The organism is Candidatus Pelagibacter sp. HIMB1509 (assembly GCF_052047855.1).
In the GTDB taxonomy this organism is placed as follows: domain Bacteria; phylum Pseudomonadota; class Alphaproteobacteria; order Pelagibacterales; family Pelagibacteraceae; genus Pelagibacter.
Genome location: NZ_JBNAIU010000001.1, coordinates 460,108 through 575,450 on the forward strand (window position 1 = coordinate 460,108; position 115,343 = coordinate 575,450).

Here is a 115,343-nt window from a genome sequence, read left to right on the forward strand (position 1 = left end):
TCAAAAAAAGAAATTGAAGATTTAGCTAAAGTTTTAATTAAAAATAAAAAAGTTCATATTTTAAGTGACGATATCTATGAACATATAGCATATGATAATTTTAATTTTTATACTATTGCTCAAAATTCAAAATTGAAAGATAGAACTTTGACAATGAATGGCGTTAGTAAATCTTATGCAATGACAGGTTGGAGAATAGGGTATGCCGCTGGACCAAAAGATATAATTAAAGCAATTGGTAAAATTCAATCTCAATCTACATCAAACCCATCATCAATCAGTCAAGCTGCTGCAGTTGAAGCTTTAAATGGAAACCAAGGTTTCATAAAAAAGAGATCTAAAGCTTTTAAAGAAAGAAGAGATTTTGTAGTTAAAAGTTTAAACAGCATTAAAGGTATAAATTGTTTAACCCCTAATGGGGCATTTTATGTATTTCCAAGTTGTAAGGGATTGTTAAATAAAAAAACTAAATTGAAAACTGACACCGAGTTTGTTCAAAAACTACTTGAGCAATCTAATGTTGCAGTTGTTCAAGGATCTGCATTTGGTTTAGATGGATACTTTAGAATTTCTTATGCTACTTCAATGCAAAATTTGAAGAAAGCAATGGATAGAATAAAATCCTTTTGTGAAAGCCTTTCTTAATAAGTGAAAACAGCATTACTATTTGGTGCAACTGGATTAGTTGGTGGACATGTTTTAAATCAACTTATTCAGAATAATAATTACTCTAAAATTAAAATATTTGTCCGTTCCTCAATTCAAATAAACAACTCAAAAATTGAAATAATTCAAACTGATTTTAATAATTTAGAAAAACACAAAGAAGAAATTGAGGGAGATGAATGTTTTTTCTGTATTGGGACAACAAAAAAAAATTCTCCTGATAAAAATGAATATCAAAGAATTGAATTAGATATACCAAAACAAGTAGCCCAAATTACAAAATCTAACAATGTTAAATCTTATTTTTTTGTATCTTCAGGATATGCAAATTCCAAAAGTTCAGGAGATTATTTAAAATATAAGGGCCTTGTAGAGGAAGAGATCTTAGGTTTAGGTTTTTCTAAAATAGGAATTATGAGACCCTCATTTATATTAGGTAACAGAAAAGAATTTAGATTGGGAGAGAAAATAGGAATAATTATTTTTAAGCTTCTAAACCCTTTATTTGTTGGACCATTAAAGAAAATGAGATCAATTCATTCAGAAACAATTGCAAAAGCTATGATTAAACTTGCGAATAATAATATTGATCAAAAAATCTTTGAGTCAGATCAAATTTCAGATTTAGTAAAATAAACTTTATACTAAACCTAATCTAACTACAGATTTTCCTGCATCAACCAAAGCACCACTTGCTGGTTTAAACTCAAAACCAATTAATTCTTCAGCATATTTTGTCTCTGGTTTCATCTCTAGTTCAAGATCAGGTATCATAGTTTTTGCGCTCGAGTCCAACATGCTAATAATCTTAACCATAAAATTTGGTAAAGTTTTTTTAGGTAGTTTTTTTGCATACTCTGGTAATGCTTCAGCTAAAATTTTTGATGTTTCAAGTAGTGTTTTAACTTCTTTACCAATAATTAATCTTCTGCCACCAACTTTTGAGTTTCCCAAGCAAGCCACATGAGATTTTGCAACATCTTTAATATCGGATATTAATATTCCCCATTTAGGAGTTGCTGGAAACTTACCTTTTAAAAATTGTTTTACATATTCAATCGAGGTTCCACCTTTAGTATCCAAAGCATCTCCAAATACACCACCAGGATTTATACAAGTTAGTTTATTTTTAATTCCATTACTTTCCATTAATTCCCAAGCTGCTTTTTCAGCGACTGTTTTTGATAGAAAATAATCATTAACTCCTTCAACCCAATTTTCATCAGTCCAATCATTTTCACTAAATGAATAAGGATTTGATCTATTTGGCTTTCTAAACATTGCTGCTATCGAAGATGTAACCACAAATTGCTCTGCATTTGCTTTGATGCCAGCGTTTAAAACTCTTAAAGTTCCATCTTTTGCAACTGGAATTAAATTTTCTCTATTTTTTGAAACCTTCATTGGAAAAGGTGAAGCCATATGAATTATATATTTACATCCCTTCGCAGCTTCTTCCCAACCTTCATCATTTAAAAGATCGAGTTTTGTAAAAGATAACTTATCTATCGAAGCATATTTACTAATTGTTTCTTTTGTTTGAGAAATTACATCATTATTTCTAACAGTGCCCAAAACCTCGTAACCTGAATTTAATAATTCTATTGCAGTATGTTTTGCTATCCATCCACTTATTCCAGTTAATAGCACTTTATCAGTCATAACATTTCTCCATTTAACTTATTATTAATTGCAATCTCAAACTAATGAGATAAGAATTTTTCTGCTTCTAATGCAGCCATACATCCCATACCAGCTGCTGTAACTGCTTGTCGAAAAGTTTTATCTTTAACATCACCTGCAGCATAAACTCCAGGAATGTTTGTTTCAGTAGAATCTGGTTTAGTAATCAGGTAACCTTCTTTATCCATTTCTAATTGATCTTTAAATAGTTGTGTTGCTGGATCGTGACCAATAGCAATAAATAACCCATCTAATTTTATTTCTTCTGTTTTTTCTGTTTTTAAGTTTTTAATTTTTATACCCTTAACATTTTTAGGTTCACTATCACCCAAAACATCTTCAACAACAGAGTCCCAAACAATTTCAATTTTTTTATTTTCCATCAATTTCTTTTGAAGCATCTTTTCTGCTCTCAAACTATCTCGTCTATGAATTAATTTTACTTTTGATGCAAATTTTGTAAGAAACATTGCTTCTTCTACTGCAGCGTTACCACCTCCAACCACAGCAACTTCTTTATCTTTAAAAAAGAAACCATCACATGTAGCACATGCTGAAACTCCAAATCCTCTAAATTCTTGTTCAGATTTAATGTTTAACCATCTTGCTTGTGCACCAGTTGAAATAATTATGCTGTCTGCAGTATATTTTTGCCCACTATCACCAACAGCTTCAAATGGTGTAGATTTTAAATTTACTAATCCGATATGATCTTCTATCATTTCTGTTCCAACAGCTTTTGCTTGATCTCGCATTTGATCCATTAACCACGGTCCTTGAATTACTTCAGCAAAGCCTGGAAAATTTTCTACATCAGTTGTCGTTGTTAATTGTCCACCAGGTTGAGCTCCGTGAACAAGAATAGGATTTAACATTGCTCGTGCAGCATAAACAGCTGCTGTGTATCCGGCAGGACCGGATCCAATTATTAACACTTTTGTGTGTTTAGTTGGATTTTGACTCATATGAAAGCTATATAGTGATTAATGTCTAAATTAAAAGGTTTATTATTAACTCAAGGGATGCACGGAATGATTAGTCAAGTCGAAGGACTTGCTAAAGCACTTGATATTGATTTTACTCACCGCAAGGTTGAACTAAAAAGTATATGGAAAATTGTTCCACCTAAATTTACTCCAATTTCTCAAAATGTTTATAAAAAGATTGAAGATAATGATTTTGATTTAATAATCTCATGTGGAAGAAAGAGTGTAATTCCATCTATTCACTTAAAAAGTATTTCTAAAAAAAAGGTTTTTAATATTCATATCCAAGATCCAAAAATAGAATTTAAATATTTTGATTTTGTTGTTGCACCCGAACATGATGGAATTAATGGCGAAAATGTTATTAACACTAAAGGAGCTATTCATTATCTTTCAGAAAGACAAATTGAGGAAAATAAAGATTATTTGAAAACTTTTATCAAACAAGATGAAAGGAAAATTTGGTGCTTAATTATGGGTGGGCCAACAAAATACTATGATTATTCAACTAAAAATATGAAACATATTTTCTCAATGTTTTATAAATTAATGAAAAAACATGATTTTCAATTAGTGGTAATTCCATCAATGAGAACCCCAATAAATACAATTCATTATGCTAAAGAGTTTTTTGGAGAAAATCACACAGTGATTATGAATGTAGATAAAAAGGCATATTTATCTGCATTAGCTTTATCTGAAAATATTGTTGTTACATGTGACTCTAGTTCAATGATTTCAGAAGCTGCTTTGACAGGTAAACCAATTTATGTTGCTAATATTTTACCAAAAAAGAATGACAAAAGATTCCAAAGATTTAGAAATTTATTTAGAGAACTAAATATTACTAGAAACTTAGGTGAAGAAGTGGAAAATTGGAACTATGAAAAGCTAGATGAAACGAATAGAGTAGCAAAAATAATAAAAGAAAAAATTCAATCTTAATGTCATTTTTTAATTCTATAAAAAATAATTCAAAAAAATATGAAACACCATTCGATCATTGGGAATATAGCAATGCTTTATCCGAAGGAGCAATTGAAGAGATTGTTAAAGCAGATATCCCAGATTTAAGTCAGCATAATTTAAATTATGATGGAACTAGAGCAATAGATGGTGGTGCTGCAGAGTTTAGAGAAGGGATTTCGTCTGGTGGTAAAGCAATAAAATTTAGATGTTTTGTCACTAAAGAAAATAGTTCACAATTTCCAAATCTTGTAAAATTTATTAATGAGCTACAGTCTAAAGAAACTTACGAGATAATATCTAAAATGATCAATAAAGACTTATCTGATTCATACGTCAGAGTTGAAGTAATTTGTGATAGGGAAGGATTTTGGCTTAAACCACACTGTGATATTAAAGAAAAATTAATGTCAGGATTAATTTTTGTAAATAAAACAAACGAATCTGAAGATTTAGGTACTGATTTTTACAATGAAAAATTAGAGAAAGTTAAAACATTGCCTTATAGAAATAACTATGGATATCTTTTTACAAGTGGACCAAATACTTGGCATGGCATGGAGAAAAAGAGCATTCTTAAAGAAAGAAGATGTTTACAAGTAAACTATGTGACTTTCGAAACTGACTGGAAAGTAAAAAATTAAAATTTATTTAATGAGATTAATCCAGATTTTGGATCAATAATTTTTTCATCTAAGGTAGCAACTTTACCAACTGCAAAACCAGCATTTTCAATTACTTTTTTAAAGTCCTCTTCTGAAAAATTAGTAGTATTTTCAAAGTTTATAAATGCAACTCCCTCTGGCCAAGAAACCTCAACATTACCTTCGCCTGTTGCAGCTTTAAGTTCTTTTTCAACTTTTGCTTGGCATGCCATACATACCATTCCATCAACAACTCCTATCATTGCTATCTCAGCTTTTATTGCTGTTTGAAGCATAAGAAAACTAAAAATGAATATTAAAAATTTTTTCATAGAGAAATTTATATTGTAAAAATTAGATTTTATCTAGTTTAATTTTTCTAATATAAAGTTATTTATGTTTGAGAGTTTTATAAAAAGTTGCTCAAAAAATATAATAGGGAATGAAAATAATATAAAACTGTCTCTTGCTTGCATTGTTTGTGGAGGATCAATTTTAATTGAAGACTTTCCTGGTACTGGTAAAACAACATTTGCAAAAACAATAACTTATAATCTAGGTTTAGATTTTAAAAGAATACAGTTTACATCAGATTTGTTACCAGCAGATATTTTGGGTTATAATTTTTTTAAAGGTGATCAAAATATATTTCAGAAAGGACCTATTTTTACTAATGTTGTGCTTGCAGATGAACTTAATCGTGGTAGCGCAAAGTCACAAAGTGCTTTTCTTGAAGCTATGGAGGAAAAAAATGTAACTATTGATGGAGAAACTTATAAATTACCGGATCCTTTTTTTGTAATAGCTACACAAAATCCTATGGATAGTTCTGGTACCTCTATGTTACCTGATTCACAGATAGACCGTTTTATGGTTTCTTTTTCTTTAACAGAACTAAGTGACAACCAAAAAAAAGAAGTTTTAAAAAATAATTTTACTTTTGATGAAAATCAAATTTTAAATATCAATTGGAATGAAATCAAAAATCAAAAAGAAAAAATAAATATAAATGAAAATATATATGATTATATTTTAAATATTGAAAGTTTTATAAATCAATTAAATAAAGATATTTATATCTCACCAAGATGCTTAAAACAAATATCTGAACTTGGCAAAGGTTGGTCGTTAATTCATGATAGAGATTATGTTTCTCATCAAGATATTAAAGATATTTTACCATTTATAATTAGACACCGAATAAGATTTTTAAATGAGGAAAACGAAAAGATAAATTTTATAAAAAATGAGATTTTAGGTAAAATTGAAATTCCTAAATAATGTTGACTAGATTTCCTCAAAATAAATTAATTTCTTATTTTGATTATTTTAAAAAGGAGAGAATAGTTATTTATCCAAATTTATCTGGATTAATACTGGGAGTATTTGTTTTCTTTTGTTTTTTAATCTCAATTTTTTATGAAAATAATTTTGCACTATTAATTTCAATAATAATTTTTTCTATATTTTTTATTTCAATTATTATTTCTAATCAAAACCTTAGCAATATTGATTTGATCTTGTCAGATGATTTCTTGATTCAGTCTGAAAAAAAGAATTCTATTCAAATTAATATGTTTAATAATTCTAGAATTAAAAAATTAAATATTAAATTTTATATAGATAAGGAATTTAAAGGAAATTTTGATCTTGAGCTTAACAATAATCTACTAGATTTAAATTTCTTTAAAGAAAAAAGGGGTTTAATTACACTTAATTATTTAGAATTAAAATCTGATTTTCCTTTTGGTGTAATTAATACTTTTAGAAAATTTCAAATTAACAAAACTATCTATGTTTATCCTAATCCAAATAGACAAAATTTAGGACTAATTAATAATTTTAAAATTGAAAAAAATCCTCAAAATCATGAAGAGTTTGATGGCGTTGATCTATACAAAATTGGTGATAATTTAAGCAAAATAGCATGGAAACAGTCAATTGGAAAAAACAAAAAATATATTAAGTCTTTTAAAAGTAACCACAGTATAGAAGATAAGGTATTAGATTTAGATCAGTATCCAAATATTGATTTTGAGGAATTGTTAAGTTCTGTAACTTTTATATTCATACAATATTTTAAACTTAAAAAAAATATATCTCTAAAACATAAAGATCAGATTTTTAAATTAACAAATAAAAAATCTTCATTAAATAAAATTTTAAAATATTTAAGTTATGTTCAAAATTAATCTATATAATTCAAATTTTAGATGTTTCCTAATAATGATATTGGGAACCCTATCCCTTCAATCCGAATTAAGTTTATTGAACAAATTTTTTTTTATAGGAGTTGTAATTTTCTCATATTACCTAAATAAAATTGAATTTAAGTTTAAGATATTTTTTTTATCGATTGCTTCTATAATAGTTCTTTATATTCAATTAATTATTGAAAATCATTTATTTTCAAAAGATTATTTCATTAATATTTTAGGTTTATTATTGGTTCTAAGGTTTGCTGATTTAAATCAAAAAAAGAAATTATTTTCTTTTTCTCTTATTTCATTAATTATTTCAGTAGTAAGTTTAATTAATTCCCAAGATATAATTAGCTCAATACTCTCAATTTCAATTTTAATTCTAACTATAATTAATTTTTATCTAATTAATCAAAAGCAAATTATTTACTTAAATATTAAAAATCTAATCAAATTATTAAGTATTTCTTTTTTAATTTTTCCAATAATAGTAATAATTTATTTAATTTTTCCACGAACTGAGATCAATATCAAAATATTAGAAAGCTCTAATACCAATCTTGGAATTCCAGATCAAATTGAGCTTGGTTCTTTTCAAAGTTTTGCAAATAGTACTAAAAAAGTATTTACACTTAATACTAAAAAATTTGACCAAAAAGACTTATATTTTAGAGTTAAAATATTTGACTATTTAACAGCTGATAAAACTTGGATTTCATCTAAAGAGGATTTTCTAATAAAAAACTTTAAGCAAAAATTAACTTTATCTAAACCAAAATTACTAAATAGTACCTATGATATAATTTTAGAAAACCATAATAAAAAATGGGTTCCAAGTTTAAAAAATTATACAGTGACTAATGGATTGAACCAACATTATTATAGTTTTTTTAATCAAACTCATCAAAACTATATTGAGATAGAAAAAAAAAAAATCATTCAATTTACTAAGTTTAAGCAACAAAATTATATTAGTGATAATTTGAAGAAATTTTACACTGAGTTACCAAATACTGTTTCAAAAGATTTGAAAAATTGGGTTATAAATAATAAACAAAATAAATCTGAAAAAGAATATTTAGGATTTTTAATGAATTATTTTGGCCAAAATCAATTTTATTATAATTTGAGTCCGAAGATAACTTCTAAAAATAATTATGCAGATTTTTTCTTTAAATCTAAAGAAGGTTATTGTGAGTATTATGCTGGAATGTTTGTAATCCTTTCAAGATTAGCAAATATCCCATCCAGAATAGTTTCAGGTTATTTTGGTGGTACAGAGAATGAATTTGGCGAATTCTATGAATTTACTCAAAGCGACTCTCATGCGTGGGCTGAAATTTGGCTAGATGATCTGGGTTGGGTAAGATTTGATCCAACTACAGCTATTCCTCCTTCAAGAATTAAAAATTCAATAAATCAATTTTTAGATCAAAATAACGAAAATTCAGACAAAAAATTTTCATTTAAAATTTATAATTTTGCTAGAAATTATTTTGCTTATTTAGATTATAGATGGACTAAAAATTTTATTGAATATGATAAAAAAACCAGAGATGAATTTATTAATCAAATCAATTTTAAATATTTCTTATTATTATTTGCACCATTTGCATTATTCCATATATTTAAATTAATTGTGATGATTAATAAAAAAAATTTAATTAGACTTTTATTTAATTTAATTATTTTTACATCATCAAAAGAACAAAAAATTTTAAAGTCTGATACACCTCATCAAGCTTTTAGTAAACTTAGTAAAAATTCAAGAAATAAGTACTCAAGTTTTTTTAAAATTTATTTAAAAAATATTTATTCTTAATCTACTGTTTGGTTGGAGTTATTGATGAGTTTGATCCAGATAATGTATCAACAGAATCTTGAAAACTTTCAAAGTTTTCACCTTTACCAGAATTAGCTTGTTCAATTTTTAAAGAGGAACTGCCAACTGCTCCAACAGCCGTTGTGCTAAAATCTCCAAAACCAGCAAATTTACCATTATCTAGGGCATTATACACCTCTTGAGGAGTGGTTTCACCTGCTACCTCAAAATCACTTACACCATTTTCTAACCCACCTCCTGATTTTAAAGATGTGATATTACTTTTTAAAATATTATCACTATCGTTGTTTCCATCACTATCTAAAGTAAAATTAAAGCTTTGACTTATGCCTGAGGTATACGAAGTACTACCAGTTGTAACATCAAAATCTAGATCGCCCGCTAAATATCCAACTTCTAAAGTTCCAGTGTAGTTTGTAGATATTGTTTTATTATCAAAATCCACCGTTGTTATTGATCTATAATTTCCACCATCAAAAACAGAGCCTGAGTCTGCAGTCATATTTATTGAACCACTGTCATATTTGTAAGTACCGCTTGAAGTTGATGCAGTAACGGTAGTACTTTCAACAGCATTTACCTCTAATGGAATAGTTACAGCTTCAGTAACTTCATCAACAGTAAATGTATCTATTGCAATTGCTGCTTCTTCACTATTGGTAGTTTCATTTATATTCTCAGATTCATTGTTATTTGTTTCATCAGTAACTATTGGGCTTAAGGAAAGTATTGAATTTGTATCAGCTTTTACTAAAGCTCTTAATTCATTTCCTTCATCATTTTTTCCAACTAGAGTAAAGAATTCCTTTATATCTAATTGTCCTTCTGATACCAAACTAGATAATTGATTGATAGTCGATTGAGATGAAATAATTTCTGTATCACTTGTTGAGATTTCTGTCTCCACTGTGATTTCTTGATTTATATTTTGACTTGAGGCTGTATTTAAAACATCTTCAGAGACTGTGTCGCTTTCACTTTCTTGCTCACCACTTAGAGCTAAAATTACATCATCATTTTTTAAAACCTCTCCTAAAACTTCATCTTTTGTTTTGTCGGCATATAAAGTTTCTTTTGTAGTTTCATCGTCTTGAGCGATTTGCTCTGGCTCTTGGGTTGTCTCAGTATTCTTAGCTTCTAAACTTTGCTTAAACTCATTTAATTCTGCAGCAGGTATTGTAATTGGTGGATCTGGTGGAGTATTAGGCGCCATTTTAGTATAAGTATAAGGCTGATCAAGAACAACACTCCCCAAACTGTTAGCAACCTCAACTGCACCTGGTCTAAGCCCTAAAGTATTTGCTGGCCCTGGACCAATTAGTAAAACTTTAGACTCTTGGTTATTATTATTTACAATTGCTTGAAATTCAGTTCCTCTAGTTCCTATTGATCCTGCTGGAACTTTAACAACTAAATTATCAGGATTTTGTTCACTGATTAGTCCTGTTATCACTTTCATGGAACCTTGTTTTATTAGGGAAAGAATTTTTCCATCATTGTTAGATGGATCAAACACAAATTCATCAATTGTTACCTCTGATTGTGCACCAATATTTAGTACAGTTTGATCTAGTAACAATATCTGAGAATTTGATTTTTCATTAACATTAATAGTGTCTCCAAAATAAATTTTATCTCCTGTAGAAAGTTGTTCTCCATTTTGATTGAACACCTTGCCAACTGCAGCAGAGAGAACACCTATTATTTGTTTCTCTTCTGAGTAAGTATTACTGATAAAAACAACAGAAATAAATATTATAGTTAAAAGCTTTTTCATTAAAAATTAACTCTTTTTGTTATGCTATAAGTGATGTTTTCTTTAATAGTATCATAGTTGAGCATATTTGAATTGGTATTTGTTTCTAAATACTTCAGAGAATAAAAGAAAGATCTATCTTTATCTATAAATTTCAAAAAAGGAATTTGAGACAAAGATCCATTTATTGATACAGATGATTTAATTGTTAAGTCATCTCTGACTATAGATGAATTATAAAAACTATCTGATGCTTTATATTTATTTTGATCAAAACTTTTTTCAAATTTAACTACGCCAATTGGTAAAATTCTTGAATATGAAAAAGAATAACCATACCCATCATAAGAATTATAATTTTTATTTGCTACAACGTCTCTGCCAAATAAACTTATATTTAGTAAATTTTTGTCATTTAAAATTTTTTGGTAAGCTATATTGCCTGAGTAGGTATCATTATTTTTGTCATTAGCAGAAGTAAAAGTTGAAGTTAAGTCAAACTTATTTTCTGAAAAGCTAAAACCAAAGTTAACATTATTATTTGAATTAATTAAATATCTTCCGCTCATACCCACAATCTTAGTATTGGCATCGTTTTGTGTTCTATAGTTTGGTCTAGAATAAACTATATATGGAGATAAAACTTTATTGCCTAAACTTTTGTTTAATATAAGAGAAGATGAAACAAGATCATTTTCCTCAGCAATTCCCCTATTTTGTTCAGTGCTATTCAATCCTGCTTTTAATATTACAGACAAAGTGTCATCAATTTGTCTAACTAATGTTGTATTAATTCCTTTATTGAGAGTTGTATCATCTCTAATTTCAGAGGAAGCATACTGTGATACTGCATCGTTTAAATAAAAAGTATTTGATTTTGAAACGCCTGCAACGTTTGAATGTTCATTTCCACTTAAAGAAAAATCTATACTTAAAAAAGTTTTTTTATTTTTTTCTTTTTCAGCCTCTGCAATTCTTTTCTGATAATCATTAATCAATTTTTCTATATAAATTCTTATATCATTTGTTAAATTTGGATCTTCCGATAAATCATTGAATACCTCTAAGGCTCTATCTTTTGAGTCGTTTCTTATCAATATCGACAGTAAATAAAGTTTGATGTCATAATTACTTGGATAAAGTAAATTCAATCTTTCTAATGTTGCAATTACATTTTTAAATTTTTCAATTTTCTCTTGTTGTTTCGCGTATAATAAATTTAATTGTAAGTTATCAGGTTGTTCTAAAATTTCCTCAAAAGTGATAATTTTTTTGTTTAATAGATCTTCAGAGAAAGAAACTTGAATATAAAAAATATTTAAAAAAATTATAATAAATAAATATTTGAAAATATTTTTCATTTTATTTTTGATATTGAAGTAGAACTTAATGAATTCGATTATAATTTAAAATTAAAAAATTTGAATTTATACTTTACTCTCTACTCTCTCTTAGGCATCACACCTGTTCTTTGTCCATTAATACTATTGGCTATTTCCCCACCTCTATCAACAAATTGTGAGACTGTTAGATCAAAGTGCCCCACAGATCCTATTGGGGAGTTGTTAGAGCCATTCATTTTAACATTTGAAAAATTAGTAACTGCTTCTCCTAAATATAAAATATCAGCAGGCTGATAATTTTCATAATCAGCTGGTAAATTTAGATTTACAGAGCCTGTAGCACCTGTAGCGTTATTAATATTAAAATCATCTGAATTGACACTGTCTAAACTCACACCTGCAGCTCCACCAGAGTAATCAGTTGTATAGCTATGAGTAAAATCTACTTCATCTTTTCCATTTAAGGATATTGTACCTGAATAAGTATTTGATATTTGTTTTGTTGCAAAGTTTACAACAGTTTGTCCATCAAAAGTACCTGAGCCAGTTCCTGTTGTGGCAGCCATATTTACACCATTTGCTGTATATGTATAAGTTCCAGATGTAATTCCTTGGAAATCACCGTATGTGGTATCTCCCTGGTTTTCTCCACCATATCTTAAAATATATGCCAGTCCGTCACCACCTTCAGCATTAGCCATTGCAATTTGGTTTTCTAAACTTTCATTTTCAATTTCTTCAATACCTTCTTCACCAATCAATTGTTCCAATGAAACACCTAATACTGTTGCCAGTTGATCAAAGGTCAATCCACCACCTGCTGTATCAAGTGCAGTTTGAACAATTTCGCCTATAATTTCATTTCCTTGGATTTGATTATCATCAAACAAACCCTCTTTAATAGCAGTTTGAATTTCTTCATTCTCAAGTCCAGCTTCTCTTACATCTAAAAAATTTTGAAACTCTTGTAACTGCTCATTGGTAATTGTAACAGGAGGTGTGGGTATTTGATTAGCAGCAAATTCAGTAAATGCAAAAGGAGTATCCAACAAGACAGATCCTTGATTGTTAAAGACTTCAACTGCACCTGGCCTTAGACCTAAAGTATTATTTTGACCAGGACCTATTAACAAAACTTTACTAACTTCTTCATCTTGATCAACTATCGCCTGAAACTCTGTTCCTCTTGTACCAATTGAGCCTGCAGGAGTTTTAACAACAAGATTATCTGGATTTTTTTCACTAATCTTACCACTTAAAACTTTAACACTGCCTTCAATGATATTGGTTGTAATTTTACCTTCTTGACTATTTGGATCATAAATAAATTCATCTAAAGTAACTGATGTTTTCGCACCAATTGTTATTACAGTTTGATCTAAAAGCAATATTTGTGACTTTGATTGATCTTCGGTTTTTATAACATCACCAAAATAAATTTTATCTCCTGCTTTTAAGGTTTCACCTTTTTGGTTGGTTATATTTCCAATTACAAAACCAATATTACCTACAATTATTTCCGAGGCATTTGCAAAATTCATAAAGTAAAAAAAAATAAAAAATGAAATAATTTTTTTCAAAATGTTATCCTTTTTGTTAATCCAAATTTAAAGATGTCTTTATTATAATCATAATTTAAAATATTTGATTTTGATCTTATTTCTGAATATGAAGCAGAGTAAAAAATATTCTTCAAAAATTCATAGTTAAGCAATTGATTTAAACTTCCACTCATGGAAATAGAATTAGTTTTAATTTCATCATCTCTTATGGTGTCACTTTTAACAAATGTATCAGCCTTATCATAAGTATTATAATTAATTGTTTGAGCTATATTAAAGTTAATTGTTTTTACTCGTGTAGAATAGCTTATTCTTAGGTATTCATTGTCATATCCATAGCTATCTAATTTGGCATTATAATCGTTAAATCCATATTTAAATTTAATATTATTATTTTGATTAATGAAATACTCATAACCAACAGCTAAACCTTGTGCTTCATTATTTTTATCTTCTGCAGCCGTAAATACATTATCTGTTCTGTAATCAGTTAAGCTGTAATTTCCAGATAAAACAACATTTTGATTGGGTTTTAAACCAAATCTATTTTCTATTATTAATGAATGAACCACATAATCGCTTTCATGAATATTATTGTTCTCATTTAGTGTGTAAAAGGTTGAAATATAATTTTTATCAATTTGTTTATTGTAATTTACAAATAATGAATGAGCATCATTTTCCTTATTTTTATCTCTGTTTTGTCTTGTAAATGCTTTTCCAACATTAAAATTTATATTCGATGTATCTGATAACTGTTTATAGGCTCCATACTTAATACCTATGTTTTGATAGTCATCATCATCAATCGTATCTGTAGCATAATTACTTAGACTGTCACTTATATAAAGAGAGTTGCTGTCACTTTTAGTATTCACATTATTTTCTAAAGTAGTGTTATAACCAATGTCAATAAACTGTACCCACTCATTATCTTGCTGCTTATCTTGTGCCTCTAATGTGCTAACAATTTTATCCAAACGCTGCCTTATTGCAGTTGTTAGAGTAGGGCTTCTTTTTATCTGATCAATAATGTCTTTAGTTCTTTCTTTTGAATCTATTTTTAATGAAATAGATAACAAATATAATTTTAGATCTAAGTTATCAGAATAAATGTCAGACAATCTTTCAAGTGTTGCAATTACAGCTTTATAATTACCCTTAGTTTCTTGTTCTTTTAAGTATTGTAAATTTAAATCAAGATTAGTCGGATCCTCTAAAATTTGATTGTAGGATATTTCTGAAAATAAGTTTGAAGGTATCAAAATTATAAAAAAAATTAATATTATTTTAAATTTTTTCATTAAAATTTGTTATTTTTTTTTTAAGTATTAAGTGATTTGTCCAGCTACATTTTTTTTCTGACCAATCAAAATAATCCATAATATTTTTTATAAAATAAGATCCAATTTTTTCAGGCTTTACGTCATCTAGATTACGATGTTTAACCATCTCCTTAGTTACCTTCACACCATTATCGAATATATGAATTTCTAAGTTTTCATGATTAAAATTTAATTCTATTAAAATTTTATTTTTTGGATCTGATTCTTTGTATCCATACTTAAGAATATTTGTAGTTGCTTCTCCTACAACTAACTTTATCTCATTAATTAATTGGTGGTTAAAAGAATAATTCTTTAAAATTAATTCTATAAAAGATCTAATATTTTTTAGGTTTTGTTTAGTAGCTTCAAATTCCCGAGATTGCATTGAAAATTATTTTAATTTTCAATTACAAAAAAAGTGTCTAATTTAGCCATCTTAAGAACTGATATAACTGCTTCACTTGGCTTTTGAATTTTAAAACTTTTATTAGCTTCTTCAGCTTTTTGTCTACTTTCAATCAATGCAGCAATTCCAGAGCTATCGATATAACTTACCTCACTCATGTTTACTGAAACTGCAGAATTTGATTCTAATGCTGTTGAAACTTGCTCTCTTAAGCTGTCAGAATTCTCTAAATCTACATCCCCATTAACGTTAATTATAAGAATATCATCTTCTTTTTTTTCTATAAAGCTCATAAATGCAATATATTATTAACTATTTTTTCGTCAAGAAATAGAAACAAATTTGTCTTAGAATTTTTATTTTTTTATAAACTTTAATCTAAAATTATAATATTAATTATTAATGTCTGATAATGAAAAAGATTTAGAAATTTACATTAAAAATGATGCAGAAAACTCAGATGATAGTTTGAGTTTATTAGATGAAGAAAATCAGAATTCACTACTAGAAGATGATGATCAAAGTTCACTTTTAGAGGAAGGAAGTCAGAATTTATTGGCAGAAGATGATGATCAAAGTTCACTTTTAGAAGAGGAAGTTCAAAGTTCATCTGCAGAAGATCAAGGATTAAGTGAAAGTATAAAAGAAGCAAATGAATCAATCATAACAGGTAATCCTGATCCATTTAATAAGCAAAATTTCGAGCGGATAAATAATACTTTATCCAAAATTGAAAATAAAATTGATCAAGAAACAGAACAATTAAAAAAGTTAGATGTTTTAAACGATATTAAATCTGAAATTCAAAAGATGAATGAAAATTCATTGTCTCAAACTTCAAACATAACAGCAGAAACTCCTCCTTCCACTGGTCATAATTTACCAAATACAGATGAACTTCTTAATCGTATAGATGATCTTGAAAATAAAATTCAAAGTAATCCAGACAATACTGAGCTTAAAGATAGTATTAATGAGTTAGTTCAAAATGTTAAAGTATTAAAAGAAGAAACAGAATCTTATAATAGAAGATTTGAAAGATTAGAAAGTTCTATTTCTAGATTTGAAGAAATGGAAAAGGATATAAGATTAGAAGTTGTTGATGAAGATGAGGAAGGTGAGACTTTAACAGCTTTTAATGAAAACGATGAAATCGTTCATGAACAAAAAATTCAAACTGAAAATACAACTTCGACAAAAAAATCTGTTGTAGAAGATCAAAAAAGAAAAAATATTTTATATTTAATTTTAATTTTTTTAATTATGCTGGTGACAGCTGCAGTTATTTTAGACAGACTGAAAATAGTTGATTTAAATTTAGATATCATTTTAAAAATGTTTTTTTAATAAAGTATTAATGCTTGGAATACTTTTCTTTGTATTAGGCGCATTATTTGGAAGTTTTGCTAATGTCTTAATTTTAAGACTTCCAAAAAATCAAAATATAGCTTTTCCAAGATCCTATTGTTTTGAATGTAAAAAACAAATTCCTTGGTATTTAAATATCCCTTTAATAACTTATCTCTTTCTTTTAGGAAAAACAAAATGCTGCAACAAACAATTAAATCCACAATATATAATTGTAGAGTTATTAATAGCATTTTTATTTTTGGTTAATTATTTAAATTTTAATTTAAACCAAGCAATTATTTTAAACATTTTATTTTTTATAACTGTAGTAATTATTTTTATAGATTTTAATGAGAGAATTATTTTTGATATCTTTAATTATTCTGTTCTAATTTCAGGTTTAATATTAGCTTTTTTCTCTCAAAATTTAAATCCACTAAATATCTCTATAACCAATTCTGCTGTAACAGCTACCTTGGGTATTTCTTTATTTTTTACTTTAAGACTTATATTTCTAAAGTTGAGAGAGATTGAAGCGTTAGGCTTAGGAGATGTTTTTTTGGTAGCTGGATTTGGTTCCTGGCTTGGTTTTGAGAAGTTTTTATACCTTTTAGTAATATCTTCTTTATTAGGGATAATATATTTCTTAATGTTTGGAAAAAATAAAAAAAATTTTCAAATTCCTTTTGGATCTTCAATGGGTGTTGCTTTTTTAACATTATTTTTTATTTGAACTCTTAAATCAAAAAAAAGTATAAAGTTTACTTTAAAAAAATTTAAAAATGAGTAATAATTTTGCATTGTTAACAATAATGGAGAAAAAATGAAAAAATTAAATGCTAAAAAAGGTTTCTCTTTAATTGAATTACTTGTTGTAATCGCAATTATTGGAGTACTTTCAGCTGTGGGTATTACAGCTTATACTGGTTACACAGCAAGCGCTAAAGAGCAAGCTGCAAGAACACAATTTTCACAAACTGTAAGCATGATAAATGCTGAAATGGCAAAATGTGCTTTAGGTTCTGGAAATTATGTTTGGGGATCAGGTACACCATTTGTAGCAGACACATGCGCAGATGGAATTGATGCCGCTTCTGATACAAATATTGCTGCTTACCTTACAAGTGGTTCAAATGGTTTAGGAATGAAAAATCCATATGCGCAAGACGAAGCAGCGGGAACTTATGCTAAAGCTGTAGCAAACGCTACAACAGATCCAGATGATGATGGAAGAATAACAGTTTTCTGTGCAGCAGCTGGAGCATGTACTATTAAACAGCAAGTGGTCAGTGGAACAATTCTCTCACAGACTATAAATAGTGCATCGTAATTAATATAATTTTGATCTTATAGAAAGGCGCTATTTCTATAGCGCCTTTTTTTTTGATTTTTATTTTACAACAGAACCCATATTGAAAATAGGTTGATACAAAGTTAAAAGTAATCCAGCAATTAAAGCACCAATTAGTACAATCATTACAGGTTCTATAAATTGTTTTAATGCACCTACTGCATTATCAACTTCTGCCTCGTAGTAAGTTGCAAGAGAATTAAACATTTCATCAACACTTCCAGTTCTTTCTCCAACTTTCATAAATTCTGCAAATTCAATAGGAAAAATTTTTTCATTACCAAATAATTCTGAAAGATTTTTTCCTGTTAAAATTTCTTGCTGAATTCTAGCAATTGCCTCTCTTACCAAAATATTGTTTGTGACACGACTACTTATCTCCAATGCTTCAATGATTGGAACTCCTGCATTTAAAAGATTTGATAATACCATTGCTAATTTTGCATATATAGATTTTATGACCAAAGGTCCAAATGCTGGTATCTTTAATGAAAAAGCATGAAAAAATTTTTTAACAGCATATATCCTTTTATTTAAGAAAACTAAGGTGGTTATAATTAAGGCTGTACTTATAAATAACAACCCGCCTTGAGCTGGATTTTTTAAAAAATTACTCATAGCAATTACTTTTTGTGTTGCTGCGGGTAATTCTACTCCAAGACCACCATAAATCTCCTCAAATACAGGAACAACTTTAATTAACATTACAGTTGTAACTAATAAAGCAACAGTTAATAGAATAATTGGATATGTTAATGCACCTTTAATATCCTTAATTATCTTAAGTTTTTTTTCTACTAAATTTACAATTTTATTTAAAAATAAAGCTAATGTACCACTACTTTCTCCAGCCTTAACCATGTTCACATAAGAGTCATCAAAATATTTTGGGAATTTCTCCAAGGCTGAACTAAATGATCGTCCTTGGTTTAAATCTTCGATGATTGAGTTAGTTAATTTAATCATTCCTGGTTTTTTAGCTTGTCTTCTTGCAAGTAAAATAGAGTCCATGATGGGTAGATCAGCTTTCATCATAGTTTCAAGTTTTTTAGAGAACATCATCACATCTAAATCAGATAATTTATCCGAATGTAGCTGCATTCCCAAAAAAGTTTTAATTTCTGGATCTGCACCACTAGAACCATTCGTTTTGGCTTCATTAATTTTTGAAACAGTGATCTTTTGAGCTCTTAATTTAGCAATTGCCTGAGGTTTAGTTAAAGCTTCAATTATACCTGAAATATCTTGTCCCTCTTTCTTGCCTGTATAACTAAAATTTAACATCTAGTTCTGTAATGATATGGTTCTTAAAAATTCCTCATAAGTAATCACACCATTTCTAATATGATCTCTTCCTACTTGTTCCATAGTTTTAAAACCATTTTCTTTAGCTATTTTAAGCATCTCAGGCGCTCGCCTACCTTCTATGATCGCAGCTGCTAACGCCTGATTAACTTCTAAGATTTCATAAATACCCTGTCTACCTTTGTAACCTGTATCATTACATTGATCACAACCTTGACCTTTATAGACTTTTAAAGTTTCAATTTCTGTTAATCCAAAACCAACGTCCTTTAATTGAGTTTGAGTAATTGTAGAGTCTTCAATCTTACAATTTGAACAAATTTTTCTAGCAAGTCTTTGAGCCACAACTGTATTTAATGCACCTGCTATCATGAAATTTGGAACACCCATATTAGTTAATCTTATAATTGTTTGAATTGCATCTTTAGTGTGTAGTGTTGATAATAATAAATGACCTGTTAGAGCTGCCTTTATTGCAATATCCACTGTTTCTTTGTCTCTAATCTCTCCAACTAGAATTACTTCTGGATCTTGTCTTAAGAAAGCTCTTAAGATACTTGCAAAGGTTAATCCTATTTGTTCATTAGCTTGTATTTGTCCAATTCCTTCCATTGTATATTCAACTGGATCTTCAGCTGTTAGTATATTTTTTTCAGGTTTATTCAAATGTGCTAGAGCTGCATACAGAGTTGTTGTTTTTCCACTTCCTGTAGGACCTGTAACTAAAACCATTCCTTGGGGGGATTCGATTGCTTTTATAAATTTACTTAATTCACTCATTGGTATTCCTATTTTATCTAAACCAATAACGTTAGTACTTCTAAGTAATCTCATACATATTCTTTCACCATATTTTGTTGGCACTGTATTAAAACGAACATCCACATCTATCCCATTGTTACTTTGGTCTTTTATAGTAATTGCGCCATCTTGTGGTAGACGTGTCTCAGATATATTACACCCAGCCATAATTTTTAGTCTTGTAACTACAGCCATATAATTTGGGGCCAGTATAGGATCAAAATTTTCTTGAATTTTCATAATACCATCATTTCTGTATCTCACTTTTGCAACATTATCTTTGAATACCTCAATGTGTATATCACTCGTTCCATCTCTTAATGCATCTTGGAATATTTTGTCTACAATGCTTACCACATTCATTGAACCTTTTGCGGCTGCTACAACTGCTTTTGTTGGTGCTTTTGTATCTTTCTTAGCAACTTGTATTTCCCAAACTTTAGAATTAGAAATTTGATCTATATTGCTTAATGTTCCAACAGAAAATAAGACATTTTTTTTTGTATACGATTTCAACTTAGTACCATGTGATAGCTTAAGTGGATCAGCTATAGCAACTTTAAGTGTCCCATCTTTTAATTCAAAAGGAATAACTTTTTCTTTTTTTATAAATTCAGTTGGCAAAATATTAATAAGTTCAGATTTAATTTGATCTTCTTTAAGTTCAATTTGCTTAATTGAAAAACTTCTGGATATAACCTTTGCTATATCAGCTTCTGTTGTGTATTGTTTTTTTAAAAGCTCTTCTACAATTTTAGATTTATTTGGACCACATTGAGTTGTAATTTTTGTTAAGCGATCTTGACTTAAAATTCCACTTGTAGCCAAAAGATTTGCAATTTTTTCTGATGCCGCAGAGCTTAGTTCCATTAAATAATCCTAGGTGCTAAGAATATCAAAAGTTCCTGTCGGTCATCAACTTGTGCTCTAGATCTAAACAATGTACCTACGCCAGGCATTTTGCCTAGTACAGGAACTCGACTATTATTTTCACTTAATGTTTCAGTTAAAATTCCTCCTACCACAGCAATATCACCATCAACTAATATTAAATTAGTGCTTATCTCTTTTTTGGTGATTTTTGGCGGACTTACAGATAAATCAAAAGAGTCATTGTTAATTTTTACTTCCATCATTACACTTCCATCACCTGTAATTATAGGAGTAACGTCTAATAGTAAATTTGCGTCATAATACTTAACAGAAGTTTGAATTGTACCCCCATCCGTTGTTGTTGTTTCGTTTATTCCAACTTGAGTACCTTGCTTTATAATTGCATTTTTTCCACTGATAGTGAAAAGTTTTGGATTTGATAAAGTTTTTGAATCTCCTTCAGTTTCCAAAGCATCAATTTCAAATTTAAGTTCTCCAGAGGTAGTAGATCTTATTATTCCCAAACCCGATGTACCAGAAACTAAAAAGTTTGTAGCACTTGCAACATCGTCACCTAGTGCAACATCACTGCCAGCAGTTCCAACGCCACCCCTAATAGTATTAGTTGCACCATCACTGCCAGTGTATGTTCTAGTAACACCCAATCTTGTTCCAAGCTTTGAGGCAAAGGTTGGTGATACTTCTACTAAAAAAGCTTCAATTAAAACTTGCGGTTTCTTTATATCAATTTTATTTAGGATTTTCTCTATTTCATTAATTTGAGCTTCTGTTGCTTTAACTATTAACGTTTTATTTTGATCGTTCTCAACTATGGTAAGTGATGTGGCCCCTTCTTGAACATTTTCTCCAGCTAAAATAGTTTCAAGTTGTGATTTTAAAACAGAAGGTGTTTCATAATATATGTTAAATATTTCTGTTATTTGAATATTGTCATCAGAACTTACATCTGTAATTTTGATAATATCTAAATCTTTGTTGATCGAATAAGAAAGTCCTTTTATTTCTATTATTGAGTTTATCACAATGTGCCATGGTTGATTTTTGACAGAATAATTCAATACTCCATTAACATTATCATCAACAACAATGGTTTTTTTTGCTAGATTTCCTAATCCAATTAAAGCTTCTCTTAAATCGGTATTATCAAAGTTTATAGATATAGGGAAAATAGGAGAATTAATACTTTCTGCTGAACTAGAAATTTCTCTCCTTGGTTTTAACGAATTATTATAACCAATAGAAGGTCCATCTTTAAAAGTTGAGTTGGTTTTAGTTAAACCATCTCTTTTTATAGAAACTACGTCAATTTCTTTTTTTATTTTACCACTATTACCTGGATTGTCTTTAGATGCACATCCAATAAGGCTCAATGAAATTATAATAATTAAAAAAAAATTAGCCTTATTCATTTAATCCCAAAGTAATAGTATTATTATTTTCCTGAATAGTAACTCTATCATCATCTATTTTTTTTACTAAAGCTTTATATTTTCCAATTTTTTGACCTTGTTTGATAATCACTTGATCTTCATCTCCTGGAAGTTTTAATAATGCGTAATTTTCTGAGTTAGTTCCAATAATCGTACCAACTAATTTCATGGATGTAACTGGATATATGCTTGGCTTAGACAAATTTTTTCTAAATTCTTTAATAATTTTTAAATTTTTTGAAAATGGATCAATCATTAGGTACCTTTCATCTGCGATTGACCAATTGATTGAATACATTAAAATAAAAGTTGATAATTTTAAAATAATTAATTTTCTCATATATTTAACAAGCTTAATCTAACTTTATTCCTTATATTAACTTTTCCATCTTCATTTTCTTCTATAGTCGAATCAACCACTACAAAACTTTTATCATATTTTTGAAGGGTTTTTATAAAATTCAAATAATCAATAAAGTTACCATTGATTAACAGGTCATATTCAACAATTTTATATTTATCAAAAGTATCAAATTTTCCTGGTTCATCCTTTTTTTCTTTTTTAAAAAATTCCTCAGAAGATTTATTTAAAGAAAGAATGCTCAGTTGATTATCTAAAGCTGCTTCAGAAAACAAAGTATAAAATTCATCAACTTTTGATAAGTTAAAGAAAGAATTTTTAACTCTTTCCAACTCAATTTTTGCCTCTTCAGTTTTTTTAATTAATCCTATTTTAGATGTTTCACTTGTCTCCAAAAATGATTTTTTTTGAATTAAATCTGGTTCAATAATTTTTGCAGAATTAATTGTTGGTTTAATTACAAAGAAATTTCCTATTACAAAACCAATTATCAAAATAAATAACATTGCAACTTTTGAGTAGGTTGAGCCTACTGTCAAAAATTTTTCATCTTTAATGGTCTTAATTTTTTTTATTTTCTTTTGTGCTTTAGAACCAAAAAAACCAAATGTTTTTTTTTCAATTTTCTTTTCTATATTAATGCTTTGAGAAGGATCTTTTTTTTCAGGAATTTCTTCTTTTTTTTTTATGACTTTTCTTTTAATTACTATTTTTTTAATCATTATAAATTCACCTCAATTACAAAATTTCTAAAAATATTTCCTTTTAAAACAATCTCTTGGTTGATTTCCTCACCTTGTTCTGAAATGACTGGATCATCATTTATACTGCTATCATTATTAACGATTGCGATATCAAGATTAGTTACATCTGGTTTGCCGATAGTTTCTCTGATATTTTCTACAAATATATTTAAGTCATAATCTGTAACCGCATGACCTTCAAAAATTGCTTTTGTTTCTGCAAATTGTAATTTATTCAATTTAACACCCTCTGGTACTATCATAGGTGTGTTTAAAATTAACTTATAATATTGGTTTGTTGAGTTCTGAACCTCACTTGCGAGTTTCATATCATTATCTATTTTTTTAAAGTTACCACTGATCGATTGAATTTCTTTCAATGATTGATCGTACTTTTTAGCAATTAGCGGATGTTCTTTTAATGTTTTTGATTTCTCTAAATAAATAGGAAAATTTAAAAATATAATTGCACTAAAAATAACTAATAAAAAAACAGTTACTAAATTCAAAAAATAGTTGCTGGTTTTTATTCTATTGTTGTCAATATATTTATAATTTTCAGGATTAAGATTGATTGAAAATTGTGGGATTAGTTTTTTTTTAACGTTAAAAGAATTGACAAATTGCAATGCGTTTCCAATTATAGGATATATTTTATTTATATTTAAGTAAGTATTAGGAATAGTTTTCTTTAGTTTTTTGCTTAAGCCAATATTTTTGTTATCAAATAAATATTCCTTAAGCGTATCGTATTCAACTAAATTGTCTTTAATTTCTGTTTCAATATTTTCATTATTTTTCAAGGAAATTTCTTTAATGATGATATCACTAAATTTATTTTTTAAACCGCTTGAAAAATTGTTAATCTTATTAAGTTCTGAGAATAAATAAATTTCTTTTAATTTTATTGGATTATTTTCATCACTATTTATTTCCTCAATCAAAGAGCTAGCATTTTGCATTGTTCTCTCAAAAACTTCAGACCAAAAAGGTCCATCAGGATTTTCCATGTTTTCAATCTGTTTTAGCAAAACTTTGTCAGATCTAGTTATATCTAGATTTATGAAATTGAATGAGTTATCTTTTATAGTTGCAAAATAACTTTCATCATAAGAATATTCTAGTATTCCAAAATGATATGGTTGAAATTCCTGTTTTTTAATTAATATTGAATTGATAATTGATAATAATTTAGGCTCAAAATAGTTAGCATTGATACCACATTGTTTTAAAACGTCTTTGTAAACATTGATCTTATCTTTATCTGTTTTTGCAACAATTATTTGTAATTCTAAACTTTCTTCGTTTTTAGATAAAATTTGAAAACTAACTTGTTCGGTATCTTTAAATTCGGAAAAATGTCCTAATGATTTCCAAAATTCAATATCTTTTGCTTTATCTTTAAAATTTTGAAAGATTATTTCATCAGCACTTGCAATATCTTCTTCAGGAATTGGTATTGTTATATTTTTTATTTCACAGCTTGATGTGGGTAAAATTACATTAGCTTCTAAATTCTTTATTTTATATTTCAAAACAATTTCAGATATTTTTTCTACGAAAATATCTGGATTTTTTTCAATGGTTTGATCTTTTTCAATTTCAAGTTTCTCATTAAGGAATTTTGTAATTTCATTTTTTCCATTAAATTGACAAACACTTATAGAATCTTGTAAAATTTCTATAGCTATCCTTTTTTCCTTTGAAATACTTATATTTCCAAGCATTGGGTGCACAATTTTATTAAATGCTAGTTTGGATTTTTGTTTAAAAGCCTCTAATTTTTCTTTCATATTTTTGCTTTAAATTAGGAGTTAATTTACTTTTATTAAATTAATCATTGTTTTCAAGCTTACATGGTTTACTTGGCGCTAATTAAAATTTTCAAATAAGCTTTAATTATGTATAGATTTCTTATGTTTTTTAAAAAAGGAATTACATTAATAGAAATACTAGTAATTATAGCAATACTCGGCATCTTTTCCACTATCGGTTATGTAAGTTTTAATTCAATTGATTCGGGTTCAAATCTGAGTAGTCACAAGCAAAACTTAATGAATTATCTAGAAGAAATTAAATTTAAGGCATTTAGTGATGGCAAACATTATAAAGTAATCCTTGATAATTCTGGTGATGATGTTGAAATTAATCTTTATGAACCTGACTCTTCTAATATTAAATGGCGTGATTTAAATTTAAATAGGAGATGCAACTGCCAAAGTGGTGATAGTTCAGATGATACGTGTGATAATTCATTTTCAAATGTTGCTGTATCCTCATTGACTGCTGTATCAAATTTTACAAAAACATTAGAAAATCTAACAATTAAAAATTGTAATAATGGCAGTTGTGGTACTGAAACTGATGCACCAGTTGAAATTTGTTTTTTATACGATGGATCATCACCACGCGATAAATTTTTTAAACTTGTTGGTAAAGAAAACCTAAATATTATATTAAAATTGAACAAAACTGGTCATGTTGAAAATTAAAAGTGCATTTTCTTTGATAGAGGCTCTTGTAGCTATATTTGTACTTAGCATGATAACTTTAACTTATATGAATTCGAGTTCAGTTTTTATAAGGCAACAAGCTGATTTGATTAATAAAGACAGACTTAATCAAATAGCTGATTTAATTATTCAAGATATAATGGCTTACTCTAAGTTAACTCAAAATCCATATGGTTCAATAGTTGCTGACGCACAAAACTTTGGAGGTGCAGATAATACATTAGAAGTTTCTAATGTAACAAGTATGCCTCAAGCAGGGGATATTTTTATAATTGCAGATCAAGCAAACAGATATACTGTGCAAAGTACATCTGGCTCTACCCCAGATAGCGTTGTTATAACCACAATAGAAGATCTTCCAAGCAATACTACTATTACTCAATCAAGTTTAACATTCATATCTTTTAAAAAAAATGATTTATCCTGTTTTGATGGTTTAAATCTTGCTAATGCTGATGCACCAGCTTCACTCACAAATTGCTCCTCATTACCTGATGATATAAGTGATTTATTTGATCATTGGAAAAACATTATTGATACTGAGTTTGGAAGTGATTTAACAACGAGAACTATTGTATTAGATGATCAAGACCTTATTAAAGTAACTTTAGGAGATGGCACAGAAAATATAACTATTGCAAAAAAAATTAATAATTGTTTATCTGATGCCCCAACTCAAACTATTGCTTTTTCATTTCCTGGAATTGCAGATCCTATAGAAACAGGTATCATGTCTGGCCCTGAAAATCCTGTAGCACATTATGCATATGACGGTCGTGCATATAATTTTGCAAACCCTAATTCAGATATGTCGGCAACGCAAAATACCCCTATATCTTGTACTAGAGTTGCTTTTTCAACATGCAGACAAAGTTATGCATGGGAAAATACAATAACAGTTTTTTTATATCGCTATACAGGTACAACTCCAATTAGAGTAAGAGCAACTACTTTAGGAGGCTGGAAAGGACAAGGTACTTTAATAAACCCGAATGATATTTCTTTATGGTTTATTTTTGGAGAATATAATTCAAGTAACGCACAAGATATTTCAAATCTTGGACAAACGCTTGCTGGACGGACTTATGGATATTTACGTTATAACATAAGAAATCTCCCTGATGTTGCAAGAGTTTTAACATTCAATACAAGTTCTGAAGGATGTGCGGACAATGTTGATGATGGTGATTGTGACGCAAAGCATTCTTTTGGCGGAAGTCATGCGGGTAATTTGTTTCACTTAGGAAGTAACGTCTCTACATTTTCAAATATAGAATTAACTTTGACTGGTAATCCAAGTCCATTTAGTTTGGATGCCTGGAGAATTCTGAAAAACGAACCCAATTGTTTGATAGCAAGTGGTCAGACAGGTTCAGCTCATGGAAGTGCATTAAATATAGAAGATAAAAATACTTGTTGGAATTATGTAACTGCCACAACAGACAGTTTAGCACAAGCATTAACAAAAAATCAAACGACTATGAGGCTAAATGATAGTTCAAAATTTCCATCTTCAGGAAGTTTGCAAGTAGGTTCTGAATATATAAATTATTCTTCTAACAACACAGCAACAAACACAATTACCATTTCTAGTAGAGGAGTAAGGCCTACTGGAACCTTAACAGAAACGATACCCAATTCAGGAATGGGTGGTGACTGGAAAATACAAGAAATATCTAATGGCAAGCTATTAACAGGAACTTGGGGGGGTTACCTTGAGATAAATGATGAGATTTTTGAATCTCACCAAAACTATAGCAACCATGATTGGATTGATAATAATACATTTAGAATTTCAAATAGGGGTATGCGAGGTTCATCAGAAGAAGGACATAATGTGGGAGATCAAGTTAGAAACTATGATATGAGAGCTCAGACGTGGCCCTCTGGTACAATAGTTTACGAAGGCCCTCCGAATTCAGTTCCAGTTGTTATGCAGAAGGTGGGATCAGGAAATAATCGTCATTTTCCTAGAAAAAGATTAAAAAAGAAAATTAAACTAAATGTAACACTTAACTCTGTATGTTCATAAGTAAAAAAGGAATTAGTTTGGTAGAATTAATGATTACATTGTTTGTAACTTCTTTAATTTCAGTTTCTGTTTATTATATTTATGACAGAGGTTTAAAAGATTTTTCGCAAGTCAAAGATACTGGTGAACTACAAAATGAATCAACTTATATTTTTTCATTAATCGAGAAGGATCTAGCAAGAGGAGGTTTTGTTCATCCAATAAGAGGAGATATTACTAATTCTGATAATTGTAAAGCATCAATTTCAAATGAAGATGCTGTAAAAATTGTTTCGGGAACCGAAGTAAGTGCCTGCTATGACAAACCAAGTTATGATGGAGCAGTGGCTTATAGATATAAAATAACATACAAAAAAGGTCCCTTCGCAGATGGACCAGACTCTAATACACTATATAAAAAAATAATAAGATCTGATGATTGTGACATAGAAGAAATCACAGATAGTGACCCAAATTTTGCAACTACAATACATGATTGGCAACCTGTAAGCACTAATATCAATTCAATAAATTTTAATTATCCTGTGGTAGATGGTGATACCCAAGAAAATGTAGTTAATATTGATATTGCTTTTCAATCTAAGAATAATTCAGAGAGACAATTAAATTTTGATAAAAGTGTTTTTTTAAGAAACAAAAATATCGCAACAAATACGGGCAATTGTGACGATCGTTGTCCGAATTCTATAAAACCGTTTTCTGACTATAATGTTTCATCTAATACAAGTTTTTGGAACCCAACTGCAAATAACGTACCAAGTGCAAGAGTAATTATTGAAGAAGGTTTTGACACTGATGAAGACAAATTAAAATGGGATAGTGATCTAGCAACGACCTATGGACTAACAGTGTCATTTAGCAGCGTTACAGGGGTATTAAGTATAACTGGCACAACAACTGCTGCTAATTATCAAAATTTTTTGCGAGAAGTTAGATATGTAAATACAAATGATACGCCAGCTAACAGAGATGTTTCAAATGATCCAGATCGAAAAATAATATTAGCACTTGGAGCTGATGTTTGCTCACCAGTACCAAGAATTGTTGGTACTACCTCGCATTTTTATTGTTATCAAACTAGAACTTCAGGAGGAAGTGGATCATGGGACCCTGGTGGTTTTATATCTAATAATGATTGGTATTGGTGGGGAGAGGCAGAAGCAGAGGCTGAGGCTTCAAGATATTATAATTTAAGAGGTTATCTTGCAACTGTAACAAGTAGTGCAGAAAATGATTATATCAAAGATCGAATTAGAAGAATTGATAACACTTTGCCTGCAGGATGGATTGGGGGTTCAGATGTTGGGTCTGAAAATACCTGGAGATGGATGGGAGGACCTGAGGAAGGACAGGCTTTCTTTTCAGATGATAATAACTGTAACAATGATAGCTGGGTAATTCCTTGGGCTGGAGCATGTAATGCTGAACCAAATAATAACATGGGTGCCCCATGGTGGAGTTCTGAAGCTGCTAGAGCAGGGCGAAGAGGATATAGTTGTGAACTTGGAACAGGATTTTGTTGTGATAGACCAGGAGCAAATGCAAACAATAGTGTTTGTGATGGAGAACATTATACTCAGTACAAAAGTGATGGTGATTGGAATGATTTATTTTTACCAGGATATAATAGAGCCCCATATCAAACAGATGGTTACGTTTTAGAATTTAGCACAAACTTTGTTTCAACAAATGTATGTGGTAACGCTAATAATGATCAAAGATTTGCTTGTGTAAACTATTTATTAGAAAAAAATTTAGTTATGGATGATTTCACTTATCAAGATGAGGATATGCTTAATCTATGCGATATAAATCCGTAGTATACAAAAAATCTAATGGATATGTTTTAGCATTAACAATGCTTATAATATTTGCTCTAAGTTCTTTCAGTATAGCAATGCTTCAGATTGTTAGAACAAATGCTAACAATATTGTAAAAAACCAACAAATAAACTCAGTACAGCAAGCTGCTGAGTATGGATTAGAATCTGGTCGTTTATGGTTACTTGATCAAATGACGAGAAGTGGAGGAGATGATCCAATTGTAATAACTAATACTCAAAATACTAATATTACTGGAGATTGCTTAGGATTACATGGTTATACAAATACCTCTTTAAAGGTTTGGTATGCTTATAAACGTGATCTAGAAAACTTTACAGTGAACACAGATACTAATTTTAGTCGATTTAGTTATGAATTTTATGTTCAACGTGTTGGAAATCAATCCACCATAGATGGTTACAATTATATTCCTCAAACAACAGAAGGTTCTGATTCTTTAACTGTAAATAGTTACAATAGTCGGCGAATTTTCTACAGAGTTATAAGTTGCGGTTATGGACCTAATAATAAAATTGTTCCATTACAATTATTTTTATCATCAGGAGGTGATGGCAGTTCAGGCAATGTTTCGAGGGCAATAAATATAGAAGGGTTTTATAGACCATAACAAATTATAAAATTATGTTTTTTTTGAATAAAAAATGGATAATTTAAACTATTATTAAGTTCAAGAATCATGCTTGCTGAAAAATTAAAAAAATATGCTGAAGACTATGATCTTTCAGATATTCATATAAGATCTAACCAACCTATTGCGATCAGAGTAAATGGTGAAATCATGGTTTTTGAAGATGATGTCATCTCAAAATTAGAATTAGAAGAATTTTGGAAATCAGTTTTAACAAAAAAACAATTAATAGAAATTGTAAATGAAAGAGATTTAGACTTTGCAACAATAGTTGAGCCATTTCGTTTCCGAGCTAATGGTTATTATACGAGTTATGGGCCCAGTATGGTTCTAAGAAAAATTGTAAGCGAAATCCCTGATATGGAAAAACTTGGTTTACCTTCTGCTGTAAACGATGCAATAAAATATAAAAGTGGTCTCGTTTTAGTCACTGGCCAAACAGGTTCTGGAAAATCGACTTCACTTGCTGCAATGATTGATCAAATTAATTCTAATAGATCTGAAAATATTATAACAATTGAAGATCCAATTGAATTTGTTCACAAAGCAAAAAAAAGTATAATTTCTCAAAGAGAAGTTGGAAAAGATACAGGTAGTTTCGCAAGAGCTTTAAAATCTGCTTTAAGACAAGATCCTGATGTAATTTTAGTTGGTGAGATGAGGGATTTAGAAACTGTATCATTAGCATTAACTGCAGCAGAAACAGGCCACTTAGTTTTTGGAACATTACACGCAAGTGGTGCTGCATCAACTATTACAAGAATTCTAGATGTATTTCCGCCTGCACAAAAAAATTTAGCGCAAGCAATGTTGGCTGGCTCTTTGAGAATGGTATTATCACAACAATTATTGAGAAGAAAAGGTGGAGGACGAATTGGAGCATTTGAAGTTATGACTGGAACTTTGGCAGTAAGAAATTTGATCCGTGAAGGAAAAATGTCCTCAGTAACATCTACTCTTCAAACTTCAGCTAAAGAAGGAATGATTACAATGGAAAAATATATTGAGGGATTAAAAGAAAAAGGTTTAATTGATTAGTTTTGAAGATCAATTCCCATCATAGTAATATCATCTCTTAAAATTCTTCCATGGTTGAGTTTCTTAACAATAACTTCAATTATATCTTTAAGTGAAGAATTTTTATTTTTAAATACAATTTTTTCTACACCCTCAGCAGTTAATTCATTACCATTTTCTAAATATCCCTCTGTAACTCCATCAGTATAAATGAATATTTTTTTCTCATTTAAATTTAATCTTATAGTTTTTACCATAGCCTCGCTTTTCAGGCTCATTAAACCTAATGGAGGTGAGTTTGCTTTATGGTAAGAAAATGAATCATTTTTTTTATCAAATATCATTATTGATTCATGACCAAAATTAACAAATTCCATTTCCATAGTTTTTGTATTAATTTTTCCAATTACTGCTGTAATAAACATACCTTTATAAGAAGATTCTTTCACTTGATTATTAATATTCATAACTAATTTATTTAAGTCAAAATTTAATTTTGATAGAGCTTTAAATAATGAGGAAGCATTAGCCATCAACATACCAGCTTTAACTCCTTTCCCCGATACATCGGCCAAAGTAAAATAAATTTGTTCTTCAATTTTGACATAATCAAAATAATCACCAGATACATCTCTTGCAGGAACATTAATTGCAAAAATTTCTTGCAATGGTTTTTTTTCATCAGGAAATAATTTTTTTTGAACTTCGCCTGCTATTTCTCTTTCTTTTTTTAGGACAAGTTGCTTCTTTTCGTTATCTAATGCTGCTCGATTTTCCTCTACAAACCTCCAATACAAAACGATAGTGAATAGAATAGTGCTTGTTAAAATTGTATTGTAAACATCTACAAAATAGTTTTGTTTATATAAAATTAAACTTACCAAAAACAAAACTACAATTTGAAAACTATAAAATAATATTGAAAAAGTTGGTCTTATATAACTGGTAAATATAATTACCAAAATTAAACTTACAATTAAAATTACATTTTCAATTATTTTAGTTGTATCATTAGAAATTATAAAATCATTTGATAAAATATTTTCTATTATAGTTGCATGAACTTCTACACCAGGAATGATTTTATCAGTTGGAGTTTTCACTAGATCAAAAATACCTTGTGCAGAGGATCCAATAAGAATTATTTTATTTTCAATGTTTTTAGGATTAAAATTATTGTAAAATATATCTGATGCTGAAATATAAAAATCATCATTAAACTTTTTATATTTCACATTTAATAGAGCATTTTCATCTACTTTTATTTCATTTGTTCTAGTCTTGATTTTCTGAATACCAGAAGAATTTGTTTCTATTAAAATGATTTTTTGATTATTAAATAGTCTTACAGCCTCTATTGACAAAGAAGGAACAATAGATTTATTAATATTAATCATCATTGGAACTGATCTTAAAATTCCATCTTCGCCCTCAATAATTGAGATAGTTCCCAATCCTTTAGCTTTGTCATTAAACTTGGGCAATGAAGTTATTAAACTATTAAAAGAATATAGAAAATTTGATGGGCTTTCTCCTCTTTGTATTAGATTTGCTTTAATATTAACATCTTCTTCAAAAACTTTATCCTCAACAGCACCTACTAATGGTAAAATTACATTAGATTGCTCAATTGAGCTTGATAATAATTGATCGCTATCAAATAATTTATTTGCTTGATTTTGTAGTTTAAATTCTTCAAGAAATAGTTTTGGGTTTTGTTTATCAGGTTCACTAAAAAATATATCAAAAGCAATTACTTTCGCATTTGCTTTATTTAGATTTTCTATAATTTTAGAGTGAATATCTCTTCTCCAAGGAAATTGACCTAATTTTTTTATACTATTTTCATCAATGTCTACAATAACGACTTTATTAAAATTCGATTTTTCTTCAAAAATCTTTTGAAAAAAATCGTAATTCATATGACCAATTCTTTTTTGGAAACTATTTTCAATGTTATTAAAAATTACAAAAACTACGATAATAGATAGTATTATTAATTTTTTTTTCACAATTATTTTAAATTATTTTTAATTAAGCTTTATACAAGTGAATTTTTCTCATGATTAGAAAAATTTGATTTTAAAAGTCTATTTTGTAAATTTTTAAATATCTTGAAGAGATTTAACTTCAAGTTTTTTTGTCTTTAGTGACTTGATTGCATTTAAACATGCGAGAGCTGTTGACATATTTGTACAGTAAGGAACTTTATTTTTTAAAGTCGCTCTTCGAAGCGCAATTGCATCGTTTAGTCTATGTTCACTGTTTCCACCACCCGTGTTAATTACAAGTGCAATTTTTTTAGAATCTAAAACATCAACAATGTGAGGACTGCCACTACTTACTTTATTAATAATTCTGCATTTCATTCCATGTTTTTGTATGTATTCAGCAGTACCTTTAGTTGCACATAATTTAAAATTGTTTTTAATAAGCTCTCTTGCAAGATCAATACCTTCATCTTTATGTGAGTCTTTTAAAGATATAAATGCGAGACCTTCCTTTGGAAGTGAATTGGCTGCAGCAATTTGACTTTTAGCAAAAGCCATTCCAAAATCTTTATCAAATCCCATTACTTCACCTGTAGATTTCATTTCAGGGCCTAAAAGTAAATCACTATTTGGAAACTTATTAAAAGGAAATACAGCTTCTTTTACAGCATACATTCCTTTTGATTTATCTTTAAGATTAAATTTTGAAAGTTTTTCCCCAGCCATTATTCTAGATGCTATTTTTGCAAGTGGTATCCCTTTTGCTTTTGATACAAAAGGCACAGTTCTACTAGCGCGAGGATTGACTTCAATAATATAAATTTCATCTTTTTTGATTGCATATTGAATATTCATAAAACCTTTTACTTTAAGTGCTAAGGCAAGTTTTTTAGTTTGATTTTCTATCTCTTTAATTAGATATGGTTTAATAGACACCGGCGGCAAACTACAAGCTGAGTCCCCAGAATGAATTCCTGCCTCTTCAATATGTTGCATGATACCTGCTACATAAACATCCTTTCCATCAGAAATAGCATCAACATCAACTTCCATTGCATGATCTAGAAATTTATCAATTAGAATTGGATTTTCTTCAGCAGCTTTAAATGCTTCTTCAACAAAGTTTTTTAACTGACTTTTTTCATGAACAATCTCCATTGCTCTTCCACCTAGAACATATGAAGGCCTAACCACTAGTGGTAAACCAATTTTCTCTGATATTTTGATTGCTTCTTTAAATGTTTTTGCGATTCCACTATCAGCTTGTTTTAAATTTAGTTTAATTAATAAATTTCTAAATTGATCTCTATCTTCTGCTAAATCTATCGAGTTGTACTGTGTTCCTAAAATTGGAAGTTTGTTATCATTTAAAAATTTAGCAAGTTTTATTGGAGTTTGTCCTCCAAACTGAGCAATAACTCCTATTAGATTTCCTTTCTCTTGCTCTTTTTTAATAATGTTAAATACATACTCTTCTTTCAAAGGTTCAAAATATAACCGATCACTCGTATCGTAATCAGTAGATACAGTTTCAGGATTACAATTTACCATGATCGTCTCAAAACCTGCATCTTTTAAAGAAAAACTTGCCTGACAACAGCAATAATCAAACTCAATCCCTTGGCCTATTCTGTTAGGGCCACCACCTAGAATTATTATTTTCTTTCTATTTGAAGGATCTGCTTCGCACTCAGAATTTTTTGAGAAATTTCTTTGATAAGTTGAATACATATAAGGAGTAAAAGATTTAAATTCCGCGGCACAGGTATCAACTTTTTTATATACAGGTAGCACTTTTAGAGCTGTTCTTTTTCTTCTTACTGTATCTTCTGATGAATTAGTAAGTTCAGCTAATTTTTTGTCTGAAAAACCAATAGATTTAATTCTATTAAATTCATTATAATCTTTTGGAAGACCTCTTTTTTTAATAACTAACTCGTTATCAACAATTTCTTTAATTTGTCCTAAGAACCAAGGATCAATTTTAGATAAACTATATATTTTTTTTAAGCTAATTTTTTTTCTAAAAGCCTCAGCAACTAGGATTATTTTATTTGGAATATGTTCTTTAAGTTTTTTTTCTAGTTGCTTTCTATTTAGATTGAATATTTGGTCTAAACCAGAAAAACCAGTTTCTAATGAGACTAATGCTTTTTGAACAGACTCTTTGAAATTTCTTCCAATAGCCATTGCTTCTCCAACTGATTTCATTGAAGTGCCCAATGTTGATGGCGAGGTAGAAAATTTTTCAAAAGTAAATCTTGGTATTTTAGTGACAACATAATCAATACTTGGTTCAAAAGAAGCAGGTGTTACTTTTGTAATCTCATTTTTAAGTTCATCTAAAGTATAACCAACCGCGAGCTTAGCCGCTACTTTTGCAATTGGAAACCCAGTTGCTTTAGATGCAAGTGCTGATGATCTTGATACTCTAGGGTTCATTTCAATTACAACCATTCGTCCATTTTTTGGATTGATTGCAAATTGAACATTGGACCCACCTGTCTCAACTCCAATTTTTCTTAAACATGCAATAGAGGCGTTTCTCATAACTTGATACTCTTTATCAGTAAGAGTTAAAGCTGGAGCAACGGTTACGGAATCTCCTGTGTGAATTCCCATAGGATCAATATTTTCTATTGAACAGATAATTATACAGTTGTCTTTTTTATCTCTTACAACTTCCATCTCAAATTCTTTCCAACCCTCTAAACACTCTTCTACAAGAACCTGGCTAACTGGAGACTCATGTAATCCGTTTTTTATAATTTTAAGATATTCTTTTTTATTCTTTGCTATCCCACCGCCTAGACCACCTAGAGTAAATGCAGGTCTTATGATTGCAGGCAAACCAATTTTATTTAGAACTGTAGAGGCTTGATTAATATTATTAACAATTTCAGATTTTGGTAAATCTAGACCAATATCAATCATATTTTTTCTAAATTTCTTTCGATCTTCAGCATTAGAAATTGCTTTAGAATTTGCTCCAATAAGTTCTATTTTGTATTTTTTTAAAATTCCTTTTTTTTCTGCTTCCATTGCAAGATTAAGAGCAGTCTGACCCCCCATAGTTGGAAGAATTGCATCTGGTTTTTCTTTTATAAGAATTTTCTCTAGAACTTCTAAGGTGATTGGCTCTATATAAGTTTTATCTGCAACATCTGGATCTGTCATGATTGTTGCAGGATTAGAGTTAATTAAAACAACTTTATAACCTTCATCTTTCAAAGCTTTGCAAGCTTGTGTTCCTGAATAATCAAACTCACATGCTTGGCCAATAATAATTGGACCAGCACCTACTACTAAAATTTTTTTAAGATCTTTTCTTTTTGGCATTTTTTTTCATATTGTTAATAAATTCTTTAAATAAATAGACACTATCTTGTGGCCCAGGGTTAGACTCGGGGTGATATTGAACTGAAAATACAGGTTTATTTTTTAACTTAATACCCTCAATACTATTATCAAATAATGATTTGTGAGTGACTTCAATATTTTTCGGTAAAGTTTCTTTAACAACCTCAAAGCCATGGTTTTGACTAGTGATCTCTACATTGTCATGAATTAAATTTTTTACAGGATGATTTGCACCTCTATGACCTAACTTCATTTTTTTTGTTTTACCACCAAGTGCTAAAGCGAGAATTTGGTGACCCAAACAAATACCAAATATTGGAATGTTTTTTTTAATAAGGTTTTTAATTATATTTATCGCATACTTTCCTGTAGCAGCGGGATCTCCAGGACCGTTTGATAAAAATATTCCATTTGGTTTAAGACTTAAAATTTTTTCAGCAGATGTCTTGCAATGTACAACTGTCACTTTGCAATTGAAATCAGAAAAATATCTTAAAATATTTTTTTTAATTCCATAATCTATTGCAACAACATGAAATTGATTTTTTTTATTTTTTATAAATCCATCTTTCTTTTTCCAAGTTTTAAAACCCTTCCAAATATAATTTTTTGGAGTTGATACTTCTTTTGCAAGATCAAGGTTTTTTAAACCACTCCATTTTAAAGTAGTATTTGTTAGTTTGCTTATATTGAATTTTTGCTTTTTTGAGAAAGCAATCGTTCCTTTTGGTGCTCCTTTATCCCGGATAAAATTAGTTAGACTTCTAGTATCAAGACCAGTGAGCCCAACAATTTTGTTATTCTTAAGCCATGCATCTAAATGTAAAAAAGCTCTATGGTTTGATGGATCTGTTATTTCTGAATTAAAAATTACTCCTTTTGTCCATATTTTATCAGACTCTATATCTTCTTTGTTGGTACCTACATTTCCAATGTGGGGAAATGTAAAATTAATAATTTGCCCTGCATAAGAAGGATCTGAGATTATTTCCTGGTAACCTGTTAAAGAAGTATTAAAACACACTTCTCCAGTTGCCTCTCCTTCGTAGCCAATACCAATTCCTTTAAATACCTTCTTATTTTCAAGAACTAAAACGCCTGTATTAATTTGATAATTATTTTTTGAGTTTATTTTTTTTGAATTTTTGATCAATTACAACTCATGAGTTAAAGGTTAATACAATAATTGCTTTATTATCGCAACAGAGATGTATTATAAAATTGTAAAAAAACAATTTTTCTTTTGAAGAATTTTTTCTTTGAAGTAGATTAAAAAAATTATGTCATTAAAGAACACTATAGAAAACGAATATAAAAATGCTCTAAAATCAAAAGATAAAAATAAAATATCAACCTACAGGTTAATTATATCTTCTATTAAGGATTTAGACATTGCAAATCGTTCTGGGCCCAACAAAAAAGATACAGATGATGAGGATATTAAAAAGCTTCTTAAAAAAATGGTTAAACAAAGAGCCGAATCTATTGAGATTTATAAAAAAAATAACAGAACTGATCTGTTAGAAGTTGAACAAAATGAATATGATATTTTAACTAGTTTTCTGCCTAAACAAATGAGTGAAGAGGACATAAAAAAACTATGCGCTGAATTAATCTCAAAATTAGGTGCTAGTTCGATTAAAGATATGGGTAAAATAATGGGTGAGTTAAAGAAATCTCATTCTGATGAAATTGATTTTTCTAAAGCTGGATCAATAATTAAGGAATTATTGAATAGTTAATGAAATACCCCAAAGAGTATTTAGATGAAATTAAGACACGGTTGAAAGTGTCTACCGTTGTTTCAAAAACAGTTTCATTGAAAAAAAGAGGTAAAGAATTTGTAGGTTTATCTCCATTTAAAAACGAAAAAACACCTTCATTTACAGTTAATGATGAAAAAGAATTTTATCATTGTTTCGCTACCTCAGAACATGGAAATATTTTTGATTTTATAATGAAAACTCAAAATTTAAAGTTCGGAGAAGCCGTTAAGCATTTGGCGCAACTAGCTGGCATGCAACCTTATTTGTTTTCAAAAAAAGATGTAGAAAGAGAAAAAAAGTGGAATGAATATAAATCAATCTTTAATGAATATGTTGATTTTTATCACAATGAATTAATTAAAAATGAACAACATTCAAATGCTAGAGAATATTTAAAAAATCGATCTTTAAGTAAAGAAAACGTAAAAAAATTTAAAATTGGATATGTGGAAAAAAATCCAACTATGTTCGAGCAATTTAAAAATAAATATAGTGAACAAACCTTAGTTGAAACTGGATTGTTTTATTTAGATGAAAAAAAGAAAATTTATGTCGAAAGATTTAGAGGAAGATTAATTTTCCCAATTAATAATATAACTGGTCAACCAATTGGTTTAGGTGGAAGAATAATAGAAAACCTAGATTATCTTGCAAAATATATTAACTCACCTGAAACTTTATTTTTTAAAAAAGGATCAAACTTATACAATCTAGATTTAGCTAGAAAATTATCAAATAAATTAGATCATATTTATTTGGTCGAAGGTTATATGGATGTTGTTGGGTTAAGTAAAAATGGAATTGATAATGCTGTTGCAAATCTTGGTACCTCACTAACTGATAGACAAATTCAAATTCTTAATCAATTTTTTGATGACATTATTATTTGCTTTGATGGTGATGAAAGTGGTTATAAAGCAGCATTAAGAGCTGCAGAAAATTTAATTAAAGAATTAAAACCAGAAAAACAAATTTCATTCTTATTTTTACCAAATAAAGAAGACCCTGATAGTTATGTGAATAAAAATGGTAAAGCTAATTTCATAGAATTTACGAAACAATCTAAGTTGTCAATTCATCAATTTATTTTTAGTCACTACAAAAAACAAACTGAAAACAACCCTTCTTCTATGGCTATTTTTGAAAAAAGATTAAGAGATGTAGCAAATACTATCAAGGACGATTACATAAAAAAATATGTATTAGAATATTTTTTAGAGAAAATTGCAGAATTAACTCCTCATTCTAATCAAAAAAATAAAAAAAATTATAAGAAACCAACCAAATCTTTAGATGCTACAAAGAAGTATTATAACGAAAGCCAGTCTTTATCTGGAGTTGAGCTTAAAGAATTTTCCTTAATTTATTTGGTAATTAATAATTTAAATTTAATGCAATCAAATATTCATTTAATTGAAAATATTAAATTATTTACTGAAATTAACAAAAAAATCTTTAATCAAATAATAGAAGTATTAAAATCTGAAAATGAAATAGCTATTCAGGACTTACATTTGGATAGTCAAATAATTGAAAAAATAAATAAATTTGCGCCAATAAAATATATTTTAAAAAATAATTCTGAAGATGAAGAAAAAATCATTGAATTACTTGAAGATATTTCACGAGATTTAATGAATTATGATCTTGAGTTCCGAATTCAAGAATTAGAATCGAAGTTCTCAGTCGATATGAGTGAGAGCACATTTAATGAGCTAAAAGAGCTCAAAAAAAAGCAGAATCTCAATTAATAAGGACAAATTTGTAATGGATTTTTACAGATTTGACATTATATAAGACTTTCAACTTTATCGCTGTGGAAAGAATTATTACAAAATCATTTGCTAGATTAATGGGTCGTGGAACTCATAGAGGTTTCATAACTTATGAAGAATTAAGTAAATCGTTAGGTAAAAGAAATTTATCTGATGAAAATCTTGCTCAAGCTTTTATCCATATCTTAGATGAAAATATTTCATTAGTTGAAAAAAAATCAGATTTTAAAGTACTAAGAAAAAAAGAAAACTCAAACAAAGAAGAAGGTAAAACAATTGAGAAAAGTGATGATCCTATCAGAATGTATCTCCGAGAAATGGGAGGTGTTGAATTACTTTCAAGAGAGGGAGAAATTGCAATTGCAAAACGAATAGAGGCTGGAAAAGATGTGATGTTAATTGCACTATCACAAAGCCCAATAACAGCGCAACAATTTTTTGAGTGGAATGAAAAACTTCAAAAAGATGAAATATTGGTTAGAGAAATTATAGATATTGATACAAATTATATGGAAGATGAGTCAACAGGACCTAGTGCTAAACAAAAAAATGCTGGTGAATTAGATAACGAGGAGAGCTCATCAGATGAAGATGATGACTTTAATCCAACTCTTGCTGCAATGGAGACAGAAATTAAACCAAAAATATTAAAAACAGTTAATAGACTAACTATACAATACACAAAACTTATTAAATATCAAAAAGAAAAGTTAGATTGTGTTTTAAATTCTCAAAACTTTACACCTGCTAAGGAAAAAGGTTACGAAAAAATTGTAAATGATATTTTAGAAAATATTAATTCACTTCAGCTTTCTCCATCTGTTTTAGAAGAACTCGTACAAAAACATTATGTTGAGAATAAAAAAATTGTTTCTTTAGAAGGAAACCTTTTGAGACTTGCTATGGATCAAAAAATATCAAGAAATGAATTTATAAAATTTTATGTCGGCAATGAAATAAATCCAAATCTTAAAAAATTTTTAGATACCAATTTAGTTTGGAAGCAATTCTTTACAAAAAATAAAGAGGAATTTAAAAATATAAGAGAAAGACTTATTGAAATTAGTCATAAACTTGGAATTTCTGTTACTGATTTTAAAAAATTAGTAAGCAGAATTCAGAAAGGTGAAAAAGAGTCTAGAATAGCAAAAAAAGAGATGGTTGAAGCTAATCTTAGATTAGTGATTTCAATTGCTAAAAAATACACAAATAGAGGATTACAATTTTTAGATTTAATTCAAGAAGGTAATATTGGGTTAATGAAAGCAGTAGATAAGTTTGAGTATAGAAGGGGTTATAAATTTTCTACTTATGCGACTTGGTGGATTAGACAAGCAATTACTAGATCGATTGCTGACCAAGCAAGAACAATTCGTATACCTGTTCACATGATAGAGACTATAAATAAAATAGTTAGGACTCAAAGACTAATTTTAAGTGAATTTGGGAGAGAAGCAACTCCAGAAGAGTTGGCACAAAAACTAAGAATGCCTCTAGATAAAGTTAGAAAAGTATTAAAAATTTCGAAAGAACCAGTTTCCCTTGAAAAACCTGTTGGTGATGAAGAAGATAGTAGTTTAGGAGACTTTATAGAAGATACAAAGGCATTAGCGCCATTAGAGCAAGCTATAAAATCTAACCTTGGAGAAGCAACTACAAAAATTTTATCTACTTTAACACCAAGAGAGGAAAGAGTATTAAGAATGAGATTTGGTGTTGGTATGAATACAGATCATACTTTGGAGGAAGTTGGTTTACAGTTTTCTGTGACAAGAGAAAGAATTAGGCAGATAGAGGCTAAGGCTCTCAGAAAACTAAAACACCCAAGTAGATCTAAACAACTAAAAAGTTTCTTAGAAAGTTAGATTGGGCCGTTAGCTCAATAGTAGAGTACTGCATTGACATTGCAGGGGTAGTTGGAGCGTAACCAACACGGCCCACCAATATTGATTTATCTTTAATTGATAAGTTAATAAAAATGATATAACAAACTACTATTTTGGGCCTGTAGCTCAGTTGGTTAGAGCAGTACACTCATAATGTATTGGTCCCAGGTTCGAGTCCTGGCGGGCCCACCAAACTTAATCTTTTGATACACCTGCTAATTTCCGCAAAAGATATATTTCTTTATCTGTTAAACCTTTTCTATTTAATTCTGCAACTATTGTTTTTTTAAGATTTTTCATAGATAAAAATGAAAGTATACCAACGGTAAAAGTAAGCAATGAAATCCAAAAATTTGAGAAATTTATAAGAGTTAAAAATATTGAAATTATAATCCAAAAAACTGTTAAACCCGTAATAATAATTTTTTGACTTTTTAAATCTTTTATTTTTAAAAAAAATAGAAACATAAGAGTGATAAGCATTAAAATTCCAGAAATTGTAAACCACAAAAAAATTGAAATGTCAGATGTACTTCCACCTACAAAGGTATCCTCCATTGCCTCATTAACAAAGTATAAAATTACCCCTTTATATGATGCGTAGATTAAAAAAAATGAGGAAGTTAAAGCTGAAATTAAAAGTATTGATTTAGTTGAAATCTTCAAAATTTATTAGCTGTTTGAAAAATCCCTTAATTTTGAAATCAATGCATTGATATCACCATCAGCACTAAGGATAATTGAATTAAATTCCTCTTTCTGAGTTCTTGCTAAACTTAATCCTTCAATAATAAGATCTCTAATAAGTGGTTGTTCCTTATTTTTTGTATAGATTCTCCAATCTATTTTAACAGCTGGTCTATTATCAGTCGCCGCAAGAGTGCTTGAGACTATAGTATAGTTTTCGTTTATTTTTTTTTTTGAGTCTACATTTATAATAGGATTAGAATACTCCGCTAGTCTGCTTGAGAAACTTTGTAAAAAATATTCACTGAATACTTTCTCATATTCATTTTTTTGTTCATCAGATGCACTTTTCCTATGAGCTCCAAGTGAATAGAAACCTATACCTTTTATATCAACTGTATCTAAAGCTATCGATTTTAATTTATTCATTCTTTCCTCTTTAGTTAAACCACTACTTAAAGTTTCAGCAGCTCTATTAACAGTAGACTGAACAAAAACATCTGCTTCTATCGAGAAACTTTTTGTTAAACTAAGATTAAATAAGATAAATAAGATAAGTAATTTTTTCATTTTATTGAAATAATTAATTATTTGTTGTCGATTTCTTCCCAGCCATTATCATCTTCAAAAATTATTTCTAGGTTTCCTCTTTGAAGATTTTTAATTTTATTTTCTCTATCTTGTAAATATAAACTTCTGATAGAAGCATAAAAATCTATTGAATTTTTTTCAAGATTTTCAAGTGACTCTATGTTATTTGCTCTAAATTCAATACCACTTATACCTTTAGATGCCAAATAAACTCCTTCACTCAAAAATTCATTATTACCATGAGTAGAGACATTATACCAAGGGTCCCCACCTAATACATTAACAAATGATCCCGTAGTATCCCTAACGGTGGATGGCCCTAGTACTGGAAGTACAAGATAGCAACCTGGTCCAAATCCCCATTTACCTAACGTCTGACCATAATCTTCTCTTTCGTATTTCGGAAATCCTATTTTATTAGCAACATCAACAAAACCTAAAATTCCAACAGTAGTATTGACTATCAATCTTCCCGTATTGACGAATGCAGTTTTAACATCACCTTGTAAAACATTATTTGGTATTGTTATTAAGTTAGATAAATTTCTTACCGCATTACTTGTGCCTGTTTGTATTCCCTCTGGTAATTTTCTATATCCTTTTGCTATAGGTTTTAATAATGTTTTATCAAGACCTTGGTTAAATGAAAAAGTTGCTCTATTTAATTTTTCAAAGCAGTCTCTAGTTTTTGTTACTTGCTCAGTTTTCTTTTTGTTTAAAGTTAATTCTCCGTCTGATCCCGCATGAGCACTAAATCCTTGTAAGAAAATTAGAAAAAAGATTATTAATATTTTTTTAAACATTGCTCACCTTATATTATATAAATTTTTATAATAAAGTAATTTTTAAATTAGAAAAATGTCAATAAAGTGTTTAATAATTGTTGAAAATAGCCCCCAAATTGAGCATGAAAATAAATCCAAATTATTCACCTAATTTTGATTCAAAAAAAAGGAGTTTAGATGAAATTAATTTCATTATTTTTCATTACACAGGAATGAAAAATGAAAAAAAAGCTATTGATAAATTATTAGATATTAAGTCCAAAGTAAGTTGTCATTACTTTATAAAAAATAACGGTGAAATTTTAAGAATGGTACCTGATTCATATATCGCTTGGCATGCAGGAGTTTCTAGTTGGAAAAAGTTTAAATCTTTAAATAAAAATTCTATTGGAATTGAAATAAATAATCCTGGTCATGAGTTTAAGTATAAAAAATTTTCAAAAAAACAAATTTACTCTTTAATTCAATTGACAAAACATATTATTAAAAAATATAAAATTAATACAAATTCAATATTAGGTCATTCGGATATTGCACCAGATAGAAAAAAAGATCCAGGTGAAAAATTTCCTTGGGAATATTTATCAAAAAAAAAGATAGGTATCTGGCATGAGTTAAAGTCAAATGAAATTAAAGTTTATAGAAGATTAAAATTAAGCAACCTATTAAAAACAAAATTTATAAATAATCTTTATAAAATTGGATATCCTAAGAACTTGAAAATAAATGAAAAAAAATACAATAAAAATATCACAGTTGCATTTCAAAGGAGATTTAGACAAGAATTGATAGATGGGAAAATTGATAAAGAATGTTTGTTAATAAGTAAAAACTTAATAAAAAAGTTTAATTAAATTATCTTGTAATTTTTAAGTTTAATTATAAGTTCCATTTGCCAGATAAATGACTTATCACTTTAATTTATTTTAAAGAGGAAAGTCCGGGCTCTACAAGGACACAGTGCCAGGTAATGCCTGGCGGGGGAAACCCTAGGGATAGTGCCACAGAAAATAAACCGCCATAACATGGCAAGGGTGAAAAGGTGTGGTAAGAGCACACCGGTTCTATTGGTAACAATGAACGCTGGAAAACCCCACTGGGAGCAAAACTAAGTAGAGATGACATTGTTGCAAAACTAAAAGCCGTCCTTGGCTAGTCATCAGGGTTAGTTGCTTGAGCTTAAGAGTGATCTTAAGCCTAGATAAATGATAAGTTTAAATGACAGAACCCGGCTTATAGTTTATCTGGCACTTCAAAATTCAGAAACAAAAAAACAAAATATCAATACAATTATTTTTGTAGCTTGAAGGATAAATTTAAATAGAGCTCGAATAAGCAACCTTATTAGCTCAGCAAACAATTAAATGAAAAAACTCATCAATTTTAAATCATTATTTAAAATTTTTCCTCGTAAAATGACTTTAATTAAGCACAGAATCAATATTTGACTATCATTTTAAATACCCATATATTCCCATATATTCCCATTTATGGAATTTATAAAATTAAAAATATATGTTTTTATCTACTTACGAGAACAGACTAGACAAAAAAGGGAGGGTATCTGTGCCTGCTAGCTTCAGATCTCATTTGTCTAATTTAGGTTATAATGGCGTTATATGTTATCCATCTTTTAATAATTCTTCGATAGAAGCATGCTCTCAAGACAGAATTGAAAAAATCTCCTCAGCAATAGATTCTTTAAATCCTTTTGAGGAAAAAAGAGATTATTTTGCAACATCCATATTAGCAGAAAGCACTAATTTGCAGTTTGATAGTGAGGGTAGAATTTCTCTTCCATCAAAATTATTAAAACATGCAAAAATAAAAAATTACATGTTGTTTGTTGGTCAAGGTCAAACCTTTCAAATTTGGGAACCAACAGCATTTGAAAAATTTAAGACATCAGCAAGAAAAAAAGCAAATTTAAATCGAGCAAGTCTTAAATGGGAAAAACATTTAAACAACAACGAGGGGAAATAAGATGACAATTAACTTTAAAGCACCAGAGATAAAAGAACTTCAGCCACGACTTTTAGTTTTAGGAGTTGGTGGAGCTGGAGGAAACGCAATAAATGAAATGATTGATAATAAACTTCAAGGAGTAGAGTTTATTGCAGTAAATACAGATGCTCAAGATTTAAAGTTAAGCAAAGCAAAAACTAGAATTCAAATTGGTTTAAATTTAACAAAAGGTTTAGGCGCAGGTGCAAAATTAGATATTGGACAAGCAGCTGCTGATGAATCATTAAACGAAATTGTAAATACACTTCAAGGTGCAAATATGGTTTTTATTGCAGCTGGTATGGGTGGTGGAACTGGTACTGGTGCCGCTCATGTCATCGCAAGAGCTGCTAAAGAATTAAATATTTTAACAGTAGGTGTTGTGACTCTTCCATTTTTATATGAAGGCCCCTCTAGAATGAGAAGAGCACAACAAGGATTGGAAGAATTAAGAAAACATGTGGATACTATAATTGTTATTCCAAACCAAAACTTATTTAAAATTGCAAATGAACAAACAACGTTCGAAGAGTCTTTTAATCTATCAAATAACGTATTGATGCATGGCGTTCAGAGTATTACAGATTTAATGGTAAGACCTGGATTAATTAATCTAGATTTTGCTGATGTTGAAACTGTAATGGCTTCAATGGGTAAAGCTATGATGGGTACTGGAGAATCTGAAGGCGAAGGTAGAGCACTCAAAGCTGCGGAGATGGCAATTAGTAATCCATTAATTGATGATTACACTTTAAAGGGCGCTAAAGGATTGCTAGTAAATATCACAGGTGGTAAAGACTTAAAACTTTTTGAAGTTGATGAAGCAGTTAACAAAGTAAGAGCAGAAGTTGATCCAGAGGCTGAGTTAATTATAGGAGCAATAACTGATGCTGACCTAGATGGAAAAATGAGAGTTTCAATTGTTGCAACTTCACTAGATGGACAACAACCCGAATCTAAATCAGTGGTAAATATGGTGCACAGAATTCAAAATCGTAATCCAGGTTACTCTGATTTTTCAAATATGAGTTCTCCAGCTTTTAATTTTTCAAACTCATCAAGCCCAATCACTCATGGTGCTAACGCTCTTAAGGTTGAGAATGAGATGGTTCAAGAACAAGAGCAAGCAAGTGTTGAAAATGAAATGATGAACGAAAATTTCACTTCAGAAAACAGTGTAATAACAGAAAACATTATCGAAGACAGCACTGTAAATGAAATGGAAAAATCATTTACTCAAGAAGCAGTAGAAACATTTGAAGAAAAAAATCATGATGAAAATTTTCAAGAAAAACCTTCAAATGATCTTAAGGAGTTTGGCGTAGATTCTGACTCACCAGATTTATTTAGTTCAGAAAGTGAAAACTCTTCACCTTCAGATTTGTTGAATTCTGAAGATCAAGAAGATGAAGACGATCTTGAAATTCCTGCTTTCCTAAGAAGACAAAAAAATTAATGGTCTTCAAAGAAATAAATGGAAGCCACCATAGTACCGGATGTAAAAAAACATTATCCTGTACTGCTAAAAGAAATTATTAGCGTTATCACCCCTCAACATGGTGGCACATTTATAGACTGTACATTTGGTCAAGGCGGATATTCAAAAAAAATACTGGAGTTTGAAAATACGAAGGTAATAGGACTTGATAGGGATATTGAAAGTCAAAAAATTGCAAATTCAATATTAGATGATTTTGAAGATAGATTTGTTTTTAAAAATTTAAAATTCAGTCAATTAACTAATTTAAAAATTAAAAACGAAAATATCAAAGGTGTTATTTTTGATCTTGGATATTCATTAACACAAATGAAAGATCCAAAAAAAGGATTATCTTTCAACTCAATGACAAATTTAAATATGCAATTGGGTTTAAATAATTATTCAGCTGCTGATGCTATAAATAAACTTGATGCAAAAGAGTTGGAGAAAATTTTTAAATACTTTGGAGATGAAAAAGATGCAAAATATATTTCTAAAAATATTGTAAAAGAAAGATTAAATAAGAAAATTGATACACAGGGTTTAATTAAAATTGTTGATAAATCAAAAATAAGAAAGAATTTTAAAGTTCATAATTCAACTAAAGTTTTTCAAGCTCTTAGAATTTTTGTGAATAAAGAAATAAGTGAATTAATTTATGGATTGATAAACGCTACAAAAGTACTAAAAAAAGGAGGTGTTTTAGCTGTTGTTACTTTTCACTCTGTAGAAGATAAAATTGTAAAATATTTTTTAAAAAGTCTTTCTCAAAACAAAAGTATTTCAAGATATACACCTCAAACTGAACAAAAAGAAACTTTATTTAATTTAAGTCAAAAAAAACCAATTATTCCATCTGATCTTGAGATAAAAGAAAATCCTTCTTCGAGATCTGCAAAACTAAGATATGCAATTAAGAAAAGTGATTTCTTTAATTTTGATACAGATATAGAGGAAAAATTTAAAAATTTTTTAGAAATTGAAAGGTATGGAGATAAACTTTGAAAAAATTATTAGTAGCATTAACAATTATAATTTTAGTTTTAACTACAGCAATTATCAAGAATACCACAAAAAAAATTGAAGATAAAATATTTGCCTATAAAGAAAGTGTAAGACTTTTAAAATCAGATTTAGAAAATATTCAGTTGGAATATGATTATCTAAGTTCTGCTGAAAAATTATTGGAATATCAATCTTTATATTTTGAAGATCAATTAGTTCAAAAAAAAATAGAAGATATTAAAATTTATAATATTTCAGAAAATGTAAATAAATTAGAGAAATATAAAATTACTAAGGAAAAATGAGAAATTTTAAAGAAAGATTAACAATTGAAGATCACAAAAATGATTTTGTTTATAAAAAAAGTAATACTGGATTAAATATTCAATTTAATAGAGTTGCTTTTATTTTCTTTGTCTTTTTTGTTATTTATTCAATATATACAATACATTTAATTCATTTAGGGTCTCGAGAGGCAAAAGTTGAAAATACAAACAACACGCTTACTTTCAGTAGTGATCTTTATAGAGCAGATATTTTAGATATTAATGGAAATTACTTAGCAAAAACAGTTAAGTCAATTGATGTTGGTCTCAAAACTTCAGACATAATTAGTAAAGAAAAATTACTGTTAAGTCTAAAAATTATTTTCCCAGACAAAGATTTTAATGAAATTGAAAAAAAAATAGAAAACAAAAAGTTTTTTTATTTAGAGAAAAAAATTTCAGAGGAAAAATATGAGCAAATTATGAAGTTGGGAGATAAATCTCTTATTCCTGAAGAAAAAGTCCTTAGAATGTATCCACAGAAAAATCTTTTTAGTCATATTTTAGGACAAATAGATAATGACAATAATGGTATTTCTGGATTAGAAAAATCGTTAAATCAAAATCTTAGATCATCTAGAGACCCAATTAAATTAACTGTTGATAAAGACATTCAATTTTTAATTAGAAAAGAATTATTAAAATATCAGGAAATTTTTAAAAGCAAAGGAAGTGCAGCGATTTTAATGGATGTTAATAATGGCAATATACTCTCTTTAGTTTCATTACCTGATTTTAATCCAAATGAGAGAAAAAATATATCAGATGTAAATTATATTAATAGAGTAACAAAAGGAACATATGAACTTGGTTCAGTTTTTAAAGTTTTTACTTTTGCAAGTGCTTTAAATGAGAAATTAATTGAACCAGACACTAAATTTTTAAATTTACCAAAATCAATTAAATGTGACAGATACAGGATTGGAGAATATGATAATGAAATACCTTCAGATTTAACTGCTGAGCAAATTTTAGTTAGATCTGGAAACATAGGATCTGTACGAATTGCTCAAAAAGTTGGCCCAGAAAAATTTAAATCCTTTTTAGAGGATATTGGAGTATTGACTCAGATTAATTTTGACATTGAAGAAGTGGCACCTCAAATTGATTATGATTTTGGAAAATGTAGATTAGCAACAGCCTCTTTTGGTCATGGAGTAGCAACAACTATTCTTCAACTAGCTAAAGGATATGCTATTTTAGCTAATGGTGGCTATGATGTAAATCCAACTTTGGTTTTTAAGGAAAATAATAAAAAAAATAACAACAAAAGAATAATTAATAAAGGAATTTCAGAACAAGTTGTTAATGCTTTAAGAAAAATTGTTAATACAGAGGAGGGTACTGCTAGATTTGCAGATGTTCAAAATTATGAAATTGGAGGCAAAACAGGCACAGCTGATCAACCAGAAGGAGGAAAATATTCTGAGGCAAAAATAAATACTTTTAGTTCGGTATTTCCAACATCAAATCCACAATTTGTATTTGTAGTGATGTTAGATACACCTAAAAAATCAAAAGATTATTATTATAAGTATAGGCATAGAAAAGGTGGATGGAAAGGAACACTTTACAATACAGCTGGATGGACATCAGTAGAAGTAGCAGGTAAAGTGATTGACAAAATTGGGCCTATTTTAGCCACAAAATATATACAAGTTGACTAATAATGTTACTTGGAAATTATTTTGATGGTATCCACAAAAACTATAAAAAGTTATTTTTTTCAGGAATTTCTTTTAATACTAGATCATTAAAAAAAAATAATATTTTCTTTGCAATTAAGGGAAACAGTATAGATGGAAATAAATTCATCTCTAAAGCTATAGAAAAAGGTTCTAAAATAATTGTAACAGAACAAAAAATAAAAAATTTTCGTAATGGAATTTTGTTTATAAGAACAAAAAATATAAGAAAACTATTAGCAGAAGTCTCATTTAAAATTTACAACAAAATACCAAAAAATTTAGTAGCTGTTACAGGAACTAATGGAAAATCTTCAGTTGCTGAATTTTATCTTCAAATAATGCAATTAAATAAAAAAAAGGTTGCTTCAATTGGAACACTGGGGGTTAAATCAAAAAATATAAATTTAAATTTATTTAATACAACAACTGATCCAATTAATTTAGGTCAGATCTTACAAAAATTAAAAAAAGAAAAAGTTGATAATGTTATAATGGAAGCTTCCAGTCATGGATTAAAACAATATAGATTAGATGGATTAAACTTTAAATCTGGAATTTTTACAAATTTATCACAAGATCATCTTGATTATCATAAAAATTTTAAAAATTATTTAAAAGCAAAACTTTATTTATTTGAGAATTTAATTGAAAAAAAAGGGAATATAATTACTGATAAAAATATACCTCAATATAAAACAATCAAGAAAATCTCTTTAAAGAAAAAATTAAAATTATCAGCAATAAATGAAAAACAAAATAATTTTCAAATATTATCTCATAGATATGACAATGAAAATCAATTGATTAAAATAAAAAATAAAGATTCATTTAAGGAAATTAACTTAAATTTAATAGGTAAAATTCAAATCAAGAATATTTTGATGGCTGCAATTGCAGCACAAAAAAGTAATTTAAATTTTGAAAATATTTTAAAAGTCTTACCAAAATTAAAACCAGTTGAAGGTAGATTAGAAAAAATTGGAACAATTAAAAATAATTCGATTGTTATTCTTGATTATGCACACACTCCTGATGCTTTAAAGGTTTGTCTTTTAAATATTAAAGAGCAATTTCCTGATAAAAAGTTAAACCTTTTATTTGGTTGTGGGGGGAATAGAGACCAAAACAAAAGGATGAAAATGGGTAAAATAGCAAGTATTTATGCAGATAATATCTATCTAACTGATGATAACCCTCGTTACGAAAACCCAATAAAAATAAGAAAAGATATTAAAAAAGGCATCAATGCTAAGAAAATTACAGAAATTTCTAATAGAGCAATAGCAATATCTCAGGCTATTAAAAATTTAAAAAGTGGAGATATTTTATTAGTTGCAGGAAAAGGGCACGAAAACACACAGGAAATTGGTAAAAAGAAAATCAAATTTTCCGATAGAATAAAAATTCTAAAAGAAATCAATAAAAAAAATAAAAATTTATCCGATCAATTAAAAATAAATATAATTAAAGAACTTTCTAACACTCAAAAATTACCAAAGTCTATTTCTATAAATAATGTGAGTATTAATTCTGATGAAGTAAGAAAAAACGATGTTTTTTTTGCTATTAAAGGAAAAGTAAATGATGGAAATAAATTTGTTTCACAGTCGTTTAAGAAAAAAGCATCATTAGCAATTGTAAATAAAATTCAAAATAATCTAGATGATAAACGGCAGATAAAAGTTAAAAACACCTTAAAATTTTTAACAAATGTTTCAAAAGTATACAGAAAAAATATAAGCACTAACATTGTAGCTATTACAGGTAGTTGTGGGAAGACTACACTCAAAGAATTATTGGGAAGTGTGTTGGGAAAAATTTCAAATACAAGTATATCACCAAAGTCTTATAACAATAAATTTGGAGTTCCTTTAAGTCTTCTTAATATTAAAGAAAATGATCAATATGGAGTTTTAGAAGTAGGAATGGATAAAAAGGGTGAGATTGATTATCTAACAAAAATAATTGAGCCAAATGTTGGAGTTATTACAAATATAAATTATGCACATGCAAAAAATTTTAAAAATATAAAACAGATTGCATTAGCAAAATCAGAGATTATAAATAATATTAAATTAAATGGTTCTATTATCTTAAATGCAGATGATAAATTTTTTAAACTTCATAGTAAAATTTCTAAAAAGAAAAATCTTAAATTAATTTCATTTGGTATCAAAAGTAAAAGAGCAGATATTAAGTTAATAGATATTAAATCGTTTGGAAAAAATTTTAAAATTAAAATTAGATTTATGAATAAAACTAAATATTTTGTAATCTCTGATGACTATCAAAACAATATTTATAATATTCTATCTGCATTAGCTGTTATTAGTGTGAATTCAAATATATTTAATTTAAATAAAAATATTTTTTTAAATTTTAAAATTCCTGATGGAAGAGGGGACCATTCAACAATAAAAATAAATAATAAAAAAATAAATTTAATTGATCAAAGTTATAACTCAAACCCGCTATCATTAAGTTCAGCTATTAAAAATTTTGATAAAATAAAGTCAAACAAGTCTAAAAAATATTTGCTGCTTGGAGATATGTTGGAGCTTGGTAGTTATTCTAAAAAACTTCATGAATCTATTGCTCCATTAATAAATCAAACTAAAATTGATAAAGTTTTTGTAAAAGGAAAAATGGCTTCTTTAATATATAAAAAAATATTGAATAGTAAAAAAGGCAAAATATTAAGTAAGAATTCTCAGATCAATGATTTGATTAGTAATGATATTAAAAACAATGATTATTTAATGATTAAAGCCTCACTTGCGACAGGTTTCAATAAGATAGTTAATGAAATAAAGGGTTTAAATTAAATGCTATACCAGTTTCTATTAAATTTTGTTGATAATTTCGGCTTTTTAAACGTCTTCAAATATTTAACTTTCAGAACTGGTTTATCTTTTTTTACGTCATTAGTAATAGTTTTGTTTATTGGAGGTCCTTTTATAAAATTTTTTTCAAATCAAAAAATTTTTAATCCAATTAGAGATGATGGACCTGAAGATCACATAGTTAAAAAAATTGGAACTCCAACAATGGGTGGAATTATTATTTTACTTGGCTTAATAATTTCGGTTATTTTATGGGCAGATTTATCAAATAATAATATCCTATTTTGTTTATACATTGCTATTTCATTTGGATTACTCGGTGCATTTGATGATTATAAAAAAATTAAGCAAAGTAATTCCTCTGGTATTTCATCAAAGTTTAAAATAATTGCACAGATTATATTAGCGTTATTAGGAGTAAGTTTGTTTGTCTATTTGAATGATTATCAAGATTTAAATAATTTATATTTTCCTTTTCTTAAAAATTTAATAATTAATCTTGGATGGTTTTTTATACCTTTTGCTGTATTTGTAATAATAGGTTCTTCTAATGCTGTAAATCTTACAGATGGTCTAGACGGTTTAGCAACAGTACCAGTAATATTGGTGGCAGCTTGTTTTGCATTTATAAGCTATGTAACTGGAAATATTGTTTTTTCAAATTATTTACAAATTCCTTACATTGAAGGAACAGGTGAAGTTGCAATTTTTTGTGGAGCAATTATTGGAGCTTGCTTAGGGTTTTTATGGTTTAATGCTCCACCAGCTAAAATTTTTATGGGAGACACAGGCTCTTTATCTTTGGGTGGTTCTTTAGGGGCGGTTGGTATTATAACAAAACATGAGATTGTTTTAGCAATAACTGGAGGTCTTTTTGTTTTAGAAGCAGTCTCCGTAATGGTTCAGGTAATTTCATTTAAGCTTACAGGAAAAAGAATTTTTAGAATGGCACCCATACACCATCATTTTGAGAAAAAAGGTTGGCCCGAGTCTACTGTAGTTATTAGATTTTGGATTATCTCAATAATTTTAGCAATGATAGGACTTGCTACGTTGAAATTAAGATAATGAAAAATAAAAAAAATATTTTTTTAAGAAAAAAAATATTAATATATGGATTAGGAAAAAGTGGAATATCTTCATATAAATTTTTAAAAAAAAAAGCAGATGTTTATCTTTTCGATGACAATTCAAAAATAAATAAAAAATTAGTTAGTTTAAGTAAAATTTCAGAAATAAGTTTTGATTTAATTATTATTAGTCCAGGAATAGATATTTCAAAATGTAAATTATCGACTTTCTTGAAAAAAAATTTACAAAAAATTTATACAGACCTTGATGTTTTGTACTCTTTTTATGATAATTTGAGCATAACAATCACAGGTACTAACGGAAAATCAACCACAGCAAAAATACTACATGATGCTTTGGTTGATCAAAAAAAAGATGCTCGATTGATTGGGAACATAGGAAATCCAGCACTTGCAGAGAAAAAAATAACAAAAAAAACGATTTTTGTGATTGAAGCCTCATCGTATCAGCTAGATTATTCAAAGATATTTAGATCAAAGTATAGCTTAATTCTAAATATTTCAGCAGATCACATTGAAAGACATAAGAACCTAAAAAATTATGTTAATGCAAAATTTAAATTAATCGAGTCTCAAGTTAAGGGAAATTTTGCATACGTTAAAAAAAATGATTCATTAATTTCAAAAAAAATTAAAAAGAATAAATTTAAGTCAAAAATTTATAAAGTTGATATCTCAAATTTGAAAAACATAATTGATAAGATTAGCAATAAATACTTTGCTTCCGACGGTAATAGAGAAAATCTTTCATTTATTTTTGAAATTGCACGTAAATTGAAACTTTCTAAGAAAAGATTAATCCAAACAATTAATAATTTTAAAGGTCTTAATTATAGACAACAAATTGTTTTTGATAAAAAAAATTTAACAATAATAAACGACTCTAAATCAACAAGCTTTGCTTCTTCAGAAAATATATTAAATAATTTGAATGATGTTTATTGGATTTTGGGAGGAATACCAAAAAAAAACGATAAGTTCAAATTATCTAAAATAAAATGTAAAAATATCAAAGCGTATATTTTTGGTTCATATCGAAATAAGTTTCATAAAGTTTTGAGAGATAAATTAAAGGTTAAAAAATATAAAACTTTAAATGAAACCTTACGTGCAATTTTCTTAGAGATAGAAGAACAAGAAATTAAAAAAAATATAATTTTTTTTAGTCCTGCTGGTGCATCATTTGATAGTTTTAAAAATTTTGAAGATCGAGGCAATTACTTCAATAAAATAGTTAAAAAATTAATATATGCAAAGTAATAGCATAATTTATAAATTTTATTACCAGTGGTGGAAAAATATTGACAAACCTATATTGTTTTTAGTTAGTATTTTATTCACTAGTGGACTTTTTTTCTCTTTAGTATCAACATCACTCATAGCTTCAGATAAATTAGATACCAACAATTATTTCTTTTTTTTTAAACATTTAATTTATGTAATTATTGGAGTAATTCTTATTTTTATTTTTTCATCTTTAAATCAAGATAAACTATATAAATTTTCAATAATTCTCTTTTTTATTTCATTACTCTCTTTGTTTTTAGTACCTATAATTGGCATAGAAGTTAAGGGATCAAGAAGATGGATCGATTTATTTTTTTTACCAAGATTTCAACCCATAGAGATAGTGAAACCTTTCTTGATTGTAATTCTTGCAATTATTTTATGTAAAAATGAAACCAATATTTTATTAAAATATTTGGCATCAACAATTTTAATGACTTTAGTTTCTTTACTACTGATAATTCAGCCAGATATTGGTCAAACATTATTAGTAGTTTTTTCATGGGCTGTTTTGATATTTTGTTCAGGTATTAATTTATATTTTTTGCTCACAATCTCTTCTATTGGATTAATTTTGTTGTCTTATATGATTATTTACATACCAAAATTTAATTATATTAAAGCCAGAATTTTTTCATTTTTTGATAAAGAAACAGGTACTCATAATTTTCAATCAGATAAAGCAATAGAGTCAATAACAAGTGGAGGTTTTTTTGGAAAAGGAATAGGAGAAGGAATACTTAAAAATAGAGTGCCAGAAGCACATACTGATTATATTATTTCAGTAATTTCCGAAGAGTTTGGAGTGATTGCCATAATTTTAATCTTAATTTTGTTTTTAGTCCTAATTTATATGGTTTTTAAAAAAATAAGTTTTGAAACTGAGGAGCAAAATAAACTTATTCTTATTGGATCAGTAAGTTTAATTCTCATGCAAGCCACAATTCATATCGGAGTTAATATAAGATTATTTCCAACAACTGGAATGACATTACCTTTTTTGAGTTATGGAGGCTCTTCAATTGTAAGTACCTCAATATTGACAGGTATAATTTTAAACTTAACAAAAAGAAAAATATAATAAGTGAGAGAAAAAGTATTAATTTCCACTGGAGGTTCTGGAGGACATGTCATTCCTGCAATTACAATTCATGACCATTTAAAAGAAAAATATGACACAATAATCTCAACAGATTCTAGAGGATTAAAATATTTAGAAAAAAATGATTATAGATATATTTTAATAGATACACCAAAGTTTAATAGCTTAATACTTTTTCCATTTAAATTATTTAAAGTCTTAATATTAACAATTAATTCTCTAAAAATATTAAAAAAAGAAAAAATTTCTTACTTAATTTCAACGGGTGGGTACATGTCTTTACCTTTATGTTTAGCAGCAAAAATTCTAAATATTAAAATTTTTTTAATTGAACCAAATATGGTTTTAGGAAGAGCGAATAAATTTTTTTTAAATTTTTCTAAAAAATTAATTTGTTATTCAATAAACTTAAAAAATTATCCAAAAAAATTTGAAAACCAAAAAAAAATTATAAAACCTTTAATAAGAAAAAAATATTACGGATCAAGTTTATACCAAAAAGATTTAAATTTATTTACCATCATGATTATTGGAGGTAGTCAAGGAGCTAAAATTTTTGATACACTTATTAATGAAACAATTTTGAGTATCTCAAAATATTGCTTAATTAATGTAATCCATCAAACTAGTGAAAAAAACATAAACTATTTAAAAAATTTTTATAAAATTAATAACATAGAAAGCAAAGTTTTTAGTTTTGATCAAAATTTAAACGAACTCCTGAAACAATCTGATTTATGTATATCAAGGTCAGGTGCTTCAAGCTTAGCTGAAATGTCATTAATGAATGTTCCTTTTATCGCCATACCACTTCCTAGTTCTAAAGATAATCATCAATATGAAAATGCTAAATATTATTATGATAAAAATTGCTGTTGGATAATTGATCAAAAAAAATTTGATAAAAAAAAATTTGAAGAATTATTGTTGAAAATATCAAATAAAGATGAAGATTATGTTGCAAAAAAAGAAAATCTAAAGAAATTAAATTATCAAAATACTTGGAATAATGTTAATCAAAATTTATTGGAAATTTTAAATGAAAATTGAATTAGCTAAATCAGAAGTTATTCATTTTGTTGGTATAGGCGGAATAGGGATGAGTGGCCTGTCAATGATTATGAAGAGAAAAGGTTTTAAAGTTCAAGGAAGCGATATTTCAAACAATAAAAATATTAATAGGATTAGAAAAGAAAAAATCAAAGTTTACTTAGGACATAAAAAACAAAATATAAGTCAGGCTACAATTTTGGTTGTTTCTTCAGCAATAAAAAAAAATAACCCAGAATTAATTGAAGCAAAATCAAAAGGTCTACCAATATACAAAAGAGGTGAAATGCTAGCAAACATTGTGTCTCTTTCTAAGAATATTGTTGTCGTTGGATCTCACGGCAAAACAACAACTACTTCTTTAATTGCATCAATTTTTCAGAATACAAAAATAGACCCAACGATTATTAATGGAGGAATTATAAATTCGATAAATAATACAGCAAAATTAGGTAAAAGTGATTGGTCTATATTAGAAGCAGATGAGTCTGATGGTAGCTTTATATTTATTCCACCAACTTACTCTATAATCACTAACATTGATAGAGAGCACATGGATTTTTATAATTCGATGAAAAAATTAAATAAATATTTTATTGATTTTGTTGAGAAGGTTCCATCTTTTGGAAAATCATTTATCTGTTTAGATGATAAGAATAACAAAAATCTAATAAAAAATATTAAAAAGAAAAATTTCTATACATACGGTGAAGATCCTAAATCGAACTTTTCTATAAAAAATATAAATCAATTTAAAGAATTTTCAAAATTTGATTTATTAATAAAATTACCAAATAAAAAAAATCGATATTTAAAAAATATAACAATCCCTCTACTTGGAAATCATAATATTAAAAATGCGGTTGCTGCTCTTGCGGTATCGTTGACTGTTGGAATATCAATAGTTAACATAAAAAAAGGACTTAAAAATTTTAAAGGTGTTCAAAGAAGATTTAATAAGATTTTTTCTTTTAATAATGTTGATTTTTTTGATGACTATGCACATCACCCAACTGAGATAAGAGAAGTACTTAATGGGGTAATGAAAGTTTATAAAGGTTATGAGAAGATATGTATTTTTCAACCCCATAGAATATCAAGAGTAAAAGATTTAAAAAAAGAGTTTAGTTTCGCTTTTAGAGATGCTGATAAAGTAATTTTATTTCCAATTTATAATGCTGGTGAAAAAATGAAACTCGGATTTAGTTATCTTAGTTTTGCAAAACAAATTATCAAAAATTCGAGGGTTGAATTATTAATGATAGAGGATCGATTTCAATTAGCAAAATATGTAAAAAGTAATATTTATGGAAAAAAAATTGTCATTGGTATGGGTGCTGGTTCAATTTCAAGCTGGATGAGAGAATTACCTAAATATTTATAATGAAAACTAATTTGAAAGAACTGTCAGAAGAGTTTGGTCAAAACCTAAAGTTAGACTGTGATTTAAAAAAAAAAAATTGGTTTAATATTGGAGGTAAAGCTAAAATTTATTTTAAAGCAGATAATTTAAAAGATTTAATCAAATTTTTAAAAATTATAGAAAATAAAGAAAATATTTTTGTCTTAGGTGGAGGATCAAACACATTGATAACTGACGATAAATATGATGGTGTAGTAATCAAGCTTGCAAATAATTTTAATAATTTTTCAGTTCTATCAGATGATATAATTATTGCAGGAAGTATTGTTAGTGACAAAGCATTATCAGAATTTGCATTAGAAAATAGTTTAGGTGGTTTTGAATTTTTGTCTTGTATACCAGGCACAGTTGGCGGTGGAATTAAAATGAATGCAGGCTGTTTCAATAGAGAATTTAAAGATGTTCTTGTTTCGATTCAAGCAGTTACTAAATCTGGTCAGGTAATAACTATACCTGCAAAAGATATAAATTTTAAATACAGAGATAGTGGTTTATCTGACGACCTTATTTTTTTAAGCGCCTCCTTTAAAGGCTTTAAGAAAGAAAAAGAATTAATCCAAAATGAAATGAATTTTTTGAAAGAAAAAAAAGAAAAAGCACAACCAACAAGAATTAAAACCAGCGGAAGTACTTTTAAAAACCCTTTAGATCAATCTGAAAAAAAGGTTTGGGAACTAATAAAAGATTCGGTTCCATTAGATATTTCTTTTGGTGATGCATATATTTCAGAAAAACACTGTAATTTTTTTGTAAATAAAGGTAATGCTAAATTTAAAGACATGAAGAATTTGATCGAATATGTCTCAAAAAATGTCTTTGAGAAAACAGGTGTAAAGTTAGAAACTGAAATTAAAATTTTAGAATAAATTGAAAAAAAAAATATTAATACTTTCGGGTGGAATATCAAAGGAGAGATTAATAAGTCTTGATACAGGTAAACAGGTTGCCCAAGAGCTAAAAAAAAATGGATATAAAATTCAGATTTCTGAACCAGATAGATTTTTATTTTTAAATATCAAAAAATTTAAACCTGATATAATTTTTAATGCATTGCATGGTCAATTTGGAGAGGATGGATATATCCAAAGTATTTTAGAGAAATTTAAAATTCCTTATACCCATTCTGGTGTTGTTGCTTCATCTATAGCTATGGATAAAGAAATTTCAAAAAAAATTTTTGTTAAAAATAAAATTATTACACCAAAATTTTTTATTTATAATTATGATTATAAATCTTCTGAGTTAATAAAAAAAATTCAGTCAAAATTAAAATTCCCTGTAGTAATAAAACCTTTAAATGAGGGTTCAAGTGTTAATGTTTTTATTTGTAACAAATCTAATCTAACTCAAAAAGTAAAATCATTAAAAGATTACAAAAAAATTATGATTGAGGAATTTATTGGAGGAAGAGAAATTCAAGTAGCAATTATGGGTAATAAAAAACTTGGAGCAATTGAATTAAAACCCAAAAGAGCTTTCTATGATTATCAAGCAAAGTACAACACAAATGCAAAAACTAAACATATAATCCCTGTTGATTTACCAAATAAAAAATTAAATCAAGTACTGAATATTGCGTTTAAAGCACACAAGATCATTGGTTGTTCTGGTGTAACACGTTCAGATTTTAAATATTACAAAGGAAGATTTTATCTATTAGAAATTAACACACAACCTGGTATGACAAAATTATCTCTTGTACCTGAAATAGCTTCTTATGAAGGAATTAGTTTTTTGAAATTAATTGAATGGATTTTAAAAGATGCATCAAAGAAAAAGTAAAAAAATCTTAATTTACTTTTTTTTATTTATTTTAGTAGGTTCGATAAATAATAATTTAATAAGTAATTTAAAATTTAAAAAAATAAAAAATATTAATATTTTTGGTTTAGAAGAAAATGATCAAAAAATAATACTTAATAATTTAAAAAATCTAGATTTAAAGAATATTTTTTTTATTAATAAAAAAAACTTCCAAAATATAATTGAAGATAATTCATTAGTTGAAGAGTACAATGTTATAAAAAAATATCCTCATTCAATTGATATTAATATAAAAAAAACAAATTTTATTGCTAGGATTAATCAAAATGGAGAGCTTTTCTTGGTTGGAAATAACGGCAAATTATCAAAAAATAATAATTTAGAAATACAACTACCATATATATTTGGGAATCCAGAAATAATTAAAATTTTAGAATTAAAGAAAATTATTGATCAATCAAATATTGAATATTCACAAATAAACACATTATATTATTTTAAATCAAATAGATGGGATTTGAAATTAGATAAAAATATAATAATTAAATTGCCTGAGAGAATTCAAAAAGAAACCTTAAATGAAATTTTAATTTTTTTAAAAAATAATAAATTAGAAAATAAAAAGATAGTGGATGCAAGAATAAAAAATCAAATAATAATTTTAGATGAATGAAGAAATAAATTTTGAAACTTATTTAATTATTTCTTATGGAAAGTTTGAAATATATTTACTAGATATTAAAAATTATAAAAATATACATCATGAAGAATTTAAATTTAAATCTGATTCAGAAAAAATAGAATTTAATCTTTTAAGTGAATTTTTGGAAAATAATATTTTTAAAATTGAAAAATTAGCTGGAGATTTTGTAAATAAGATTAATGTCATTATTGAAAATAAATCATTTCTTATCTCTGATATATGTATAAAAAAAAAAAATTATTCTGGAGAAATTACCAACTTAATTTATAAAAGCATGCTTACAGATATTAAAGATTTATTTAAAGAAAATTACAATCATCATAAACTTATTCACATGATAATAAATAAATATAAAATTATAAATGATGAAATATGTTTAGAGATTAAATTAATCTCTATTTCAAATTTAATTTTATTTGAAATAGAAAAAATTTTAAAAAAATATCAAATTCAAGTTAATAATTATTTAGAAAAAGAATATGTAAATCAATTTTTGAAAGATGAAAATTTCGATATTTCACAAAAAGCAAATAAGTTACTTAATGGACTAAATAATAATGAAGTTAAAATAATTTCAAAACCTAAAAAAAAGCATGGATTTTTTGAAAAATTTTTTCAATTATTTGGTTAATTTTGTTTTTTCTTGTAATAATAATTGTTTTTAAATAGTCGATCATACGAAATAAAAGTCACATGTGCCTTATTTAAATCAAAAAACAATTAAAAATAGTATTTCATTTAGTGGAGTTTCTCTTCATAGTGGTTTGAATGTGAATGTTCGTATTAAACCAGCATTTCCCAATTTTGGAATAGTTTTTAAGAGAGTGGATTTGAAAAGTAATAATCTTGTTTATCCAAACTTTATGAATGTAACTAATACGTCTTTAAATACTACTATTGAAAATGAATTTGGAGCTAAGGTTTCAACTATTGAACACTTAATGTGTGCATTATTTGGGATGGGTATAGATAATGCATTAATTGAAATTGACAATGAAGAAGTTCCAATACTAGATGGATCTGCAAAAGTTTTTATTGAAAAAATAATTTCAGCTGGGATTGAAGTTTCTGAGTCTCCAATAAAAATAGTTAAAATAAATAAGGAAGTAAAATATTCTGAAGGTAATCGTTATATAAATATCAAACCATCAACTTTAAGTTTAGATATTGATTTTGAACTAAAATACAAAAACTCAATTATTGGAAATCAAAGAAATAAATTTAAAATATACGAAGATGATTTATCCGAAGTCTATAATTCAAGAACATTTTGTTTGTTTGAGGATATAGAGTTAATTAAAAAAAGTGGCCTTGCTAAAGGAGGGAGTTTGGATAATGCTGTGGTAGTTAAAGGTAAAGAAATTTTAAATCCAGAAGGCCTAAGAAATAAAAAAGAATTTGTTAATCATAAAATTTTAGACTGCATAGGTGATTTGTATACATGTGGTTATAGAATGATAGCTAGTATTGAGTGTTCGCAAGGTGGTCATTACCTTACAAATCAATTGTTGAGAAAAGTTTTTGAAAAAAAAGAAAATTTTTCTATTTTAGAAATTAAAGAAAAAAACCTTCCTTATTCTTTAATCAATAAAGGCTTTTTGAGATCGATTGCCTAATTTGTAATAATAAAAGATAACTTTAAAAAATCTAATTAAAAAGTATAACAAATATTATGAGATCAACTCTGATAGTATTATTATTTGTCTTATTAGTATCTTGCTCAAAAGAAAATTTAAAACAATCTAAAATATCTGAAAAAAGTTTGGACATGCAAGTTTATGAAGCTTATTCAGAAGGGTTGGAGTCTTTAGAGTCTGGTGATGTGTTATTTGCTGCAAAAAAATTTAATGAAGCAGAAACTTTGTTTCCACAATCGATTTGGGCTCCTAAATCTGCATTAATGGCAGCTTATTCTTACTATACACAAGATTATTATGGTGACGCAGTTGCCGAATTAATAAGATTTAAAAGAGTTTATCCCCTAAGCGATAATATCGATTATGCAAATTATTTACTAGCAATTTGCTATTATGAGCAGATTGTAGATGAAAAAAAAGATTTAAAATCAATTATTAATGCAAAAGAAACTTTTCAGTATGTCATTAAAAATTATCCTGATACAGAATATTCACTAGACTCAGAATTTAAATTAGATCTTATAAATGATACGTTAGCATCAAAAGAAATGTATATTGGCAGATATTATTTGGAAAGAAAAAAATGGATTTCTGCAATTAATCGATTTAGAACTGTAATAGACGATTACGATACCACAGTGTATGTAGAAGAAGCACTTCATAGATTGGTAGAGATTTATTTCATATTAGGTTTAAAAGAAGAATCTGAGAAATATGCAAATTTATTAGGTTATAATTATAAATCATCTAAATGGTATGAAAATTCTTATAGAGTATTTAATCAAAATTATAAAAAGAAAAATTTAATTAAAAAAAAAAAGAAAAATTCTATTTTAACTCGAGCAAAATCTCTTTTTAATTGAGATGAATAAAATAAAATTACAATTAAAATATGAAGAAAAAATTCAAAAGTTAAACATATTAAATAAATTATATTTTAATGAAAATAATCCAAGTGTTTCAGATGCTGAGTATGATAAATTAAAAAAAGAAATAATTCTTTTAGAACAAAAATATAACTTTTTAAATTCTAAAAATTCTCCCTCAAAAAAAGTTGGTTATAAACCCTCTAAAAATTTTAAAAAATCTTTACATAAAGTTCCGATGCTTTCACTTACAAACGCTTTTACCGAAGAAGATTTAAAAAATTTTGAAAAAAAAATTTTAAACTTTTTATCTAAAAATGAGGAATTTAAAATTACTTATAGTGCTGAACCAAAAATAGATGGAATATCTGCCTCTCTAACGTATAAAAATGGAGAGTTTTACAAAGGTCTTTCAAGAGGAGATGGAAAAGAAGGTGAGGAAATAACTGAAAATCTAAAGACAATAAAGGATATCCCTAAAAAAATTTCTTATAAAGATTTTCCAGAGGAAATCGATATTAGAGGGGAAGTATTTATTCAAAATAGTGATTTTGAAATTTTAAATCAAAAATTTGCAAATCCCAGAAACGCAGCATCTGGTTCATTGAGACAAAAAAATCCAGAAGAAACAAAAAAAATACCTCTGAAATTTATTGCTTACACTTTTGGATATGAAAAGGGTTTAATTGTTAACAATCAATTTGATTATTTGAAAAAATTAAATGAGTGGGGTTTCAAAACAAACCCATTAAATATTTTAACTTCAGGTATTAAAAACTTAATGAAAAATTACCAAGATATTGAAAAAAAAAGAGCTGATATAGATTTTGATATAGATGGAATAGTTTACAAGGTTAATGATTTTGCAATTCAAAAAAGATTAGGAAATGTAGCTAATGCTCCAAGGTGGGCAATTGCTCACAAATTCTCATCTAATAAAGCTGTCTCCCAAATTATAGACATAGAGATACAAGTTGGTAGAACTGGTGCCCTAACTCCAGTAGCAAAAATTAAGCCAATAAACATTGGTGGAGTTATAGTTTCAAATGCAACATTACATAATGAAGATGAAATTATTCGAAAAGATATCAGAATAGGAGATACTGCTGTTATAGAAAGAGCAGGAGATGTTATACCCCATATACTTTCTGTAGATATAAAAAAAAGATTAAAAAATTCAAAAAAATTTATTTTTCCAGAAAATTGCCCTTCATGTGGATCAAAAACAATTAAAGAATTCAACAAGATAACAAAAAAAGTTGATGCTGTCAGGAGGTGTTCTAGTGAAGGTTATTATTGTGATAAAATATCAATTGAAAAATTAAAACATTTTGTTTCAAAAGAAGCATTTAATGTAGATGGTTTTGGAAAAAAAATAGTTGAAAGCTTTTGGAAATTAAAATTAATAAAATTTCCTCAAGATATTTTTAAATTAGATTATTCTAAAATTGAAAAACTAGACGGTTGGGGGAAACTATCTGTTCAAAATTTAAAATATTCAATAGATCAAAAAAAAAATATTTCTCTAGAAAAGTTAATTTATTCATTAGGGATAAGACATATTGGATTAGAAAATGCAAAATTGTTATCTAAACATTTTGTAGCATTTTCAAAATTTAAAAATTTATCTAAACAAAGTGACTATGAAGATTTATTGAATATTGATGGGATTGGTGAAACTCAGGTAAATTCAATTAAAAGTTTTTTTTCAAATGAAGCAAACCTAAAAGTTTTGAGTGAATTAGAAAAAGTTCTAGTGGTAAAAAATACTATTCAAAATTCTGAGGATGGTTTGTTGAAAAATAAAACTTTTTTAGTTACAGGGAAATTAAATGGAATTAGTAGAGCAGAAGTTAAATCTTTGATTGAAGAAAATTCTGGAAAAACGGTTAGTAGCGTCTCTAAGAAATTAAATTATTTAATAATTGGGGACAAGCCGACAAAGAAGAAAATAGATAGTGCCAAACAGCTTAAAATAAATATTATAGATCAAGCTGAATTTTTGAAAATGCTAAATAAAACTAGCTAGCCATTTTCTCTCATTTAGATTTAAATATTCAGATATTTTTGAATAAACTTCAAAGTGATATTTAAATAGATAGTTCTTTTCATTAAATGTTAATAAATCAAAATTGATCAAATCTTTTTCTATGGGTGCCATTGTTAGATTTTTAAATAATAAATTTCTCTTTATTTTTTTAACGTAAACTAAATTTTCAATCCTGATTCCATATTCATTAGTTTTGTAATACCCAGGCTCATTGCTTAAAACCATACCTTCTTTTATTTTAATAGTATTTATTTTTGTAATAGATTGAGGTCCTTCATGAACATTAAGAAAAAAACCTACACCATGTCCTGTACCATGTGCATAATCTAAATTGCTTTTATTTAAAAATTTTCTTGCTCTTTTATCAATTTTTTTACCTGTATCATCTTTATTAATATCTGTCGTAGCTACAGCAATATGACCTTTTAAAACTTTAGTAAAAATATCTTTGATATTTTGTTTTTGTTTTGAAAAACAAATTGTTCTTGTGACATCTGTTGTGCCATATTTATATTGGCCTCCGGAATCGCAAAGGAAAACATCTCTCTTATTTATAACTCTGCAATTTCCTTTTTTTGCACGATAATGAACAATTGCACCGTTTTTGCCAGATCCTGCAATAGTATCAAAACTAGGATAAAGAAAGTTTTTATTTATTTTTCTAAAATTCTCTAATTTCTTGGCAGCTTCTACTTCTGTAATTTTTTTTTTATTGATTTTTTTTATCCAGTATAAAAATTTTGTTAATGCAACACCGTCAAAGATATGAGCATTGATCATATTTTTAATTTCAGTTTTATTTTTAATTGCTTTTAAAAGATAAATTGGATCTTCTCTTTTTGTGATATTAAATTTAGACTTAATTAAATTTTCATAAAATATTGAACAAGATTTATCATCTACAATAAAGTTTTTTCCCTTAAGATGTAGTATTCTACTTGGTAAATTATTTTCATCTAAAAATTCATCTTTCTTAATAACTTTATTTTTTAATAATTGCTTACACTTTTTAAGATTACTTATAAGTAGTATTTTTTTTGATTTACTTATAAGCAATCTTGAATTGGGGATTGGGCTGTTAGGTCCATCTCTACCTCGTATATTTAAAGTCCACGCAACGTTTTCTGGTGCACTTATAAAAATATAATCAGATTTATTTTTTTTTAAGTATTTAGTTATTTTAGTTAATTTGGAATTAACACTTTCACCAATAATACTTTTATCTAAAGAAAAAAATGGAACAGAAATATCCTCTTTCTGTTTTTTTATTTCATCAATTAAATTTTTTTCAACATATTTAATCTTATTAAATTTTAAAAAATAATTTTTAATTTGAGTGTTGGTAAATAATTTTGGATCTATTCCAAGTGTAAGATTTTTAAATAAACTACAATTTATTAATTTTTCAAATCCATAAATTTTAAAATTTTTCCCACTCTCAATTTTACTTTGAATTGTGTATCTTCCATCAGTAAATAAATAATTTTTATTTTTAAGAATTATTGCTAATCCAGCGGATCCACTAAAATTTGAAATAACTTCTAATCGATTTAATTTTGAATATTCTGTAAAAAAATCATCATTTTTTGGAATTACATAGCCATCAATTTCATATTTTTTAAATTTACCTCTTAATAATTTTATATAATGTTTCATTTAATTCTCTTTTGATATCTTATCCACCCAGGACTTCTTGTTCCTTCTTCAATTTCAAAATCCTGATTAAACTCAAAATCATCATCATTATTAATTTCTTCATCAAAGAAAGAATTTTTTTCTAAATGTTTTTCTGGTAACTCATCAATGAATCGCGAAGCCATACTGTCTATCCAATCCCCTTGATAAAATCTATTCATTGAAAAAGAGATTATAGCTTTCTTCTTTGCTCTTGTAATTCCCACATATGCTAAACGTCTTTCTTCTTCTAGGCCATTTTGACCTTTTTCTTCAATAGATTTTTGATGTGGAAATAATCCTTCTTCCCATCCAGGCAAAAATACAACATCAAATTCCAAACCTTTTGCTGCATGCATGGTCATCATATTAATTTTTTCACCATCCCATTCTTGATCTACAGAGGTTGCTAAAGACACATGCTCCAAAAAACTTTCTAAATTATCAAATTCTTTCATAGCACTTAACAACTCTTTGATATTTTCTAGTCTATTTTCATTATCTAAATCTTTTTTATTTTTAAGCATTGCTGAATAACCAGACTCATCTAAAACAATCTGTAAAAGCTTTATGTGATTTGATTTCCTTATGGTTAAATCATTTCTCCATTTATTTAGTGAATTAATAAACAAGCTAAGTCCAATTTTAGCTTTTGGCTTAATTAAATTTTGCTCAAGCATTTTTTGTGATGCTCTTTCTAAATTTAAATTATTTTCCTTAGCAAACTCGTGAATGTTTTTTAAGGTACTATCACCTATTGATCTCTTAGGGTTATTTACTATTCTTTCAAAAGCTAAGTCATCTTTCTCTTGGTGAATTAATCTTAAATATGCAACACAATCTTTAATCTCAGCTCTTTCATAAAATTTTGTACCACCTAATATTCTGTAGGGCATACCAATTTTCAGAAATCGCTCTTCAAATTCACGTGTTTGAAAAATGGCTCTAACTAAAATTGCAATATTGTTATACGAAAATTTTTTTTTAATTTTTTTTTCTATTTCATCAGAGACACCGATTGCTTCATCTTTACCATTTTTAAAACAGTTTAATTGAACCAAATCACCTTCTTCCATTGTAGTGATCAATGTTTTTCCAACTCTATTTTGATTATTAGAAATTAGGTTTGAAGCAACTGATAAAATATTTTGCGAAGATCTATAATTCTGTTCTAATCTTATTACTTTTGTATTTTCATAGACTTGGTCAAACTCTAAAAAATTTTTAATCTCAGCACCTCTCCAGCTATATATTGATTGATCATCATCACCAACACAGCAAATATTTTTATTTTTTTCAGATAGAAGATTAAGCCATTTACTTTGAATAAAGTTTGTGTCTTGATATTCGTCAACCAAGATATATTTAAAATTTTTAGAATATATATCTCTAATATCAGGGTTAAATTCTAAAATTTTTACTGTATGTAAAATTAAATCACCAAAATCACAAGAATTTAAATCTGTTAATTTTTGTTGATATATTTTGTATAATGGAAGAACAGTTTTCTCATATATATCTTTTTTATTTGTAATTACTTCTCTAGGATAAAAACCTTTATTTTTCCATCTATCTATTATTGCAAGTATAAATCTTGGAGATAATTGTTTGATATCGATATTTTCTGCTTTGCATATATTTTTTATTAATCTAATTTGATCATCAGTATCTATAATAGTGAAATTCGAGTTTAATTGTGCAGCTGAAGCATGTTTTCTTAATAATTTTGCACAAATTGAATGAAAAGTTCCTAACCAAGAAAGACCAACAGCAGCAGATCCCAAAATTTTACTAACTCTATTTTGCATTTCCTTAGCTGCTTTATTTGTGAATGTGACCGCTAGAATTTGATTTGGAAAAGCTTTTTTTTCCTTAATTATATTTGCTATTCTTGATGTTAGAACTTTAGTTTTCCCTGAACCAGCACCCGCTACTATTAAAAGTGGACCGTCAAGATGCATTACAGCCTCTTTTTGTGCTTCATTCAAATTATTTAAATATTCTCTATTTATCATTCAAAATAATGTTTTATAAGATTATCACCCAAAATGAATAATCTTAAATTTATTGCTAGTTTTTTTAAAAAATTCAGTAAATTTATTAATAATCTATTAGAGAAAAATTTAAACAAGTTAAATGTTGATAATTTTAAAAGTTTATTAATTAATAATAAAATACTTTTATCTATTGTCGCACTAATTATTTTATTTTTATCATATCTTTCATTTCCAAATATTCACAATGAAGAAGAGGTAGCTTCAGAAATTAAAAAAAATTTAAAAAACAAATTAAACCTAGAGTTTAATTTCCAAGAAGATTTAGATTATAAATTTTTACCAAGACCTCATTTTATTTCAAATAATTCCTCAATTAATTTTAAAGAGGATAAAATTACAGACATAAAAAAAGTTAAAGTTTATGTATCTTTGGAAAATTTGTTTTCTTTAAAAAACATCAAATTAAATCATGTCATCTTGGAAGAAGCAAATTTTAATTTAAACAAAGAAAATTATAATTTTTTTTATAATCTATTAGATGGTAATTTTAATGATTTCAAATTTGAAATATTAAAAAGTAATGTTTTTTATAGAAGCTTAGAAAATGAAGTTTTATTTATTAACAATATCAAAAACGCAAAATATTATTTCGATCCTAAAGAAATTAAAAACATGCTTGAAGCAAACAATGAGATTTTTAATTTGCCTTATTCAATTAAAATTTTTAATGATAAAATTGAAAAAAAAATATATTCTACAATAAATATAGAAAGTTTAAGACTTAAAATAGACAATCAAACTTCATATGGTGATAAAAATTATTCAGGTTTTTCAGAATTAAATTTAATAAACTCAAAAAGTTTATTTGAGTATCAATTAAATGATAATTCGTTTGAGTTTAAATTATTTGATAAAATACAAAATCCTGAGTTTTCTTATGAAGGTAAATTTAATTTTAAGCCATTTTATTCAAATATAACAGGTAATACAAATAAACTTGATTTTACACCATTATTTTCATCAAATGCAATTATTAAAGAGCTTTTAAAAACTGAAATTTTAAATAATAAAAATATTGATTTTAATTTAATCGTTGCTGGAAATAATATTAAAGAATTTGATGATTTTAAAAATGTTTTGTTAAAATCTAAAATTCAAGAAGGTTTAGTTGATATTGATCAATCTAAAATAACTTGGAAAAATAATATTGATTTTGAGTTTTTAGATAGCTTAATTTTTGTAAAAGAAGGAAAATTAATTTTAGATTCTAATGTTGAAATTAGTATAAATAATTCAAATGAACTTTATAAGTTCTTACTTACCCCAAAAAATTTAAGAAAAAAAATTAGCAAAGTTGATGTCAACTTCACTTATTTGTTTGATGAAAAAAATATCAAAATTAAGAGTATCAGGATAGACGGAAAAACACTTGAAAAATCTAAATATTCTTTTGAAGATATTTTGCTTAAAGAAAATAACTTACAAAATAAAATTTATTTCAAAAATTTATTAAATGAATTAATAAAAAATTATGAAGGATAAATCATTTTCTTAGGATCAACAATTCTTTCATAGTCTTTTTCACTAATTAATCCTGTTTTTAACGTTTCATGTTTCAGTGTTGTATTATTCTTTAAGGCTCTTTTGGCTATTTTTGCAGCATTATCATAGCCAATATGTGGAGCCAAAGCTGTTACTAACATTAAAGAATTATCTAAATGCTCTTTTATTCTCTTTTTATTAGCTTTAATTCCTTTAACACAATAAAGCGCAAAATTTTTTGTACTGTCTGCCAATAAGTCAATAGATTGCAAAATGTTATGGGCAATTAGTGGCTTAAATACATTTAATTCAAAATGACCATGCGATCCTGCCATAGTAATCCCATTGTGATTGCCAATTACGTTTGCACATACCATTGTAACTGCTTCACACTGAGTTGGATTTACTTTTCCAGGCATTATTGATGAACCAGGTTCATTTTCAGGTAATATTAGTTCTCCGTATCCAGCTCGAGGTCCAGATCCTAAAAATCTGATATCATTTGAAATTTTCATTAATGCAACAGCACATGTATTCAATGTTCCTGAGAAATTTACTATTGCATCATGTGCTGCAAGTTCAGCAAATTTATTTGGCGCAGGTTTAAATTTTATTTTAGTAAATTTTGAAATTTCTTTAACAATTTTTTTATCAAAATTTTTTTTTGAGTTTATTCCTGTTCCAACAGCTGTTCCACCTTGAGCTAAAAATAGAATTTCTTTTAATGCGTATTCGATTCTTTCAATACATTTTTTTAATTGAGCATGATATCCTGAAAACTCTTGACCAAGAGACAAAGGAGTTGCATCTTGAAGATGAGTTCTACCAATTTTAACTATTTTTTTAAATTCTATAGATTTCTTCTTTAATTCTTTTTCTAAGATTTTTAAACTTGGCAACATTTTAGAAAATGTTTGTGTCGCTACAGAAATATGCATTGCAGTTGGAAAAACATCATTAGTAGATTGAGATTTGTTTACATGATCATTTGGGTGTACAGGTTTTTTAGTTCCTTTCTTTCCCCCTAAAATTTCAATAGCTCTATTGGCAATTACCTCGTTCACATTCATGTTTGTTTGAGTTCCAGAGCCTGTTTGCCAAACTTTCAAAGGAAAATTTTCATCTAATTTTCCTTTAATCACTTCGTCTGAAGCTTTGACAATTGCTTTTGAGATCTTACCACTAATTAATTTATCTTTAGCATGAACTATAGCTGCTGATCTTTTAATAATAGCAATAGATTTTATTATTGAGATATTTACTAAAATTTTACCAATGTTAAAAAATTTATTTGATCTTTGAGTTGATGCACCCCAATATTTGTCATTGGGTACATTTATACTTCCTATACTGTCAAATTCTTTTCTTAATTTCATTGATTAATTTTTAAGTACAAATAATTATATTCATACAATAAATTTTAAAAAACTTACAGGAGCAATATGTCGAATTTTAGTAAAGTTGGAACTTTTATGAAAACTTTTGGTCAAGATGTTAAAACTAAGCCATCTTTTAGTACTGATAAGATAAATAAATTAAGAATAGATCTAATTAAAGAGGAGTTAGATGAGCTTACTGAAGCTATGAATAATAAAGATTTATTAGAAGTTGCTGATGCACTTACAGATATATTGTATGTAACATACGGAGCAGGTCACGCTTTTGGAATAGATTTAGATAAATGTTTTGAAGAAGTTCAAAACTCGAATATGAGCAAATTAGATGAAAATGGAAAACCTATTTATAATGAAGCTGGAAAAGTTATGAAAGGTCCTAATTATTTTAAACCAGATCTAACTAAGTTTGTGAGTTAAATTTCTAGCTTAAAGTCAACTGCTGTAGCACTATGAGTAATACTTCCTACAGAAATTCTATTTACACCAGTTGAAGCAATCGCTTTAACAGTTTTCAAATTAACATTTCCAGAGGCTTCTGTTTCGTAATACTTTTTAGCAATTTTAACTGCATTTCTTAAATTTTTCATATTCATATTATCTAGTAGAATAGTGTTAAACTTTAATCCTAAAATTGATTTAAGTTGATCAATTGTATCAACTTCAACCGTAATTTTTTTTCCTTTTTTATATTTAATTGCTTTAATAACTAAAGTTTTTAAATCTGAACTTCCGATGTGATTATCTTTAATTAAGTATTCGTCACTTAAGTTAAATCTATGATTTGTGCCACCTCCTAATTTCACAGCATACTTTTGGATCACTCTAAGGTTTGGAATTGTTTTTCTTGTACAACAAATTTTAGTTTTTTTTCCAGCTAATCTTACAAATTCATTCGTCATAGTTGCTATACCAGAAATATGAGATAAAAAATTTAGAGCAACTCTTTCAGCAATTAAAATATTTTTTGCCTTACCTTTAATCAAAGCAACTATGGAACCTTTTTTAATTCTTGAGCCATCTTTTTTTTTGATAATAAATTTTATTTTATTATCTATTAATGAAAAAGTTTGCTTAGCAAACAATAATCCAGCAACTATTGCATTTTGATTTGATAATAACTTTACAGTTACGATTTTATCTTTGTCAATTAAGGCTGAAGTGATATCTCCTGAAGGATACAGATCTTCGTTTAGAGCTAACTTAACAGTATTTTTTATAAATTCTTTGCTTAATTTAATTTTTGACACTTAATTATCTGCCAATAGCTGCCATTCTCTCTACAGATATTCTCGCTTTTTCTATTGTTTCTTTGTCCATAATGATTTCGCCAGTTTCATTTTCCAAACAATCTAAAATTTTAGGTAAAGTAATTTTTTTCATATGCGGACACATATTGCATGGTTTAACAAAATCTACATTTGGATTTTCTATTTGAATGTTGTCACTCATTGAACATTCAGTAACCATCATTACTTTTTTTGGTTGATTATCTTTTACATATTTAATCATTCCAGAAGTCGATCCTGCAAAATCACTTGCCCCGATTACATCTGGTGGACACTCTGGATGAGCAATAATTTTTATTCCAGGATTGTTTTTTCTAATATCTTCAATTTCTTTTTTATTAAACTGGTCGTGTACTATACAAATTCCTTTCCAGGATATAATTTCTACATCTGTCTGAGATGCAACGTACTTTGCAAGGTAATCATCGGGTAAAAATATCACTTTTTTAACACCAAGTGATTTAACAATTTTCACTGCATTTGCTGATGTACAACAAACATCTGTTTCAGCTTTTACTTCAGCTGAAGTATTTACATATGATACCACAGGAACACCTGGGTACTTCTCTTTTAGTAATCTAACATCTTTACCAGTAATTGAGGATGATAAAGAACAGCCAGCATCCATATCAGGTAAAATTACCTTTTTATTAGGGCTCATTAATTTTGCAGTTTCAGCCATAAAATGAACTCCAGCCATTAAAATTATATCTGCTGAAGTTTTTGATGCTTCTATAGCTAGCGCAAGTGAGTCTGCAGAGAAATCAGCAACACCATGATAAATTTCTGGTGTTTGATAGTTGTGAGCTAAAATAACTGCGTTCTTTTCTTTTTTTAATTTATTAATTTTATGTATGTACGGTGCGTGCACTGACCATTCTATCTCAGGCATCACCTTTGAAATTTTTTGGTAAATTGGATCTGTTGCTTTACGTACTTCTTGTGTAAATTCCATGAAGTTTTTTACCAATTTGAAACATACTTGTCATTCATTTATTATGAGACATATCGCGGTCGTGCTGAAATTGGTAGACAGGCACGGTTGAGGGCCGTGTGGACTAAGTCCATGAGAGTTCGAGTCTCTCCGACCGCACCAAATTTCAATTTTAACTAATCCATTCAGGTTTTTTTATACTTATTGAAGCTTCTTTAGTTTTAAATTCAAGTTTTTCATCAAAGTTTTCATCTAAAAATTTGATTAAAGCAAAGGGGTAATCATTATCTATTAACACTTTACCTATTTCATTTTCATTATTAAAAATACTTTCTCCTTCATTTAATTTTCCATTAATTATCTTTATGGGCATCAATCTTTTTGAAAGTTTATTTTTTAATTTAATTCTAGCCGTATTTTCTTGGCCTACGTAACAACCTTTTTTAAAATCAATTCCATTTAGTTCTTCAAAATTACATTCAATACCAAACAATTTATCTTGTAATTTGTTCAAATCTTTTGGTACTATTCCTAGTTTATGACTTAAAGAGTAGTATTCGTTTACATTGGCATCTTGAAGATCTAATTTTTTTAAGGATAAATAAAGTTTTTCTAAATTAATTATTAATCTTGCTCCTAATTGTTTATTTCTTGGATCTAGAAAAATAGGATCTTCTCTATATTTAATAGTAAATCCTGATTGATCTTTTGCTTCATCAAATTTCAAAAATTTTTCATGAGAAAAAGCAGCAACAACGAATTCATTACTTAGGTTAAGTATTTCAATTTTAGATCTTAGCTTATAAAGAGATAACTGCTTAAATAGTCCATCTGCTTGATATTTTTCACAATCTAAAAGATAACCTGATTTATGTTTTACAATTATAAATTCATATAAAAATTTTCCTTGTGGAGTTAATAAAGATGTAAAACAACTATTATGTTCGCTTACTTTATTAATGTCATTACTTATTAGATTTTGCAGAAAACCTTTTGCATCCTCACCATTTATATAAAGAATTGATCTATCTTCTAAGATGTAAACATTTTTGATATTCATATTTGATTAAGTTATTATTTTAATATAATAACTTTTTTTTCAAATGTTAGATCTTATAATCAAAAATGGACAATGTTACATCGATGATGAATTAAAAGATGTCGATGTTGCGATAAAAGATGGAAAAATTCAAAAGATTGGTCAAATTTCAGATGAAGCAAAAGAGACAATTAATGCTGAAGGTCAAACAGTTTTACCTGGTTGTATAGATACCCAAACACATTTTAGAGAACCTGGATCAACTGATACTGAAGATCTTCATTCAGGAAGTAGGGCGGCAATAGCAGGTGGGATCACTAGTGTATTTGAAATGCCTAATACTAATCCTCCAACTTCAAACATGAAAGAGTTTCAAAGAAAACTAGATCTTGCTAAAAATAGAATGTACTGCAATTACGCTTTTTACTTTGGTGCAACTGCTGATAATGCAGATGACTTAGCTAGTTTAAAAGATTTAGAAGGATGTTGTGGAATTAAGCTTTTTGCTGGCTCTTCGACTGGTAATTTATTGGTGGCTGAAGAAGATGATATAGATAAAGTTTTTCGAAACGCTTCCAAAGTTGTTGCAGTGCATTCCGAAGATGAAGCGATATTAAAAATTAATAAAAAATTAATTAAAGAGGGCGATGTTCATACTCATCCAGTCTGGAGAAGTGCAGAGTGTGCAATAGCATCAACAAGAAGAATTGTTAGAATTGCAGAAAAACATAAGAAAAAAGCTCATGTTCTTCACATAACAACTAAAGAAGAAATTGATTTTCTATCTCAGCATAAGGGAAACATTACTTTTGAGATAACTCCTCAGCATTTAACTCTTTATGCTCCAGATTGTTATGACAAACTTGGAACATATGCTCAGATGAACCCACCATTAAGAGACAAATCTCATTATGATAGATTATGGTATGGGGTAAGAAATAACTTCAATGATACTATTGGTTCTGACCATGCGCCTCATTTAAAAGAAAACAAAGATAAAGTTTATCCAAATACTCCTTCTGGGATGCCGGGTGTCCAAACTTTAATGCCTGTGATGCTAAATCATATCAATGATGGAAAGCTTAGTTTAAATCAATTGATGAATTTTGTTTGTGAAAATCCTGTTAAAATTTTTGGTATTAAAAATAAAGGGTTTATTAAAGAAGGATATGATGCTGACTTTACTATTGTTGATATGAATAAAACAATTGAAATTAAAAATGAAAATATTGAGAGCAAATGTAAATGGTCTCCTTTCAATGGATTTAAATTTAAAGGAACACCTACACATACTATCATTGCAGGAAAAGTTAAAATGCAAGAAGGTAAAATTTTAGGAGATCCAGAAGGAACTCCTTTACAATTTAGTTAAGCTTAACTGTAAAACTATTTACTAGAATTACACCTAATACAATTAAAAATAATCCTAAGATTGCTTGCCAAGCTAAAGTTTGTTTAAAAAATATATATCCCAGTATAGCAATTGTAAAAATTCCTAAACCACTCCATGTAGCATAAACAATTGCAATTGGAAGTTTGTTTACAACAAAAGTTAATAAGTAAAATGCACAAAGATAAAAAATTGATAAACCAACAGTAGGTATAACTTTAGTAAAGTTTTGAGAAACTGGTAGCAGCATTGTTCCAGCAACTTCACAAAAAATTGCAGCAATTAAAAATATATAAGTTTTAACCATTATTTAAAATTTTATGTTTTACTAAATCTTCTTTTATTTCATTTAGTATTGCTGGATCATCTATTGTTGGTGGAATTTTATATTCAACACCATCTGCAATTTTTCTTATTGTTCCTCTTAAAATTTTTCCTGATCTAGTTTTTGGTAATCTTTTAATAACAATAACAGTCTTAAACGCAGCAACAGGGCCAATTTTATCTCTCACCATTTGTACACATTCTTTTGATATAGTTTCATTATCTTTTTCAACACCTGATTTTAATACTACCAAACCAATTGGTAATTGGCCTTTTAATTTGTCTGCAATTCCGAGTACCGCACATTCAGCTACTGATTGATGTTCTGATAAAACTTCTTCTATTGCACCAGTAGATAATCTGTGACCTGCAACATTTATAATGTCATCAGTTCTAGACATAATCCAAATGTAACCATCATCATCAATGTGACCTGCATCATATGTTTGATAATAGCCTTCATAATTAGACATATAGTTTTCTTTGTATCTTTGATCAGCATTCCATAGAGTAGGGAATGTCCCAGGAGGTAAAGGTAGTTTTACAACAATATCTCCCATTTCATTTGGTTTAGCTAAAGATTGATCTGGTTTAATGATTTTAACATCGTATCCAGGAACAGCCTTGCAAGCTGAGCCATATTTGGTCTCCATCATTTCAATTCCAGTACAATTTGAGCTGATTGCCCAGCTAGTTTCAGTTTGCCACCAGTGATCAATTACTGGTACTTTTAATAAATTTTCAGCCCACTTGATAGTATCTGGATCTGCTCTTTCTCCAGCAAGGAACAAGCTCTCAAAACTAGATAAATCATATTTTGAGAAAAATTTACCCTCTGGATCTTCTTTTTTAATAGCTCTGAATGCAGTTGGTGCAGTGAATAATGATTTTACTTTATAATCTGAAATGATTTTCCAGAAAGCACCAGCATCTGGAGTTCCAACAGGTTTTCCTTCAAATAAAACTGTAGCACATCCTTTGAACAATGGAGCATAAACAATATAAGAGTGTCCAACAATCCAACCAATATCACTTGCGGACCACCAAATATCATCTGTATCAATATTGTAGATATTCTTCATAGTCCATTTAAGAGCAACGATATGGCCACCAGTATCTCTTACAATTCCTTTTGGCGTTCCAGTTGTTCCAGATGTATAAAGAATGTAAGCAAACTCATTTGAATTCATCTCAATACAATCAGCATCTTTTGCATTTGAGAATGCTTCTTCCCAACTTATCTCTGTTGGAGCATTTAATTTGACTTCGTTTCCTGGTCTTTGGAACAAAATCATCTTTTCAATTTTATGATTAGCTATTTTTATAGCCTCATCTACTAGAGGCTTATATTCAACTGTCCTTCCAGGCTCAAAACCGCATGAAGCCGTTACTAACAACTTTGCTTTACTGTCATCTATTCTGCTTGCTAGTTCATTTGAGGCAAATCCACCAAAGACAACTGAGTGTATTGCTCCAATTCTAGCACAAGCAAGCATAGCAATTACCGCCTCAGGGATCATTGGCATGTAAATGATTACTCTATCTCCTTTATTTACACCTTGCTGTTTTAAAGCACCTGCAAATCTTGATACTTTTGCTCTAAGTTCCTCATAAGTGAACTTCGATTTGTTGCTTGTAATAGGACTATCGTAGATTAAAGCTGTTTTTTGTCCTCTTCCTTGGTCAATGTGAATGTCTAGAGCATTATAACAAGTGTTAGTAACACCATCTTCGAACCATTTATAGAAAGGAGGATTAGATTTATTTAAAATTTTTGTCGGTTTTTTAAACCAAAAGATGTCTTCACTTGCTTCTTGCCAAAATTTTTCAGGTTTTTTTATAGAATTTTCGTAAATACTTTGAAATTTTTTTGACATTCTAATTTGATTCGATTTTCGTTATTTTTTTGGTTTTTAACTTATAAATTGTATTTAATTTTAAAAATTCAGTAAAATCAATGCAAATTAATGACAATTAAGTCTTCATAAAACTAATTTAATTTGCTATTTAACCCCAACTTTGGCTTAGGGTTACTTAAGTCTAGTTTATATAAACTAAACAAATAAAAACTAACGAAGAGGGAGTTTTTTATGAAAAAACTTAAATTGTTTGCTCTTACAGTTGTTGCTCTTATGGGTGTAACTGGTGTTGCAAACGCTGAAACAGCTATGCTGGCTCAAGACGATTTCGTAGGTATTTCGTTTTGGTTAGTATCTATGGCTTGTTTAGCTGCTACTGTATTCTTTTTCTTAGAAAGAAGTTCAGTTCCAGCTGGATGGAGAGTTTCAATGACAGTTGCTGGTCTAGTAACTGGTATTGCATTCGTACACTACATGTACATGAGAGATGTATGGATCGCTACTGGTGACTCACCAACTGTATACAGATACATTGACTGGTTAATTACAGTGCCACTATTGATGTTAGAATTCTATTTTGTTCTATCAGCAGTAAACAAATCAGACTCTGGAATTTTCTGGAGACTAATGATTGGTACATTGGTAATGCTAGTAGGTGGATACTTAGGAGAAGCTGGATACATCAACGCTACACTTGGTTTCATAATCGGTATGGCTGGTTGGGTATACATCTTATATGAAGTATTCTCTGGTGAAGCAGGTAAGAGAGCAGCGAAAAGTGGTAACAAAGCACTTGTAACTGCTTTTGGTGCAATGAGAATGATCGTTACTGTAGGTTGGGCGATCTACCCATTAGGTTACATTTTTGGTTACTTAACAGGTGGTGTAGATGCTAACTCACTAAACGTGATTTACAACGCAGCTGACTTCTTGAACAAGATCGCTTTTGGTCTGATCATTTGGGCAGCAGCTATGCAACAACCTGGTAGAGCTAAGTAGTAGTTTTACTTAAAATTTAAGAAAGGGCAGGTACAATTTTGTACTTGCCCTTTTTTTTTGCCTTATGTAAAATTATGTATAGTTATTATACATACTTTTAATTATGGATGTAAAACTCGAAAAATGGCACAAATGCCAAGTTGATATGGAGGTTCTTAAAGAACTTTCAAAAAAATCTGATATCAAAGGACTACAACATGTTTCAGTTTTTTTTGGATTGTTATTAGTTACAGGAACTTTAGCATATATAACTTGGGGTACATGGTGGTCTGCTTTTTGGTTTTTAGTTTACGGAAACATTTATGGTTTTTCAAATCCATTGTGGCATGAGACAGGTCACAAAACTGCGTTTAAATCAAAATCTTTAAATGAATTTTTTTACTATATCTCTTCTTATCTTTCTAATTTTGAACCACTAAGATGGAGATACACACACTTTGTTCATCATGGAAATACATATTCAACAGAAAATCCATTTGATCACGAAATTGAATATGGAAATAATTTAAAAGAAACACCTAAAAATTTAATAATGAATTTAATTCCTTTTATGGAACTTATTTATTTTAAAAAAAGTATTGCTTACGAAATTATTCAACATGCATTGGGTGTAAAAACAAAAGTAATGCAAGACTGTATTCCTGAAAATGCACAATCAAAAGTTATTTTTAATTCTAGAGTTTTTGTTGCAATTTGGATTGCAATTATTTTTTGGTCTCTAATTGTATCATCTTGGTTACCGGTATTGTTTTTTTTATTACCAAAATTTTATGGAAGAACTTTACATAAACTAGTTTCTTTTACTCAACATGCTGGATTAGCAAGGAATATTAAAGATCATAGGTACACAACAAGAGAAATGTATTTAAATCCAATTTTAAGCTTTTTATATTGGAAAATGGAATATCATGTAACTCATCACATGTTTCCAACGGTTCCATCTTATAACTTAGATAAACTTCATCATCATATTAAAGATCAGTTACCAAGAACGAATGATGGTTTGATTGATGCCTACAAAGAAATTTTACCAGCTATAATGAAACAAACAGAAGACACTAGCTATTTTTTTAAAAAGGAAGTACCAGAACCTCAAAATGCATAAATCTTGTTAAGTATGTTTTTACTTACTTGCTCAATTTAGATAAGAACTTATATATAACGCATGGCAAAAATTACTTACCATACACACGATAGCAAAACTCACACCATTGATGTTCAAAATGGTTTAACAGTGATGGAAGGCGCTGTTCAAAATGATATTCCAGGAATTGATGCAGATTGTGGAGGTGGCATGGCATGTGCTACTTGTCATGTTTATGTCAAAGAAGATTGGTTAGATAAACTTCCAGCTAAAGAAGATGGTGAAGAGGATATGTTAGATATGGCATATGAACCTAAACAAAATAGCAGATTAAGTTGCCAATTAATTGTTTCAGATGAATTAGATGGATTAGAAGTTACTATTCCAGAAAAGCAAGCTTAGATGAATAAAACAGATGTGTTAATTATTGGAGCAGGACCAACGGGTTTGTTCTGTGCTCATCAACTTGGAATTATAGGACTTCAATGTGAAATAGTTGATAATCTCGATAAAGCAGGAGGGCAGTGTATAGAACTTTATCCTGATAAACCTATTTATGATATCCCAGCTGTACCAGAATGCACTGGAGAAGAATTAACAAATAATCTCCTTCAACAAATAAATCCTTTTAATATAAAATTTCATCTAAACGAAAGAGTTGAAGAACTAAAAAAAGTTGAAAATCGTTGGCATGTCAAAACAAGTGGAAACCAAGAATTTGATGTAGCTGCAATTATTATTGCTGGAGGAGTTGGATCTTTTGAACCAAGAAAATTTCCAGTAAAAGAATGTGAAAAATTTGAAGGATCTTCTTTATTTTATTCAATAAAAGATAAAACAATTTTTAAGGACAAAACTATATCAATATTTGGTGGAGGAGACTCAGCTCTAGATTGGGCAATTGAATTATCGAATACATCTAAAGTAAATTTAATTCACAGACGTGATGGATTTAGTGGAGCTGAATCTAGTGTTCAAAAAGTAAAAGAACTTAACGATCAGGGAAAATTAAATCTATATACCAAATATCAAATCGACTCTGTTAGTGGAGATAATCAAATTAGTACTGTGAAAATAAAACATGATGAAGGAGAAATTAAAGAATTACAATCTGATTATGTTCTTGGTTTTTTTGGATTAATTATGCAACTTGGCCCTATTTTAAATTGGGGATTAAACATCAATAAAAAAACAGTTGAAGTAAATACAGAAAATTTTGAAACAAATGTTGATGGTATATTTGCTATAGGCGATATTTGTTCTTACCCAGGTAAATTAAAATTAATTCTTTCAGGTTTTCACGAAGGAGCTCTTGCTGCAAGAGGTTGTTTTAAGTATGCAAGACCAGATGAAAAATTAAGATTTGAATTCTCTACTACATCAAAAGCTGCTCAAGAGAGACTTGGTGTAAAAAAATGATAGAATTATTTTCTGCTAATACTCCAAATGGCTGGAAGATAGGTATTATGCTAGAAGAAATTGGTTATGAATACAAAGTAACCAAGATTGACATAAGAAATGATGAACAATTTAATCCAGATTTTTTAAAGATAAGTCCATTTGGTAAAATTCCTGTAATTACTGATCATGAAAACAATAAAAGTATCTTCGAGTCAGGTGCAATATTGATGTACCTGGGTGAAAAAAGTGGAAAGTTTTATAACGAGGAAGATCGATTGGTAATTAATCAATGGCTAATGGCTCAAATGGGAACTATTGGTCCCATGATTGGTCAACACCATCAGTTTCATCATTATAATCCAGGAAAAAGTGAATTTGGTGAACAAAGATATTTTAAAATTGCTACAAGAATTTATGGAGAATTAGATACAAGATTAAAAGTTTCTAAGTTTTTAGCAGGGGATAATTATACTATAGCTGATATTGCAACATGGCCATGGTTAGCAAGACATGAATGGCATGATATTGGATTAAAAAATTACCAAAACTTATCTAGATGGTATCAAGAAATTTCTGAACGTGAAGCTGTTGTAAAAGGATATGCTTTTATGGATAAAGAGGCAAAAATTCCAAAGATTTAATTAATCATCCACATGAACTTTTTCTTCTTTTTCATGCTTTTCTTGTGCAGCGATTGTGTATTTAGCAACAGGTCTTGCCATTAATCTTTTTAAACCAATTGGTTCAGCTGTATCTAAACAATACCCATAAGTATCATCCATAATTCTTCTTAAAGCTTTGTCTATTTCAGAAATTAATTTAATTTGTCTATTAATTGCTTTCATCTCTACATTTTTATCGATGTATGAACTTGCCTGATCTACTAGATCAGCTGAAATATTGTTGTCATCCATACTTCCATTGTAAAGTGCTTCATTGTTTGATTTAATTAATTCTTTCTTCCATTCATTCAATCTCATTCTAAAAAATACTTTATGTTTTTCGCACATATATTTTTCAGTTTCTTTTGGAACGTAAGTTTTTGAAATTTTTATAGGAACTTTTTTAGCTGGAGAAGCCGTAGTTTTCTTTGGCTTACTTGCTATTTTAGCTTTTGGTTTAGAAACTTTTTTCTTTACTTTAGTAGTTTTAGGCATCGCTTAATTTTGAATGGCTGGAGTATATTCAGCAAAATAGGGGTGTCAAGCAAGCTGAATTATTATAAATATTTACTTAATGACCATTAATAACAAAAATATAGATAATCTTTTTTATATTTTTGTTACATCTCATCTTATTTTTTGGACTTTGATTCCAACTCTCACAAATCATAATTTGCCCTTAGACACAATTGAAGCTTTAGCTTGGGGAAGTAATTTAGATTGGGGTTTTAATAAGCATCCTCCTATGAGTGCTTTTTTTCCTGAAGTTTTTTTTGATATTTTTGGGTCACAGGATTGGGTTTATTATTTACTAAGCCAAATTTTTGTAATTATTTCATTTTATTATGTATTCAAACTTTCAAATGAAATACTTAAGAATAATTTTTTCGGTTTAATTTCAGTATTACTAATTGAAACAATTTATTTTTATAATTTTACTACACCTGAGTTTAACGTAAATGTATGCCAATTACCTTTTTGGTCATTAACAGCTTATTATTCATGGAAAATTTATAGTGGTAAAAATATTAAATTTTGGGATTGCTTTTTAATAGGTCTGTTTGGTGCTTTAGGATTTTTATCAAAATATTTGTTCATTTACTTATTAGTATCTATCGCACTTTTATTTATTTATTTAATTTTTAAGAAAGAAAGAAAATTTGATTTTAAATATTTAATAATAATAGAAGTATTTATAGTTGCTTTAGTTCCTCACTTAATTTGGTTAAATAATAATGAATTCATCACAGTTACTTATGGACTTGCAAGAACAGGTTTAGAGCAATCAAGTTTAATTGATCACATCAAATTTCCATTAATATTTTTAGGAAAACAAATTGGTATATTAATTCCATTTATAATTTTAACGTTGTTATTGGTTAAAAAAATTAAATTTAAAATAAATTTCAAAGATAAAAATTTATTATTTTTGTTAGCAATAAACATATTGCCAATTGCCCTGATGTTTTTAACTTCATTGATAACAGGTTCAAAAATTCGAACAATGTGGATGACACCATTTTATTTGTTCTTTGGAACACTAATTGTTTATTTATTTCAGTCTCAAATAAATTTAAAAAAATTAAAACCCTTTATGATTGGATTTTTATTCTTTTTCTTTTTATCACCTGTTCTTTATGCTTATGTTTCTGTTTCAAAAGACGACAAGAGAACAGATTATCCAGGTAAAGAAATTGCCATGAAAACTCAATATGCTTGGGATCAGCAATTTGACTCAACTATTAATGTAGTACTTGGTGATGAATGGAATGCAGGCAATTTATCTTATCATCTAAAATCTAGACCAGTTTGGGAAGGTATAGTTCAAAGAGAGAAACTTGATCAATTGAAAGATTATATGTGTCTTGATAGTATCTGTGTTGGATCAAGATAATCTATGAAATACGTCATTTTAGTACCTGTTTATAATGACCGCGAGTCTTTGAAGTTATTAATTGAAAATATTAATCATGAGATAAAAGATTTAAATTCTGAAATATCATTGGTGGTAATTAATGATGCTTCCTCACAGCAAATCATCGATGATTACCCAAACATTGAAAACTTTAACTCAATTGAAATCATTAACATGAAAGAAAACAGGGGTCATGCAAGATGTATTGCTTCTGGTTTGAAATATATCTATGAGAAAAAGGAATTTGATTATGTAATACCTATGGACGGCGATGGTGAGGATAGACCTGAGGAAATTAAAAACTTAATCGAATTATCAAAGGAAGCTGGAGACAGATCTATAGTTGGTGAAAGGGTTAAAAGATCAGAAAGTATGTTCTTTAAATTATGTTACCAATTTCATAAGTTTTTAACTTTAGCATTTACTGGGCAATCAATTAAATTTGGTAATTTTACTTGTCTTTCAAAAGCAACTATCAAAAAAATGTTAGATGAAAAATCTACTTGGAATAGTTTTTCAGGTTCATTAAAAAAAATAGAAAAAGATTTAATTTCTTCTCCATCAATCAGAGGAAAAAGATATTTTGGTCCATCTCAAATGAGTTTTTATAAATTATTAAAACATTCTCTTTCAATAATAAGTGTGTTTAGAAAAACAGTTTTAATTCGTTCAGCTTTATTTATTGTTTTTTATATTTTGTTAATCAAAAGTAATGCGTCAATTGTTACCTCATTACCTTTAGTTTTGTTATTAATAATGATTTATTCAATTTCCAGTTTAGCTTTAAGAGAAAATATTGAGGAATTAAATAATTCTTTAACAAACATACACGATATTGATAAAATAAAATAATTTATTTATAATTTTATTAATGAAAAACTTTTTTAGAAAAGTTGCATTCGGTTTAAAGCCTGATGAAAAAGAGCCATCAGATCCACTAGTTTGGGCTCAAAAACAAGTTGAAAAAATTCCTGAATTCAACTGGACTGGAAAACATATTTATTCCGAAAAGGAAATGAGAAAGTATTGGATCACCCAAAGAGTTGAGGAAAATACAACTTTAAGAAAAAAATATAAAAATGATCCAGAAGGACTTAGGCTAGCAGAACGTCAACTAAGATATGATACTGGAAAAGAATTTTGGCGAGCTAATGAAATTTGTATAAGACATTCTGAGGGGATAAGAAGCAATAACCCTGTACTTGCTAAACTTTGGTATTTTTGGGGCAATCATTTTACGATTAGTGATACTCAAACATTAGCTTCTTTTTCCACTGGAGCTTATCAAAGAGAATTTTTAAGAGCCAACATGGACAAAACATTTGAAACTATGGCTATCCAAGCTACCCTTGCATGGCCAATGATAATGCATTTAGATAATAAAGATAACATAGGACCAAAGTCAGAAAGTGGTCGACAGGAATGGAGAAGAAAAGAAAAGAAACCAGCAACTATAAATGAAAATCATGCTCGAGAGTTAATGGAGCTTCACACCATTTCTCCAGATGGGGGCTACACTCAAGAAGATGTTATAGAGTTAGCTAAAATAATGACTGGTTGGAGGCCAAAATGGACAAAGAAAAAAGATAATGGAAATGATGTTGGTTTCATATCTAAATATCACGAACCAGGAAAAAAAATTGTTCTAGGAAAAGAATATAAACGTGGGAGAAAAGGAATAGAGCTTGCAATTAAAGATTTAGTTAAACATCCCTCATGCAGAGAATTTATCGCTACAAAACTTTGTAGATATTTAATTACTGACAACCCGACACCTGAAATGATAGCACCTGTTGTTAAAGCATGGGAACAATCAGATGGATTTCTTCCTGAAGTACATAAAGCCGCAATTAAAGTTGCATTTGAATATAATGACAAATACAGAAAATTTCAAAATCCTGAAAACTGGTGGCTTACAACAATAAACATGTCAGGATCAACGTATTCTTATCCAACAAAAGAAAAAATGATTGACAGTCATAAATTAGGATTAAAACCATTTGGAGATATAAGGTGGCAAGGTTGGTTTTTAGAGGATTTAGGTTGTCATCCCTATAGACAAAAACAACCAAATGGATTCTCAGATTTTGAAAAGGACTGGATGTCAACTGAAATGATTATAAGAAGAATTATGTATGCTAAAAAAGCTTTCCATAAATATAATGTAAATGATCAGATAAGCGATGATATTCATGAAAAAATAGTTAGGAACAATTTTGATAACCCTGACAAAATATTAAAAATTTTATCTAAGGCAAAAACTAACGAGGAAAAACATATCTTGTTATTTAACTTACCAGAGGTATTAAAAGCATGAAAATATCAAGAAGAAATTTTTTAAAAGGTACTGCAACTACATTATTTTTAGCTGGATTTAATTTTCCAGTGTTAGCTTCAGGATCAAGAAAAAAAAATCTGGTAGTTATTATGTTGAGAGGTGGTATGGATGGATTGACTGCCGTACCAGTAATAGGTGATAAAAATTTTGAGAAGAGAAGAAAAAAAATTTTAATTGAAAATCCTATTAAACTGGACTCTGATTTTGCTCTTCATCCTAAATTAAATGCTTTTTATAATTGTTGGAAAGACAATACTGGCTCCATTGTTCATGCAACCAGTATTCCGTATACAGCTCGATCTCATTTTGAGGGCCAAAACTTAATGGAGTCAGGTGGAAAAGTGCCTTATCAAGAAAAAACTGGCTGGCTTGGAAGAGCAATGAAAATAGCAAATTATAAAGGAGATGGTTTAGCATTATCTTTGCCCATGCCATTGTTATTGAGGGGAGTTCCTAAAAACAATAATTACTATCCTTCGGATGATCGCCTACCTAGAGAAGATACACTTGAATTGTTAAAATCAATTTATGCAGATAATTCTGAAGAGGAACTATTGGATATGATGAATTTTATTAAAAAGAGAAAAAATGAAGAGATGATGGGAATGGGTTTTGGTAGTGGTAAAAGAAAGAATGGCAACCTATCAAAGCACGCCGCTGAGTATTTAAAAAAACCAGATGGTCCTAGAGTAGCTGTATTCGAAGTAAATGGATTTGATACTCATGCTGCACAAGGAGGAATTAATGGTACTCATACTAAATGCTTACTTGAAATGGATGAAATAATTGAAAATCTCAAAGTTAATTTAAAAGATTCTTATAAAGACACATTAATCCTAACAGTTACTGAGTTTGGAAGAACGATTGCTCAGAATGGAGGAAATGGAACAGAACATGGGTATGGTACAGCTTTGTTTATGGCTGGTGGATTATTAAAGAAAAGCCAAGTTTATTCTGATTGGCCTGGGTTAAAAAGAAATGAACTTTATCAAGGTAGAGATTTAAATGCCACTATTGATGCAAGGTCAGTTTATGCATCTGCTATGTCTACAGTATTTGATCTCGATTTTAATCGAATTGAAAAAGAAGTTTTCTTCGGAGACAAATTGCAAAACATGTCTGATAAGCTTTTTAAGGCTTAATCAAAAACTTATCCACAGCCTACAATTTGAATTGAAATAGTATTTTAGAAATTATAGCCTTCTCATTAATGAGAATAGAAGAAGAGCTTAAGCTAGATTACTCTGATGTCTTATTTAGACCTAAGAGAAGCACATTAAAAAGTCGGAAAGACGTTAATCTTCTTAGAACTTACAGATTTAAATATAGCAAAAACGAATGGTCAGGAATTCCTATTATGGCTGCCAACATGGATGGTGTTGGTGAACTAAGTATTGCCGAAAAATTAAATGATCATCAAATGATCACATGTTTAACAAAACAACATGATGTAAAAAAAATAAAACAAAACAAAAATATTAAAAAAATCTATCCAAACATTGCACTTAGCGTTGGTATTAAAAAAGAAGACTTTCAAAACTTAGATAAGGTTTTAAAGGAATTTAGTTTTTTTAAATTTATTTGTATTGATGTTGCTAATGGTTACTCAGAACATTTCACAAATTTCATCAAATCAGTAAGAGAAAAATATCCAACCAAAACTATTATTGCAGGAAATGTTGTAACTGCAGACATGACACAAGAATTAGTCTTAAGTGGTGCAGATATTGTAAAAGTTGGAATAGGTCCCGGAAGTGTTTGCACAACTAGAATTCAAACTGGAGTAGGGTATCCACAATTAAGTGCTGTTATTGAATGTGCTGATGCAGCTCATGGTCTTGGTGCACATGTAATTGCAGATGGAGGATGTACTTGTCCTGGCGATGTTGCAAAAGGTTTTGGTGGGGGTGCAGATTTTGTAATGTTAGGTGGAATGTTAGCAGGTCATGATGAAGGAAAAGGTAAAATAGTAAAAGTTAATGGCTCTAAATACATTGAATTTTATGGATCGAGTTCTGAAGTTGCTAATAAAAAACATTATGGTGGTTTAGCAGATTATAGAAGCAGTGAAGGAAGAAAAGTTAGGGTTAAATATAGAGGCAAAATAAACGATACTGTTTTAAATATTCTTGGTGGTGTTAGAAGTAGTTGTACATATGTAGGAGCACCATCATTAAAACAATTAAGTAAATGTACTACTTTTGTAAGAGTATCTAATCAATTTAATGATACTTTTGTTAAATAGAGTACATTTAAAAAAATGTAAAAAAATATTTTTAATAATTACTCTCTTATTATTTTCAAAGAATGTATATGCAGAAAAATTTTTTGGAAAACTAGAAACTCCTTTAAGTCCAAAAATAACAAAAAAAGGTCAAATAACTAGTGAGTTATCAAAAGATTTTGTTTTTGAAGGAGAATATTCTGAAAAATTTACTTTAGGTCATGGAGACTGTGGTAGCGATGGATCATATGATGATTGCACAAATGACAGATCACGTGTTGAAAGAAAAATACTTCATAAGAAAGGTAAAGAAATGTATTATTCCTTTTCTATCTATGTTCCAGAGAATTTTAGTGCAGCAGGAGGAAATTCTATAGCACAATCTAAAATTAAAAAATTAAGACCACCTGTTTGGCAGCTTAGATTTAAAGATGATTTTACAGTGTTAAAATTTGATGCTGGTCAAAAAAGTCAAAAGGGTTGTATTTTAGATAAGATTGAAAATCTAAAAGGTAAATGGACAAGTTTCGTAGTTTATGCAAACTATGGAAAGAAAGCTAATAAAGAATTTTCATATAAGGACAGAGAGTTTTTGGGAGGTTTATGGGTTGATGGAAAAAGAATTCTTCTTCCATGTGCCAATAAAATTCAATTACCTGAAAATAGATTAGTTCCAAAACAGGGTTTAAGCAGTTATTCAAAAAACGGTACAAACTTTAAATATGGAATATACAATTCCTATGTAAGTAGATGGCTTTATAGAGAAAGTATTGAAAATGGATTTAAACCTGATGTCACAGAATGGTTAGACGAAGGTGCAATAGGAAAAGGAACTGCTGTTAAATCATACTCAAAAGATCCATGGAGTATTGACTGGGGAATAGAATATCCAACTAAAATTTTATATTTTGATGCTATTTCTATATCTAAAAAAAGACCTGAAGGATTAGACGATGATTATACTTTTACAAATTGTAAGTTTTTTAGATATTTAATGCAAAAATGTTAATAATTGAAAAAATTAAGCTCTAATTGTTGGTAAACAATAAAAATCAGCAGTATCAATTTTAGAAGAATACTGCCTTCTCATGTTCCATTTTTTATGAACACCAGCACTTGCAACACTTAAAGTAGATCTTCCATACCGATGATTAGTATTATCAATTGATCTCATTAAACTATTTATTTTTTCATCTTTTTCAGAAGTGAATAAATTTGTTTTGTCACTTGCATTTGATAAACCTGTAAGCATCACACCTGCTTTTTGATAACGATAACCATTTTTAAATATGCTCTCAAGGATTGAAACTGCAGTTTTAACAGTTTCAATACTATTGTTTGTTGCAATGGGAAAATCAACCGTCTTTGCATTTGAATAATAACCAAAGTTTCTATGAAAAGGGCTGGTTCTTACAAATACAGTAATTGCTTTTGCAACTAAAGATTCTGATCTAATTTTTTCAGATGCATTTAAACAATAGTTTGCAACTGCTTCTTTTAATTCTTGAAAAGTTTCAATTCTTTTTCCAAATGATCTTGAAACAACGCAGCTCTTTCTTTTAGTAGTAGTTGTTTCTAAATCAATACAAGGAATTCCTCTAAGCTCCATTGCTGTTCTTGAACTTAAAACATTAGAACTTTTCTTAATCCATGTATTAGATTTATTTTTTAATTGTTTAGCATTATAAATTCCATGCTTTTGATAAAACTTAGTTAATTGTCTGCCAACACCCCAGACATCATTAATTTCAACTTTTTCTAAAATGGGATCTAAATTATCTATTCCAATTAAACTTGTAACACCTGATTGTTTTTTCTTTGCAATATGATTTGCAACTTTACTTAATGTTTTTGTTTTTGCGATCCCAATACTTGTTGGAATACCAGTCCATTGCAAAACAGTTTCTCTTATTTCTTTCCCAACTTTTTCTACATCCTGATCTTTAAAGTTTGATAAATCTAAAAACGCTTCATCAATTGAGTAAACTTCTATTTCTGAATTAAATCTTTTAAGAGTTCGCATCACTCTTCTAGATAAATCTCCATACAAAGAATAGTTTGATGAAAAAACATTTACATTATTTTTAACAATAATATCTTTTGCTTTAAAATAAGGTTCTCCCATTTTAATTCCTAAAGCTTTTGCTTCGTTAGATCTTGAAATGATACAGCCGTCATTATTAGATAAAACGACAACAGGTTTTTTTCTTATTTTAGGATTGAATAATCTTTCACAAGAAACATAAAAAGAATTACAATCAACGAGTGCTATTTTCTTAGTATACTGAGTGGATGACATAAGTAACTACTCCCCAAATAAAAACATCTTGTTCTTCATTAATTAAAATTCTGTCAGAAAACTCTTTAGAACCAGAGGTTAAAAATTTCTTATCTCTTTCTTGAACTAAAGTTTTAACTACAAGTTCATCATGAACATTTGCAATCACAGTTGAAAAATTTTTCGGTTTTAAACTTTTATCAACGACCAATAAATCTCCATCATTAATGCCAACATCAACCATAGATTTACCTTGAACTCTGATGATGAAAGTTGCTGGAACATTTCTTATTAAATGCATGTTCAGATCGATATCTTCTTCGATATAATCTGTTGCAGGAGAAGGAAAACCAGCGCCTGCCTTATGTAGATAATATGGGATTGTTAGTTTCATGTTCTTGTTTTGTTCTAATTTATAGACTATTTATTGAATACACTCAATAGGTTGTATTTTGAGTCTGTAACTGAATCAAAAGTGAATCAAAACGTGAACATCCAATCCAAATATTGTGGACTTGTGGATAACTTCAACCATAGATAGTTTAAGTTGGTTATTTAAATATATAAATTCTGAGTTTGATTATGAATGTTTTAGATTTTGTCATGGTTGGTTCTAATGATCATCAAAAATCAGGTGACTTTTACGATGCTGTTTTTGAACCTTTAAAATTAAAAAGAATTTTAAAAACAGAAAAGTATTTGGGTTATGCTCATTCAAGTGATCCAGATAAAGTTCAATTTTATGTAACGCATCCTGTAAATGGTGAGCCTGCAACTTTTGGAAATGGTTCACAAACTACTTTATTAGCTGATACTAAAGAAGCAGTGGATAAATTTTATGAAGTTGCAATTTCAAAAGGAGCAACAGATGAAGGTGGACCAGGGGTTAGAAAAGATGGAAATTACTATGCATACGTTCGTGATTTAGATGGAAATAAGATTGCAGCAAAAAGTATTTTAACTTAAATTAAGGAGATATATGAAACTAAGTTGTCATTGTGGATCTGTAGAAGCCGAAATTAATTCTACAGTTAATGAATTAGCAAAAATAGTTAGATGTAATTGTTCAATATGCAAAAGAAAAAATGCAACAATGGGCATGGTTAAAAATGAAGATTTCAAACTTACCAAAGGTGAGGATAAAATAAAACTTTATCAATACCATACTAAAGTTGCTAAGCATTATTTTTGCACTGATTGTGGAATTTATACTCATCACAATCCAAGAAGTGCACCAGCTATGACTGGATTTAATTTAGGTTGTGTCGATGAAGTTAAAGTTGAAGATATAAAAGAGATAGCTCAATTTGATGGTCTCAACCATCCCATGGACCAAGAAAAATAAAAATTTAATGCAATCTACTGCTGAGTGTTTTAAAAAAGTTAAAAGTGATTGTCTAAAATTTATTAAATCACAAGAAACTTCAAAAGAAAAATTTAGCAACAAAGATAAGATGCTAAAGTCTTTTCTAATTCCAGTATGTTTTTGGATTGCAAAAAAAGCAAATAATAAAAAACCTTACTTTGTTGGTTTGGCTGGAGGACAAGGTACTGGGAAAACAACTATAAGTTCAATTATAAAAATAATATTAGAAAAATATTTTAAATTAAAAGTATTTAAAATTTCTATTGATGATTTTTATAAAACTAGAAAAGAAAGATCTATTTTATCCAATAAAGTTCATCCTATGTTAATGACACGAGGAGTGCCTGGAACACATGATGTAAAAATTATGTTGGATTTCTTTAAAAAATCAAAAAACAAAAACTTTAAATCAATAAAGTTACCAAGTTTTAATAAGGCAGTAGATGACCGATCTCCTAAAAAAAGTTGGTACAATATTAAAGAGCAACCAGATGTAATTATATTTGAGGGCTGGTGTGTTGGTGCAAGAGCAGAAGTTAATAAGACATTGAAAAAATCAATTAATTCACTTGAAAGAACTAAAGATCAAAAACTTGTTTGGAGAAAATATGTAAATGAGCAATTAAAGACAAAATACAAAAAACTATATTCTCAGTTAAATTGTCTGATTTATTTAAAAGCAAAAAATTTTAGTTTGCTTCAGAAATGGAGACTTAAACAAGAGCATAAGTTGTGGTTAAATACCAAAAATAAATCTAGTCACAAAATAATGAGTAAGGGAGACGTTATTAATTTTATGCAAACTTACCAAAGAATTACACAGAACATGTTTAAATTTGCACCAAAATATTCTACAATTATCTTAAATTTAAATAGTAACCATCAAATTAAAACAATAAAATATAATAAATGAAAAAGTTTTTAATAATTATCTTTTGTGCATTAGTTTTTCCATTAAGTGCATTTTCAGCAACTTTAAAAGATGCACTTAAACAAACTTTTGATAATAATCTTGAGCTCCAAGCAGAGAGAAAAAATTTAGAAATTCAGCAAGAGGTAATCAATATGTCTAGAAGTGATTTGTTACCTAGCTTAACTCTTTCTAGTACAAAAAATTTTGAAGATACCAATAAACTTACAAATCAAAGTGGGGGAGATGCATCAATCACTGATACTGATGCTATGACTTCTTCAATTAAACTTGAACAAACATTACTTGATGGTAGTGGAAGAAAAACAGAATATGAAAAAAGTAAGTTAGGATTAAATTTAACAAAAGCAAAATTAGTTAAAAAAGAACAAGAAATATTCTTAAGAGCTATTGAAGCATACACAGGATTAATTTTAGCTTATGAAAAATTAAATATTAATGAAGAAAACGTAAACTTACTTCAAAGACAATTTGAATTAGATAATGCAAGACTAAGTAGAGGGCAAATTACAGCATCTGATTTAGCGCAATCCCAATCTTCTCTTGCAGGTGCACAAGCAAGATATATTGAAGCCCAAAATAATATAGTAACCAGTAAATTAAATTATGAAAATGTAATTGGAACAATTGCTGAAGAAGCAAAATTAAAAAAAATATATAACGCACAAGTTGCCATTCCAAAAAATTTAGGTGAAGCAAAAAAAATATCTTTAGAGAAAAGTCCAGAATTAATTATTGCTGAAATAGAATACGGACAATCAGAGCTAGATGTAAAAATTGCAAGATCAGATCTTTCACCAACAGCAAAAATTTCTTTAGAGAGAACTTATACTGATGATTTAAGTGCAACTTATGATGAAAGAGAAAAAGATGTCTTACAAGCAACAGTGTCTTGGCCTTTCCAATTTGGTGGAAAAAATAAATCTAATGTGAGTAAAAATCTTCAAGCTAAAGGCATGAAAAGATTGTTACTAGAGAATGCACAAAAAAATAATACACAATCTGTGACTTCATCTTGGTCAACTTTGCAATCTTCAAGAAGTTTTTTACAAGCTGTACAATCACAAGTTAAAGCTTCGGAAGTTGCAACTGAAGGAATTAGCTTTGAATATGAAAGTGGATCAGGAAGATCTACTTTTGATGTTCTTCAATCTAGATCAAACTTAATAAACGCAAAAATTAATCTTGCTGAAGCTGAAAGAAGCTACTTGTTAGCTCAATACAGAGTTTTAAAATCAGTAGGACTTTTAAATAGCGACTATTTAAATCTCAAGTAATTCAGTCTTTTTTTATCCATTAAAAACAAAGATCTTGCCAATGAGAACAAAATGTGTACATTTAATTCATGATTCGACTGTTAAAAAACGTAAAAAAAGAGGCAAAAAATGACGAAAAGTAACCTAAAAGTAGTTAAATCTACTAAAGATCAAGAAATGGATATTAAAGAAAAGAACAAAGCATTAGATGCTGCAATAGCTCAAATTACAGATAATTTTGGAAAAGGCTCTGTAATGAAGCTTGGCCAAAAGAGAGCTATGGATATTGAGTCTGTTTCAACAGGTTCTTTAAGTCTTGATTTAGCTTTAGGTATAGGCGGATTGCCAAAAGGAAGAATAATTGAAGTTTATGGACCAGAGTCATCTGGAAAAACAACATTAGCATTACAAGTTGTTGCTGAAGCTCAAAAAGCTGGTGGAATTTGTGCATTCGTTGATGCAGAGCATGCTCTAGATCCAGTTTATGCAAAAAAATTAGGTGTAAATACTGAAGAACTTTTGATCTCACAGCCAGATGCTGGTGAACAAGCATTAGAAATTGCTGATACGCTAGTAAAATCAGGCTCTATTTCAGTTATTGTAATCGACTCTGTTGCAGCTTTAACACCAAAAGCTGAGATCGAGGGAGAGATGGGAGATCATCATGTTGGTCTTCAATCAAGATTAATGAGTCAGGCTTTAAGAAAATTAACAAGTTCAATTTCAAATACAAACACAATGATGATTTTCATCAACCAAATAAGAATGAAAATTGGAGTTATGTTTGGAAGTCCAGAAACTACATCAGGTGGTAACGCACTTAAGTTTTATTCATCTGTTAGAATGGATATTAGAAGAATTGGTGCTATCAAAGATAAAGACGAAATTATTGGTAACTCTACAAGAGTGAAGGTAGTTAAAAATAAAGTAGCTCCACCATTTAAAGTAGTTGAATTTGATTTGATGTATGGAAGAGGAATTAGCAAGATGGGTGAATTGGTCGATCTTGGTTCCAAAGCAGATATTATTGAAAAATCAGGAGCTTGGTATGCTTATAAAGGAGAGAAGATTGGTCAAGGTAGAGAGAACGCCAAGACTTATCTAGCTCAAAATCCTAAAGTTGCTGCAGAAATAGAAATGGCAATTAGGGAAAAAGCTGGTGTTATTTCTAAAAAAATAGAAGGAAACCCGATAGATCCTGAAAAATTGGAAAAAGAAAAGAAAGTAGCTGAAAAAGAAGAAGCAAAAGCTGAAGCTACTCCTCCATCAAAAAAGAATTAATAGGTCATCTTTATTAATAAAAGGCGCTTAATATAAGCGCCTTTTTTCCTGTACTGCATCTAGACATAAAATAAAAAAGCTGTATTTTAAAAATATGGCAGACAAAACTCTCAATCAAATTAGAAATACTTTCCTTAAGTATTTTGAAAAGAACGATCACCAGATTGTGGAATCTAGTAATTTGGTTCCGAACAATGATCCAACATTGATGTTTGCGAACTCTGGAATGGTTCAGTTTAAGAACGTGTTCACAGGTTTAGAGAAAAGAGATTATGTAAGAGCAACTACTTCACAAAAATGTGTAAGAGCTGGTGGTAAACATAATGATTTAGAAAATGTAGGTTACACACCTCGACACCATACTTTCTTTGAGATGTTAGGAAACTTCTCGTTTGGAGATTATTTTAAAGAGCAAGCAATTGATTATGCTTGGAATTTAATCACTAAAGATTTTGGTATAGATAAAAATAGACTTTATGTAACCGTGTTCCATGAAGACGATGAGGCCTTCAATTTTTGGAAGAAAATAGCAGGTTTTAGCGATGATAGAATAATTAGAATAGCAACATCAGATAACTTTTGGTCAATGGGAGAAACAGGTCCATGCGGACCTTGTTCAGAAATCTTTTTTGATCATGGTGATCATTTACATGGTGGATTACCTGGTACCAAAGATGAAGATGGTGATAGGTTTATTGAAATTTGGAACTTGGTCTTTATGCAATTTGAACAAGTTACAAAAGATAAAAGAATAAATCTTCCAAAACCATCTGTTGATACTGGAATGGGTTTAGAAAGAATTGCTGCTTTGCTACAAGGTACTCATGATAATTATGAAACAGATCACTTTAAAAAAATAATTAATTCAGCTTCCGATATAATTAGAATTAAATCTGATAAATCTAATCTATCCAGCTTTAGAGTTATTGCTGATCATTTAAGAGCAAGTTCATTTTTAATTGCTGAAGGAGTATTGCCATCTAATGAAGGAAGAGGGTATGTGCTTCGAAGAATTATGAGAAGAGGGATGAGGCACTCTCATTTGTTAGGAGCAAAGGATCCAGTTTTTTCAAAATTGTTTGATACCTTGTTAAATGAAATGTCAGGAAATTATCCTGAACTAAAAAGAGCAGAGTCTTTAATCAAAGAAACTTTAAAGATGGAAGAAGAAAAATTTTTAGTTCTTTTAGATAGAGGAATTAAAATTTTAAATGATGAAATCTCTAAAATAGACAAAGTATTACCAGGTGACATTGCCTTTAAACTTTATGAAACCTATGGATTTCCAATTGATCTTACAGAAGATATTTTAAAATCAAAATCTTTAAAGTTTGATAAAGAAAGATTTGGTGAGCTGATGAGAGAAAGTATTGAGCTTGCAAGAAAAAATTGGAAAGGATCTGGAGATAGTGCAGTTGAGCAAGTTTGGTATGGAGTTAAAGAAAAACATGGAACTACAGAATTTTTAGGATACGAAAATGATCAAGCACAAGGAGTGATAAAATCACTTCTTAAAAATCATAAAGAGGTTGATACTTTAAATGCTGGTGATGAAGGTATTATTGTTGTTAACCAAACACCATTTTACGCTGAATCTGGAGGTCAAGTAGGAGATACAGGATTGATCTCTAAGGATGAATTTGAATTTGAAGTAACCGATGTTCAAAAAAAATTGGGAGATCTATTTGTACATTATGGAAAAGTGAAAAAAGGTTCAATAAAATTAGAGCAAGATGTTGAAATGAAAATCAATATTGAGAAAAGAAATGATACAAGAGCTTATCATTCAGCAACTCATTTATTACACGAGTCTTTGAGAAGAGTTTTAGGTCCACATGTTACTCAAAAAGGATCTCTAGTCGAGCCAGAAAGATTAAGATTTGATTTTAGCCATATGAAACCAATTTCAGATGATGAGATGGTAAAAATAGAAAGTCATGTAAATGATATGATTTCTAAACAATCTGATGTAACCACGAGAATTATGACACCTAAAGAGGCAGTTGATAATGGTGCTTTAGCATTATTTGGAGAAAAATATGGAGATGAAGTAAGAGTATTATCAATGGGAGATGAAGGAGAAAAATACTTTTCAACAGAGTTATGTGGTGGAACTCACGTGAAAAACACTGGTGATATTGGTAAATTTAAAATTATTAGCCAATCTTCAATTGCCGCAGGGGTTAGAAGAGTAGAAGCATTAAGAGATAAGCAGCTAGAGGACTACATAAAAAATAAAGAGAAAATGTTAAATTTATCATCTGAAAAAGATGATGAACAAATTAATGAGCTGAGCAAACAAATCTCAGATCTTGGTGGAAAACCTAATTTAGATGAAAGTGATAAAAAAGTTTTAATCAAAAATTTAAATAAACAATTGGAAACTTTATCAGTTAATTCAATTTTACAAGACCAATCCAAAAATAAAGTTAATGATCAAGATGTTAATGGGGTGAAAGTAAGGTTTCAAAACGTTCAAGATCTTCCACCTAAAGAATTAAGAAAACTTGTGGACAAAGGTAAAAAAGAATTGGGCGAAGGTATTGTAATTGTTTTTGCAAGCAAAGATGACAAAGTTGGTATAGCTGTAGGTGTTACAGAAAAACTAACTGAGAAATTTGATGCAGTACAATTTGTAAAAGCAGGTTCAGAAGTAATTGGAGGCAAAGGAGGTGGTGGAAGAAAAGACTTTGCTCAAGCTGGCGGTCAAGACCAATCTAAAATCAATGAGGCTTTTGAAAAAATAAAATCTTTAATTTAATTTCTTTTTAAGATTACCATCAATTTCATCTAAAAACTGATTAGTAGTTAAAAACTTACTGTTTGGTCCAACAAGAATTGCTAAATCTTTTGTCATAGAACCATTTTCAACACACTCAATACATACTGCTTCTAATGTTTGAGCAAATTTAATTAATTCTTGGTTGTTATCTAATTTTCCTCTATGAGCCAATCCTCTTGTCCATGCAAATATAGATGCTATAGGATTTGTGGATGTTTCTTTTCCTTGTTGGTGCATTCTATAGTGTCTTGTAACAGTTCCATGCGCAGCTTCAGCTTCCATTACTTTTCCATCAGGAGTTAATAGCGTACTCGTCATTAATCCTAATGATCCATAACCTTGAGCCATGGTATCAGATTGGACATCACCATCATAATTTTTACATGCCCAAATATATTTCCCACTCCATTTCATTGCACATGCGACCATGTCATCAATTAATCTATGTTCATAAGTTAATTTATGTTTTTCAAATTCTTCTTTGTATTCGTTGTCAAAAACTTCTTGGAAAATATCTTTAAATCTTCCATCGTACTGTTTTAAAATTGTATTTTTTGTAGACATGTATACAGGCCATTTTTTAATTAAGCCGTAGCTAAAGCATGATCTTGCAAAATCTTGAATAGATTTGTCTAAATTATACATTGATAGCGCTACACCTGGACCTGTAAAATTAAATACTTCATATTTAATTTCATCTTTTCCATCTTCCGATGTCCATTTAACTTCCATTTTACCTTTACCAGGTACTTTAAAATCAGTTGCTCTATATTGATCTCCAAAAGCATGTCTTCCAATAATTACAGGATCTGTCCATGAAGGAACTAACTTTGGAATATTTTTGCAAATTATAGGTTCTCTAAAAACTGTCCCACCAATAATGTTTCTGATTGTTCCATTTGGAGATCTCCACATTTTTTTTAAATCAAATTCCTCTACTCTTGCTTCATCAGGAGTGATAGTTGCACATTTAATTCCAACACCAATTTTTTTGATTGCATTTGCTGAGTCAATTGTGATCTGGTCATCAGTATTGTCTCTACTTTTCATTCCCAAATCGTAATATTCAATACCTAGATCGATATAAGGAAGGATTAATTTATTTTTAATAAACTCCCAAATAATTCGAGTCATTTCATCGCCATCTAACTCGACAACTCGGTTATTTACCTTGATTTTGCTCATTAAATTAAATTTATCTTATTAATTGAATTTGATTGGTTTATATACATATTAATCGAAAATTAGCAAATAGAAGAATATGTTTACCAAGATATTTCCAAAGATACACACAGAGGGTTACAAGTTTATTGTAATCGGAGGTTTCATAACAATCATCTTGCTATTAGTAAATGGATTTTTAGGATTAATCGGATTGTTATTAACTATATGGGTTTATTATTTCTTCAGAGACCCTGAAAGAATAATCATAGGAGATGATAATTATCTAGTAAGTCCAGCGGACGGAGAGGTAATTAAAGTTGAAGAGGTAGATGGACCAAAAGAATTAAATTTAGAAAACAAGAAATTTAAAAAGATTAGTATCTTCATGAATGTATTTGATTGTCATGTAAATAGAACACCTTGTTCGGGAAAAGTTGAAGATATTTTATACAAGCCAGGAAAGTTTTTAAATGCTTCATTCGATAAAGCGAGTGAAGACAATGAGAGAAATTATTATAAATTAAAAGACAATCATGGAAATGATATTGTCATAGTTCAAATAGCAGGTTTAGTCGCTAGAAGAATTGTGTGTGAGACTAATAAGGATCAAACATTAAACCAAGGTGATAGAATTGGAATGATAAGATTTGGAAGTAGAGCAGATGTGTATTATGAAAATTATGAACCATTGGTTAAAATTGGTCAAACTGCTATTTCAGGGGAAACTCTATTAGCTAAAAGATAGATATGCAACAACCCAAAAAAAATTTTAAAATAGTTCCTGAAAAGAGGAGTGCTAGAGTAATTTTACCTAACATGTTGACACTTATAGGTGTTTGTATTGGTCTTACTTCTATAAGATTTGCTTTAGATGGAAGATATGAGTTTGCAATTATTGCAATAATTATAGCAGCTGTAATTGATGGACTAGATGGAAGAATAGCAAGATTGATCAAAGGCACATCAAAAGTTGGAAAAGAATTAGATTCTTTGACTGATATGATAAGCTTTGGAGTTGCTCCTGCTTTTATAATGTATTTTTGGAAATTAAATGAACTTGGAAGATTTGGGTGGTTGGTTTGTTTGATATATGTAATTTGTGTTGCGTTAAGATTGGCTCGTTTCAATGTAAATACAGGCGGTGAACCATCTTGGAGAGATAATTTTTTTGAGGGAGTCCCATCTCCAGCAGGTGGAATTTTAGTTCTAACACCATTGATATTTAGTATGTCAAGTATTGAATTATTTAAAATAGATTATGCAATTATTGTGCCAATATTTTTTGTTGTCACTTCTTTTTTATTGATTAGTAAATTTCCTAGTTACTCATTTAAAAAAATTGTAATTCAAAGAAAAGCAACAATATTCTTATTATTCGGGATTGTTTTATTTTTTGGATTACTTTTAATTTATCCTTTTAATGTGATTTCTCTAAGTGCTTTAATATATTTATCTATGCTTCCAATAAGTTTTTTTCATTATCAAAAACTTAAAAAACAAAATGAAGATCAAAATTTTGATGATGAAGATGACGATCTTGAAGATGTGTTGTGATGAAAAAAAATACCATTGTTTCTTTAGCAGACACTAATTATTTCCCTTTGTTGGATGAATTAATTAACTCTATTAAACGTTTTGAAGAGAGTAAGGATACTGCAATATGTATTCTTGATGCTGGATTATCAGATGAGCAAAAGAATAAATTATCTTCTAAAGTAGATGAAATTAAATCTGCAGAGTGGGATATTAAAGTTCCCGAAAGTAAAATTAAGGGAAGAGAATGGTTAAAAAGCCAAGTTTCAAGAGCATTTCTACCAAAATATTTTCCTAATTATGAAAAATATCTTTGGATTGATTGTGATGCTTGGGTCAATGATTGGAAGACAATAGATTTATATTTTAAAGCGTGTGAAGATAGTAAATTAGGAATAACCCAAACTATTGGACCAGGTTACAAAATAACCTCTAAAGTTGATTGGGTTTTTGGAAAACTTGCAATAATAAAATCTCAAAATTTTAAGCATGCAATAAAATCTAAAATTAATTTAGAGAAAGCTAGAAAATTAGCTTTTGCTCCTCATATAAATATAGGTGTTTTTTCTTTAGAGAAAAATTCTAAATCTTGGGAGATTTGGCAAAATAACCTTAGAGAAACTTTAAAAGAAGGAGATATTTTTGGTTCTGAACAACTTGCTATGAACATTTCAGTTTATCACAATAATATTGAAACCGAATTTTTACCTTTAAATTGTAATTGGATTACAAGCAACCTTTTACCAAAATTTGATGAGGCAAATAATACATTTGTTGAACCTTATTTACCTAATTACAAAATTGGAATAATGCATCTCGCTGCTGGTATTTGGAAAGATAATCAAGACATGAGAGTTAATAAAGATATTAAAATTGAAATCAAAACTCTTGATGGCAAGATATTAAATAAAAGCTTAAGATTTGAAAATTAATTGAAAAAAAATAAAATTTCAAAAAATTGGGTCAACAAACAGCGAAGAGATACATACGTTAGACAATCAAAAGTTGATGGGTATAGAGCTAGATCTGCTTACAAACTTATAGAAATTGACGAAAAATTTAAAATTTTTAAAGGTGGATTGATTATTATTGATATTGGAGCTGCCCCTGGAAGCTGGTCGCAATATGCTGATAAAGTAACAAAGAATGGAAAATTAATTTCAATTGATTTAAAAAAGATGGAGCCAATTGGTTCTAGTCTTCAAATACAAGGTGATTTTACTGAAGAAGGAGTTCAGCAAGAGATAAAAAAAAACACAACCTCTAAAGTAGATGTTGTGATGTCAGACATGGCTGTAAATACTACAGGAATTAAAAACATTGATTCAATTCAAACAGGCGAACTATGTAAAGAAGCAATGGTATTTGCAAAAGATTTGTTAAATGAAAATGGTTATTTCATTTCTAAAATATTTATGGGTGGAACTTTCAACGAAATAGTCGCAGAGGGTAAAAAGTATTTTAAAGAAGTTAAGGTTTTTAAACCTAAATCGAGTAGAAAAGACTCTAAAGAAAGTTTTATAATTTGCAAAAAACTTAGATAGAGCCTTTAAAATTAAAAGGAATCGTATATAAAAGATTATGGTTCCTATAAAAGAAGCACTTACCTTTGATGACGTTACATTAGCTCCGAAGTACTCGGAGATTTTACCATCTGAAGTAAATACATCAGTAAATTTAACAAAAAATTTAAAACTTAAAATCCCACTTTTATCTTCTGCTATGGACACTGTAACAGAAAGCAATATGGCAATAGCAATTGGTAAAGCTGGAGGAATTGGAGTTATTCACAGAAATTTAGATATCCAAAAACAAATATTAGAAATTAAAAAAGTAAAAAAACAAAAATTATTAGTTGGTGCAGCTGTTGGAGCATCAATTGCTGAATTTGATAGAGCAAAAGCAATTCTTAAAGAAGGAGTTGATTTAATCGTAGTAGATACTGCCCACGGTCATACTAAAAAAGTAGGAGAAATAGTTAAATTTATAAAAAAAATAAAAGATAAGAACATCGCTTTATGTGCTGGAAATATTGCAACACCTGAAGCAGCAAAATTTTTAATTAATTTAGGGGTTGATATTATTAAAGTTGGTATTGGACCAGGATCAATCTGTACAACAAGGTTAGTTGCTGGAATAGGTGTTCCACAGTTAAGTGCAATTTTATCTGTAAGAAATGGACTTAAAAATAAAAATGTAAAAATAATTTCTGATGGTGGAATAAAATATTCCGGCGATTTGGCAAAAGCTTTTGCTGCAGGAGCAGACGCAGTTATGATAGGTTCTTTATTTGCAGGTACAGATGAAACTCCAGGCAAACTAATTAAAAAAAAAGGAAAATTATTTAAAAGTTTTAGAGGTATGGGATCAGTAGGAGCTATGAACAAAGGTTCAGCAGATAGATATTTTCAAACTAAGCAAAAAGATACATCTAAATATGTTCCAGAAGGAGTTGAAGGTTTTGTGAAATACAAAGGAGATGTTGGTAGCATTATATTTAAATTAATCGGTGGCCTTAAATCATCTATGGGTTATCTTGGCTCAAAAGAAATTGTCAAATTGAGAAATAAACCACAATTTGTTAAAATTACTAAAGCTGGATTTTATGAAAGTATGGTTCATAATGTAGATGTAATCAAAAATGATAGTAAATATTAATGAATAAAATTTTGAAATTTATTTCACTGTTTGTTTTAATTGTTTTGTTTCAATCTAATTCTTTTTCAAAGGAAAATTTTTTTAATGAAGCAATTAAATTATATGAAAAAGAAAAATATGAGGATGCAAGATTTTTATTTGAGAGAAATATTGTATTTAATCCAAAGGATGCAAATTCATATTTATATTTAGCAAAAATTTATAATCATGAAGAAGATCAAAGAAAAGAAGAATACAACTTAGAAACTACTCTATTAATTGATCCTCAAAATGAAGAAGCTATTTTAATGCTAATGAAAATTGCGCTTGAAAAATCTAATTACGATAAAGTTAAAGAATTATCTGAAACATTTGTTCAAGTATGTAACTCATTATGTGATGAAAATAATGAAATTTTAGAGTCTTTAAAAAACTTAGAACCAAGTAATGAGTCTTGATAATAGCCTTAACAAAATCTTAATTGTAGATTTTGGTTCACAATTTACTCAATTGATAGCTAGAAGAATAAGAGAACTGGGTGTTTTCTCAGATATCGTGAGTCATAAAAAAATTAAACTTAATCAAATTAATCAAAGCGTAAAAGGTATAATTTTATCAGGGGGTCCACTGAATGTTTATCAAATTAATAAGTATTCATTTGATAAGAAAATTTTGGAATTAAATATTCCTGTTCTTGGCATTTGTTTTGGTCATCAAATATTATCTAAACTTAATGGGGGCAGAGTTAAACAATCAAAGCATCGTGAATTTGGTTTAGCAAATGTAATAAAAAAAAATAATAGTCTTTTAACAAATAATTTTTTTGGTACCAAAAAATCTAAAGTGGTCTGGATGAGCCACGCTGATCAAGTATCTAAATTACCTAAAAATTTTAAAGTAATTGCTTCAAGCTCAAATTCAAAATTTGCAATTGTAGAAAATAAAATCAAAAATTATTATGGTGTCCAGTTTCATCCAGAGGTAACCCATACAGAGAACGGAAAAAAATTGATTAGTAATTTTATTTTTCTTATTTGTAAAATTAAGAAAAATTGGTCTTCAAAAGATCAAAAGAGACAATTAATTAAAGATGTCAGAGCTCAAGTTGGAGATAATAAAGTAATTTGTGCATTATCTGGTGGTGTAGATAGTAGTGTGGTTGCTCAATTATTGAATAAAGCAATAGGTAAAAAACTATATTGTATTTTTGTAAACACTGGATTGCTCAGAAAAAACGAAGAAGTTCAAGTTGTTCAAACATTTAAAAAAAGATTAAAAATGAATTTAATCTATGTAAATGCTGAAAAAGAATTTTTAAGTAAATTAAAAAATGTTTCTGATCCAGAGAGAAAAAGAAAAATAATAGGCAATCTATTCATCAAAATTTTTGAAAGGTATGCAAAAAAAATAAAAAATGTAAAATTTTTAGCACAAGGTACGTTGTACCCAGATTTAATTGAAAGTAAGTCTGTTACAGGGAGCCAAACTTCTAAAATAAAGTCTCACCATAATGTGGGTGGTTTACCTAAAAAAATGAACTTAAAGTTAGTAGAGCCATTAAAATTTCTATTTAAAGATGAAGTTAGAAAATTAGGTTTAGAGCTAAATTTAAGTCATGAAATAATTTCACGACATCCATTTCCTGGTCCAGGTCTAGCAATCAGAATGCCTGGTATTATTACCAATGAAAAAATCAAAATTTTAAAAGAAGCTGATTATTATTTTATTCAGGGTTTAAGAGATCATGGACTTTACCATAAAATTTGGCAAGCATATGCAGCTTTACTTCCAGTAAAAACAGTTGGAGTTATGGGTGATAATAGAACATATGAATATTTATGTTTACTTAGAGCAATTACCTCAGAAGATGGAATGACTGCAGACTTTTATGAATTTAAAAAATCATTTATGCAAACTATTTCTAACAAAATTGTTAATAGCATAAGAGGAATTAATAGAGTTGTGTATGATATTACTTCTAAGCCTCCAAGTACTATTGAATTAGAGTAATTTTAATTATAAAAACATCTTATGAAATATTTACATACAATGATTAGAATTAAAGATGTAGATGAATCTTTAAGATTTTTCTGTGAAGGTCTTGGGCTAAAAGAAACAAGAAGAATGGAAAATGAAAAAGGAAGATTCACTTTAATTTTTCTTGCAGCTCCTAAAGATGAAAAAGCAGAAATTGAGTTAACTTACAATTGGGATGGAGATGAGCTAGGCGAAGGTTCTAGAAATTTTGGTCATCTTGCATATAGAGTAGATAATATTTATGAAACATGTCAAAGATTAATGGATATGGGTTACACTATAAATAGACCACCAAGAGATGGTCATATGGCATTTGTTAGATCACCTGATAAAATTTCAATAGAAATACTACAAGAAGGAAACTTAGAGCCTAAAGAGCCTTGGGCTTCAATGGAAAATACCGGCTCTTGGTAAGTCGATGAACAAAAAGATTTCAGATTTTATAAAGAAAAAAAATAAAACTAAATTAGTAACCTTAACTGCTTATTCTAAAAATATTGCATCAGTTTTAGATAATTATTGTGATCTAATTTTAGTAGGGGATTCACTGGGATCAGTTTTATATAATTATAAATCTACTAGAGAAGTAACTTTAAATACTATGATTGAACACTCCAAAAGTGTTCGTATGGGTATTAAAAAAAGTTTAATGATTGTCGACATGCCTCATAACACTTATCGAAATCCTAAAGAGGCATTGAAAAATGCAAAATTAATTATGAAAAAAACTAAATGTGACGGGGTCAAATTAGAGGGAGGAAAGAAAATTATAAATACAATTAAAACCTTAGTTAAAAATAATATTCCTGTAATGGGCCATATAGGAGTTTTACCTCAGTCTGATAAAACATTTAAATTTAAAGGTAAGAAACAAAGTGAAAAAGAAAATATTATGAGAGATGCAAAGTTACTTGAAGAAGCTGGTTCATTTTGTATGGTTTTAGAGTGTGTTCAAACGTCATTAGCAAAACAAGTAACTAAAAGAATTAATGTTCCAACAATTGGGATAGGCGCGTCCAATAATTGTGATGGTCAGATTTTGGTATTTGATGATTTAATAGGTTTAAATCCAATCAAATTTAGATTTGTTAAGAAATATGCTAATATAAAGACAGAAATATCAAAAGCAGTCTCTAAATACGCAAGTGAAGTTAAAACAAGAAAATTCCCCTCAAAAAAATACTCTTTTAATTAAAAGTATTTTTTAAATTCCTCGTTAATATTGAGTATCTCAAGATCTACCAAACCACCTATAATTAATTGTAGACCAACAACTAAAATAAATATTAAACCAATGTATGCTATCCAGATATGTTTTTGAATATAATTAGCCATATAAGTAGCTAATGCACCTGTAAGAACGACCGATAGTACAAGACCAAAAATCATATAGCCAAAATATCCTTGAGCTGCAGCAACAACTCCTATGACATTGTCAAAACTAATCATTAGATCAGCAAATAGTACTTTACCTATACTATTTATGTACGACGGTTGTTTTGTTTTTTTAATTGAAGGTTTTATATTTTTAATATCAACAAGGTCTTTTCTTAAATCATTAACTATCCAAACTAACAACAACCCACCTAAAATTTTTATAAAATAAAATTCAAATAAAAAAGTAGCAAAGATTGCAAAAAAGATTTTAAATACAAATGCTCCAATTACACCCCACAAGATAATTTGTTTTCTATTTTTAGGTACAAAGTTTGATGCAATAGAACCAACGATCACTGCATTATCTGCAGTTAAGATAATAGTAATAAAAATAATTTGGGTTAGAATTATGAGCTCTTCAATCAAGATGTCTAATTATTATTTCAATTTAACAAGATTGCAATCAAAAGAATAAAAAAAGGCGGTCAAAGAATTTGACCGCCTTAATAATTGTATTTTTATTAAATTATCTTTCAGACCAAGTAGGCATAGGATATTTTAACTCACAAGCTGCTAATTCAAATGGATATACAGTACAATATTTTCCATTTTGAACTTGCATTAAAATACCTCTAGTCTTTTCATTTTGACCATCTGCACCAAATTTAATTCCTCTGTAAGGAACAATTAAAGACTCAGATGACATATCTAGATTAACTAGAGCTTGTCTGATTTTCTCAGGATCTGTTGATCCAGCATTATTAATTGCATTAGCTAAAGCCATAAAACCTGTAAATGCTCTTGCAGGCACATCTGATAAATCTCTTCCACCAGAGTGTGTTTTAAACAAGTCGTTTACAGTTCCAATCATAGGAATGGTTTTTGCTAAGTCAGTGTTAAAAGGAGATCTTGTGATCACGCCTTCTGCTTTGCTTCCCATTGTGTCTATGAATTTAGGATCTGTATAACCAGCGTTTTGAGCAACTAAAAGTTTAGGGTTATAATCAAGCTCTTTTGCAGTATTTAAAAATAAATATGCATCAGCTGTATAAGATGAAGGCAATAAAACATCTGGGTTTTTCGCTTTCAATCTTTGTACTTCAGAACTTAAAGTTGTTGTTTTAGCTTTGTAGCTAATTTTCTCTACAACATCATAACCTTGTTCTTTAGCCATTTTGTCTTGAGTTCCGCCACTGTCAGCACCCCACAATGTATCTTCATGAATAATACCTAGTGTCTTTAACTTATTACTATTCTTTTTGTTAAAGTCATTCATGAATTCAAACATAAGCTGAGTGAACTCACCATCGTGTGGAGTAACTCTGAAGAAGTATTTAAATCCTCTTGTTGTTAATTTTGGAGAAGTAGACTCACCGTTTACCCAAGGTATTCCTGCTCTCTCAGATACTTGACTAGCAGCACCGGTTACTGATGAGTAGTAAGCTCCAAACATTGCGTGAACTTTGTCAGAATTTAACATTTTTTCAGTTTCACCGACACCGATATCTGGTTTTCCACCGTGGTCTCCAACAACGATAGATATTTTACCGCCGCCTAATCCTTTTAATCCAGCATCTTTTGCAAGTGGCATGCCAGGAATGTTATGACTGTTATTGATGATATCTAAAGCTGTTTTAACTGCTGCAACAGCATCTTTACCAACCTGTGCAACAGGTCCAGTAAGTGGATAAAGTACTCCAATCTTTACATCTTCTGCGTAACTAATTGCTGGCGCAGATACTAATGAAAAAAAAGTAAATACTGTAAGAATTAATTTTCTCATTTTTTTCCCTCTTGTTTAATTTTTAAATTTCTAACTTAATACTATTCAGTTGATCAATTCAATGGTTTAGTTTTTTTATTTTATCAATGCTAAAGAAGTATTTGTTTAATATATACATTCTTTATATATACTTTAAAAATAAACCAAATGACTTCTGAAATTATAATTCAAGCTATAGTCACAGGATTAATGATGGGATTAATCTATGCATTAATCGCAGCAGGCTTAAGTTTAATTTTTGGATTAATGGAAATTGTTAACTTTGCTCATGGAGAGCATTTAATGTTGTCTATGTTTTCATCATTTTGGCTTTGGTCTTTATTTGGTTTAGATCCACTGTTTTCAATTCCAATTACTATACTTTTGTTGGCATTTTGTGGAATTGTTACTCATTATTTTTTAATTCGATACATCTTAAAAGCAAAAATGCTTATCCAAATTTGTGCAACATTTGGATTGTCTATTTTTATTAGATCGATCGCTCAATTATTATGGACACCAGATTTTAGAAACGTTGATAAACCTTTATTAGAGGGGCGTATTGAAATTGGATCTGTGTTTATTGGTCAACCCCAATTATATGCAAGTCTTGTTTGTTTAGTTGCATTTTTTGGTTTGTATTGGTTTGTAACAAAAACAGAAACTGGATTAGCTCTGCAAGCAACAGCTCAAGATAGACATGCGGCAGAAATTTTAGGTATTCCATCAAACAAAATGTTTGCAATTGGTTGGGCGATTGGACTTGGTTGTGTAGGAGTAGCTGGTGGAATGATGGCAAACTATTTTTTTATTTTTACTGATGTTGGTATTAATTTTGCATTATTTGCTTTTGTTGCTGTGGCTCTAGGAGGTTTTGGAAGTATTATTGGATGTTTATATGCTGGTATAATTATCGGATTAGTAGAATCTTTAGGTGGATTACTGATCGATCCATCATTTAAACTTTTATATGTATTTGCAATTTATCTTTTAGTTGTGATTTATAAACCTCAAGGTTTGTTTGGTAGGTATTAATGGATAGTAAGTTAGCAATTGCAAAATCAGAACCAATTTGGAATACAAATAATAGAGTAATATCAATTATTGCTGGTTTAATTATACTTTTGTTTGCACTGCCGCTTTTTGGGATGAATTCATTTTATCTCCATTTATTTATTATGATTTTCATGCATGCAGTTATGGCTCAGTCTTGGAATGTAATTGCAGGTTTTTCTGGTCAAATTAGTTTAGGTCATGGAGCGTTTTTTGGCATTGGTGCTTATGCAACCTCATTTTTTTATATGGAGTACGGAATAACACCTTGGATAAGTATATTTTTTGGTATGTTTGTTTCAGGAATTTTTGCTGTGTTAATTGGTATACCAATGCTCAGGTTAAGTGGTCACTACTTTGCAATTGCTACTTTATTAATTGGTATAAGTTTCCAAGTAGTTTTTCAAAGATGGGATTTAGTAGGAGCTGCATCAGGACTGTGGGTGACAATGACACCAGAAGACTCATGGTCTGCATTGCAATTTCATAGCAGTAAAGCTCCATATTATTATGTTTTTTTAATATTCTTTTTAATCACATTCTTTTTAGTCTGGTTACTTAGTAGATCAAAACTTGGTTACAGATTAAGAGCAGTGAGAGATGATCCACAAGCAGCATTAAGTTTATGTATCAATGTTTCAAATTATAAAATTATAGCTTATGTGATTTCAGCAATGATCATGGCTCCAATGGGTAGCTTGTTTGCACAATATATTTTAATTATTGATCCAGACAGAGTTTTTAATATTGAGATATCAATTATAGTTTTATTAATCACAGTACTAGGTGGAATTGGAAATGTTTGGGGTCCAATTATAGGTGCTGCAATACTTGTACCAATTTCAGAATATTCAAGAATTTATTTAGGAGGTACCGGTGGTGCTGTTGATTTAATTTTTTATGGTTTGATTTTAATGATTATTTGCATTTTTAGACCAAATGGTCTGATCTCATTTATTCCTAAAGATATTTTAGAAAGAAAAAAACAACGATGAAAATTTTAACAGTTGAAAATCTGAGTAAATCTTTTGGTGGAATCCATGCAAATAGAGATATTTCTTTTGATGTTGAAGAAGGATCTATTTTAGGAGTGATAGGACCTAATGGTGCTGGTAAATCTACTTTATTTGATTTGATTACTGGCTTTACAAAACCAGACACTGGAAAAGTTAAATTTTTTGATAAAAATATTTTTGGAATTAGCCCTGATAAAATAAGTAACCTTGGAGTAGGTAGAACTTTTCAAAAACTAAAACCATTTGCAGATCAAACATTGCTTGAAAATGTTATGATAGGAGCGTTTGTTAAAGAGAAAAATATTAAAAGAGCAAGAGATAGAGCTTTAGAAATTATTGACTTTGTAGATCTGATTGAAAAAAGACATCACTTTGCAAAAGAGTTATCAACTGGACAGAGAAAAAGATTAGAAATGGCTAGAGCTATGGCTATTGATCCCAAATTACTTTTGATGGATGAAGTAACAGGAGGTGTGGATCAAAAAACTATTCCTGGACTTGTTGAACTTGTTAAAAAATTAAAAAAAACTGGTGTAACGATTATTACAATTGAACATAATATTAATATTATTATGGAAATTTCAGACAATGTTCTTGCTTTAGATCAAGGAAAACGAATTGCATTTGGTGAACCAAAAGAAATTCAAAATAATAAACAGGTAATAGATGCTTATCTAGGAACATTTGATGCTGCTTGATGTAAAAAATATTGATGTTTTGTATGATGATTTTCAGGTTATCTGGGATGTTTCAATTAACGTAAATAAAGCAGAAATGGTTGCGCTATTAGGACCAAATGGGTCTGGTAAAAGTACTGTTTTAAATACTATTAGTAATCTTGTTGAACATAAAAAAGGTTCTATTACTTTTGATAATACTTTAATTTCAAATATTCCAACTTATAAAAGAACTGAGTTAGGAATTTCACATGTACTTGAAAGAAGAAGGGTTTTTCCACATCTTACTGTTAAACAAAATCTTTTATTGGGTGCTTGGCATCCAAAAGCAAAAGAAGAGTTAACAAATTCATTAAACAAAGTTTACAAGATATTTCCAAAGCTAGAAACTAGATCTGATCAGTTAGCAAAAACAATGTCTGGAGGTGAGCAACAAATGCTAGCTATAGCAAGAGGAATGATGGGTTTACCTAAACTTTTAATGGTTGATGAACCTTTTTTAGGTCTATCACCAATGGTTATGAAAGACTTAATTAAGATATTTAAAAATATTGTTGCAGAAGGTATTTCAATTTTATTTGTAGAGCAAAATGTAAGATTAGCTCTAAGTATGGCGGACAGAGGCTATGTTTTAGAAAGTGGTAGATTAGTCATCGATGGTAAATCAGAAGATCTAATTGATAATGAGAAAGTGACTAAAGTTTTTTTAGGAAATTAATTAAAAAGCAGCAAGATCGTTATTTAGTTTATCTGTTATAAGCATTTTACCTGGACTGTGAGTGATACAAAAATCAGGTTTTGAATTTTCTAAAACAGATTGAGGAGTAACACCACACGCCCAAAATACAGGAATTTCGTTGTTCTTTATTGTTCTAGGTGGATCACCATATTCAGGTTTCATTATATCTTTAATTCCAATTTCGTCTGGATTACCAACATGTACTGGTGCACCATGCACAGCTGGAAATCTGGAACTTATTTGAATTGATCTAATTGTATCCTTTGAACTTAAGGGTCTCATAGACACAACTAGTTTTCCAGAAAATTGTCCAGCAGGTTCACAGTCTATTGAAGTTTTATACATTGGAACAATAGTATTGTTTTCTATGTGTTGAATTGGAATACCGGCTTCAATTAAAGGCAGCTCAAAAGACATTGAACATCCTAGAACAAAAGTTGTTAAATCTTCATTCCAATATTTTTTAATATCATATGGCTCATCAACTAATTTTCCTTTTTCCCATACTCTATATTGAGGAACATCAGTTCTAATATCAATATCACCAAGATCTTTTAATGAAGGATCTCCTTTAG

General features: G+C 28.6%; 106 protein-coding genes, 3 tRNA genes and 1 other RNA gene (2 of these 110 only partly in view). 74 read left to right on the top strand and 36 right to left on the bottom strand.

The window, feature by feature from the left end; genetic code table 11:
* Both ACTTBO_RS02415 and ACTTBO_RS02420 read left to right on the top strand, forming a co-directional pair.
* Positions 1–645: the 3' portion of a pyridoxal phosphate-dependent aminotransferase gene (locus tag ACTTBO_RS02415; protein ID WP_440647062.1), read on the top strand. Its footprint begins 543 nt before the window's first position; the window shows 645 of its 1,188 coding nt (coding positions 544–1,188); the start codon falls outside the window, past its left edge; the stop codon is at positions 643–645.
* Between the two features lie 3 nt (positions 646–648).
* Positions 649–1,302 carry an NAD(P)H-binding protein gene (locus ACTTBO_RS02420; RefSeq protein WP_440656174.1) on the top strand — a complete coding sequence of 218 codons (654 nt, stop codon included), beginning with the start codon at positions 649–651 and terminating at the stop codon, positions 1,300–1,302.
* Between the two features lie 3 nt (positions 1,303–1,305).
* On the opposite strand, the gene ACTTBO_RS02425 is transcribed toward ACTTBO_RS02420, so the two are convergent.
* Positions 1,306–2,328 (bottom strand): NAD-dependent epimerase/dehydratase family protein, encoded by a 1,023-nt coding sequence (locus ACTTBO_RS02425; RefSeq protein WP_440656176.1) that lies wholly within the window; start codon positions 2,326–2,328, stop codon positions 1,306–1,308.
* 41 nt (positions 2,329–2,369) lie between these two features.
* Positions 2,370–3,314 (bottom strand): thioredoxin-disulfide reductase, encoded by a 945-nt coding sequence (trxB, locus tag ACTTBO_RS02430; protein WP_440656178.1) that lies wholly within the window; start codon positions 3,312–3,314, stop codon positions 2,370–2,372.
* Positions 3,315–3,335: 21 nt separating this feature from the next.
* Here trxB and ACTTBO_RS02435 point away from each other — a divergent pair, with 21 nt between their 5' ends.
* The gene (locus tag ACTTBO_RS02435) at positions 3,336–4,280 is read left to right on the top strand and encodes a mitochondrial fission ELM1 family protein (protein WP_440656180.1); all 945 of its coding nucleotides are present in this window, start codon (positions 3,336–3,338) and stop codon (positions 4,278–4,280) included.
* Complete coding sequence (locus ACTTBO_RS02440; protein WP_440656182.1) at positions 4,280–4,945, top strand: hypothetical protein; 666 nt, start codon at positions 4,280–4,282, stop codon at positions 4,943–4,945. Before ACTTBO_RS02435 ends, ACTTBO_RS02440 begins: the two co-directional genes overlap by 1 nt.
* Here the strand turns inward: ACTTBO_RS02440 and ACTTBO_RS02445 are convergent.
* On the bottom strand, positions 4,942–5,277 hold the full coding sequence (locus tag ACTTBO_RS02445; protein ID WP_440656184.1) for a heavy-metal-associated domain-containing protein: 336 nt from the start codon (positions 5,275–5,277) through the stop codon (positions 4,942–4,944). The two genes, ACTTBO_RS02440 and ACTTBO_RS02445, sit on opposite strands and share 4 nt — an antisense overlap.
* A 64-nt stretch (positions 5,278–5,341) precedes the next feature.
* Between ACTTBO_RS02445 and ACTTBO_RS02450 the strand changes: the two genes are divergently transcribed.
* Genes ACTTBO_RS02450 through ACTTBO_RS02460 form a run of 3 tightly spaced genes read left to right on the top strand, consistent with a single transcriptional unit; the run spans position 5,342 to position 8,968 of the window.
* Positions 5,342–6,226 carry an AAA family ATPase gene (locus ACTTBO_RS02450; RefSeq protein WP_440656186.1) on the top strand — a complete coding sequence of 295 codons (885 nt, stop codon included), beginning with the start codon at positions 5,342–5,344 and terminating at the stop codon, positions 6,224–6,226.
* Complete coding sequence (locus ACTTBO_RS02455) at positions 6,226–7,137, top strand: hypothetical protein (RefSeq protein ID WP_440656188.1); 912 nt, start codon at positions 6,226–6,228, stop codon at positions 7,135–7,137. Before ACTTBO_RS02450 ends, ACTTBO_RS02455 begins: the two co-directional genes overlap by 1 nt.
* A 34-nt stretch (positions 7,138–7,171) precedes the next feature.
* Positions 7,172–8,968 carry a transglutaminase family protein gene (locus ACTTBO_RS02460; RefSeq protein WP_440656190.1) on the top strand — a complete coding sequence of 599 codons (1,797 nt, stop codon included), beginning with the start codon at positions 7,172–7,174 and terminating at the stop codon, positions 8,966–8,968.
* A gap of 1 nt (position 8,969) precedes the next feature.
* Here the strand turns inward: ACTTBO_RS02460 and ACTTBO_RS02465 are convergent, their stop codons facing one another.
* The 6 genes from ACTTBO_RS02465 to ACTTBO_RS02490 all read right to left on the bottom strand — a co-directional run bounded on the left by ACTTBO_RS02465 (position 8,970) and on the right by ACTTBO_RS02490 (position 15,677).
* A complete protein-coding gene (locus tag ACTTBO_RS02465; protein ID WP_440656192.1) occupies positions 8,970–10,766 on the bottom strand; it encodes a FecR family protein in 1,797 nt (598 codons plus the stop codon).
* Positions 10,766–12,106, bottom strand: a complete 1,341-nt coding sequence (locus tag ACTTBO_RS02470) for a tetratricopeptide repeat protein (protein WP_440656194.1) — start codon at positions 12,104–12,106, stop codon at positions 10,766–10,768. Before ACTTBO_RS02470 ends, ACTTBO_RS02465 begins: the two co-directional genes overlap by 1 nt.
* Before the next feature lie 80 nt (positions 12,107–12,186).
* Positions 12,187–13,629, bottom strand: coding sequence for a FecR family protein (locus ACTTBO_RS02475; RefSeq protein ID WP_440656196.1), 1,443 nt, complete (start codon positions 13,627–13,629; stop codon positions 12,187–12,189).
* A 35-nt stretch (positions 13,630–13,664) separates the two neighbouring features.
* On the bottom strand, positions 13,665–14,954 hold the full coding sequence (locus tag ACTTBO_RS02480; protein WP_440656198.1) for a hypothetical protein: 1,290 nt from the start codon (positions 14,952–14,954) through the stop codon (positions 13,665–13,667).
* The gene (locus tag ACTTBO_RS02485; RefSeq protein WP_440656200.1) at positions 14,941–15,363 is read right to left on the bottom strand and encodes an ATP-binding protein; all 423 of its coding nucleotides are present in this window, start codon (positions 15,361–15,363) and stop codon (positions 14,941–14,943) included. The genes ACTTBO_RS02480 and ACTTBO_RS02485 overlap by 14 nt, the downstream gene beginning before the upstream one ends.
* A gap of 11 nt (positions 15,364–15,374) precedes the next feature.
* On the bottom strand, positions 15,375–15,677 hold the full coding sequence (locus tag ACTTBO_RS02490) for an STAS domain-containing protein (RefSeq protein WP_440656201.1): 303 nt from the start codon (positions 15,675–15,677) through the stop codon (positions 15,375–15,377).
* A gap of 109 nt (positions 15,678–15,786) precedes the next feature.
* Between ACTTBO_RS02490 and ACTTBO_RS02495 the strand changes: the two genes are divergently transcribed.
* The 3 genes from ACTTBO_RS02495 (at position 15,787) to ACTTBO_RS02505 (ending at position 18,064) form a co-directional block, all read left to right on the top strand.
* The gene (locus ACTTBO_RS02495; RefSeq protein WP_440656203.1) at positions 15,787–16,731 is read left to right on the top strand and encodes a hypothetical protein; all 945 of its coding nucleotides are present in this window, start codon (positions 15,787–15,789) and stop codon (positions 16,729–16,731) included.
* Positions 16,732–16,741: 10 nt separating this feature from the next.
* The gene (locus tag ACTTBO_RS02500) at positions 16,742–17,467 is read left to right on the top strand and encodes a prepilin peptidase (protein WP_440656205.1); all 726 of its coding nucleotides are present in this window, start codon (positions 16,742–16,744) and stop codon (positions 17,465–17,467) included.
* Between the two features lie 90 nt (positions 17,468–17,557).
* Positions 17,558–18,064, top strand: coding sequence for a type II secretion system protein (locus tag ACTTBO_RS02505; RefSeq protein ID WP_440656207.1), 507 nt, complete (start codon positions 17,558–17,560; stop codon positions 18,062–18,064).
* Positions 18,065–18,124: 60 nt separating this feature from the next.
* On the opposite strand, the gene ACTTBO_RS02510 is transcribed toward ACTTBO_RS02505, so the two are convergent.
* From ACTTBO_RS02510 to ACTTBO_RS02535, 6 genes are read right to left on the bottom strand one after another with little or no spacing between them, the layout of a single operon-like run.
* Positions 18,125–19,369, bottom strand: a complete 1,245-nt coding sequence (locus ACTTBO_RS02510; RefSeq protein ID WP_440656209.1) for a type II secretion system F family protein — start codon at positions 19,367–19,369, stop codon at positions 18,125–18,127.
* Positions 19,370–21,061 carry a GspE/PulE family protein gene (locus tag ACTTBO_RS02515; protein WP_440656211.1) on the bottom strand — a complete coding sequence of 564 codons (1,692 nt, stop codon included), beginning with the start codon at positions 21,059–21,061 and terminating at the stop codon, positions 19,370–19,372.
* Positions 21,061–22,494, bottom strand: a complete 1,434-nt coding sequence (locus ACTTBO_RS02520; RefSeq protein ID WP_440656213.1) for a secretin N-terminal domain-containing protein — start codon at positions 22,492–22,494, stop codon at positions 21,061–21,063. Before ACTTBO_RS02520 ends, ACTTBO_RS02515 begins: the two co-directional genes overlap by 1 nt.
* Positions 22,487–22,855, bottom strand: coding sequence for a pilus assembly protein PilP (locus ACTTBO_RS02525; RefSeq protein ID WP_440656215.1), 369 nt, complete (start codon positions 22,853–22,855; stop codon positions 22,487–22,489). The genes ACTTBO_RS02520 and ACTTBO_RS02525 overlap by 8 nt, the downstream gene beginning before the upstream one ends.
* Positions 22,852–23,598 (bottom strand): hypothetical protein, encoded by a 747-nt coding sequence (locus tag ACTTBO_RS02530; RefSeq protein ID WP_440656217.1) that lies wholly within the window; start codon positions 23,596–23,598, stop codon positions 22,852–22,854. The genes ACTTBO_RS02525 and ACTTBO_RS02530 overlap by 4 nt, the downstream gene beginning before the upstream one ends.
* Entirely contained in the window at positions 23,598–25,412 is a 1,815-nt protein-coding gene (locus tag ACTTBO_RS02535; RefSeq protein WP_440656219.1) for a hypothetical protein, read from the bottom strand. Before ACTTBO_RS02535 ends, ACTTBO_RS02530 begins: the two co-directional genes overlap by 1 nt.
* A gap of 123 nt (positions 25,413–25,535) precedes the next feature.
* Between ACTTBO_RS02535 and ACTTBO_RS02540 the strand changes: the two genes are divergently transcribed.
* The 5 genes from ACTTBO_RS02540 to ACTTBO_RS02560 all read left to right on the top strand — a co-directional run bounded on the left by ACTTBO_RS02540 (position 25,536) and on the right by ACTTBO_RS02560 (position 31,675).
* A complete protein-coding gene (locus ACTTBO_RS02540; RefSeq protein ID WP_440656221.1) occupies positions 25,536–26,111 on the top strand; it encodes a pilus assembly FimT family protein in 576 nt (191 codons plus the stop codon).
* Complete coding sequence (locus tag ACTTBO_RS02545; RefSeq protein WP_440656223.1) at positions 26,098–28,164, top strand: hypothetical protein; 2,067 nt, start codon at positions 26,098–26,100, stop codon at positions 28,162–28,164. The genes ACTTBO_RS02540 and ACTTBO_RS02545 overlap by 14 nt, the downstream gene beginning before the upstream one ends.
* Entirely contained in the window at positions 28,155–29,984 is a 1,830-nt protein-coding gene (locus ACTTBO_RS02550) for a hypothetical protein (RefSeq protein ID WP_440656225.1), read from the top strand. Before ACTTBO_RS02545 ends, ACTTBO_RS02550 begins: the two co-directional genes overlap by 10 nt.
* Positions 29,966–30,616, top strand: a complete 651-nt coding sequence (locus ACTTBO_RS02555; protein WP_440656226.1) for a hypothetical protein — start codon at positions 29,966–29,968, stop codon at positions 30,614–30,616. The genes ACTTBO_RS02550 and ACTTBO_RS02555 overlap by 19 nt, the downstream gene beginning before the upstream one ends.
* Positions 30,617–30,685: 69 nt before the next feature.
* A complete protein-coding gene (locus ACTTBO_RS02560) occupies positions 30,686–31,675 on the top strand; it encodes a type IV pilus twitching motility protein PilT (protein ID WP_440656228.1) in 990 nt (329 codons plus the stop codon).
* On the opposite strand, the gene ACTTBO_RS02565 is transcribed toward ACTTBO_RS02560, so the two are convergent.
* The 3 genes from ACTTBO_RS02565 to carA all read right to left on the bottom strand — a co-directional run bounded on the left by ACTTBO_RS02565 (position 31,672) and on the right by carA (position 38,158).
* The gene (locus ACTTBO_RS02565) at positions 31,672–33,666 is read right to left on the bottom strand and encodes a CHASE2 domain-containing protein (protein WP_440656230.1); all 1,995 of its coding nucleotides are present in this window, start codon (positions 33,664–33,666) and stop codon (positions 31,672–31,674) included. The two genes, ACTTBO_RS02560 and ACTTBO_RS02565, sit on opposite strands and share 4 nt — an antisense overlap.
* A 93-nt stretch (positions 33,667–33,759) precedes the next feature.
* Positions 33,760–36,984, bottom strand: a complete 3,225-nt coding sequence (carB, locus tag ACTTBO_RS02570) for a carbamoyl-phosphate synthase large subunit (RefSeq protein ID WP_440656232.1) — start codon at positions 36,982–36,984, stop codon at positions 33,760–33,762.
* A complete protein-coding gene (gene carA, locus ACTTBO_RS02575; protein WP_440656234.1) occupies positions 36,962–38,158 on the bottom strand; it encodes a glutamine-hydrolyzing carbamoyl-phosphate synthase small subunit in 1,197 nt (398 codons plus the stop codon). Before carA ends, carB begins: the two co-directional genes overlap by 23 nt.
* 127 nt (positions 38,159–38,285) lie before the next feature.
* Here carA and ACTTBO_RS02580 point away from each other — a divergent pair, with 127 nt between their 5' ends.
* The 5 genes from ACTTBO_RS02580 (at position 38,286) to ACTTBO_RS02600 (ending at position 42,624) form a co-directional block, all read left to right on the top strand.
* Positions 38,286–38,747, top strand: coding sequence for a GatB/YqeY domain-containing protein (locus ACTTBO_RS02580; protein ID WP_440656236.1), 462 nt, complete (start codon positions 38,286–38,288; stop codon positions 38,745–38,747).
* On the top strand, positions 38,747–40,522 hold the full coding sequence (gene dnaG / locus ACTTBO_RS02585; RefSeq protein ID WP_440656238.1) for a DNA primase: 1,776 nt from the start codon (positions 38,747–38,749) through the stop codon (positions 40,520–40,522). Before ACTTBO_RS02580 ends, dnaG begins: the two co-directional genes overlap by 1 nt.
* 65 nt (positions 40,523–40,587) lie before the next feature.
* Positions 40,588–42,411 carry an RNA polymerase sigma factor RpoD gene (gene rpoD / locus ACTTBO_RS02590; protein WP_440656240.1) on the top strand — a complete coding sequence of 608 codons (1,824 nt, stop codon included), beginning with the start codon at positions 40,588–40,590 and terminating at the stop codon, positions 42,409–42,411.
* Between the two features lie 3 nt (positions 42,412–42,414).
* Positions 42,415–42,489: transfer RNA gene (locus ACTTBO_RS02595), tRNA-Val, on the top strand.
* A gap of 58 nt (positions 42,490–42,547) precedes the next feature.
* Positions 42,548–42,624 (top strand) — tRNA-Ile (locus ACTTBO_RS02600).
* A 3-nt stretch (positions 42,625–42,627) separates the two neighbouring features.
* Here the strand turns inward: ACTTBO_RS02600 and ACTTBO_RS02605 are convergent.
* Genes ACTTBO_RS02605 through ACTTBO_RS02615 form a run of 3 tightly spaced genes read right to left on the bottom strand, consistent with a single transcriptional unit; the run spans position 42,628 to position 44,513 of the window.
* Positions 42,628–43,098 carry a hypothetical protein gene (locus tag ACTTBO_RS02605; RefSeq protein WP_440656242.1) on the bottom strand — a complete coding sequence of 157 codons (471 nt, stop codon included), beginning with the start codon at positions 43,096–43,098 and terminating at the stop codon, positions 42,628–42,630.
* Between the two features lie 6 nt (positions 43,099–43,104).
* Positions 43,105–43,689, bottom strand: a complete 585-nt coding sequence (locus ACTTBO_RS02610) for an MlaC/ttg2D family ABC transporter substrate-binding protein (protein ID WP_440656244.1) — start codon at positions 43,687–43,689, stop codon at positions 43,105–43,107.
* Positions 43,690–43,706: 17 nt separating this feature from the next.
* Positions 43,707–44,513: an MlaA family lipoprotein gene (locus ACTTBO_RS02615; protein WP_440656246.1), complete on the bottom strand. Its 807-nt coding sequence runs from the start codon at positions 44,511–44,513 to the stop codon at positions 43,707–43,709.
* Positions 44,514–44,617: 104 nt separating this feature from the next.
* On the opposite strand from ACTTBO_RS02615, the gene ACTTBO_RS02620 reads away from it, so the two are divergent.
* From ACTTBO_RS02620 to ligA, 20 genes are all read left to right on the top strand, one after another.
* Positions 44,618–45,349, top strand: a complete 732-nt coding sequence (locus ACTTBO_RS02620) for an N-acetylmuramoyl-L-alanine amidase (RefSeq protein WP_440656248.1) — start codon at positions 44,618–44,620, stop codon at positions 45,347–45,349.
* A gap of 41 nt (positions 45,350–45,390) precedes the next feature.
* Positions 45,391–45,747, top strand: an RNA gene (gene rnpB / locus ACTTBO_RS02625) — RNase P RNA component class A.
* A gap of 263 nt (positions 45,748–46,010) precedes the next feature.
* Entirely contained in the window at positions 46,011–46,478 is a 468-nt protein-coding gene (gene mraZ / locus ACTTBO_RS02630) for a division/cell wall cluster transcriptional repressor MraZ (protein WP_440656250.1), read from the top strand.
* Between the two features lies 1 nt (position 46,479).
* On the top strand, positions 46,480–47,955 hold the full coding sequence (ftsZ, locus tag ACTTBO_RS02635; protein ID WP_440656252.1) for a cell division protein FtsZ: 1,476 nt from the start codon (positions 46,480–46,482) through the stop codon (positions 47,953–47,955).
* 18 nt (positions 47,956–47,973) lie between these two features.
* On the top strand, positions 47,974–48,984 hold the full coding sequence (rsmH, locus tag ACTTBO_RS02640; RefSeq protein ID WP_440656254.1) for a 16S rRNA (cytosine(1402)-N(4))-methyltransferase RsmH: 1,011 nt from the start codon (positions 47,974–47,976) through the stop codon (positions 48,982–48,984).
* A complete protein-coding gene (locus ACTTBO_RS02645) occupies positions 48,981–49,289 on the top strand; it encodes a cell division protein FtsL (protein WP_440656256.1) in 309 nt (102 codons plus the stop codon). The genes rsmH and ACTTBO_RS02645 overlap by 4 nt, the downstream gene beginning before the upstream one ends.
* Positions 49,286–50,977, top strand: coding sequence for a peptidoglycan D,D-transpeptidase FtsI family protein (locus tag ACTTBO_RS02650; RefSeq protein WP_440656258.1), 1,692 nt, complete (start codon positions 49,286–49,288; stop codon positions 50,975–50,977). The genes ACTTBO_RS02645 and ACTTBO_RS02650 overlap by 4 nt, the downstream gene beginning before the upstream one ends.
* 2 nt (positions 50,978–50,979) lie before the next feature.
* Positions 50,980–53,823, top strand: coding sequence for a UDP-N-acetylmuramoyl-L-alanyl-D-glutamate--2,6-diaminopimelate ligase (locus ACTTBO_RS02655; protein ID WP_440656260.1), 2,844 nt, complete (start codon positions 50,980–50,982; stop codon positions 53,821–53,823).
* A complete protein-coding gene (gene mraY / locus ACTTBO_RS02660; RefSeq protein ID WP_440656262.1) occupies positions 53,824–54,909 on the top strand; it encodes a phospho-N-acetylmuramoyl-pentapeptide-transferase in 1,086 nt (361 codons plus the stop codon).
* A complete protein-coding gene (gene murD, locus ACTTBO_RS02665) occupies positions 54,909–56,192 on the top strand; it encodes a UDP-N-acetylmuramoyl-L-alanine--D-glutamate ligase (RefSeq protein ID WP_440656264.1) in 1,284 nt (427 codons plus the stop codon). Before mraY ends, murD begins: the two co-directional genes overlap by 1 nt.
* Positions 56,182–57,300 carry an FtsW/RodA/SpoVE family cell cycle protein gene (locus ACTTBO_RS02670; RefSeq protein WP_440656266.1) on the top strand — a complete coding sequence of 373 codons (1,119 nt, stop codon included), beginning with the start codon at positions 56,182–56,184 and terminating at the stop codon, positions 57,298–57,300. The genes murD and ACTTBO_RS02670 overlap by 11 nt, the downstream gene beginning before the upstream one ends.
* A gap of 3 nt (positions 57,301–57,303) precedes the next feature.
* Entirely contained in the window at positions 57,304–58,371 is a 1,068-nt protein-coding gene (locus tag ACTTBO_RS02675; protein ID WP_440656268.1) for a UDP-N-acetylglucosamine--N-acetylmuramyl-(pentapeptide) pyrophosphoryl-undecaprenol N-acetylglucosamine transferase, read from the top strand.
* Positions 58,361–59,755 (top strand): UDP-N-acetylmuramate--L-alanine ligase, encoded by a 1,395-nt coding sequence (gene murC, locus ACTTBO_RS02680; RefSeq protein WP_440656269.1) that lies wholly within the window; start codon positions 58,361–58,363, stop codon positions 59,753–59,755. Before ACTTBO_RS02675 ends, murC begins: the two co-directional genes overlap by 11 nt.
* Positions 59,755–60,660, top strand: coding sequence for a UDP-N-acetylmuramate dehydrogenase (gene murB / locus ACTTBO_RS02685; RefSeq protein ID WP_440656270.1), 906 nt, complete (start codon positions 59,755–59,757; stop codon positions 60,658–60,660). Before murC ends, murB begins: the two co-directional genes overlap by 1 nt.
* 1 nt (position 60,661) lies before the next feature.
* The gene (locus tag ACTTBO_RS02690; protein ID WP_440656271.1) at positions 60,662–61,576 is read left to right on the top strand and encodes a D-alanine--D-alanine ligase; all 915 of its coding nucleotides are present in this window, start codon (positions 60,662–60,664) and stop codon (positions 61,574–61,576) included.
* Positions 61,557–62,231 (top strand): cell division protein FtsQ/DivIB, encoded by a 675-nt coding sequence (locus ACTTBO_RS02695; RefSeq protein WP_440656273.1) that lies wholly within the window; start codon positions 61,557–61,559, stop codon positions 62,229–62,231. The genes ACTTBO_RS02690 and ACTTBO_RS02695 overlap by 20 nt, the downstream gene beginning before the upstream one ends.
* Positions 62,224–62,892, top strand: coding sequence for a hypothetical protein (locus tag ACTTBO_RS02700; RefSeq protein ID WP_440656275.1), 669 nt, complete (start codon positions 62,224–62,226; stop codon positions 62,890–62,892). Before ACTTBO_RS02695 ends, ACTTBO_RS02700 begins: the two co-directional genes overlap by 8 nt.
* Positions 62,893–62,956: 64 nt before the next feature.
* Positions 62,957–63,877: a UDP-3-O-acyl-N-acetylglucosamine deacetylase gene (lpxC, locus tag ACTTBO_RS02705; protein ID WP_440656277.1), complete on the top strand. Its 921-nt coding sequence runs from the start codon at positions 62,957–62,959 to the stop codon at positions 63,875–63,877.
* A 56-nt stretch (positions 63,878–63,933) separates the two neighbouring features.
* Complete coding sequence (locus ACTTBO_RS02710) at positions 63,934–64,761, top strand: outer membrane protein assembly factor BamD (RefSeq protein ID WP_440656279.1); 828 nt, start codon at positions 63,934–63,936, stop codon at positions 64,759–64,761.
* A 1-nt stretch (position 64,762) separates the two neighbouring features.
* Positions 64,763–66,793 carry an NAD-dependent DNA ligase LigA gene (gene ligA, locus ACTTBO_RS02715; RefSeq protein ID WP_440656281.1) on the top strand — a complete coding sequence of 677 codons (2,031 nt, stop codon included), beginning with the start codon at positions 64,763–64,765 and terminating at the stop codon, positions 66,791–66,793.
* Here ligA and ACTTBO_RS02720 read toward each other — a convergent pair.
* Positions 66,776–68,470, bottom strand: coding sequence for a M24 family metallopeptidase (locus tag ACTTBO_RS02720; RefSeq protein WP_440656283.1), 1,695 nt, complete (start codon positions 68,468–68,470; stop codon positions 66,776–66,778). The genes ligA and ACTTBO_RS02720 overlap by 18 nt on opposite strands.
* Entirely contained in the window at positions 68,467–70,503 is a 2,037-nt protein-coding gene (locus ACTTBO_RS02725; protein WP_440656285.1) for an ATP-dependent helicase, read from the bottom strand. The genes ACTTBO_RS02720 and ACTTBO_RS02725 overlap by 4 nt, the downstream gene beginning before the upstream one ends.
* A 33-nt stretch (positions 70,504–70,536) precedes the next feature.
* On the opposite strand from ACTTBO_RS02725, the gene ACTTBO_RS02730 reads away from it, so the two are divergent.
* Positions 70,537–72,027 (top strand): hypothetical protein, encoded by a 1,491-nt coding sequence (locus ACTTBO_RS02730; RefSeq protein WP_440656287.1) that lies wholly within the window; start codon positions 70,537–70,539, stop codon positions 72,025–72,027.
* Here the strand turns inward: ACTTBO_RS02730 and fumC are convergent.
* Positions 72,015–73,403, bottom strand: a complete 1,389-nt coding sequence (fumC, locus tag ACTTBO_RS02735; RefSeq protein ID WP_440656289.1) for a class II fumarate hydratase — start codon at positions 73,401–73,403, stop codon at positions 72,015–72,017. The two genes, ACTTBO_RS02730 and fumC, sit on opposite strands and share 13 nt — an antisense overlap.
* 66 nt (positions 73,404–73,469) lie before the next feature.
* Between fumC and ACTTBO_RS02740 the strand changes: the two genes are divergently transcribed.
* A complete protein-coding gene (locus tag ACTTBO_RS02740) occupies positions 73,470–73,841 on the top strand; it encodes a phosphoribosyl-ATP diphosphatase (protein WP_440656291.1) in 372 nt (123 codons plus the stop codon).
* Here ACTTBO_RS02740 and nadC read toward each other — a convergent pair.
* Together nadC and nadA are read right to left on the bottom strand one after the other, a co-directional pair.
* A complete protein-coding gene (gene nadC, locus ACTTBO_RS02745) occupies positions 73,838–74,671 on the bottom strand; it encodes a carboxylating nicotinate-nucleotide diphosphorylase (RefSeq protein WP_440656293.1) in 834 nt (277 codons plus the stop codon). The two genes, ACTTBO_RS02740 and nadC, sit on opposite strands and share 4 nt — an antisense overlap.
* A 4-nt stretch (positions 74,672–74,675) precedes the next feature.
* Positions 74,676–75,665, bottom strand: coding sequence for a quinolinate synthase NadA (gene nadA / locus ACTTBO_RS02750; protein ID WP_440656295.1), 990 nt, complete (start codon positions 75,663–75,665; stop codon positions 74,676–74,678).
* A gap of 55 nt (positions 75,666–75,720) precedes the next feature.
* Here nadA and ACTTBO_RS02755 point away from each other — a divergent pair.
* Positions 75,721–75,806: transfer RNA gene (locus tag ACTTBO_RS02755), tRNA-Leu, on the top strand.
* Positions 75,807–75,816: 10 nt separating this feature from the next.
* Here ACTTBO_RS02755 and ygfZ read toward each other — a convergent pair.
* Entirely contained in the window at positions 75,817–76,704 is an 888-nt protein-coding gene (ygfZ, locus tag ACTTBO_RS02760) for a CAF17-like 4Fe-4S cluster assembly/insertion protein YgfZ (protein WP_440656297.1), read from the bottom strand.
* A 43-nt stretch (positions 76,705–76,747) separates the two neighbouring features.
* Between ygfZ and ACTTBO_RS02765 the strand changes: the two genes are divergently transcribed.
* Positions 76,748–78,055: a dihydroorotase gene (locus ACTTBO_RS02765; protein ID WP_440656298.1), complete on the top strand. Its 1,308-nt coding sequence runs from the start codon at positions 76,748–76,750 to the stop codon at positions 78,053–78,055.
* Here the strand turns inward: ACTTBO_RS02765 and ACTTBO_RS02770 are convergent.
* Together ACTTBO_RS02770 and ACTTBO_RS02775 are read right to left on the bottom strand one after the other, a co-directional pair.
* Positions 78,048–78,380 carry a DMT family transporter gene (locus tag ACTTBO_RS02770; RefSeq protein WP_440656300.1) on the bottom strand — a complete coding sequence of 111 codons (333 nt, stop codon included), beginning with the start codon at positions 78,378–78,380 and terminating at the stop codon, positions 78,048–78,050. The genes ACTTBO_RS02765 and ACTTBO_RS02770 overlap by 8 nt on opposite strands.
* The gene (locus ACTTBO_RS02775) at positions 78,373–80,274 is read right to left on the bottom strand and encodes a propionyl-CoA synthetase (protein WP_440656302.1); all 1,902 of its coding nucleotides are present in this window, start codon (positions 80,272–80,274) and stop codon (positions 78,373–78,375) included. Before ACTTBO_RS02775 ends, ACTTBO_RS02770 begins: the two co-directional genes overlap by 8 nt.
* A 213-nt stretch (positions 80,275–80,487) precedes the next feature.
* Between ACTTBO_RS02775 and ACTTBO_RS02780 the strand changes: the two genes are divergently transcribed.
* The 5 genes from ACTTBO_RS02780 to ACTTBO_RS02800 all read left to right on the top strand — a co-directional run bounded on the left by ACTTBO_RS02780 (position 80,488) and on the right by ACTTBO_RS02800 (position 84,381).
* Positions 80,488–81,255, top strand: coding sequence for a bacteriorhodopsin-like (locus ACTTBO_RS02780; RefSeq protein WP_440613895.1), 768 nt, complete (start codon positions 80,488–80,490; stop codon positions 81,253–81,255).
* A gap of 103 nt (positions 81,256–81,358) precedes the next feature.
* Entirely contained in the window at positions 81,359–82,360 is a 1,002-nt protein-coding gene (locus ACTTBO_RS02785) for a fatty acid desaturase (RefSeq protein ID WP_440656304.1), read from the top strand.
* 60 nt (positions 82,361–82,420) lie between these two features.
* A complete protein-coding gene (locus ACTTBO_RS02790) occupies positions 82,421–82,741 on the top strand; it encodes a 2Fe-2S iron-sulfur cluster-binding protein (RefSeq protein ID WP_440656306.1) in 321 nt (106 codons plus the stop codon).
* Complete coding sequence (locus tag ACTTBO_RS02795; protein ID WP_440656308.1) at positions 82,742–83,758, top strand: NAD(P)/FAD-dependent oxidoreductase; 1,017 nt, start codon at positions 82,742–82,744, stop codon at positions 83,756–83,758.
* Positions 83,755–84,381: a glutathione S-transferase family protein gene (locus tag ACTTBO_RS02800; protein WP_440656310.1), complete on the top strand. Its 627-nt coding sequence runs from the start codon at positions 83,755–83,757 to the stop codon at positions 84,379–84,381. Before ACTTBO_RS02795 ends, ACTTBO_RS02800 begins: the two co-directional genes overlap by 4 nt.
* On the opposite strand, the gene ACTTBO_RS02805 is transcribed toward ACTTBO_RS02800, so the two are convergent.
* Positions 84,382–84,897 (bottom strand): TraR/DksA family transcriptional regulator, encoded by a 516-nt coding sequence (locus ACTTBO_RS02805; protein WP_440656311.1) that lies wholly within the window; start codon positions 84,895–84,897, stop codon positions 84,382–84,384.
* A gap of 79 nt (positions 84,898–84,976) precedes the next feature.
* On the opposite strand from ACTTBO_RS02805, the gene ACTTBO_RS02810 reads away from it, so the two are divergent.
* From ACTTBO_RS02810 to ACTTBO_RS02835, 6 genes are all read left to right on the top strand, one after another.
* Positions 84,977–86,296 (top strand): glycosyltransferase family 39 protein, encoded by a 1,320-nt coding sequence (locus ACTTBO_RS02810; RefSeq protein WP_440656312.1) that lies wholly within the window; start codon positions 84,977–84,979, stop codon positions 86,294–86,296.
* A gap of 3 nt (positions 86,297–86,299) precedes the next feature.
* Positions 86,300–87,169 carry a glycosyltransferase gene (locus ACTTBO_RS02815; RefSeq protein WP_440656313.1) on the top strand — a complete coding sequence of 290 codons (870 nt, stop codon included), beginning with the start codon at positions 86,300–86,302 and terminating at the stop codon, positions 87,167–87,169.
* A 19-nt stretch (positions 87,170–87,188) separates the two neighbouring features.
* Positions 87,189–88,634 carry a DUF1800 family protein gene (locus tag ACTTBO_RS02820; RefSeq protein ID WP_440656314.1) on the top strand — a complete coding sequence of 482 codons (1,446 nt, stop codon included), beginning with the start codon at positions 87,189–87,191 and terminating at the stop codon, positions 88,632–88,634.
* Positions 88,631–89,797 (top strand): DUF1501 domain-containing protein, encoded by a 1,167-nt coding sequence (locus tag ACTTBO_RS02825; RefSeq protein WP_440656315.1) that lies wholly within the window; start codon positions 88,631–88,633, stop codon positions 89,795–89,797. The genes ACTTBO_RS02820 and ACTTBO_RS02825 overlap by 4 nt, the downstream gene beginning before the upstream one ends.
* 68 nt (positions 89,798–89,865) lie before the next feature.
* On the top strand, positions 89,866–90,900 hold the full coding sequence (locus tag ACTTBO_RS02830; RefSeq protein WP_440613904.1) for a GMP reductase: 1,035 nt from the start codon (positions 89,866–89,868) through the stop codon (positions 90,898–90,900).
* Positions 90,881–91,888 carry a heparin lyase I family protein gene (locus ACTTBO_RS02835; RefSeq protein WP_440656316.1) on the top strand — a complete coding sequence of 336 codons (1,008 nt, stop codon included), beginning with the start codon at positions 90,881–90,883 and terminating at the stop codon, positions 91,886–91,888. The genes ACTTBO_RS02830 and ACTTBO_RS02835 overlap by 20 nt, the downstream gene beginning before the upstream one ends.
* 12 nt (positions 91,889–91,900) lie before the next feature.
* Here ACTTBO_RS02835 and ACTTBO_RS02840 read toward each other — a convergent pair whose 3' ends face one another.
* Both ACTTBO_RS02840 and ACTTBO_RS02845 read right to left on the bottom strand, forming a co-directional pair.
* Positions 91,901–93,178 carry a Y-family DNA polymerase gene (locus tag ACTTBO_RS02840; RefSeq protein WP_440618756.1) on the bottom strand — a complete coding sequence of 426 codons (1,278 nt, stop codon included), beginning with the start codon at positions 93,176–93,178 and terminating at the stop codon, positions 91,901–91,903.
* Positions 93,156–93,551, bottom strand: coding sequence for a LexA family protein (locus ACTTBO_RS02845; RefSeq protein WP_075506508.1), 396 nt, complete (start codon positions 93,549–93,551; stop codon positions 93,156–93,158). The genes ACTTBO_RS02840 and ACTTBO_RS02845 overlap by 23 nt, the downstream gene beginning before the upstream one ends.
* Before the next feature lie 188 nt (positions 93,552–93,739).
* Between ACTTBO_RS02845 and ACTTBO_RS02850 the strand changes: the two genes are divergently transcribed.
* The 6 genes from ACTTBO_RS02850 to alaS all read left to right on the top strand — a co-directional run bounded on the left by ACTTBO_RS02850 (position 93,740) and on the right by alaS (position 100,752).
* Entirely contained in the window at positions 93,740–94,123 is a 384-nt protein-coding gene (locus ACTTBO_RS02850) for a VOC family protein (protein ID WP_440656317.1), read from the top strand.
* 13 nt (positions 94,124–94,136) lie between these two features.
* Positions 94,137–94,502, top strand: a complete 366-nt coding sequence (locus tag ACTTBO_RS02855) for a GFA family protein (protein ID WP_440656318.1) — start codon at positions 94,137–94,139, stop codon at positions 94,500–94,502.
* The gene (locus ACTTBO_RS02860; RefSeq protein WP_440656319.1) at positions 94,468–95,436 is read left to right on the top strand and encodes a uridine kinase; all 969 of its coding nucleotides are present in this window, start codon (positions 94,468–94,470) and stop codon (positions 95,434–95,436) included. The genes ACTTBO_RS02855 and ACTTBO_RS02860 overlap by 35 nt, the downstream gene beginning before the upstream one ends.
* Positions 95,433–96,731, top strand: a complete 1,299-nt coding sequence (locus ACTTBO_RS02865; protein ID WP_440656320.1) for a TolC family protein — start codon at positions 95,433–95,435, stop codon at positions 96,729–96,731. Before ACTTBO_RS02860 ends, ACTTBO_RS02865 begins: the two co-directional genes overlap by 4 nt.
* A 108-nt stretch (positions 96,732–96,839) precedes the next feature.
* Complete coding sequence (gene recA, locus ACTTBO_RS02870; protein WP_440633868.1) at positions 96,840–97,991, top strand: recombinase RecA; 1,152 nt, start codon at positions 96,840–96,842, stop codon at positions 97,989–97,991.
* Positions 97,992–98,085: 94 nt separating this feature from the next.
* Positions 98,086–100,752, top strand: coding sequence for an alanine--tRNA ligase (gene alaS / locus ACTTBO_RS02875; protein ID WP_440656321.1), 2,667 nt, complete (start codon positions 98,086–98,088; stop codon positions 100,750–100,752).
* Here the strand turns inward: alaS and ACTTBO_RS02880 are convergent.
* Complete coding sequence (locus ACTTBO_RS02880) at positions 100,744–101,958, bottom strand: NADP-dependent isocitrate dehydrogenase (RefSeq protein ID WP_440656322.1); 1,215 nt, start codon at positions 101,956–101,958, stop codon at positions 100,744–100,746. The genes alaS and ACTTBO_RS02880 overlap by 9 nt on opposite strands.
* Positions 101,959–102,034: 76 nt before the next feature.
* On the opposite strand from ACTTBO_RS02880, the gene ACTTBO_RS02885 reads away from it, so the two are divergent.
* Genes ACTTBO_RS02885 through panB form a run of 9 tightly spaced genes read left to right on the top strand, consistent with a single transcriptional unit; the run spans position 102,035 to position 109,339 of the window.
* Complete coding sequence (locus ACTTBO_RS02885) at positions 102,035–102,682, top strand: phosphatidylserine decarboxylase (protein WP_440656323.1); 648 nt, start codon at positions 102,035–102,037, stop codon at positions 102,680–102,682.
* A 2-nt stretch (positions 102,683–102,684) separates the two neighbouring features.
* Positions 102,685–103,491: a CDP-diacylglycerol--serine O-phosphatidyltransferase gene (pssA, locus tag ACTTBO_RS02890; RefSeq protein WP_440656324.1), complete on the top strand. Its 807-nt coding sequence runs from the start codon at positions 102,685–102,687 to the stop codon at positions 103,489–103,491.
* A complete protein-coding gene (locus ACTTBO_RS02895; protein WP_440656325.1) occupies positions 103,491–104,402 on the top strand; it encodes a glycosyltransferase in 912 nt (303 codons plus the stop codon). The genes pssA and ACTTBO_RS02895 overlap by 1 nt, the downstream gene beginning before the upstream one ends.
* On the top strand, positions 104,403–105,014 hold the full coding sequence (locus ACTTBO_RS02900; RefSeq protein WP_440656326.1) for an RlmE family RNA methyltransferase: 612 nt from the start codon (positions 104,403–104,405) through the stop codon (positions 105,012–105,014).
* Between the two features lie 37 nt (positions 105,015–105,051).
* A complete protein-coding gene (guaB, locus tag ACTTBO_RS02905; RefSeq protein WP_440656327.1) occupies positions 105,052–106,128 on the top strand; it encodes an IMP dehydrogenase in 1,077 nt (358 codons plus the stop codon).
* On the top strand, positions 106,128–106,565 hold the full coding sequence (locus ACTTBO_RS02910; RefSeq protein WP_440656328.1) for a tetratricopeptide repeat protein: 438 nt from the start codon (positions 106,128–106,130) through the stop codon (positions 106,563–106,565). Before guaB ends, ACTTBO_RS02910 begins: the two co-directional genes overlap by 1 nt.
* Complete coding sequence (gene guaA / locus ACTTBO_RS02915; protein WP_440656329.1) at positions 106,555–108,117, top strand: glutamine-hydrolyzing GMP synthase; 1,563 nt, start codon at positions 106,555–106,557, stop codon at positions 108,115–108,117. Before ACTTBO_RS02910 ends, guaA begins: the two co-directional genes overlap by 11 nt.
* Before the next feature lie 21 nt (positions 108,118–108,138).
* Positions 108,139–108,558, top strand: a complete 420-nt coding sequence (locus ACTTBO_RS02920) for a VOC family protein (protein ID WP_440656330.1) — start codon at positions 108,139–108,141, stop codon at positions 108,556–108,558.
* A gap of 4 nt (positions 108,559–108,562) precedes the next feature.
* Positions 108,563–109,339, top strand: a complete 777-nt coding sequence (gene panB / locus ACTTBO_RS02925) for a 3-methyl-2-oxobutanoate hydroxymethyltransferase (RefSeq protein ID WP_440656331.1) — start codon at positions 108,563–108,565, stop codon at positions 109,337–109,339.
* Here panB and ACTTBO_RS02930 read toward each other — a convergent pair.
* Positions 109,336–109,947 carry a YjbE family putative metal transport protein gene (locus ACTTBO_RS02930; protein ID WP_440656332.1) on the bottom strand — a complete coding sequence of 204 codons (612 nt, stop codon included), beginning with the start codon at positions 109,945–109,947 and terminating at the stop codon, positions 109,336–109,338. The two genes, panB and ACTTBO_RS02930, sit on opposite strands and share 4 nt — an antisense overlap.
* A 100-nt stretch (positions 109,948–110,047) precedes the next feature.
* Positions 110,048–111,304: an ABC transporter substrate-binding protein gene (locus ACTTBO_RS02935; protein WP_440656333.1), complete on the bottom strand. Its 1,257-nt coding sequence runs from the start codon at positions 111,302–111,304 to the stop codon at positions 110,048–110,050.
* Positions 111,305–111,451: 147 nt separating this feature from the next.
* Between ACTTBO_RS02935 and ACTTBO_RS02940 the strand changes: the two genes are divergently transcribed.
* From ACTTBO_RS02940 to ACTTBO_RS02955, 4 genes are read left to right on the top strand one after another with little or no spacing between them, the layout of a single operon-like run.
* Complete coding sequence (locus tag ACTTBO_RS02940; protein ID WP_440635302.1) at positions 111,452–112,318, top strand: branched-chain amino acid ABC transporter permease; 867 nt, start codon at positions 111,452–111,454, stop codon at positions 112,316–112,318.
* Complete coding sequence (locus ACTTBO_RS02945; protein WP_440656334.1) at positions 112,318–113,331, top strand: branched-chain amino acid ABC transporter permease; 1,014 nt, start codon at positions 112,318–112,320, stop codon at positions 113,329–113,331. The genes ACTTBO_RS02940 and ACTTBO_RS02945 overlap by 1 nt, the downstream gene beginning before the upstream one ends.
* A complete protein-coding gene (locus ACTTBO_RS02950) occupies positions 113,328–114,050 on the top strand; it encodes an ABC transporter ATP-binding protein (protein WP_440656335.1) in 723 nt (240 codons plus the stop codon). The genes ACTTBO_RS02945 and ACTTBO_RS02950 overlap by 4 nt, the downstream gene beginning before the upstream one ends.
* Positions 114,040–114,747 (top strand): ABC transporter ATP-binding protein, encoded by a 708-nt coding sequence (locus ACTTBO_RS02955; protein WP_440618726.1) that lies wholly within the window; start codon positions 114,040–114,042, stop codon positions 114,745–114,747. Before ACTTBO_RS02950 ends, ACTTBO_RS02955 begins: the two co-directional genes overlap by 11 nt.
* Here the strand turns inward: ACTTBO_RS02955 and ACTTBO_RS02960 are convergent, their stop codons facing one another.
* Positions 114,748–115,343, bottom strand: the 3' portion of a protein-coding gene (locus ACTTBO_RS02960) for a putative hydro-lyase (RefSeq protein ID WP_440656336.1). 190 nt of this gene lie beyond the right edge of the window; the window shows 596 of its 786 coding nt (coding positions 191–786); its start codon lies off the right edge, out of view; it ends in the stop codon at positions 114,748–114,750. It lies immediately after the preceding gene.

Bases quoted from the DNA above. Each gene is read 5' to 3' on its own strand.
- ACTTBO_RS02425 (WP_440656176.1), bottom strand. From the start codon at position 2,328: ATGACTGATAAAGTGCTATTAACTGGAATAAGTGGATGGATAGCAAAA.
- trxB (WP_440656178.1), bottom strand. From the start codon at position 3,314: ATGAGTCAAAATCCAACTAAACACACAAAAGTGTTAATAATTGGATCC.
- ACTTBO_RS02435 (WP_440656180.1), top strand. From the start codon at position 3,336: ATGTCTAAATTAAAAGGTTTATTATTAACTCAAGGGATGCACGGAATG.
- ACTTBO_RS02440 (WP_440656182.1), top strand. From the start codon at position 4,280: ATGTCATTTTTTAATTCTATAAAAAATAATTCAAAAAAATATGAAACA.
- ACTTBO_RS02445 (WP_440656184.1), bottom strand. From the start codon at position 5,277: ATGAAAAAATTTTTAATATTCATTTTTAGTTTTCTTATGCTTCAAACA.
- ACTTBO_RS02450 (WP_440656186.1), top strand. From the start codon at position 5,342: ATGTTTGAGAGTTTTATAAAAAGTTGCTCAAAAAATATAATAGGGAAT.
- ACTTBO_RS02455 (WP_440656188.1), top strand. From the start codon at position 6,226: ATGTTGACTAGATTTCCTCAAAATAAATTAATTTCTTATTTTGATTAT.
- ACTTBO_RS02460 (WP_440656190.1), top strand. From the start codon at position 7,172: ATGATATTGGGAACCCTATCCCTTCAATCCGAATTAAGTTTATTGAAC.
- ACTTBO_RS02465 (WP_440656192.1), bottom strand. From the start codon at position 10,766: ATGAAAAAGCTTTTAACTATAATATTTATTTCTGTTGTTTTTATCAGT.
- ACTTBO_RS02470 (WP_440656194.1), bottom strand. From the start codon at position 12,106: ATGAAAAATATTTTCAAATATTTATTTATTATAATTTTTTTAAATATT.
- ACTTBO_RS02475 (WP_440656196.1), bottom strand. From the start codon at position 13,629: ATGAATTTTGCAAATGCCTCGGAAATAATTGTAGGTAATATTGGTTTT.
- ACTTBO_RS02480 (WP_440656198.1), bottom strand. From the start codon at position 14,954: ATGAAAAAATTTAAAATAATATTAATTTTTTTTATAATTTTGATACCT.
- ACTTBO_RS02485 (WP_440656200.1), bottom strand. From the start codon at position 15,363: ATGCAATCTCGGGAATTTGAAGCTACTAAACAAAACCTAAAAAATATT.
- ACTTBO_RS02490 (WP_440656201.1), bottom strand. From the start codon at position 15,677: ATGAGCTTTATAGAAAAAAAAGAAGATGATATTCTTATAATTAACGTT.
- ACTTBO_RS02495 (WP_440656203.1), top strand. From the start codon at position 15,787: ATGTCTGATAATGAAAAAGATTTAGAAATTTACATTAAAAATGATGCA.
- ACTTBO_RS02500 (WP_440656205.1), top strand. From the start codon at position 16,742: ATGCTTGGAATACTTTTCTTTGTATTAGGCGCATTATTTGGAAGTTTT.
- ACTTBO_RS02505 (WP_440656207.1), top strand. From the start codon at position 17,558: ATGAAAAAATTAAATGCTAAAAAAGGTTTCTCTTTAATTGAATTACTT.
- ACTTBO_RS02510 (WP_440656209.1), bottom strand. From the start codon at position 19,369: ATGTTAAATTTTAGTTATACAGGCAAGAAAGAGGGACAAGATATTTCA.
- ACTTBO_RS02515 (WP_440656211.1), bottom strand. From the start codon at position 21,061: ATGGAACTAAGCTCTGCGGCATCAGAAAAAATTGCAAATCTTTTGGCT.
- ACTTBO_RS02520 (WP_440656213.1), bottom strand. From the start codon at position 22,494: ATGAATAAGGCTAATTTTTTTTTAATTATTATAATTTCATTGAGCCTT.
- ACTTBO_RS02525 (WP_440656215.1), bottom strand. From the start codon at position 22,855: ATGAGAAAATTAATTATTTTAAAATTATCAACTTTTATTTTAATGTAT.
- ACTTBO_RS02530 (WP_440656217.1), bottom strand. From the start codon at position 23,598: ATGATTAAAAAAATAGTAATTAAAAGAAAAGTCATAAAAAAAAAAGAA.
- ACTTBO_RS02535 (WP_440656219.1), bottom strand. From the start codon at position 25,412: ATGAAAGAAAAATTAGAGGCTTTTAAACAAAAATCCAAACTAGCATTT.
- ACTTBO_RS02540 (WP_440656221.1), top strand. From the start codon at position 25,536: ATGTTTTTTAAAAAAGGAATTACATTAATAGAAATACTAGTAATTATA.
- ACTTBO_RS02545 (WP_440656223.1), top strand. From the start codon at position 26,098: ATGTTGAAAATTAAAAGTGCATTTTCTTTGATAGAGGCTCTTGTAGCT.
- ACTTBO_RS02550 (WP_440656225.1), top strand. From the start codon at position 28,155: ATGTTCATAAGTAAAAAAGGAATTAGTTTGGTAGAATTAATGATTACA.
- ACTTBO_RS02555 (WP_440656226.1), top strand. From the start codon at position 29,966: ATGCGATATAAATCCGTAGTATACAAAAAATCTAATGGATATGTTTTA.
- ACTTBO_RS02560 (WP_440656228.1), top strand. From the start codon at position 30,686: ATGCTTGCTGAAAAATTAAAAAAATATGCTGAAGACTATGATCTTTCA.
- carB (WP_440656232.1), bottom strand. From the start codon at position 36,984: ATGCCAAAAAGAAAAGATCTTAAAAAAATTTTAGTAGTAGGTGCTGGT.
- ACTTBO_RS02580 (WP_440656236.1), top strand. From the start codon at position 38,286: ATGTCATTAAAGAACACTATAGAAAACGAATATAAAAATGCTCTAAAA.
- dnaG (WP_440656238.1), top strand. From the start codon at position 38,747: ATGAAATACCCCAAAGAGTATTTAGATGAAATTAAGACACGGTTGAAA.
- ACTTBO_RS02610 (WP_440656244.1), bottom strand. From the start codon at position 43,689: ATGAAAAAATTACTTATCTTATTTATCTTATTTAATCTTAGTTTAACA.
- ACTTBO_RS02615 (WP_440656246.1), bottom strand. From the start codon at position 44,513: ATGTTTAAAAAAATATTAATAATCTTTTTTCTAATTTTCTTACAAGGA.
- ACTTBO_RS02620 (WP_440656248.1), top strand. From the start codon at position 44,618: ATGAAAATAAATCCAAATTATTCACCTAATTTTGATTCAAAAAAAAGG.
- mraZ (WP_440656250.1), top strand. From the start codon at position 46,011: ATGTTTTTATCTACTTACGAGAACAGACTAGACAAAAAAGGGAGGGTA.
- ftsZ (WP_440656252.1), top strand. From the start codon at position 46,480: ATGACAATTAACTTTAAAGCACCAGAGATAAAAGAACTTCAGCCACGA.
- rsmH (WP_440656254.1), top strand. From the start codon at position 47,974: ATGGAAGCCACCATAGTACCGGATGTAAAAAAACATTATCCTGTACTG.
- ACTTBO_RS02650 (WP_440656258.1), top strand. From the start codon at position 49,286: ATGAGAAATTTTAAAGAAAGATTAACAATTGAAGATCACAAAAATGAT.
- ACTTBO_RS02655 (WP_440656260.1), top strand. From the start codon at position 50,980: ATGTTACTTGGAAATTATTTTGATGGTATCCACAAAAACTATAAAAAG.
- mraY (WP_440656262.1), top strand. From the start codon at position 53,824: ATGCTATACCAGTTTCTATTAAATTTTGTTGATAATTTCGGCTTTTTA.
- murD (WP_440656264.1), top strand. From the start codon at position 54,909: ATGAAAAATAAAAAAAATATTTTTTTAAGAAAAAAAATATTAATATAT.
- ACTTBO_RS02670 (WP_440656266.1), top strand. From the start codon at position 56,182: ATGCAAAGTAATAGCATAATTTATAAATTTTATTACCAGTGGTGGAAA.
- murC (WP_440656269.1), top strand. From the start codon at position 58,361: ATGAAAATTGAATTAGCTAAATCAGAAGTTATTCATTTTGTTGGTATA.
- murB (WP_440656270.1), top strand. From the start codon at position 59,755: ATGAAAACTAATTTGAAAGAACTGTCAGAAGAGTTTGGTCAAAACCTA.
- ACTTBO_RS02695 (WP_440656273.1), top strand. From the start codon at position 61,557: ATGCATCAAAGAAAAAGTAAAAAAATCTTAATTTACTTTTTTTTATTT.
- ACTTBO_RS02700 (WP_440656275.1), top strand. From the start codon at position 62,224: ATGAATGAAGAAATAAATTTTGAAACTTATTTAATTATTTCTTATGGA.
- ACTTBO_RS02710 (WP_440656279.1), top strand. From the start codon at position 63,934: ATGAGATCAACTCTGATAGTATTATTATTTGTCTTATTAGTATCTTGC.
- ligA (WP_440656281.1), top strand. From the start codon at position 64,763: ATGAATAAAATAAAATTACAATTAAAATATGAAGAAAAAATTCAAAAG.
- ACTTBO_RS02720 (WP_440656283.1), bottom strand. From the start codon at position 68,470: ATGAAACATTATATAAAATTATTAAGAGGTAAATTTAAAAAATATGAA.
- ACTTBO_RS02725 (WP_440656285.1), bottom strand. From the start codon at position 70,503: ATGATAAATAGAGAATATTTAAATAATTTGAATGAAGCACAAAAAGAG.
- ACTTBO_RS02730 (WP_440656287.1), top strand. From the start codon at position 70,537: ATGAATAATCTTAAATTTATTGCTAGTTTTTTTAAAAAATTCAGTAAA.
- fumC (WP_440656289.1), bottom strand. From the start codon at position 73,403: ATGAAATTAAGAAAAGAATTTGACAGTATAGGAAGTATAAATGTACCC.
- ACTTBO_RS02740 (WP_440656291.1), top strand. From the start codon at position 73,470: ATGTCGAATTTTAGTAAAGTTGGAACTTTTATGAAAACTTTTGGTCAA.
- nadA (WP_440656295.1), bottom strand. From the start codon at position 75,665: ATGGAATTTACACAAGAAGTACGTAAAGCAACAGATCCAATTTACCAA.
- ygfZ (WP_440656297.1), bottom strand. From the start codon at position 76,704: ATGAATATCAAAAATGTTTACATCTTAGAAGATAGATCAATTCTTTAT.
- ACTTBO_RS02765 (WP_440656298.1), top strand. From the start codon at position 76,748: ATGTTAGATCTTATAATCAAAAATGGACAATGTTACATCGATGATGAA.
- ACTTBO_RS02770 (WP_440656300.1), bottom strand. From the start codon at position 78,380: ATGGTTAAAACTTATATATTTTTAATTGCTGCAATTTTTTGTGAAGTT.
- ACTTBO_RS02775 (WP_440656302.1), bottom strand. From the start codon at position 80,274: ATGTCAAAAAAATTTCAAAGTATTTACGAAAATTCTATAAAAAAACCT.
- ACTTBO_RS02780 (WP_440613895.1), top strand. From the start codon at position 80,488: ATGAAAAAACTTAAATTGTTTGCTCTTACAGTTGTTGCTCTTATGGGT.
- ACTTBO_RS02785 (WP_440656304.1), top strand. From the start codon at position 81,359: ATGGATGTAAAACTCGAAAAATGGCACAAATGCCAAGTTGATATGGAG.
- ACTTBO_RS02790 (WP_440656306.1), top strand. From the start codon at position 82,421: ATGGCAAAAATTACTTACCATACACACGATAGCAAAACTCACACCATT.
- ACTTBO_RS02795 (WP_440656308.1), top strand. From the start codon at position 82,742: ATGAATAAAACAGATGTGTTAATTATTGGAGCAGGACCAACGGGTTTG.
- ACTTBO_RS02800 (WP_440656310.1), top strand. From the start codon at position 83,755: ATGATAGAATTATTTTCTGCTAATACTCCAAATGGCTGGAAGATAGGT.
- ACTTBO_RS02805 (WP_440656311.1), bottom strand. From the start codon at position 84,897: ATGCCTAAAACTACTAAAGTAAAGAAAAAAGTTTCTAAACCAAAAGCT.
- ACTTBO_RS02810 (WP_440656312.1), top strand. From the start codon at position 84,977: ATGACCATTAATAACAAAAATATAGATAATCTTTTTTATATTTTTGTT.
- ACTTBO_RS02815 (WP_440656313.1), top strand. From the start codon at position 86,300: ATGAAATACGTCATTTTAGTACCTGTTTATAATGACCGCGAGTCTTTG.
- ACTTBO_RS02820 (WP_440656314.1), top strand. From the start codon at position 87,189: ATGAAAAACTTTTTTAGAAAAGTTGCATTCGGTTTAAAGCCTGATGAA.
- ACTTBO_RS02825 (WP_440656315.1), top strand. From the start codon at position 88,631: ATGAAAATATCAAGAAGAAATTTTTTAAAAGGTACTGCAACTACATTA.
- ACTTBO_RS02830 (WP_440613904.1), top strand. From the start codon at position 89,866: ATGAGAATAGAAGAAGAGCTTAAGCTAGATTACTCTGATGTCTTATTT.
- ACTTBO_RS02835 (WP_440656316.1), top strand. From the start codon at position 90,881: ATGATACTTTTGTTAAATAGAGTACATTTAAAAAAATGTAAAAAAATA.
- ACTTBO_RS02840 (WP_440618756.1), bottom strand. From the start codon at position 93,178: ATGTCATCCACTCAGTATACTAAGAAAATAGCACTCGTTGATTGTAAT.
- ACTTBO_RS02845 (WP_075506508.1), bottom strand. From the start codon at position 93,551: ATGAAACTAACAATCCCATATTATCTACATAAGGCAGGCGCTGGTTTT.
- ACTTBO_RS02850 (WP_440656317.1), top strand. From the start codon at position 93,740: ATGAATGTTTTAGATTTTGTCATGGTTGGTTCTAATGATCATCAAAAA.
- ACTTBO_RS02855 (WP_440656318.1), top strand. From the start codon at position 94,137: ATGAAACTAAGTTGTCATTGTGGATCTGTAGAAGCCGAAATTAATTCT.
- ACTTBO_RS02860 (WP_440656319.1), top strand. From the start codon at position 94,468: ATGGTCTCAACCATCCCATGGACCAAGAAAAATAAAAATTTAATGCAA.
- ACTTBO_RS02865 (WP_440656320.1), top strand. From the start codon at position 95,433: ATGAAAAAGTTTTTAATAATTATCTTTTGTGCATTAGTTTTTCCATTA.
- recA (WP_440633868.1), top strand. From the start codon at position 96,840: ATGACGAAAAGTAACCTAAAAGTAGTTAAATCTACTAAAGATCAAGAA.
- alaS (WP_440656321.1), top strand. From the start codon at position 98,086: ATGGCAGACAAAACTCTCAATCAAATTAGAAATACTTTCCTTAAGTAT.
- ACTTBO_RS02880 (WP_440656322.1), bottom strand. From the start codon at position 101,958: ATGAGCAAAATCAAGGTAAATAACCGAGTTGTCGAGTTAGATGGCGAT.
- ACTTBO_RS02885 (WP_440656323.1), top strand. From the start codon at position 102,035: ATGTTTACCAAGATATTTCCAAAGATACACACAGAGGGTTACAAGTTT.
- pssA (WP_440656324.1), top strand. From the start codon at position 102,685: ATGCAACAACCCAAAAAAAATTTTAAAATAGTTCCTGAAAAGAGGAGT.
- ACTTBO_RS02895 (WP_440656325.1), top strand. From the start codon at position 103,491: ATGAAAAAAAATACCATTGTTTCTTTAGCAGACACTAATTATTTCCCT.
- guaB (WP_440656327.1), top strand. From the start codon at position 105,052: ATGGTTCCTATAAAAGAAGCACTTACCTTTGATGACGTTACATTAGCT.
- ACTTBO_RS02910 (WP_440656328.1), top strand. From the start codon at position 106,128: ATGAATAAAATTTTGAAATTTATTTCACTGTTTGTTTTAATTGTTTTG.
- guaA (WP_440656329.1), top strand. From the start codon at position 106,555: ATGAGTCTTGATAATAGCCTTAACAAAATCTTAATTGTAGATTTTGGT.
- ACTTBO_RS02920 (WP_440656330.1), top strand. From the start codon at position 108,139: ATGAAATATTTACATACAATGATTAGAATTAAAGATGTAGATGAATCT.
- panB (WP_440656331.1), top strand. From the start codon at position 108,563: ATGAACAAAAAGATTTCAGATTTTATAAAGAAAAAAAATAAAACTAAA.
- ACTTBO_RS02935 (WP_440656333.1), bottom strand. From the start codon at position 111,304: ATGAGAAAATTAATTCTTACAGTATTTACTTTTTTTTCATTAGTATCT.
- ACTTBO_RS02940 (WP_440635302.1), top strand. From the start codon at position 111,452: ATGACTTCTGAAATTATAATTCAAGCTATAGTCACAGGATTAATGATG.
- ACTTBO_RS02945 (WP_440656334.1), top strand. From the start codon at position 112,318: ATGGATAGTAAGTTAGCAATTGCAAAATCAGAACCAATTTGGAATACA.
- ACTTBO_RS02950 (WP_440656335.1), top strand. From the start codon at position 113,328: ATGAAAATTTTAACAGTTGAAAATCTGAGTAAATCTTTTGGTGGAATC.
- ACTTBO_RS02955 (WP_440618726.1), top strand. From the start codon at position 114,040: ATGCTGCTTGATGTAAAAAATATTGATGTTTTGTATGATGATTTTCAG.